This is a genomic window from Nocardia sp. NPDC055002 (genome assembly GCF_053608825.1).
In genome coordinates this window covers 1352959-1468301 of the sequence record NZ_JBSGWE010000001.1, presented here as the reverse complement: position 1 = coordinate 1468301, position 115343 = coordinate 1352959, and the positions used below count along the sequence as shown (strand labels likewise).

Annotated in this window: 96 protein-coding genes and 2 pseudogenes (2 of these 98 only partly in view); 55 read left to right on the top strand and 43 right to left on the bottom strand. The window is 68.1% G+C overall.

The genetic code is table 11. The features are described 5' to 3' along the window. Positions 1–815, bottom strand: partial view of an FAD-dependent oxidoreductase gene (locus ACWF99_RS06925; protein WP_452535239.1) — the 5' portion only. 931 nt of this gene lie to the left of the window's left edge; the window shows 815 of its 1746 coding nt (coding positions 1–815); it begins with the start codon at positions 813–815; its stop codon lies off the left edge, out of view. A 478-nt stretch (positions 816–1293) separates the two neighbouring features. Between ACWF99_RS06925 and ACWF99_RS06920 the strand changes: the two genes are divergently transcribed. Continuing rightward, positions 1294–6756 (top strand): ATP-binding protein, encoded by a 5463-nt coding sequence (locus ACWF99_RS06920; RefSeq protein ID WP_452535237.1) that lies wholly within the window; start codon positions 1294–1296, stop codon positions 6754–6756. Between the two features lie 38 nt (positions 6757–6794). Here the strand turns inward: ACWF99_RS06920 and ACWF99_RS06915 are convergent, their stop codons facing one another. After that, positions 6795–7367: a TetR family transcriptional regulator gene (locus ACWF99_RS06915; RefSeq protein WP_452535235.1), complete on the bottom strand. Its 573-nt coding sequence runs from the start codon at positions 7365–7367 to the stop codon at positions 6795–6797. A gap of 38 nt (positions 7368–7405) precedes the next feature. On the opposite strand from ACWF99_RS06915, the gene ACWF99_RS06910 reads away from it, so the two are divergent. From ACWF99_RS06910 to ACWF99_RS06880, 7 genes are all read left to right on the top strand, one after another. Continuing rightward, positions 7406–7537: a hypothetical protein gene (locus ACWF99_RS06910; protein ID WP_378630174.1), complete on the top strand. Its 132-nt coding sequence runs from the start codon at positions 7406–7408 to the stop codon at positions 7535–7537. A 68-nt stretch (positions 7538–7605) separates the two neighbouring features. Next, a complete protein-coding gene (locus ACWF99_RS06905; RefSeq protein WP_378630176.1) occupies positions 7606–7794 on the top strand; it encodes a hypothetical protein in 189 nt (62 codons plus the stop codon). A 75-nt stretch (positions 7795–7869) separates the two neighbouring features. Further along, a complete protein-coding gene (locus ACWF99_RS06900; protein ID WP_378630178.1) occupies positions 7870–8829 on the top strand; it encodes an Acg family FMN-binding oxidoreductase in 960 nt (319 codons plus the stop codon). Positions 8830–8943: 114 nt separating this feature from the next. Then, the gene (locus tag ACWF99_RS06895; protein ID WP_378630179.1) at positions 8944–9234 is read left to right on the top strand and encodes a hypothetical protein; all 291 of its coding nucleotides are present in this window, start codon (positions 8944–8946) and stop codon (positions 9232–9234) included. Position 9235: 1 nt separating this feature from the next. Beyond that, positions 9236–9907, top strand: coding sequence for a HemK2/MTQ2 family protein methyltransferase (locus ACWF99_RS06890; RefSeq protein WP_452535232.1), 672 nt, complete (start codon positions 9236–9238; stop codon positions 9905–9907). Then, positions 9867–10100 (top strand): CDGSH iron-sulfur domain-containing protein, encoded by a 234-nt coding sequence (locus ACWF99_RS06885; protein ID WP_452535230.1) that lies wholly within the window; start codon positions 9867–9869, stop codon positions 10098–10100. Before ACWF99_RS06890 ends, ACWF99_RS06885 begins: the two co-directional genes overlap by 41 nt. Further along, the gene (locus ACWF99_RS06880) at positions 10097–11095 is read left to right on the top strand and encodes an iron-containing redox enzyme family protein (protein WP_452535229.1); all 999 of its coding nucleotides are present in this window, start codon (positions 10097–10099) and stop codon (positions 11093–11095) included. Before ACWF99_RS06885 ends, ACWF99_RS06880 begins: the two co-directional genes overlap by 4 nt. On the opposite strand, the gene ACWF99_RS06875 is transcribed toward ACWF99_RS06880, so the two are convergent. The 4 genes from ACWF99_RS06875 to ACWF99_RS06860 all read right to left on the bottom strand — a co-directional run bounded on the left by ACWF99_RS06875 (position 11070) and on the right by ACWF99_RS06860 (position 13502). After that, complete coding sequence (locus tag ACWF99_RS06875) at positions 11070–11495, bottom strand: ATP-binding protein (RefSeq protein ID WP_378656996.1); 426 nt, start codon at positions 11493–11495, stop codon at positions 11070–11072. The two genes, ACWF99_RS06880 and ACWF99_RS06875, sit on opposite strands and share 26 nt — an antisense overlap. A gap of 76 nt (positions 11496–11571) precedes the next feature. Next, entirely contained in the window at positions 11572–11991 is a 420-nt protein-coding gene (locus tag ACWF99_RS06870; protein WP_378630187.1) for an STAS domain-containing protein, read from the bottom strand. A 136-nt stretch (positions 11992–12127) separates the two neighbouring features. Continuing rightward, a complete protein-coding gene (locus ACWF99_RS06865) occupies positions 12128–12967 on the bottom strand; it encodes an RNA polymerase sigma factor SigF (RefSeq protein WP_378630189.1) in 840 nt (279 codons plus the stop codon). A 97-nt stretch (positions 12968–13064) separates the two neighbouring features. Then, positions 13065–13502 carry an anti-sigma factor gene (locus ACWF99_RS06860; RefSeq protein WP_378630190.1) on the bottom strand — a complete coding sequence of 146 codons (438 nt, stop codon included), beginning with the start codon at positions 13500–13502 and terminating at the stop codon, positions 13065–13067. Between the two features lie 311 nt (positions 13503–13813). Between ACWF99_RS06860 and ACWF99_RS06855 the strand changes: the two genes are divergently transcribed. From ACWF99_RS06855 to ACWF99_RS06845, 3 genes and pseudogenes are all read left to right on the top strand, one after another. Further along, entirely contained in the window at positions 13814–15961 is a 2148-nt protein-coding gene (locus ACWF99_RS06855; RefSeq protein ID WP_452535227.1) for a catalase, read from the top strand. A gap of 273 nt (positions 15962–16234) precedes the next feature. Beyond that, entirely contained in the window at positions 16235–16630 is a 396-nt protein-coding gene (locus tag ACWF99_RS06850) for a hypothetical protein (protein WP_452535225.1), read from the top strand. A gap of 108 nt (positions 16631–16738) precedes the next feature. Continuing rightward, a pseudogene (locus ACWF99_RS06845) lies at positions 16739–16959 on the top strand (Orn/Lys/Arg family decarboxylase); the annotation flags it as partial. Here the strand turns inward: ACWF99_RS06845 and ACWF99_RS06840 are convergent. Continuing rightward, positions 16956–17642 carry a PAS and ANTAR domain-containing protein gene (locus ACWF99_RS06840; protein WP_452535223.1) on the bottom strand — a complete coding sequence of 229 codons (687 nt, stop codon included), beginning with the start codon at positions 17640–17642 and terminating at the stop codon, positions 16956–16958. The pseudogene ACWF99_RS06845 and the gene ACWF99_RS06840 overlap by 4 nt on opposite strands. Positions 17643–17766: 124 nt before the next feature. Between ACWF99_RS06840 and ACWF99_RS06835 the strand changes: the two genes are divergently transcribed. The 3 genes from ACWF99_RS06835 to ACWF99_RS06825 all read left to right on the top strand — a co-directional run bounded on the left by ACWF99_RS06835 (position 17767) and on the right by ACWF99_RS06825 (position 19705). Next, entirely contained in the window at positions 17767–17940 is a 174-nt protein-coding gene (locus ACWF99_RS06835) for a CsbD family protein (RefSeq protein ID WP_378630197.1), read from the top strand. Between the two features lie 78 nt (positions 17941–18018). Continuing rightward, complete coding sequence (locus tag ACWF99_RS06830; protein ID WP_378656985.1) at positions 18019–19122, top strand: glutamate--cysteine ligase 2; 1104 nt, start codon at positions 18019–18021, stop codon at positions 19120–19122. 145 nt (positions 19123–19267) lie between these two features. Continuing rightward, on the top strand, positions 19268–19705 hold the full coding sequence (locus tag ACWF99_RS06825; RefSeq protein WP_452535220.1) for an anti-sigma factor antagonist: 438 nt from the start codon (positions 19268–19270) through the stop codon (positions 19703–19705). Positions 19706–19733: 28 nt separating this feature from the next. Here the strand turns inward: ACWF99_RS06825 and ACWF99_RS06820 are convergent, their stop codons facing one another. Then, complete coding sequence (locus ACWF99_RS06820; protein WP_378630205.1) at positions 19734–20519, bottom strand: alpha/beta fold hydrolase; 786 nt, start codon at positions 20517–20519, stop codon at positions 19734–19736. A 184-nt stretch (positions 20520–20703) separates the two neighbouring features. Between ACWF99_RS06820 and ACWF99_RS06815 the strand changes: the two genes are divergently transcribed. From ACWF99_RS06815 to ACWF99_RS06800, 4 genes are all read left to right on the top strand, one after another. Next, complete coding sequence (locus ACWF99_RS06815; RefSeq protein WP_452535218.1) at positions 20704–21942, top strand: alpha/beta hydrolase family protein; 1239 nt, start codon at positions 20704–20706, stop codon at positions 21940–21942. A 197-nt stretch (positions 21943–22139) separates the two neighbouring features. Then, positions 22140–22643, top strand: a complete 504-nt coding sequence (locus ACWF99_RS06810; protein WP_378630208.1) for a 2Fe-2S iron-sulfur cluster-binding protein — start codon at positions 22140–22142, stop codon at positions 22641–22643. Further along, positions 22640–23626, top strand: a complete 987-nt coding sequence (locus ACWF99_RS06805) for an FAD binding domain-containing protein (protein WP_452535216.1) — start codon at positions 22640–22642, stop codon at positions 23624–23626. Before ACWF99_RS06810 ends, ACWF99_RS06805 begins: the two co-directional genes overlap by 4 nt. Beyond that, positions 23623–25698, top strand: coding sequence for a xanthine dehydrogenase family protein molybdopterin-binding subunit (locus ACWF99_RS06800; RefSeq protein ID WP_452535214.1), 2076 nt, complete (start codon positions 23623–23625; stop codon positions 25696–25698). The genes ACWF99_RS06805 and ACWF99_RS06800 overlap by 4 nt, the downstream gene beginning before the upstream one ends. Here ACWF99_RS06800 and ACWF99_RS06795 read toward each other — a convergent pair whose 3' ends face one another. The 3 genes from ACWF99_RS06795 to ACWF99_RS06785 are packed head-to-tail and all read right to left on the bottom strand — an operon-like array spanning position 25699 to position 29006. Continuing rightward, positions 25699–26886 (bottom strand): lipase family protein, encoded by a 1188-nt coding sequence (locus tag ACWF99_RS06795; RefSeq protein WP_452535213.1) that lies wholly within the window; start codon positions 26884–26886, stop codon positions 25699–25701. 25 nt (positions 26887–26911) lie between these two features. Then, positions 26912–28084 carry a lipase family protein gene (locus ACWF99_RS06790; protein ID WP_452535321.1) on the bottom strand — a complete coding sequence of 391 codons (1173 nt, stop codon included), beginning with the start codon at positions 28082–28084 and terminating at the stop codon, positions 26912–26914. A gap of 25 nt (positions 28085–28109) precedes the next feature. After that, the gene (locus tag ACWF99_RS06785) at positions 28110–29006 is read right to left on the bottom strand and encodes an oxidoreductase (protein WP_378630215.1); all 897 of its coding nucleotides are present in this window, start codon (positions 29004–29006) and stop codon (positions 28110–28112) included. 236 nt (positions 29007–29242) lie between these two features. Here ACWF99_RS06785 and ACWF99_RS06780 point away from each other — a divergent pair, with 236 nt between their 5' ends. From ACWF99_RS06780 to ACWF99_RS06765, 4 genes are read left to right on the top strand one after another with little or no spacing between them, the layout of a single operon-like run. Further along, positions 29243–35719, top strand: coding sequence for a type I polyketide synthase (locus tag ACWF99_RS06780; RefSeq protein ID WP_452535211.1), 6477 nt, complete (start codon positions 29243–29245; stop codon positions 35717–35719). A gap of 24 nt (positions 35720–35743) precedes the next feature. Beyond that, positions 35744–38941, top strand: a complete 3198-nt coding sequence (locus tag ACWF99_RS06775; RefSeq protein ID WP_452535210.1) for a type I polyketide synthase — start codon at positions 35744–35746, stop codon at positions 38939–38941. Further along, on the top strand, positions 38938–39927 hold the full coding sequence (locus ACWF99_RS06770) for an AfsA-related hotdog domain-containing protein (protein WP_452535208.1): 990 nt from the start codon (positions 38938–38940) through the stop codon (positions 39925–39927). Before ACWF99_RS06775 ends, ACWF99_RS06770 begins: the two co-directional genes overlap by 4 nt. Then, a complete protein-coding gene (locus ACWF99_RS06765) occupies positions 39924–41222 on the top strand; it encodes an FAD-dependent oxidoreductase (RefSeq protein ID WP_452535206.1) in 1299 nt (432 codons plus the stop codon). The genes ACWF99_RS06770 and ACWF99_RS06765 overlap by 4 nt, the downstream gene beginning before the upstream one ends. 25 nt (positions 41223–41247) lie before the next feature. Here ACWF99_RS06765 and ACWF99_RS06760 read toward each other — a convergent pair whose 3' ends face one another. The 3 genes from ACWF99_RS06760 to ACWF99_RS06750 form a co-directional block, all read right to left on the bottom strand. Continuing rightward, the gene (locus tag ACWF99_RS06760) at positions 41248–42498 is read right to left on the bottom strand and encodes a PucR family transcriptional regulator (RefSeq protein WP_452535204.1); all 1251 of its coding nucleotides are present in this window, start codon (positions 42496–42498) and stop codon (positions 41248–41250) included. A 165-nt stretch (positions 42499–42663) separates the two neighbouring features. Then, positions 42664–43914: a YhgE/Pip domain-containing protein gene (locus tag ACWF99_RS06755; protein ID WP_452535202.1), complete on the bottom strand. Its 1251-nt coding sequence runs from the start codon at positions 43912–43914 to the stop codon at positions 42664–42666. Between the two features lie 92 nt (positions 43915–44006). Next, positions 44007–44285, bottom strand: coding sequence for a hypothetical protein (locus ACWF99_RS06750; RefSeq protein ID WP_378656958.1), 279 nt, complete (start codon positions 44283–44285; stop codon positions 44007–44009). Between the two features lie 154 nt (positions 44286–44439). Between ACWF99_RS06750 and ACWF99_RS06745 the strand changes: the two genes are divergently transcribed. Beyond that, positions 44440–45351, top strand: coding sequence for a hypothetical protein (locus ACWF99_RS06745; protein WP_452535200.1), 912 nt, complete (start codon positions 44440–44442; stop codon positions 45349–45351). 7 nt (positions 45352–45358) lie between these two features. Here the strand turns inward: ACWF99_RS06745 and ACWF99_RS06740 are convergent, their stop codons facing one another. The 6 genes and pseudogenes from ACWF99_RS06740 to ACWF99_RS06715 all read right to left on the bottom strand — a co-directional run. Further along, on the bottom strand, positions 45359–47029 hold the full coding sequence (locus ACWF99_RS06740; RefSeq protein ID WP_452535198.1) for a DUF885 domain-containing protein: 1671 nt from the start codon (positions 47027–47029) through the stop codon (positions 45359–45361). A gap of 89 nt (positions 47030–47118) precedes the next feature. Beyond that, positions 47119–47787: a DNA alkylation repair protein gene (locus ACWF99_RS06735; protein WP_378630237.1), complete on the bottom strand. Its 669-nt coding sequence runs from the start codon at positions 47785–47787 to the stop codon at positions 47119–47121. A 34-nt stretch (positions 47788–47821) separates the two neighbouring features. After that, a complete protein-coding gene (locus tag ACWF99_RS06730) occupies positions 47822–48463 on the bottom strand; it encodes a class I SAM-dependent methyltransferase (RefSeq protein ID WP_378656947.1) in 642 nt (213 codons plus the stop codon). A gap of 136 nt (positions 48464–48599) precedes the next feature. Continuing rightward, positions 48600–49241 carry a hypothetical protein gene (locus tag ACWF99_RS06725; protein WP_452535196.1) on the bottom strand — a complete coding sequence of 214 codons (642 nt, stop codon included), beginning with the start codon at positions 49239–49241 and terminating at the stop codon, positions 48600–48602. A 171-nt stretch (positions 49242–49412) separates the two neighbouring features. After that, positions 49413–49946, bottom strand: a complete 534-nt coding sequence (locus ACWF99_RS06720; RefSeq protein WP_452535194.1) for a hypothetical protein — start codon at positions 49944–49946, stop codon at positions 49413–49415. Between the two features lie 298 nt (positions 49947–50244). Beyond that, a pseudogene (locus ACWF99_RS06715) lies at positions 50245–50496 on the bottom strand (hypothetical protein); the annotation flags it as partial. 81 nt (positions 50497–50577) lie between these two features. Here ACWF99_RS06715 and ACWF99_RS06710 point away from each other — a divergent pair. Then, positions 50578–51393 carry an NAD(P)H-binding protein gene (locus ACWF99_RS06710; protein WP_452535192.1) on the top strand — a complete coding sequence of 272 codons (816 nt, stop codon included), beginning with the start codon at positions 50578–50580 and terminating at the stop codon, positions 51391–51393. Between the two features lie 874 nt (positions 51394–52267). Next, complete coding sequence (locus ACWF99_RS06705; RefSeq protein ID WP_378630246.1) at positions 52268–53080, top strand: DUF4129 domain-containing protein; 813 nt, start codon at positions 52268–52270, stop codon at positions 53078–53080. Positions 53081–53088: 8 nt separating this feature from the next. Here the strand turns inward: ACWF99_RS06705 and ACWF99_RS06700 are convergent, their stop codons facing one another. Further along, a complete protein-coding gene (locus ACWF99_RS06700) occupies positions 53089–53736 on the bottom strand; it encodes a TetR/AcrR family transcriptional regulator (protein ID WP_452535190.1) in 648 nt (215 codons plus the stop codon). Positions 53737–53884: 148 nt separating this feature from the next. Between ACWF99_RS06700 and ACWF99_RS06695 the strand changes: the two genes are divergently transcribed. Then, positions 53885–55273 (top strand): ABC1 kinase family protein, encoded by a 1389-nt coding sequence (locus ACWF99_RS06695; RefSeq protein WP_452535188.1) that lies wholly within the window; start codon positions 53885–53887, stop codon positions 55271–55273. Here ACWF99_RS06695 and ACWF99_RS06690 read toward each other — a convergent pair. Further along, positions 55257–55940 carry a cutinase family protein gene (locus tag ACWF99_RS06690; RefSeq protein WP_452535185.1) on the bottom strand — a complete coding sequence of 228 codons (684 nt, stop codon included), beginning with the start codon at positions 55938–55940 and terminating at the stop codon, positions 55257–55259. The genes ACWF99_RS06695 and ACWF99_RS06690 overlap by 17 nt on opposite strands. 151 nt (positions 55941–56091) lie before the next feature. On the opposite strand from ACWF99_RS06690, the gene ACWF99_RS06685 reads away from it, so the two are divergent. The 5 genes from ACWF99_RS06685 to ACWF99_RS06665 all read left to right on the top strand — a co-directional run bounded on the left by ACWF99_RS06685 (position 56092) and on the right by ACWF99_RS06665 (position 64060). Then, the gene (locus ACWF99_RS06685) at positions 56092–58002 is read left to right on the top strand and encodes a sensor histidine kinase (RefSeq protein ID WP_452535183.1); all 1911 of its coding nucleotides are present in this window, start codon (positions 56092–56094) and stop codon (positions 58000–58002) included. A gap of 119 nt (positions 58003–58121) precedes the next feature. Continuing rightward, a complete protein-coding gene (locus tag ACWF99_RS06680) occupies positions 58122–59303 on the top strand; it encodes a PucR family transcriptional regulator (protein ID WP_452535181.1) in 1182 nt (393 codons plus the stop codon). Continuing rightward, on the top strand, positions 59300–60163 hold the full coding sequence (locus ACWF99_RS06675) for a poly(ethylene terephthalate) hydrolase family protein (protein WP_452535179.1): 864 nt from the start codon (positions 59300–59302) through the stop codon (positions 60161–60163). The genes ACWF99_RS06680 and ACWF99_RS06675 overlap by 4 nt, the downstream gene beginning before the upstream one ends. Before the next feature lie 125 nt (positions 60164–60288). After that, positions 60289–62556, top strand: coding sequence for an ATP-binding protein (locus ACWF99_RS06670; RefSeq protein WP_452535177.1), 2268 nt, complete (start codon positions 60289–60291; stop codon positions 62554–62556). 295 nt (positions 62557–62851) lie between these two features. Then, positions 62852–64060, top strand: coding sequence for an esterase/lipase family protein (locus ACWF99_RS06665; protein WP_378630261.1), 1209 nt, complete (start codon positions 62852–62854; stop codon positions 64058–64060). A 64-nt stretch (positions 64061–64124) separates the two neighbouring features. Here the strand turns inward: ACWF99_RS06665 and ACWF99_RS06660 are convergent, their stop codons facing one another. The 3 genes from ACWF99_RS06660 to ACWF99_RS06650 are packed head-to-tail and all read right to left on the bottom strand — an operon-like array spanning position 64125 to position 69010. Continuing rightward, positions 64125–65225 carry an alpha/beta hydrolase gene (locus ACWF99_RS06660; protein WP_378630263.1) on the bottom strand — a complete coding sequence of 367 codons (1101 nt, stop codon included), beginning with the start codon at positions 65223–65225 and terminating at the stop codon, positions 64125–64127. After that, the gene (locus ACWF99_RS06655) at positions 65215–66783 is read right to left on the bottom strand and encodes an ArnT family glycosyltransferase (protein WP_452535175.1); all 1569 of its coding nucleotides are present in this window, start codon (positions 66781–66783) and stop codon (positions 65215–65217) included. Before ACWF99_RS06655 ends, ACWF99_RS06660 begins: the two co-directional genes overlap by 11 nt. 16 nt (positions 66784–66799) lie before the next feature. After that, on the bottom strand, positions 66800–69010 hold the full coding sequence (locus tag ACWF99_RS06650; protein ID WP_452535173.1) for an MMPL family transporter: 2211 nt from the start codon (positions 69008–69010) through the stop codon (positions 66800–66802). 272 nt (positions 69011–69282) lie between these two features. Here ACWF99_RS06650 and ACWF99_RS06645 point away from each other — a divergent pair, with 272 nt between their 5' ends. From ACWF99_RS06645 to ligA, 7 genes are all read left to right on the top strand, one after another. After that, a complete protein-coding gene (locus ACWF99_RS06645; protein WP_452535171.1) occupies positions 69283–75708 on the top strand; it encodes a type I polyketide synthase in 6426 nt (2141 codons plus the stop codon). Continuing rightward, a complete protein-coding gene (locus ACWF99_RS06640) occupies positions 75708–77114 on the top strand; it encodes a condensation domain-containing protein (RefSeq protein WP_378630271.1) in 1407 nt (468 codons plus the stop codon). Before ACWF99_RS06645 ends, ACWF99_RS06640 begins: the two co-directional genes overlap by 1 nt. Beyond that, positions 77111–77827 (top strand): hypothetical protein, encoded by a 717-nt coding sequence (locus ACWF99_RS06635; protein WP_378656901.1) that lies wholly within the window; start codon positions 77111–77113, stop codon positions 77825–77827. The genes ACWF99_RS06640 and ACWF99_RS06635 overlap by 4 nt, the downstream gene beginning before the upstream one ends. Next, positions 77824–79257 (top strand): MFS transporter, encoded by a 1434-nt coding sequence (locus ACWF99_RS06630; protein WP_452535169.1) that lies wholly within the window; start codon positions 77824–77826, stop codon positions 79255–79257. The genes ACWF99_RS06635 and ACWF99_RS06630 overlap by 4 nt, the downstream gene beginning before the upstream one ends. A 66-nt stretch (positions 79258–79323) precedes the next feature. Next, positions 79324–80988 carry a bifunctional 3'-5' exonuclease/DNA polymerase gene (locus ACWF99_RS06625; RefSeq protein ID WP_452535167.1) on the top strand — a complete coding sequence of 555 codons (1665 nt, stop codon included), beginning with the start codon at positions 79324–79326 and terminating at the stop codon, positions 80986–80988. A gap of 49 nt (positions 80989–81037) precedes the next feature. Further along, complete coding sequence (locus ACWF99_RS06620) at positions 81038–81682, top strand: LysE family translocator (RefSeq protein ID WP_378630280.1); 645 nt, start codon at positions 81038–81040, stop codon at positions 81680–81682. A gap of 131 nt (positions 81683–81813) precedes the next feature. Next, positions 81814–83805 carry an NAD-dependent DNA ligase LigA gene (ligA, locus tag ACWF99_RS06615; RefSeq protein ID WP_378630283.1) on the top strand — a complete coding sequence of 664 codons (1992 nt, stop codon included), beginning with the start codon at positions 81814–81816 and terminating at the stop codon, positions 83803–83805. A 16-nt stretch (positions 83806–83821) separates the two neighbouring features. Here ligA and ACWF99_RS06610 read toward each other — a convergent pair whose 3' ends face one another. The 6 genes from ACWF99_RS06610 to ACWF99_RS06585 are packed head-to-tail and all read right to left on the bottom strand — an operon-like array spanning position 83822 to position 89478. Further along, positions 83822–85432 (bottom strand): acyl-CoA synthetase, encoded by a 1611-nt coding sequence (locus ACWF99_RS06610; RefSeq protein WP_452535165.1) that lies wholly within the window; start codon positions 85430–85432, stop codon positions 83822–83824. A 24-nt stretch (positions 85433–85456) separates the two neighbouring features. Then, complete coding sequence (locus ACWF99_RS06605) at positions 85457–86695, bottom strand: hypothetical protein (protein ID WP_452535163.1); 1239 nt, start codon at positions 86693–86695, stop codon at positions 85457–85459. Between the two features lie 5 nt (positions 86696–86700). Beyond that, the gene (locus ACWF99_RS06600; protein ID WP_378630289.1) at positions 86701–87252 is read right to left on the bottom strand and encodes a Cif family virulence factor; all 552 of its coding nucleotides are present in this window, start codon (positions 87250–87252) and stop codon (positions 86701–86703) included. Continuing rightward, complete coding sequence (locus ACWF99_RS06595) at positions 87252–87479, bottom strand: ferredoxin (RefSeq protein WP_378630291.1); 228 nt, start codon at positions 87477–87479, stop codon at positions 87252–87254. The genes ACWF99_RS06600 and ACWF99_RS06595 overlap by 1 nt, the downstream gene beginning before the upstream one ends. Continuing rightward, positions 87476–88273 (bottom strand): SDR family oxidoreductase, encoded by a 798-nt coding sequence (locus ACWF99_RS06590; protein ID WP_378630293.1) that lies wholly within the window; start codon positions 88271–88273, stop codon positions 87476–87478. Before ACWF99_RS06590 ends, ACWF99_RS06595 begins: the two co-directional genes overlap by 4 nt. After that, the gene (locus ACWF99_RS06585) at positions 88273–89478 is read right to left on the bottom strand and encodes a cytochrome P450 (protein WP_378656878.1); all 1206 of its coding nucleotides are present in this window, start codon (positions 89476–89478) and stop codon (positions 88273–88275) included. The genes ACWF99_RS06590 and ACWF99_RS06585 overlap by 1 nt, the downstream gene beginning before the upstream one ends. 233 nt (positions 89479–89711) lie before the next feature. On the opposite strand from ACWF99_RS06585, the gene ACWF99_RS06580 reads away from it, so the two are divergent. The 9 genes from ACWF99_RS06580 to ACWF99_RS06540 are packed head-to-tail and all read left to right on the top strand — an operon-like array spanning position 89712 to position 98197. Further along, entirely contained in the window at positions 89712–90611 is a 900-nt protein-coding gene (locus ACWF99_RS06580; protein WP_452535160.1) for an MlaE family ABC transporter permease, read from the top strand. Beyond that, positions 90611–91477 carry an ABC transporter permease gene (locus ACWF99_RS06575; protein WP_452535159.1) on the top strand — a complete coding sequence of 289 codons (867 nt, stop codon included), beginning with the start codon at positions 90611–90613 and terminating at the stop codon, positions 91475–91477. The genes ACWF99_RS06580 and ACWF99_RS06575 overlap by 1 nt, the downstream gene beginning before the upstream one ends. A 4-nt stretch (positions 91478–91481) precedes the next feature. After that, the gene (locus tag ACWF99_RS06570) at positions 91482–92525 is read left to right on the top strand and encodes a hypothetical protein (RefSeq protein WP_452535157.1); all 1044 of its coding nucleotides are present in this window, start codon (positions 91482–91484) and stop codon (positions 92523–92525) included. Then, positions 92525–93523 (top strand): MlaD family protein, encoded by a 999-nt coding sequence (locus ACWF99_RS06565; RefSeq protein WP_378630302.1) that lies wholly within the window; start codon positions 92525–92527, stop codon positions 93521–93523. The genes ACWF99_RS06570 and ACWF99_RS06565 overlap by 1 nt, the downstream gene beginning before the upstream one ends. Positions 93524–93582: 59 nt before the next feature. Then, positions 93583–94518 carry an MlaD family protein gene (locus ACWF99_RS06560; protein WP_452535154.1) on the top strand — a complete coding sequence of 312 codons (936 nt, stop codon included), beginning with the start codon at positions 93583–93585 and terminating at the stop codon, positions 94516–94518. A gap of 32 nt (positions 94519–94550) precedes the next feature. After that, the gene (locus ACWF99_RS06555; RefSeq protein WP_378630305.1) at positions 94551–95621 is read left to right on the top strand and encodes an MlaD family protein; all 1071 of its coding nucleotides are present in this window, start codon (positions 94551–94553) and stop codon (positions 95619–95621) included. Further along, complete coding sequence (locus ACWF99_RS06550) at positions 95618–96652, top strand: MlaD family protein (RefSeq protein ID WP_378630307.1); 1035 nt, start codon at positions 95618–95620, stop codon at positions 96650–96652. Before ACWF99_RS06555 ends, ACWF99_RS06550 begins: the two co-directional genes overlap by 4 nt. Beyond that, entirely contained in the window at positions 96649–97605 is a 957-nt protein-coding gene (locus tag ACWF99_RS06545) for an MlaD family protein (RefSeq protein WP_452535151.1), read from the top strand. The genes ACWF99_RS06550 and ACWF99_RS06545 overlap by 4 nt, the downstream gene beginning before the upstream one ends. 19 nt (positions 97606–97624) lie before the next feature. Then, positions 97625–98197, top strand: a complete 573-nt coding sequence (locus tag ACWF99_RS06540) for a hypothetical protein (RefSeq protein WP_452535149.1) — start codon at positions 97625–97627, stop codon at positions 98195–98197. On the opposite strand, the gene ACWF99_RS06535 is transcribed toward ACWF99_RS06540, so the two are convergent. Further along, positions 98198–98344 (bottom strand): DUF1059 domain-containing protein, encoded by a 147-nt coding sequence (locus tag ACWF99_RS06535; protein ID WP_378630312.1) that lies wholly within the window; start codon positions 98342–98344, stop codon positions 98198–98200. Positions 98345–98432: 88 nt separating this feature from the next. On the opposite strand from ACWF99_RS06535, the gene ACWF99_RS06530 reads away from it, so the two are divergent. Beyond that, a complete protein-coding gene (locus tag ACWF99_RS06530; protein ID WP_378630314.1) occupies positions 98433–99089 on the top strand; it encodes a class I SAM-dependent methyltransferase in 657 nt (218 codons plus the stop codon). 6 nt (positions 99090–99095) lie between these two features. On the opposite strand, the gene ACWF99_RS06525 is transcribed toward ACWF99_RS06530, so the two are convergent. From ACWF99_RS06525 to ACWF99_RS06500, 6 genes are all read right to left on the bottom strand, one after another. Further along, entirely contained in the window at positions 99096–100118 is a 1023-nt protein-coding gene (locus ACWF99_RS06525; RefSeq protein WP_452535147.1) for a prenyltransferase, read from the bottom strand. Continuing rightward, complete coding sequence (locus tag ACWF99_RS06520) at positions 100108–100839, bottom strand: class I SAM-dependent methyltransferase (RefSeq protein ID WP_378656849.1); 732 nt, start codon at positions 100837–100839, stop codon at positions 100108–100110. The genes ACWF99_RS06525 and ACWF99_RS06520 overlap by 11 nt, the downstream gene beginning before the upstream one ends. Continuing rightward, positions 100833–102095, bottom strand: a complete 1263-nt coding sequence (locus tag ACWF99_RS06515; protein WP_452535145.1) for a glycosyltransferase family 4 protein — start codon at positions 102093–102095, stop codon at positions 100833–100835. Before ACWF99_RS06515 ends, ACWF99_RS06520 begins: the two co-directional genes overlap by 7 nt. Continuing rightward, positions 102095–103354 (bottom strand): cytochrome P450, encoded by a 1260-nt coding sequence (locus ACWF99_RS06510; RefSeq protein WP_378630321.1) that lies wholly within the window; start codon positions 103352–103354, stop codon positions 102095–102097. The genes ACWF99_RS06515 and ACWF99_RS06510 overlap by 1 nt, the downstream gene beginning before the upstream one ends. A gap of 18 nt (positions 103355–103372) precedes the next feature. Continuing rightward, on the bottom strand, positions 103373–104725 hold the full coding sequence (locus ACWF99_RS06505) for a cytochrome P450 (RefSeq protein WP_452535142.1): 1353 nt from the start codon (positions 104723–104725) through the stop codon (positions 103373–103375). A gap of 111 nt (positions 104726–104836) precedes the next feature. Further along, the gene (locus ACWF99_RS06500) at positions 104837–105430 is read right to left on the bottom strand and encodes a TetR/AcrR family transcriptional regulator (RefSeq protein ID WP_378656840.1); all 594 of its coding nucleotides are present in this window, start codon (positions 105428–105430) and stop codon (positions 104837–104839) included. A 119-nt stretch (positions 105431–105549) separates the two neighbouring features. Here ACWF99_RS06500 and ACWF99_RS06495 point away from each other — a divergent pair, with 119 nt between their 5' ends. The 5 genes from ACWF99_RS06495 to ACWF99_RS06475 are packed head-to-tail and all read left to right on the top strand — an operon-like array spanning position 105550 to position 109595. Then, the gene (locus ACWF99_RS06495) at positions 105550–107019 is read left to right on the top strand and encodes an aldehyde dehydrogenase (RefSeq protein WP_452535140.1); all 1470 of its coding nucleotides are present in this window, start codon (positions 105550–105552) and stop codon (positions 107017–107019) included. A gap of 37 nt (positions 107020–107056) precedes the next feature. Next, positions 107057–107806, top strand: a complete 750-nt coding sequence (locus tag ACWF99_RS06490; RefSeq protein ID WP_378630328.1) for an SDR family oxidoreductase — start codon at positions 107057–107059, stop codon at positions 107804–107806. Further along, a complete protein-coding gene (locus ACWF99_RS06485; RefSeq protein WP_378630330.1) occupies positions 107803–108690 on the top strand; it encodes an NAD(P)-dependent oxidoreductase in 888 nt (295 codons plus the stop codon). The genes ACWF99_RS06490 and ACWF99_RS06485 overlap by 4 nt, the downstream gene beginning before the upstream one ends. Continuing rightward, positions 108687–109067 (top strand): carboxymuconolactone decarboxylase family protein, encoded by a 381-nt coding sequence (locus ACWF99_RS06480; protein ID WP_452535138.1) that lies wholly within the window; start codon positions 108687–108689, stop codon positions 109065–109067. The genes ACWF99_RS06485 and ACWF99_RS06480 overlap by 4 nt, the downstream gene beginning before the upstream one ends. 51 nt (positions 109068–109118) lie before the next feature. After that, positions 109119–109595, top strand: coding sequence for a nitroreductase family deazaflavin-dependent oxidoreductase (locus tag ACWF99_RS06475; protein WP_378631430.1), 477 nt, complete (start codon positions 109119–109121; stop codon positions 109593–109595). Between the two features lie 4 nt (positions 109596–109599). Here the strand turns inward: ACWF99_RS06475 and ACWF99_RS06470 are convergent, their stop codons facing one another. After that, positions 109600–110436, bottom strand: a complete 837-nt coding sequence (locus tag ACWF99_RS06470; protein ID WP_452535136.1) for an SDR family oxidoreductase — start codon at positions 110434–110436, stop codon at positions 109600–109602. A 105-nt stretch (positions 110437–110541) separates the two neighbouring features. Between ACWF99_RS06470 and ACWF99_RS06465 the strand changes: the two genes are divergently transcribed. Continuing rightward, positions 110542–111126: a TetR/AcrR family transcriptional regulator gene (locus ACWF99_RS06465; RefSeq protein WP_452535134.1), complete on the top strand. Its 585-nt coding sequence runs from the start codon at positions 110542–110544 to the stop codon at positions 111124–111126. A 3-nt stretch (positions 111127–111129) separates the two neighbouring features. Here the strand turns inward: ACWF99_RS06465 and ACWF99_RS06460 are convergent, their stop codons facing one another. Continuing rightward, positions 111130–111927: an MBL fold metallo-hydrolase gene (locus ACWF99_RS06460; protein WP_452535132.1), complete on the bottom strand. Its 798-nt coding sequence runs from the start codon at positions 111925–111927 to the stop codon at positions 111130–111132. A 9-nt stretch (positions 111928–111936) separates the two neighbouring features. Then, positions 111937–112407: a grhN gene (locus ACWF99_RS06455; protein WP_452535130.1), complete on the bottom strand. Its 471-nt coding sequence runs from the start codon at positions 112405–112407 to the stop codon at positions 111937–111939. A gap of 86 nt (positions 112408–112493) precedes the next feature. Between ACWF99_RS06455 and ACWF99_RS06450 the strand changes: the two genes are divergently transcribed. Beyond that, a complete protein-coding gene (locus tag ACWF99_RS06450; RefSeq protein ID WP_378630339.1) occupies positions 112494–113627 on the top strand; it encodes a helix-turn-helix transcriptional regulator in 1134 nt (377 codons plus the stop codon). 1 nt (position 113628) lies between these two features. On the opposite strand, the gene ACWF99_RS06445 is transcribed toward ACWF99_RS06450, so the two are convergent. After that, on the bottom strand, positions 113629–114204 hold the full coding sequence (locus ACWF99_RS06445) for a TetR/AcrR family transcriptional regulator (RefSeq protein WP_378630341.1): 576 nt from the start codon (positions 114202–114204) through the stop codon (positions 113629–113631). A gap of 2 nt (positions 114205–114206) precedes the next feature. Continuing rightward, a protein-coding gene (locus ACWF99_RS06440; RefSeq protein ID WP_452535127.1) for a molybdopterin-dependent oxidoreductase crosses the window boundary here: on the bottom strand, positions 114207–115343 show its 3' portion. Its footprint extends 1395 nt past the window's final position; 1137 of the gene's 2532 nt are visible here — the last part of the coding sequence; its start codon lies off the right edge, out of view; it ends in the stop codon at positions 114207–114209.

Sequence of the window (115343 nt, the reverse complement as noted above, 5' to 3'; positions counted from 1 at the left end):
GCCAGGACGACATGTCGCGCCGATCGGGTGGCACGGTGTTTGCGGATCCACTTCCCGGTGCGTTCGGTGTCGACCAGCCAGCTGCCGTCGGGTTGGGGCCGGATCGCGGTCACCGTGGTCATCGGCGAGACCACGGCGCCGGCCTGCTCCGCCAACCCGAGGTAGTTCTTGACGAGGGTGTTCTTGGCGCCGTGACGGCAGCCGGTCATGCATTCCCCGCACTCGATGCAGCCGGTGCGCTCGGGACCGACGCCGCCGAAGTACGGGTCGGCGGCGGTCCGGCCGGGTTCGCCGAAGTACACCCCGACCGGGGTCGGCACGAAGGTGTCACCGACTCCCATCTCGTGGGCCACCGACTCGATGATCGTGTCGGCCGGCGTCATGTGCGGATTGCGTACAACGCCGAGCATGCGGCGGGCCTGGTCGTAATGGGGGCTGAGCTCGGCGTCCCAGTCGGTGATATCGGCCCACTGCCGGTCGCCGAAGAACGCCGATCCCGGTTTGTAGAGGGTGTTGGCGTAGTTGAGCGAACCACCGCCGACCCCGGCGCCTGCCAGGATGAAGCAGTCGCGCAGGCGGTGAATGCGCTGGATGCCGTAGCAACCCAACCGTGGGGCCCACAGATACCGGCGCAGATCCCAGTTGGTCGCGGCGAAGTCCGCGTCCGCGAACCGGCGACCGGCCTCGAGGACACCCACGGTGTATCCCTTTTCCACCAGGCGCAGGGCGGTGACGCTGCCACCGAACCCGGATCCGACGATCAAGACGTCGTAGTCATAGGAGGGGGCGGCGTTGCCGGGAGAGTCTGCTGACACGGACCCGACGGTAGAAGCCCGCGTGCCGAAGCGACCGATTCGGCGCGCCGACTGGCAGAACTCACGATCTCGGGCGCGGAGTTATGGCACGGATGACAGTCGAAGGTCCGCCCGCGTCCCGCACCTGGTGGGACGGGTGGAAGTTCACCTCGAATATGTTGTAGGTCAACATGATTGATAGGATTTCGAAGTGAGTGGATGGTCCGGGACCGCAGACCTTGGCCGTCCACTCACTCGGGGGAGATACTTGTTCAACCAGCGGGCATCGCGACGCCCGCCGGCGGTCATCTGAGCGCCTTCGGCCGCTCGCGTTCGTCGGGTTGTATGGTGCTCGGCGGCCGCTCGTGCCTTGGCTACGTGCCGGTAACCCGCGCACGGTGCTTGTATATGGGGCACGGGGGTGCAGACTGCGCACGGACCGGGAGTTGCAAATCTCACCCGCAGGACGATGTCCTGGGTAAATGGAAGGAGTCGGCGAGTGTTCAGCCGTATCGCCATCGTGAATCGGGGCGAGGCCGCTATGCGCCTCATCCATGCCGTCCGTGATCTGGCGGCGGCAACCGGGCTACCGATCGAAACCGTAGCCCTGCACACCGACGTGGACCGGAATGCCACCTTCGTCCGGGAAGCCGATATCGCCTACGACCTCGGTCCGGCCTCGGCCCGCCCGTATCTCGACCTCAAAGCCCTCGAGAACGCCCTCGTGGCCACCAAGGCCGACGCGGCCTGGGTCGGCTGGGGCTTCGTCGCCGAGGATCCCGCGTTCGCGGAACTGTGCGACCACATCGGCGTCACCTTCGTCGGGCCGAGCGCCGAGGCGATGCGCAAGCTCGGTGACAAGATCGGCGCCAAGCTGATCGCCGAGGAAGTCGGCGTGCCCGTCGCGCCGTGGAGCCGGGGCGCGGTCGACACCGTCGAAGACGCCATCGAAGCGGCCACCGCGATCGGCTACCCGCTGATGCTGAAGGCCACCGCCGGTGGTGGCGGTCGCGGCATTCGCGTGATCACCAACGAGGCCGAACTCGTCGACGCCTACGAGCGCACCAAGCAGGAGGCCGCCCGCGCCTTCGGCAGCGGCGTCGTCTTCCTGGAGCGCCTGGTCACGGGCGCCCGGCACGTCGAGGTCCAGGTGATCGCCGACGGTCAGGGCACCGCGTGGGCGCTGGGCGTGCGCGATTGCTCGGTGCAGCGACGCAATCAGAAGGTGATCGAGGAATCCTCCTCTCCCGTACTGAGCGCCGAGCAGACCGCCGAACTCAAGGGCTCCGCCGAGCGCCTGGCGATCGCGGTCGGGTACTGCGGCGCGGCGACCGTCGAGTTCCTCTACCACCCCGGTGACCAGCTGTTCGCGTTCCTCGAGGTCAACACCCGCCTGCAGGTCGAGCACCCGATCACCGAGCTCACCACCGGTTTCGACCTGGTGCACGCGCAGCTGCGGGTCGCCTCGGGCATCAAGCTCGAGGGTGAGCCGCCGGTCGAGCGCGGCCATGCCATCGAAGCCCGCCTCAACGCCGAAGACCCCGACCGCGACTTCGCGCCCGCGCCCGGCCGCATCGTGCGCCTCGATCTGCCCGCGGGCCCCGGTATTCGCGTCGACACCGGCGTCAGCCAGGGCGACACGATTCCCGCCGACTTCGACTCGATGATCGCCAAGATCATCGCCTACGGCCGCGATCGCGACGAGGCCCTCGGCCGGCTGCGCCGGGCCATGGCCCAGACCCGCGTCGTCATCGAAGGCGGCGCGACGAACAAGAGTTTCGTCCTCGACCTGCTCGACCAGCCCGAGGTGATCGACGCCAGCGCCGACACCGGCTGGATCGACCGCGTGCGCGGCGAAGGCCGCCTGGTGACCCATCGGCACTCCACCGTCGCGCTGGCGGTGGCCGCGATCGACGCCTACGAGGAAGACGAGCGGGTCGAGCGGCATCGACTGCTCTCGACCGCGTCCGGCGGGCGTCCGCAGGTGCAGCACGAGAGCGGTCGGCCGCTGGATCTGAAACTGCGTGGCGCGGGCTACCGCGTGCGCGTGGCCCGGATCGGCGCGCACCGCTTCCGCGTCGGCATCGAGGCCGGTGGCGAATTGCGCACCGCCGATGTCGATCTGGAGCGTTTCGATCACCACACCGGCCAGATCGTCGTCAACGGCACCCGCTACCGCCTGATCACCGGCACCCACGGACCCACCCACGTGGTGGACGTCGACGGCGTGACCCACCGGATCAGCCGCGACGAGGGCGGTGTCGTCCGTTCGCCCGCCCCCGCGCTGGTCGTCGGCACGCCGCTCGAGGTCGGCGCCGAGGTCGAGGCCGGAGCGCCCGTGCTGGTGCTGGAGAGCATGAAGATGGAAACGGTGCTGCGCGCACCGTTCCGGGCCCGGTTGAAGGAATGTGCGGTCTCGGTCGGCACCCAGGTCGAAGCGGGCGCGCCGCTGCTGCGGCTCGAACCGCTCGCCGACGGCGACGAAGCCGCCGAAGCCGAGACCACCGGCACTGTGGAGCTCGATCTGCCCAGCGCGCCGACACCGTTGCGCGCCCACGAGCGCGTGGCCCGCGGTTTGCAGGACCTGAGCAGCTTGCTGCTCGGCTTCGACGTGGACCCGCACGACGACCGTCGCGTCCTCGACGACTACCTCACGGCCCGTCGCGAAGCGGTTGCCGACAGCCTGCGCCCGCTCGCCGAAGAGCTCGAACTGGTGCAGATGTTCGCCGATCTCGCCGAGCTGAGCCACAATCGGTCGGCCGACGACGATCACGGCCAGAGCCACGTCCACAGCGCCCGCGAGTACTTCCACACCTACCTGCAGAGCCTCGATGTCGAGCGGGCCGGGCTCCCCGAGTCCTACCAGGCCAAACTCGGTACGGCGCTGCGCCACTACGGGATCACCGAGCTGGACCGCACGCCCGACCTCGAAGCGGCGGTCTTCCGGATCTTCCTCGCGCAGCAGCGTCCCACCGACACCGTCACCGTCGTCACCGCGCTGCTGCGCGAATGGCTGAACGAGCCGATGCCCGACCAGGTGCTGCGCGAACCCGTCGGCCTGGCGCTCGAGCGCCTCGTCGCGGCGACGCAGGTGCGTTTCCCGGTGATCGCCGATCTCGCCCGCGGTCTGGTCTACGCCTGGTACGGCCAGCCGCTGCTGCGCCGCAACCGTGCTCGCGTGTACACCAACGTCCGTAGGCACCTGAGCTACCTGGACGCGAACCCGACCGCCGATGACCGCGGTGCCCGGATCGCCGAAATGGTGCGCAGCACCGAACCCCTGGTGCGGTTGCTCGGCCAGCGGCTCGAGCGCGACAAGCCCGACCACACCTCGATGCTCGAGGTGCTGACCCGGCGTTACTACGGCAACAAGGGCCTCACCGGCGTCCGTACCGAACAGGTCGGCGACACCACGTTCGTCGTGGCCGAACGCTACGGTTCGACGCTGGTCTCGACTGCCGTCGGCTTCGACAAGCTCGACGCCGCACTGGACGGGCTCGCCGAACTGGCGAGCGGCGCCGTCTCCATCGACGCCGACATCTACCTCAGCTGGGAATCGCAGCCCGAGGACTTCGACGCGATGGCCGCGGCCCTGCAGGAGGTGCTCGGCGCGCACCCGGTGCCGAATCAGGTGCACCGGATCACCGCCACCGTCGCGGGCAGCGGTGGCTCGGTCATGCACCACCACTTCACCTTCCGTCCGTCGGTGACCGGGATGGCCGAGGAACGGCTGATCCGCGGACTGCACCCCTACATCGCGCAGCGGATGCAGCTGGAGCGGTTGCGCAAGTTCGACCTCACCCGGTTGCCGTCCTCGGACGAAGAGGTCTACCTGTTCCGCGGCGTGGCCAAGGAGAACCCCTCCGACGAGCGCCTGATCGCCTTCGCTCAGGTCCGTGACCTCGCGGCATTGCGCGATCACGACGGCCGGTTGGTCGCCCTGCCCACCGCCGAGAGCGCCATCGCCACCTGCGTCGACTCGATCCGGCGGGCCCAGTCGCGGTTCCCCTCGGCCAAGCGGCTCAACACCAACCGCATCGTGATGTACATCTGGCCGCACATGGATGTCACCCGCGCGGAGCTCGAGACCATCGGCGGCCACGTGCTGCCGACGGCCGCGGGCGCCGGGCTCGAGGAAATCCTGCTCATCGCCCGCCAGCGCGATCCCGAGACCGGCGAGCTCACCAAGGTCGGCGTGCGCATCTCGTTCCGTCCCGACGGCGGATCCGAGGTGACGGTCGGCGAACGGACCGACGAACCCGTCGAGCCGTTGGACGAATACCGGCAGAAGGTGCTGCGCGCCGCGGCCCGCAACACCGTGTACCCGTACGAACTGACCTCGCTGCTGGGCGATTTCGCCGAATACGATCTCGACGCGAACCATGCGCTGGTGCCGGTCGATCGGCCCAAGGGCCACAACACCGCGGCGATCGTCGCCGGTGTGGTGACCACCGCGACCGCGCAGCATCCGCAGGGCGTGACCCGAGTGCTGCTGCTCGGTGACCCCACCAAGTCCCTCGGCGCGCTCTCGGAGCCGGAATGCCGCCGGGTGATCGCCGCGCTGGATCTGGCCGAGAGCCTGCAGGTGCCGCTCGAGTGGTACGCGTTGTCCTCGGGCGCGCGGATCTCGATGTCCTCGGGTACCGAGAACATGGACTGGGTGGCGGCCGCGCTCAAGCGGATCGTCGAGTTCACCCAGGACGGTCGCGAGATCAATATCGTGGTCGCCGGCATCAACGTCGGCGCGCAGCCGTACTGGAATGCCGAGGCCACCATGCTCATGCACACCAAGGGTGTGCTGGTCATGACGCCCGACTCGGCCATGGTGCTCACCGGAAAGCAGTCGCTGGACTTCTCCGGCGGCGTCTCGGCCGAGGACAACTTCGGCATCGGCGGCTACGACCGGGTGATGGGCCCGAACGGGCAGGCGCAGTACTGGGCGCCGAACCTGTCCGCCGCCCGCGATGTGCTGATGGCTCATTACGACCACACCTACGTCGCCCCGGGGGAGCAGGCGCCGCGTCGGGCCGCGACCGGCGATCCCGTCGACCGCGACATCTCGAGCTTCCCGCATGTGCTGGCGGACAGCAGCTTCGCCACCGTCGGCGAGATCTTCTCCGCCCACGCCAACCCGGATCGCAAGAAGCCCTTCGACATTCGCACCGTGATGCGGGCGCTGGCCGACCAGGACCACCCGGTCCTGGAGCGCTGGGCCGGGATGGCAGACGCCGAGACCGCGGTGGTGCACGACGCGCACCTCGGCGGAATCCCGGTGTGCCTGTTGGGAATCGAGTCACGCAATGTGGCGCGACGCGGCTTCCCGTCCACCGACGGCCCCGACACCTACACCGCGGGCACCCTGTTCCCGCGTTCGTCGAAGAAGGCGGCACGGGCCATCAACGCGGCCAGCGGTAACCGGCCGCTGGTGGTGCTGGCGAACCTGTCCGGCTTCGACGGCTCGCCCGAATCGATGCGCAAGCTGCAGCTCGAGTACGGCGCCGAAATCGGCCGCGCCATCGTGAATTTCGACGGCCCCATCGTGTTCTGCGTGATCTCGCGCTACCACGGCGGTGCGTTCGTGGTGTTCTCGAAGGCGCTGAACCCGAACATGACGGTGCTCGCGCTCGAAGGGTCGTTCGCCTCGGTGCTCGGCGGCGCGCCTGCCGCCGCGGTGGTGTTCGCCGGTGAGGTGAAGGCCAGGACCGCGGCCGATCCACGCGTGCGGGAGCTGGAAAGCCGGGTGGCCAATGCCGTCGGCACCGACCGCGCGACGCTGAGTGCCGAACTCGACGAGACACGGTCCTCGGTGCGCGCGGAGAAGCTGGGCGATGTGGCCGCGGAATTCGACCGCGTGCACAACATTCAGCGCGCGGTCGAGGTCGGTTCGGTGGACGCGATCGTCAGCGTCGCGGATCTGCGTCCGCGCATCATCGACGCGATCGAGGCGCGACTGCCCGCGTAGTACTCGGCGGACCGGGCTCGGGATTCGACCGAGCCCGGTCAGCCGGCGCCGTACAGGCGTAGAACCGACGATCGGAAGTGAGTGGCCGCCGTGGCCGCGTCGACCCGGCCGCCGCGCAGCTGCTGCCCCGCCGCGTGGCCGAGCGCGATCGTCGCGGCGACGAGCCATTCGGTGGACAGATCCGTCGTGAATTCTCCGGTCTCGCGGCCGCGCCGGATCAGCGCGTCGAGGTTGTCCTCGACCGGTACGTGGCGTGCGGCGTCGGCCGCGAAGTCACTGTCGGAGAAGTCGAATCTCGTCTGTTCGGCCAGCATCGTGGCGACGGCGGCGAGGAACCGGTCGAGAGCTGCCGTGGCGGTGCCGGTGTCGAGGTCGGCGGCTTCCAGTGCTTCGAGCGCGCGTCGGCTCTGTTCGTCGCGCACCGACGCCAGCAACATCTCCCTGGTACCGAAGTGCGCGTACGCGGTCTGGCGCGTCACCCCCGCCGCGGCGGCGATCTCGGCCATGCTCGCCTCCGGATGCTCGCCCAGTACCCGGATCGCGGCCGCGACCAGCGCCGACCGGTTGCGTCCTACCTCTGCTCGCTGACGGCGCCGCCTTATCTCTGACACGATTGACAACGATAACAGCCCACTTAAAATTGTCAGGTATGTCAGAGATAACTGAACGCGCGGCTCGCAAGCTCGGACACCTGCGGATCGAATGGATCATGATCGGCAGCGTCGCCGACGACGGGCGTGTGCGACGGATTCATCAACTCGCTATGACCCCGAAGTCGTAGGAGTGGTCCTGACCACACCGAATGCCCCTATATCCTGGTCTCTTCGCATCACGAGTAGGAGCGTTCCGATGGCCTTGGCTCGACACTGCGACCGCGATGGTTGCGACAGCTGGCAGCGCATCGATCACGACGTCAACACCCGATGGATCACCGTCGACCTCGGTGCCGGCGACGTGCGGCACTTCGATACCCGCGACTGCCTGCTGCACTGGGCAGCGGCCACCAGCGTCCCGACCGAGGTCTATCCGGCTGTGTAATTTCTCAGATTCGCCACCTAGGGTCGGGTCCGGCCGCAGTACGTCGACCTGCACAGGAAGGAAGACTGGCGAGACATGCCGAGCATCACAACGTGCCGAGACGCACTCGAATTGGCGGTGCGTGCTCCCTCGGTGCACAACACCCAACCGTGGCGCTGGCGGATCCAGCGCGGCCGCGTCGATCTGTTCGCCGACTTCGGGCGTCAGGTACCCGCCACCGACCCCTTGGCACGCGCTCTCGTGGTGAGCTGCGGCGCCGCGCTGCATCATCTCGAAGTGGCCTTCGCCATGCTGGGCTGGCAGGCCGAGATCGATCGGCTGCCCGACCCGGATCGACCCGACCACCTCGCGAAGGTGCGGTTCACACCGCGTCCGCCGTCGGATCGCGATATCCGGCTGGCCGCCGCCATCCACCTGCGCCAATCCGATCGGCGCCGCTATCCCGGCGTGCCGGTGCCCGCGCGCGACCTGCGTGCGGTGTCGCGATGCGCGGCTCGATTCGGGGCCGCGGCCCGGCACGTCCCCGACAGCATGCTCTCGCAGCTGGCCGCCCCCATGCGCCGAGCCGCCGCCCGGCACGCGACAGACACGAACTACCTGGCGGAACTGGATCAATGGAGCGGCTGCCACGGCGAGCCCAACGGCGTACCTGCCCGCAACGCGCCCGCCGCACGCTCATCGGACGAACTACCGGTGCGGGTCTTCGCCGAAGCGGAACTGTCCGAGTACACCGACGAGCCCGACTCCGCCCACTGGCTGGTCGTGTGCACCCCGCACGACAACCGCGTCTCCCAGTTGCGCGCGGGTCAGGCGACGAGCGCGATCCTGCTGCAGGCCACCTACCTCGGCCTGGCGACGAGCCTGCAATCCGAACCGCTCGGCATGCTGGATCTACGCGACCAGATCCGCACCACGGTCCTCCAGGAATGCGCCTATCCGCACGTCATGATCCGAGTCGGCGTCATGCCGCACGCCGCGGCACCCTTGGAGGCCACCCCGCGCCGCCCGGTGACCGAGGTCATCGAAACGAACTGAATCACCTGGTCGATCGGTGTTTCGACCGGGTCGGCGCGAGGGCGGCTGATTGCTTCGACGGATTGCGGGCATGTCCACGACAGGGCGGTGTCGTCCTCGAAAAGGAGCTGCGCGATGAATCAGTCAGAGAAACAGTTTCCCGATGACGCTCGGACCACTCGCACCCATGCGGGCGAGTCGATCAGAGACACCAGGAATTGGCCCGGATTGATTCTTGCCGCTATCGGGCTGGTGCTGCTCGGTCTCACGCTCACCGCGGCCGGGTACGGCTTCGGCGGCTGGGCCGTGATCGCGGGTGTGGCGTGTGCGGTGTGTCTGGTGGTGGGGATCGGGCTCGTTGTCGCCGAGCACCGGCGCGTGAAGGCGCAGGAGGGTCTCGCCTTGGGCGAGCCCCGGGGACACTGAGATGGTCGTCCTGCGGGCGCCGCGCGTCTACCGGCCGCAGGCCGATACCTGGCTGCTCAGTCGTGCGATGCGTGAAGTGCCGTCGCTACCCGGCGGGCGAGTGCTGGATGTCTGCGCGGGGACCGGCGCGCTCACCATGGCCGCCGCCGCGGCGGGTGCAGGCAGCGTGACCGCCGTCGACCTGTCCTGGTCGGCGCTGATGTCGACGTGGATGAACTGCCGATTGCGCGGCATCGCGGTGGAGTTGCTGCACGGCGATTTCGGATCTGCCTTGCGGCTGCCGCGCTTCGACGTGGTGGTCGCGAATCCGCCCTACGTTCCCGCGGGCCGGGCGACCGGTCGCGGGGCGGCGCTGGCCTGGGACGCGGGCCCCGACGGCCGAAGCGTGCTCGACCGGTTGTGCGCGATGCTGCCGGATCTGCTCACCGAGCGCGGCGTCGGCTTGATCGTGCATTCGGCGATCAGCGACCCCGAGCGCAGCCTGTGCCAACTGCGTGGACTGGGCGAGAACGCACACGTCGCGGCGACCGGAACGGTGCCGTTCGGGCCGGTCATGCGGTCTCGCGCCGGATGGTTGGCCGCCAACGGCTTCATCCGGCCCGGTCAGCGCGAGGAGGAACTGGTGGTGATCCGTGTCGACCGAACATCGTCTCCCGTCGCCGACCCAGCCTGAGGCGCGGCGGGTCGTGCTCACCGACGGCGGGCCCGCGCTCATCGACGGTCCCGTCGACGTGGTCACCCCCGACGGGACGGTACTGCACTGCGACCGTTTCGTAGTGGCGCTGTGTCTGTGTCGCCGATCGAGCACCTACCCGCTGTGCGATACGAGCCACCGGCGCCGACGTCATCCGAGGAGTGCCCCATGACGGCTCTGCGATCACTGCCGCACCCGCGTGGCGAGTTGTCTGCCGCGGTCACCGAATTGCTCACGCGGACACCGGGTTCGGCGGTTCCCGAGGCCGGCGGCCTCGACCCCTACGGCGAGGATCTTCTGCTGACCCTGCACACCTGCTACGAGCTGCACTATCAGGGATTCGGCGGTGTCGACGAGAACTGGGAGTGGGACCCCGACCTGCTGCGCCTGCGCCGCGACCTGGAGAACCAGCTGCTCACAGCCCTGCATGCCGATGTCGCTGGCGGCGAGGACGTCGAGGCAGAACTCGACCGTCTCCTCGAACCGACCCGTGACACCGACGGCATCGCGGGATTCCTCGCCGAGCGGGGGACGGCCGACCGGTTGCGCGAATACTTCGTCCACCGCTCGATCTATCACCACATCGAAGCCGACCCGTATGCCTGGGTGATCCCGCGCCTGCGCGGACAGGTGAAGGCGTCGCTGGTGGCGGTCGAGTTCGACGAGTTCGGCGCCGGCCGCGGCGAACGCGTGCACGCGCGACTCTTCGCCGATCTGCTGTCCGGCGCCGACCTCGAGCCGGGCTACCTGCACTACCTCGACACCGTGCCCGCGCCGATGCTGGCGCTGGTGGACATGATGACGTTGTTCGGCCTGCACCGTGGCCTGCGCGGCGCGCTGATCGGCCATTTCGCGAATGCCGAGATCACCTCGCCGCCTGCGTCGCGCCGGTTGGCCGAGCTCGCCCGCACGCTGCTCCCGCATCCCGCGTGCGCGCATTTCTACGCCGAACACGTCGGAGCCGACGCCGTGCACGAACAGGTGATGCGGCGCGATGTCATCGCCGGATTGCTGGCCACCGAACCCGGCCAGGCCGCCTCGGTCGTGTTCGGCATCCAGGCGACGAACCTGCTCGAGGATCGCTTCGCCGATCACGTACTGACGTGCTGGAACGAGGATCGCAGCTCGTTACGCGAGGTGCTCAGTGCACCCGTCGCACCTGTGTGAAGGCGATCTCGACGGGGTAACCGCCCTGTTCCCGGTCGTAGGTCTCGTGGTCGGCGGCGAGATGGTCGGTGATCGAGTGCATCACGTGCCAGCCGAATCCGGTCGTGTCGATCGGGTGGTCGCTGTCACAGACCGCGGTGACAGCGATCCGGATCCGGAATCCGTCGGCGGTCACCTCGCAGTGGATCTGGGATTCGGGTACCGCGTCGAGGATCAGGCAGGTGGCCGCCTCGTCGAGCGCTACGCGGATATCGGCTACCTCGTCGACGGTGAAACCGGCGATCAAGGCGACGGTTTCGGCGACCGCCCGGAGCATGACAACCTGGCTCAGATCGGCGTCGATCTGGACGCGGGTCGATGTCGCACGGGTCGAGGTGATGATCCGGTCGCTCGAATCCACGATGTCCTCCTCCCGAGCGTGCGCGGAGTGGCTTCATCGAGCGCATACCCAGGATCAGGGTGAGCGAAACGGCCTGTCAGTGACCTGGTTCTGATCGGGAGGCCTCATCGATCGACAGGTAACACCGGAACAGCGGCCGCACACCGACCAGATCCAGTGCTCGCTCCACCTCGCGGGTGCCGGTGAGCAGGCGGATGTCGACCCGGTGCGTCCACGCCTCGACCTTGGCATCGCGCAGCATCGCCGCGACGCGGATACTCAGGAATTCGGTGTCGCGCAGGTCGATGACGACGACGCGTGCGCCCGAACGCACGGAGCGATCGAGGAGCGAACGAAATCGTGGCAGGCGCGCCGCGTCGAGCTCGATGCCGCCCTGGAGTACCCAGCAGCCAGGTCGTCCCGGGTCGCGCAAGGCCAGCTCGGCCGCGGCATCCGCGGAGCATCCGCGGTACCAGCGCAGCCGACTCGAATGCCGACGATCCGTGACCACAGACATAGAACCTCCTGTGCGACAGGAACGACCGGTCGTCGCTGCCGACAGGCATCTACCGGCTGGGGGGAGCGGTAGACGAGGACCGGGGTCGGCTGGAGGTCTCAACCTGGAACAATTCTGGCACGTGTCAGCGCCGCTGTCACTGAGTCGACGTCGGCTCGGCGAGCGCTTGCTCACGCAGGAAGGTCAAGGTCCGCGACAGGATCCGCGAGACCTGCATCTGCGAGACACCCAGGTGCTCGGCGATCTGGCCCTGCGTCTGGGACTCGTAGAAACGCATGATCAGCACCTGCCGTTCCTCGGCGGGCAGCGCGGCGATCAGCGGACGGACCGCCATCGCGTCCTCGGTGAGTTGGTAGCAAGGCTCGTCGCTGCCGAGCGTGTCGGTGATCGGCTGGGTGGAGTTGTCCCGGCCGTCGTGGGTGACGCCGTCGATGGAGTTGGTCTGGTAGCCGTTGCCCGCGACCAGCGTGCGGGTGACCTCGACCAGGTCGACATCGAGCTCGTCGGCGAGTTCGTGCGCGGTGGGGAATCGGCCGAGCCGCTGCGAGAGTTCCTCGGTGGCGGGCCCGATCCTGAGCTGGATCTCCTTGAGCCGTCGTGGCACCCGTACCGCCCACGTGCGATCACGGAAGTGCCTGCGCACCTCACCCATGATCGTGGGGATCGCGAAGGACAGAAAGGAGGAGCCGCGGGTGACGTCATAGCGATCTACGGCGAGCACCAGCCCCACCCTGGCGGTCTGCTCGAGGTCGTCGAACTGCTCGCCACGGCCGTTGAACTTGCGCGCGATGTGATCGGCGAGCGGCAAGCACAGTTCGATGACCTGTGCGCGCACGGTGTCGTGGTGTTCGTCGCCGGGCTCGAGCGCCCGCAGCTTCTCGAACCACGGTTCGATGTTGTCGTAGCTGTCGCCGTGCGAATGAGATCGCCGGGCGGTCGAACGGTCGGCCGAAGCTGTCGTTGATTCCCATGTCATCGCTACTTGCCTCACTTCCAGGCGGTTGCAGATGTGTTCATGGGGTACCCACCGGGACCCGGGGCTATGCCCTACCCACGAGGCTAGCGCGCAATGGTCACGACTTGGCAGGTCCGTGCAATCGCCGGATCCAGCCGAATTCGACCGTGGTGGGGTAGCCGTCGCGGGCTGCGTCGAACCCGGCGTAGTCGGTGCGCAGCGCGTCGGTCAGCGTCGCGACGACATGCCAGCCGAAGGACTGCTCATCGAGGGCGGTGGGCTCTCGTGCCACTGCGCTCACCCGGGCGCCGAGCGCTCCGTCCCCACCGGTGAACGCGCAGTCGAGCAGGGAGTCCTTCGTCGCGACCAGCATCAACGCGGTGGCGACCTCGTCGAGGGCCAGCAGCAGGTCGGTGACCTCGTCGAGCGCGAAACCGCCCACGAGCAGCACCGTCTCGGCGAGCGCGTGCACCATGCTCAGCTGGTCCAGTTCGGCGGGCACCTGGAACCCGACAGTTCTCGAGCGGGGAGCGGTGTCGCGATCTCGAGCCCGCACGCCACCTCCCTCATCCACTACTGTTTGTCGGAGGTTACCCCGTAACCGCCGGGTCACGCCTCGAGCTCATTTCGGGTCGTTGCCCGTCGACTCCGGTTCTCCCGGTCGCCTGCCCCGGGTCTTGCGCATCACCAGCACCACCGCGACGAGGGCAACCAAAGCCACGATCGCAATTATCTCCATACGCGCCGCTTACCCCACGAGCCGAGTCCGAACCGCTGTTTGCCCCGCCGATAACGCGGTAGTCCGTCGAAGAAGTGGCAGGCCGTTCTCCGAATTCCCCGCGCGCGACGAAGGGACGACGAAATACCATGACCGACCGCGATATTCCCTCCGAATTCACCCATCCGCCGACTCCGCCCGACGAGGACGCCGGGACACCGTGTGAGCAGGCGGGTCCGGCAGCCGACCAGCAGGGGCCCGCGTTGCGCAGCCCCACGGGTGCGCCGATTCCCGGTGACGCGAGCGTGCGCGCCCAGCAGGGACCTCGGCTGACCACCCCGCAGGGCGCGGGGGTGGCCGACACCGATCACGCGCTCAAGGCGGGACCGCGCGGCCCGACGCTGCTGCAGGACTTCCATCTGCGCGAGAAGATCACCCACTTCGATCACGAACGCATCCCCGAGCGGGTCGTGCACGCTCGTGGCACCGCCGCCCACGGTGTGTTCGTCGCCAACGGCGCCGCCGCGTCGCTGACCCGCGCGAAGTTCCTGGCCGCCGACGCGCGCACCCCGGTCTTCGTACGGTTCTCGACGGTGCTCGGCTCACGTGGGTCGGCCGACACGGTGCGCGACACCCGCGGTTTCGCGGTGAAGTTCTATACCGGCGAAGGGGTCTATGACCTGGTCGGTAACAACATTCCGGTGTTCTTCATCCAGGAAGCGATCAAATTCCCCGATGTGATCCACGCGGGCAAACCCGAGCCGGATCGTGAGATTCCGCAAGCGCAATCCGCCCACGACACCTTCTGGGATTTCGTCACGCTGCACACCGAGGCGACCGCCCATACCTTCTGGAACATGTCGGACCGGGCGCTGCCACGGTCGTTGCGGATGATGGAGGGATTCGGCGTCCACACCTATCGTCTCGTCGCCGAGGACGGCACGACGAGTCTGGTCAAATTCCACTGGAAGCCGCGCCTGGGCGTGCATTCGATGCTGTGGGAGGAAACGCAGCTCACGGCCGGTTTCGACCCGGATTTCCATCGCCGGGATCTGGCCGACACGATCGCGGCAGGCTACGCACCGGAATGGGATTTCGGTGTGCAGGTATTTCCCGACACCCCCGAGCACCTCTTCGAGGGCATCGATCTGCTCGACCCGACCAAGATCGTCCCCGAAGAACTCGCGCCGGTGCGGACCATCGGCACCTTGCGGCTCACGGCGAATCCGGAGAACTTCTTCGCCGAAACCGAACAGGTCGCCTTCTGCCCCACACACCTGGTTCCGGGCATCGAGGTCACCGACGACCCGCTGCTGCAGGGCAGGCTGTTCTCCTATCTCGACACCCAGATCAGCCGGCTCGGCGGCCCGAATTTCACCCAGTTGCCGATCAATACGCCGCACGCCGACGTCAACGACCTCTTTCGGGACGGGATGCACCAGGGTGCCGTGCACCCCGGAGTCGCTGCCTACAAACCCAATTCGCTCGGCGGCGGTTGCCCCTACGCGGCGAGTTTCGCCGGCGAGGCCTTCGTCGAATCGCCGACACCCATTCCGCGGCCGACCGCGAAACTGCGGACCTCCGCCAACAGTGCGGGATCGGTGTCGTTCGCCGACCATTACTCGCAGCCGCGCATGTTCTATCGCAGCCTGACCACCGGCGAACAGCGGCATCTCGCCGACGCGTTCTCGTTCGAACTCGGGAAATGCCAGTCCGGGACGATCCAGCGGCGCGCTCTGCAGATGCTGGTCAATGTCGACGACGGGCTGGCCGAGTACGTCGCCGGTCAACTCGGCCTCGACAAGCCCGCCCCGAACAGCGACCATGTCGACCTCGCACCGAGTCCCGCGTTGTCGCAGCGACACGGCAGCTTCCCGGTGGACGGGCGAACGGTGGCCCTGCTGGTCGACGACACCACCTCGGGCGACGCGATACGGGAGGTCTCGACCGCGCTGGAGGAGGCCAGGGTCCGGCCGATGGTCGTCGCGGCGCGCGGCGGTGTCATCGACGGTGTGCCGGTGGCACGGACTTTCGCCACCATGCGATCGGTCGAATTCGACGGCGCGCTGTTGCTGGCCGCGCCGGCGGACTCCCGCGTGAACCTGCTGGTCGAGGAGATGTGGCGGCACGGCAAGGCGATCGCCGCGGTCGGCACAGCGGCCTCGGTGCTGCAGCGCAACGACATCGAACCCGATGCACCGGGAATCACCGTCGCCGACGCGGTGGCAGCGACGAGCGCGCTGCTCACCGATCTCGCCGAGCATCGTGCGTGGGCGCGCATCGAAGCCGACGCCTGACCCGGTACCGACACGCGCGCGTCCGTCGTTTCGAGTGCGAGTGCGCGGGCATCCCACCAAGTGTGGCGATCGGCCGAATGTGGAACGGGCGCCGAAGAACCGGCTCAGCCACGCTTTCGTAGGACGGTGTCGACACCGGAGTTACCTCGGGGCAGGTCGAGCGCACCATCACGATGCCAACGGCGTCATCGCGGTGCGCGCTCGACCTGCGTCGCGGCTTTTCGCGGGTGCCCAACGGCGTGCGCCCGCCGCAACACCCGATGACAGGAGGCGATGATGTTCGCGATCGAGCGCACCGAGTCGAGCCCGGTGCCGACACCGCCGGAACCCACACCACCAGGCCCTCCGCCGGACCCGTTCCTGCCGAACCCGGGCGATCCGGTGCCCGCCCCACCCAGCCCGCCGAGCCCGGATCCGATTCCTCGCCCGCCGGGCCCACCCGACCCGGATCCGGTGCCCCCGCCGCCGAGCCCGCCCGGCCCCGATCCGGTGCCCGCCCCGCCGACTCCGCCCGGTCCCGGTGATCCGGTGCCTGTTCCGCCGGAGCCGCCCGGCCCCGACGTGCCCCCGCCGCCGATCCTTCGAGGTCTCACCGAGCCACTCGCCCCCGGCTCGGCTCGGCCCGTGTCCTCGGTGTCACCGCGCCCCGGCCTCGCGGCGCGGCTATAGGCAATCAGGGAGGTCGGTTCGATGGACCACCGCACGGCCCCGCTGGTCGCCGCGGTAGCCGACTGCCGCGGGCTCAGCCGCTACGGATTCACCCTGTCGGCGCGAGCGGTTACCAAGCCGCCGACGGGTTGCGCGCCCACCGTCGGCTGGATCGCCGCCGAGCAACTCACTCCGTACCCACCCGGTATTCCCGCGATCGTGCCGGGCGAGCGGATCGACGCGGCAGTCATGGATTATCTGCGCACCGGAGTCGCCGCGGAAGCATGAACGTGCCCGACGCGAGCGATCCGCGGCTGGACATCTTCCGCGTGGTCGCGGGTCGTCACTAACCGTTGGCGTCTGCCTGGGCGCCTTCGTGCGCGGTCAGCAGGACGTGGTCGAGCCGGGTGCGCAACCGCACCTCGTCACCGGCCACGGTCGGCAGCGCGGCCACCAGCCGTTCGGCGATGGCGCGCAGCTTCACGTTGGTCTCCTGCGAGCGCCACTGGAGTACCCGGAACGCCTGGTCGGCGTTGACGCTGTAGGCGAGCATCAACGCGCCTTTGGCCTGTTCGATCACCATGCGCGCCTCCAGCAGCCCCGGCAGGGTGCTGTCGAGTGCCTCGCGCCGGTATCCGGCCGCGGTGTCGGACAGGTCGATGTAATAGCCCTCGGTGCCGATCACCGTCCCGTCCGCGTCGACGAGCGGCTCCGACACGACCAGCACATCGCGTACCCGGCCGTGCGTATCGATGATGCGGTGGTGGCTGGAGAACGCGCCGCTGTCCTCGACCGAGGTGATCATGGCCGCGACCCGATCACGATCGTCGGGATGCTTGTGCGAGAGCAGCATCTCGGTGGTCGGCACGGTGCCGGGCTGGTAGCCGTGCATCCGCGCGACCTCATCGGACCATTCCCATTGCCGGGTGGCGAATCGAAACCGGAATCGGCCGACCGTCAACGAGTCGCCGACCCCGACCACGCGTTCGACAAGCGCGCGCTCTGCGGTGGATGCGTTGTCCAGTTCGGTCATGCGTTGATTATTCACCCTGGGCGCCGCGCCTGTTTGCACCTGACAGACCCGGGTAGGCCGTCGATGGGTCCCCAGGACGGCCCGCGGCCACCGAGTGGCCGAGAAACAGCCTGAAAGGAATGCCATGGGTATCGCTGACAAGGCGAAGAACAAGGCCGAAGAGCTGGCAGGCAAGGCCAAGGAAACCACCGGCCGCGCCACCGACGATCGCGATCTCGAGAACGAGGGTCGCGGCGAGCAGGTCAAGTCGAACCTGAAGGACGCGGGCGAGAAGGTCAAGGACGCTTTCCGCGACTGACCGGTCACGCCGCCCGGGTCATCGGTCCTTCACCGGACCGATGACCCGGGCCCGCTCCGCAGGTGCTGGAGGTGAGAAGTGTCCGCGCATGTACCGACGGTCGGCGTCGAGGAAGAGTTCCTGCTGACCGATCCCGAGTCCGGCGCGCCCGCGCCGAAGAACACGCTGGTCGCCGAGACGGCGAAGAAGGCCGGGATCGATCTGCAGCTGGAGCTGACGAGCTGTCAGGTCGAGACGAGCAGCGCGGTGCACTCGGAGATCGGCGCCTTGCTGGCGGACTTGCGGACCGCACGGCGCCGGGTGGCCGAATGCGCGGCCGAGCACGGCACCCGGTTGCTGGCGGTCGCGGTTCCGCCGACTGTCCCCGAGGGATACCCGGTCACCGATACGCCGCGCTATCAGCGCATCGCGCACGCTTTCGGCATGATCGCCCACGAGCAGGGGCTGTGCGGGTGCCACGTGCACGTGGCGGTGCCCGACCGTGAAACCGCGGTGCTGGTGAGCAATCATGTCCGGCCACGATTGCCGGTACTGCTCGCCTTGACCGCGAATTCGGCGATCTACCGCGGTAGCGAGACCGGCTACGCGAGTTGGCGCAGTATTCTGTGGCGCCGGTGGCCCAGCGCGGGTCCGCCGCCGTATTTCGGGTCGCTGCGTGACTACGAATCGATCGTCGCGATGATGCGATCCAGCGGCAGCATCCTGGACAACAAGATGGTCTATTGGGATGTCCGCCCGTCGGAATCCTTTCCGACCGTCGAGGTCCGCGTGAGCGATGTTCCGGCGACAGCCGAGGAATCCGCCTTGCTGGCCGCCCTCATCCGCGGAATCGTCACTACCGCGCTCGACGCGATCGCGCAGGACATTCCCGCTCCCAACGTGCCCGGCGAAGTCCTGCGCGCCGCCTACTGGAACGCCGCGCGATCCGGGCTCGACGGCAACGGCCTCGACCTCGTCGCGGGGCGCGTCGTTCCCCACCGGGACCTGCTGGCCGGGCTCGTCGAGGACATCGCATCGGCATTGCATCGTTGTGGTGATCACGACTTCGTCACCGATGCGGTCAGGGCGCTCGGCGAGCGCGGAAACGGCGCGCGCCGGCAGCTGGCGGCGATGAATCGACGACGCGAGATCGCCGATGTGATCGGCGAGCTCGCCGACGCCACCCTCGAGGGCTGCCGCTGATCGCGACGCCGGGCGCATCAGATCCATCACAATCGCAGACACAGTCGATTGAGCGTGCTGAAATGGAAATCACCAGCCGGTCTTGAGCAACCAGGACCGGCCGGGGCAGTGTGTACACCTGCCGGTGTCGAGGGATCGGGCACTCGTGAACACCCATTCCGGCCATGGCGACCAACCGTCGCGGATCGATGAATCCGACTCAACACTGCGTGCGGAGGTCACTCTCCATCACACGGCCACCGTTCTGCACGTGCACGGCGAGATCGACGCCTGCAACCTGCCTCGATGGCGCACCATTCTCGACGGAGCCATCACGGCGGAGGGGGAGTCGGGCCACTTGGTGATCGACATCAGAGACGTGACGTTCATGTCCTGCCGGGCGATCCTCGACATGGCGACCCGCGCGCAGCAGAGTCAGTTGCGCATGAGTGTGGTCAATCCCGTGCCGTCGGTCACCAACCGGATCATCGTCGCGGCCGGTCTCACCGAGTGGCTACCCGTCTACCCGAGCCGAACCGAGGCTCTGGCCGCCGCGCCCGCGTCCACCCGAACGATTCCCCCGGCGTCGTGGACGACGACGTAGATCTGGGGCCGATAAGCCAGGTCCGGGTTCAATCGTTCGCGGCGGAGTCGGTGAGAATCGGCAGCAACGCCTTGGCACTGACCATGTGGTCCTGCCCGGCGAGCACCTGATGCCTCGCCTGGGGAATCGCCTCGGCGAGTTCCCGGGACACCTGCTGCATCCCGGGCGGGTTCTTCTCCCCGACAACGACTTTCACGGGAACCCGGATCTTCTCGAAACGTTCCACCGGGGGAAGTGTCTCGGTGATCGCGATGTCGTACATCAGTGTGGGGGCGAGTGCTTTCATCGTCGTCCACCCGGGAAACAGCGGTAGCAGCGCGACGAACGCGCCCGGCATCCCGATCCCACGCAGAAACGCCTTCAGCGCTCGCGCGTTCTTCGCCTGGTCGAGCAGCGCACGCACCGTCGCGGCCAGCTCGGCGTAGGACGCCCGTTCGGCCTCGTCGTGCACATAGGGGGCGTCGTAGATCACGACCCTGTCGATCTTGTCCGGCATCCGTACAGCCGCTTCGAGCGCCAGCGCGGCACCCGAGGAATGTCCGTAGAGAATCGCGCGCCCACCGGCGGCATCGACCATCGCCTCGATGTCGTCGACTTCCCGCTCGATCGCATACGGCTGTACGTCCCCGCTGTCGCCTCGGCCGCGCCGGTCGTAGTTGTAGACGGTGAAGCGCGTGGCGAACACCCGCACGTCGGCGGCGATCGGCCGAAAGCGCCGGAAACACGTCGCGCCGGTGATGTACACGAGCGCAGGCCCGTCACCGGACACGTCGTAGGCGAGTTCGGTGCCGTCCTTCGACGTAGCGATCCTCATAGCTCGTTCCTTTCGGTGCCCCGGCGCGCGCGGATCCCGATCGATCCACTGTCTATCACTACGACGATGTCGCCCCTGCAAACTCATCGGTGCGCCACGGGAGCGCTGTCGGGCGGAGCGGTATATTGCGCCGCGGCCCGACCGGGACGTGTTCGACGCGACGAATCAGGAGGATTCAGTGGTGATGGAATCAGGCACGGAGCCGGCGTCGATCGTCCTGCGTCGATGCGCACGGGCAGTCGCGGTGGTGCTGGCCGTCTGCGCTTCGGCGGTCCCGGCCGCCACCGCCGAGCCCACGTCGGCCGGTCTCGAATTCTATTCTCCGGCACCGGAATCGGTGGCAGGCGAGCACGGATCGGTGATCTCGTCACAGCCGATTGGCGGGGAGCCGGGACTGCCGGGGGCGCGCAATTTCCTTGTGCTCTACCGGTCGGTGGATGTGCACGGTCAGCCGGTCGCCGTCTCCGGTACGGTCGCTGTCCCGGAGGGAACCCCGCCGGCCGGCGGTTGGCCGCTGATCTCCTGGGCACACGGCACCACCGGCACCGCCGACGTGTGCGCACCCTCGCGGGACACCGGCGCCGGGTTCCCCGCTCACGACTACACCTCGTTGACGCGCGAGACCCTGGCCCGGTGGATCGCTGCCGGATACGCGGTGGCGCAGACCGACTATCAGGGTTTGGGTACGCCGGGCCCGCACGGCTATCTCATCGGGGAGGCCGAGCAGCGTGCGGTCGCGGACATGGCCATGGCGGCGCGGGTGATCGCGCCCGAGATCGGGACTCGCTGGGTGGCGATGGGACATTCGCAGGGTGGTCAGGCCGCCGTCTACGCCAACGCGCGCTCGCAGCAGTGGGCGCCGCAACTGCGCTTGCTCGGTGCGGTGGCGATGGCGCCCGCCTCGCATCTGGGGCCGGTCGTGCAGGCCTTCACCCTCGCCCGGCGGACCGGCATCGCCGAGAAGGTGGACGCACCGGCGGGCTCGGTGTCGTTCATTCCGCTGTTCATCCGTGGCGCCCAGACCGTCGCCGACATCGATCCGTCGGCATTCCTTACCGCCGAAGCTGATTCGATGGTGGGCCAGGCCGATGACCGCTGCATCGGACAGCTGCGTGCGCGGGATTCCTGGGGAGGGCTCGGCGCGGGTGACACGTTCTCCGCCGACGCCGATCCCGGTGCGCTGGTGCGGGTTCTCGACGACAACGACCCCAGCGGGCTGGCGCTGACCACCCCGATGCTGGTCTTGCAGGGCAAGGCCGACACCGTCGTCCTGCCCGCCGGCACCGACGCCATGGTCGCTCAGCAGCAGCTGACCGGCCAACCCGTGGAATACCGCACCTACCCCGGCGTCGATCACCGCGCCATCCTCGGCGCGAGCAACGACGACGCCCTCGCCTGGGTGAACGCCCGCTTCGCCGGCTGACACACAGCGCGCACGTCCCGGCGATCACGCCGGTGGTGATCTCCGGCGAAACCACGGCGGATGTGGTCGGGGTGCACGACGGCCGACGGCCGGATTGGTAGCGTGGCCGAAGTGCGTACTGTGGTTGCGTACGTGCTGGTAGCGGGGCCCGGAGGGGCCTGTGCGGAGTCGGTGTCCCATGACGAGAGGCCGTTTCGATGCGAGCGCGGATCAGTGTGACCGTCGATGGGCGGACGCGGGTGGTGGACATCGATACCCGTACCACCCTGTTGGATGCCCTGCGTGAACAACTGGGCGTCACCAGCCCGAAGAAGGGCTGCGACCGCGGGCAATGCGGGTCGTGCACCGTCCTGCTGGACGGCCGAAGGGCGACGTCGTGCCTCGCGTTGGCCGTCGCACACGACGGGGCGACGATCGTCACCGCCGACGGACTGGCCGACGGTGACGACCTGCATCCGGTCCAGCGGGCATTCCTCGAACACGACGGCTTCCAGTGCGGCTACTGCACGCCGGGCCAGATCTGTTCGGCGGTCGGCATGCTCGACGAGGTGCGGGCGGGCGCACCGAGTCACGTGACGGCGGACCCCACGGGCGAGATCGTGCTGAGCGCCGACGAGATCCGGGAACGCATGAGCGGCAATCTGTGTCGCTGCGGGGCGTATCCGAACATCGTCGCGGCGATTCAGGAGGTCGCTCGATGAGGGAGTTCGCCTACGAACGCGCCACTGACGCGGGGCAAGCGGTAGCGGCGGTACTCGCCGAGCCCGACGCCGTATTCCTCGGTGCGGGAACCAATCTCGTCGATCACCTCAAACTCGGGATCATCGCGCCGGGCAAGCTCGTCGATGTCAGCGGACTGCCGCTCGATCAGGTGACCCAGCTGCCCGACGGCGGTGTCCGCATCGGGTCGGCGGTGCGCAATGCCGATCTCGCCGCGCACCCGGCCATCCGGGCGCGGTACCCGATGCTGTCGGCGGCGCTGTTGGCGGGTGCGTCGGCCCAGCTGCGCAATTTCGCCACCACCGGCGGAAATCTGCTGCAGCGCACCAGATGTCCCTACTTCCAGGATTCGACTGTGCCGTGCAACAAGCGTGAACCGGGCACCGGATGCTCGGCGATCGGCGGGTTCGATCGCGACCAGGCCATCCTCGGCGCGTCCGATCAGTGCGTCGCCACCCATCCCTCCGACATGGCAGTGGCGATGGCCGGGCTGGGTGCGGTGGTGCGGGTGCTCGGCGCCGTCGGTGAGCGCGAGATCCCACTGGTCGACCTCTATCGGCTGCCCGGCGACGAACCCGACCGGGACACGATCCTCGACCACGGTGACCTGATCACCGCCGTCGACCTGCCCGCGCTCGAGTGGGCGAGCACCTCCACCTACCGCAAGGTCCGAGATCGTGCGTCGTTCGCGTTCGCCCTGGTCTCGGTGGCCGCCGCCGTCGACATCGCCGACGGCGTCGTGCGAGATGTGCGGATCGCGTTCGGCGGTGTCGCGGCCAAACCATGGCGAGCATTCGCCGCCGAAGCGCAACTGCGCGGCCGGGCGGCCACCGAGGAGAACTTCGCCGCCGCGGCGGATGTCGAACTCGCCGCTGCGCGCCCGCAGCGGCAGAACGGTTTCAAGATCCCCTTGGCGCGCAATGTGCTCGTCGCGGCCCTGCGCGAGCTGAGCGAGGTGCGATGAACTCACCGGTGATCGGCAGCTCGCCCACCCGTATCGAAGGGCCGGCCAAACTCCGCGGTGTCGCGCCCTACGCGATGGAGCATCCGCAACAGGATCCGTTGTACGGCTTCGTGATTCAGTCGACGATCATCCGCGGGAGCATCCGCGAGATCGACACCTCCGTGGCCGAACGGATGGACGGCGTCGTCACCGTGCTCACCCACCACAACGCTCCCCGGCTGGCCGTCGACGACGACAACGAACTGTTCATCCTGCAGAACGCCGAGATCGCGTTCCGCGGGCAAGCGATCGGCGCCGTCGTAGCGACGAGCCTGGAGGTGGCCTGCGAAGCGGCCGCGCACGTGCGGGTGACCTACGACGAGCAGACCGCCGACGTCACGTTCAGTGCCGACCGGGACGACCTCCACAACCCCGGGGAAGTGAGCGGCGGCTTTCCCGCCGACACCACGATCGGTGACGTCGACGCCGCCATGGCGATCGCCCCGGTCACCATCGACCACACCTATACGACCGCGATGGTCCACAACAACCCGATGGAACCGCATGCCACCATCGCGCACTGGACCGACGACAGCTTGACGCTGTTCGACTCCACCCAGGGCCCGCATGTGGTGCGCGCCGAGATCGCGCCCCTGTTCGGCCTGGCGCCCGAGCGGGTGCGAGTGATCGCGCCCTTCGTCGGCGGTGGCTTCGGATCCAAAGGTGAGCCGCACGCGAATATCGTGCTCGCGGCGATGGCCGCGAAACTCTGCGACGGGCGACCCGTGAAACTGCCGCTGACCAGGCAACAGCTGTTCTCCCTCGCCGGTTATCGGACGCCGACCAGCCAGCGGGTCCGGCTCGGCGCGCACCCCGACGGCACCCTGACCGCCATCGCTCACGACGCGATCGCGCAGGCCTCCACGGTGAAGGAATTCGCCGAGCCGACCGCCGTGGTCACCCGCGTGATGTACGCGGCGGCCAACCGATCGACCTCGCACCGTTTCGCGGCATTGAATGTTCCCGTGTCGTCCTGGATGCGGGCGCCCGGGCACTGTCCGGGGATGTTCGCCGCGGAGACGGCGATGGACGAACTCGCGGTCGCCCTCGGCATGGACCCGATCGCTGTGCGCATCCACAACGAACCCGAGGTCGACCCGGAATCGGGGCGCCCGTTCTCCACCCGTGGGCTGGTCGAATGCCTGCGTGCCGGGGCGCAGCGCTTCGGCTGGGCAGAGCGTGACCCGGCCCCGAAGTCGCGGCGCGAAGGCCGATGGCTGGTCGGATCCGGAGTCGCCGCGGCGACCTACCCGGCCGACACCTCCGCGGGCAACAGCGCCCGCGTGCGCTACACCGGGGATCGCTACGAAGTCGCCATCGACGCCGTCGATATCGGTACCGGCACCTGGACCTCCCTCGGCCAGATCGCCGCCGAGGCCCTCGGGGTCGACGCGGATCGCATCGATCTGCGCATCGGCGATTCCGATCTCCCCCAGGGGACGGTCGCGGGCGGTTCGACCGGCATGGCGTCCTGGGGTTCGGCCGTGGTGGCGGCCGCGCGGGCCTTCCGTGACCGCTTCGGGCCGGAACCCGCCGACGGCGCCGAGACCACCGTCGAGGCGCCCGAATATCCAGGGAGAGAGAACTTCTCGACGCATGCGTTCGGTGCGCACTTCGTCGAGGTCCGCGTGAACACCGACACCGCCGAGATCCGGGTTCCGCGCGTGGTCAGCGTTTTCGGCGCGGGCCGCATCATCAATCCACGGATGGCCCGTTCACAGTTCATCGGCGCTGTCACCATGGGTCTGTCGATGGCGCTGTTCGAACAGAGCGAGTTCGATCCGCGCCTCGGCGCCGTGGTCAACCACGACCTCGCCGGGTACCACATCCCGGTCAACGCCGATATCGGCGAGATCGACGTCAGCTGGATCGACGAACACGATCCGCATCTGAACCCGATGGGCAGCAAGGGAATCGGCGAGATCGGCATCGTCGGCTCGGCGGCCGCGGTGGGCAACGCGATCCACCACGCCACCGGTGTCCGCGTTCGCCACGTGCCCATCCATCTCGAAGACCTGCTCGGCGCGCTCTGATCAGCAGCGGGTCGGCGCGGGTTCGCCACGGAACCTGGCTTCGATGAAGTTCCAGGCCTCGGGCAGACCCGCCACCGCGGTCGTCATGTGCTCGGCTATCTGATAGCGGGAGAACGTGACCGGCGCGCCTGCCGCGCAGTAGCGGGTGGCGATGTCTTCGACGGCGTCGAAGGGGGTCAGTTCGTCGAAGACGCCCTGCCAGATCAGCATCGGCGTCTCGGGCACCTCGGGGTCGTAGCGCAAACTGTTCTCCCGCAACACCGCTCGTGCCTCGGGGCTGTCCATCAGGGACTTGGTCGCCGCCAGCTGTTCGGCGCTGCGGGCCACACCGTGGAACAGCAGGAAGCGCCGGCATTCGTCAGCGGTGAAGTCACGGAACCACAGGCCCTCGCCGTTGAGCTGGTCGGAAATGGGCAGACGCCGGGGGTATTCGCGCTCCAGGCCCATCGCCGCCGCCCAGGCGAGGCCGAAACCGGGATGGTGCCCGAAGCCGATCCCGAGGGCCATCTGTTCGAGGTCGGCCGGGATGCCGCCGGCGGCGACGCCCGCGAGCTTCAGTTCCGGTGCGTAGGTCGGTTGCAGCGCGGCCGCCCACGCGGTCGCCAGCCCGCCGCCGGAGTACCCGGCGAGGGCGATGGGGGACTGGCCGAGGCCGAGTTCGGGCGCGCGCTGGAGCGCTCGCACACTGTCGAGGGTGACCATGCCGCTGAGCCGGGCGGCGCCGTAGGCGACATTCGGCCCGAGGTAGTCCGGCAAGGCGACCGCCCAACCGCGGCCCAGCGGCAGCGCCGCGCCGAACGCGTCGGGGGTTTCGTCGTTGATCAGCGAGGTGGACGGGTTGCATTTGGTGCCGAGGGAATTGATCAGCGCCTGGTAGGACACCAGCGGCGGGTTCGTGACACCGGCGGGGATCAGGACCGTGGTGACGCCCATGATCGGGTCGCCCGCGGAGTTGGTCGAGCGGAAGGCGACGTGCCAGATGTCGGTGCCCTGGTAGGGGCCGAGGTCGAACTTCCGTTGCCGCACCACATCACCGGGCGCGAAGTCGCCGATATCGGCCGGTGCGGTGAAGAAGGGATCGGGATTGGGGGTGGGGTAGCGCGGCTCCGGCGTCGCCGCGGGAGCGAAGATGGCGAGGGTGAGGCCGTAGAACAGCACCGTGAGTGCGGCCGTCAAAATCCGGCGCATGGTGGATCCTTCTCTCTGGCGGAAGTCAGCAGTTGCTCGGTGCGGGCTCGCCGCGGAAGCGGGCGTCGAGCCACGCGACGGCAGACGGGAAACCCATGACCGCGGTGGCCAGGTGGTCGGGGCTCGGATAGAGCTCCGACTGCACCGGTGTCCCGGCCTCGCAGTAGCGCTGGTTCGTGCGATCGACCGCGTCGACGGGGATGAGCGGGTCGATGGGGGTGTGCCACTCGAAGATCGGGATCGTCGGCACGGGCTCGAACAGTTCCAGGCTGTTGGCGTCGCCGACTTCCCACGCCCGCGGGTCGTCGATCAGTGAGACGGTCGAGGCGAGGTCGGAGGCGCTGTGCATGGCTCCGGCGGCGATGAGTTCGACCGTGCACCCGTTGGCCATGGCATCGCGCACCGCCAAGCCGGTGTCGTTGAGCTGCCCGCTGATCGGCAGGCGGTCGGGGTATTCGCGTTCGAGTCCGAGTGCCGCGGCCATCGCGAGGCCGAACATGGGATGCGGGGCGAAGCCGAGTGCGCGCGCCATCGTGGTGATGTTCATCGGCACCCCGCCCTGCGCGGCGCCGACCAGGCGCAGGTCGGGCGCGTACTGCGGTGCGAGCGCGGCCGCCCAGCCGGTCGCCATGCCGCCGCCGGAGTACCCGAGCATGGCCGCCGGGCTGTCGGCGAGACCCAGTTGCGCGACCCTGGTCGCGGCCCGGATGCCGTCGAGGGTGATCTGGCCGCCGAGTCTGGCCGCGCCGTAGGCGGCGTTGGGGCCGAGATGGTCGGGCAGCGCGATGCTCCAGCCGCGCAGCAGCATCGTGTTCAGCAGCGGCACAGCACGATAGAGCAGATTCGGATCGTAGGCGTAGAGGGCCCGCGAGACCGCGCACTGGGTGCCGAGACCGTTGATGATGTGCTGGTAGGACAGCAGCGGCGCGCCGGGGCGGTGGTCTTTCGGGGTGAGGATCGTGGTGGTCGCGGCGATCGGCCTGCCCTGGGAATCATTGGACCGGAACTTCACCAAAGTGACTGTGGCGGTAGGGAAGTAGGGCAGTGGCTCCTGGACCCGGACCGCCAGGACCGCCCCGGGTTCCTTGCTCGCGATGTCGGCGGGCGCGGCGTAGAAGGGATCGGGGTCGGGAGCCGGGTACACCGGGGGTGCCCCGGCGGCCGACGGCGGGCCGGAGGCGGTGAGAAGCCCGACCATGACGGCGCAGGCCAGGGTGCGCAGGCTAATTCTCACGGATCACCGCCGACGCGGGGTAGCGAACACCGGTGGCGCGTTCGGATGCCGTCCACAACTGCTGCCAGAGGGCCCGATCCTGCGACAGCGCGCTCGACGGGCAGGCGCTGACCGGTCCCCGGGTGTTGAACAGCTTGGTCGGGCCCCAATAGATATCGGGATCCGCATCCGGGGCGGTGGCGGCGTAGAGCATCGATTGTGCTGCCGCGGTGCGTGATTGGCCTACCAGGCGGATGAACGGTTCGGCGACGTAGTCGAGTGGCGTCTGCGTCTTGGCGACGAGGCCGGTCGGTGCGACGCCGGGGTGCACAGCGTAGGAACGCAGCGTCGACCCGGATTCGCGGAGCCTGCGCTGTAGTTCGCGGCCGAATATCAGGGTGGCCAGCTTCGATTCCGGGTAGGCCGCGTGTCGACTGTATCGGCGGTGCTCGAAGCGCAGATCGTCGAGCGGTAGTGCTTTGGTCCACCCGTGGGAAATGCTCGACAAAGAGATGACCCGGTCCTGGATCCGATCCAGGAGCAGGCCCGTCAAAGCGAAGTGACCGAGATGGTTGACGCCGAATTGTGTTTCGAATCCTTCGGCGGTACGGGCGAACGGCACATTCATCAATCCGGCATTGTTGATCAGCACATCGAATTCGCCGCGCTCTTGCGCGAAGCGCCGTACGTCGGACAGATCGGCAAGATCCAGGGCCGCCACGGAGATATCGCCGACCAGCCGATCAGCGATGGCGCGACCCCGTTCGGTATCACGGCACGCCATGATCACCGTGGCGCCACGGGCTGCCAACGTGCGGGTTACCACCTCACCGAGGCCGCCGTTGGCTCCGGTGATCACGAATCGTCGGCCGTGCTGATCCGGTATCGGATCGGGAGTCCTTGCCATGGCGCATGACCTTACGAATCGCGGTCACCGGGTGGCAATGCGTTTGGAAAATGTCAGGGACGACGCGAGGACCGTTGGTCGTTTCCCAAAGAGGCCCGGCGCGCGGGGAATTCGGTTGCCCGCTGTCGTAGCGTGGCGCCGGTCAGTGTTGTCGAGTGGATTGCCGGGCGAATACCCGATCCCGCCGCACTGCTCGATTCCCTGTCGATACCTCTGATGCAGGAGATGTTTGCCCTATGGCTCGCGAAGACGAACTACGCACTTACATGAAGAAGGCGATCCGGGAACTGCAGACCACCCGCGCGCGCCTCGATGATGTGGAAGCGCGGGCGACCGAGCCGATCGCCATCGTCGGCATGGCGTGCCGTTATCCGGGTGGGGTCACCTCGCCGGAGGAGTTGTGGCAGGCGGCAGTCGAGGGGCGCAGTCTGGTGTCGCCGTGGCCGGCCGATCGCGGCTGGGATGTCGAGGGTCTGTTCGATCCCGAGCCGGGTGTGCCGGGCAAGTCGTATGTGCGCACGGGCGGATTCCTCGACGGCGCTACCGGATTCGACGCGAACTTCTTCGGGATCAGCCCGCGTGAGGCGCAGGCGATGGATTCGCAGCAGCGACTCGTGCTCGAGACGGCCTGGGAGGCCTTCGAGCGGGCGGGCATCGACCCGACGACTGTTCGCGGCAGCGCCACCGGGGTCTTCGTCGGCCTGATGCCCGACACCGAGGGCCCGTCGTCGCGCGATATCGACGAGCGGGTGCGCGCGACGATCGAACAGTTCCTGATGACCGGTCAGGCGTCGAGTATCGCCTCGGGCCGGGTGTCGTATGTGCTGGGACTGGAAGGTCCGTCGGTCACCGTGGACACGGCGTGCTCGTCCTCGCTGGTCGCGATTCATCAGGCGGTGCGATCGTTGCGCTCCGGTGAGTCGACGATGGCGCTGGCCGGCGGTGTCACCGTGATGGCGACGCCCGCCGCGTTCGTCGCGTTCTCCACCCAGCGTGCGCTGGCGGCCGACGGCCGATGCAAGTCGTTCGCCGCGGGCGCCGACGGCACCGCGTGGGGCGAAGGCGTCGGCATGCTGCTGCTCGAGCGCGTCTCCGAGGCCAGGCGCCTCGGGCACAAGATCCTGGGTCTGGTGCGTGGCACCGCGGTGAATTCCGACGGCGCGTCCAACGGTCTGACCGCCCCGAACGGGCGGTCCCAGCAGCGGGTGATCCGATCCGCGCTGGCCGATGCCGGGTTGAGCACGACCGAGGTGGACGTCGTCGAGGCGCACGGCACCGGCACCCGCCTGGGTGACCCCATCGAAGCGGAGGCCTTGCTCGCGACCTACGGCGCCGAGCGCGAGGGCGGCGAGGCGCTGCTGCTCGGGTCGCTCAAGTCGAATATGGGGCACACGCAAGCCGCCGCCGGGGTCGGTGGGCTGATCAAAATGGTGATGGCGATGCGGCACGGCGTGGTGCCGCCGACGCTGAACGTCGACGAGCCGACGCCGCACGTGGACTGGTCGTCCGGTTCGGTCCGGTTGGTCACCGAGGCGCGGGCATGGCCCGCGACCGGGCGGACGCCGCGCGCCGCGGTGTCGTCGTTCGGGATCAGCGGCACCAATGCGCACGTCGTCATCGAGCGGGGCGAATCCGCCCCGGCGATCGAGCGATCGCCCGCATCCGTCGCACCGCCGGTGATTCCGTGGGTCCTCACCGCGCGGTCCGCCGCGGCGGTGGCCGCGCAGGCAGGTGCGCTGCTCGGTCGGGTCGAGGCAGAACGTGGCGCCGACCCGGTCGATATCGGTGTCGCGCTGCTCGATACCCGCGCCCGGTTCGAGCATCGCGCCGTGATCGTCGGCCACGATGCCGAGGAGCTGACGGCCGGGCTGCGAGCGCTCGCGGATGGGCAGGGCGCACCGAATGTGGTGCGTGGCAGCGCGATCGCGGCCGTCACCGCGGTGATGTTCCCCGGTCAGGGTGCGCAACGTGCCGGGATGGGGCACGAGCTGTACCAGGGCTATCCGGTCTATCGCGCCGTCTTCGACGAGATCTGCGCGGAATTCGATCAGCATCGCGATACGCCGCTGCGCGAGATGATCTTCGACGATCGGGCAGACGCGACCTCGCTCGACCGGACCGAGATCGCCCAGATCGCGCTGTTCGCTACCGAGGTGGCGATGTACCGGCTGGCCGAATCATGGGGATTGCGAACGGCTTTCGTGCTCGGTCACTCGATCGGCGAGATCGTGGCGGCCTATGTGGCCGGGGTCTGGTCGCTGCCGGATGCCTGCACCCTGGTCGCCGCGCGTGGTCGGCTCATGCAGTCCGTGCCGCAGGGTGGGGCGATGGTCGCGGTCGCCGCGGACGCGGAGACCGTCGCCGAACTCGTGCGTCGATACGACGACGTGAGCATCGCCGCGGTGAACGGGCCCGCGTCCGTGGTCGTTTCGGGTGCGCACGCGTCCGTGGACGCCATCGCCGAGCAGTTGGCGGCCGACGGCGTGCGTACCCACCGATTGCGGGTGAGTCATGCGTTCCATTCGCCCCAGATGGATGCTGTGCTGGCCGAATTCGGCGAAATCTGCCGGGGCCTGACCTATCGCCCGCCGACCCTGCCGGTGATCTCGGCGCTCACCGGCAAGGTGGCCGAGGCCGCGCAGTTGTGCTCGCCGGAATACTGGGTGAGCCACCTGCGCGAGCCGGTTCGCTACCTGGACGCGGTGCGGTGGGCGCGTGAACAGGGCGGGGTCAACTGCTTCGCCGAGATGGGTCCCGGGGCCGCGCTGACGGCGATGGTGCACGAGATCGTCGACGACGGTGCGGCGATGGCCGCCGTCGCGTTGCAGCGGCCGGGCATCGCGGGCGACCTCGCGTTCGTCGCAGGACTGTCCGCGCTGTATTCCCACGGGGCAGCACTGGATCTGGGCCCGCTCTTCGAAGGGGCCGACGCCCGCCCGGTAGACCTGCCTACCTATGCCTTCCAGCGTGATCGGTACTGGCTCGAGGTGAGCGAGGGCAGCAATGTGCGTGGCGCCGGGCTGGACGCCGACGACCATCCGCTGCTCGGTGCGAAGATCGGCCTCGCCCAGGACGGAGGATTGCTGCTGACCGGGCGACTGTCGCTGCACTCGCACCCGTGGTTGGCCGGACACCGGATCGGTGGCGCGGTCCTGCTGCCCGGCACCGCGTTCATCGAACTCGCGTGGCATGCAGGCCAATTCGTGCAATGCCCAACCGTCGGCGAACTCGTGCTCGAAGCCCCGCTCGTGATCCCCGAGACCGGCGCGGTGGAACTACAGGTGCTGGTCGGACCGGCTGAGGAATCCGGGCATCGGACAGTCGGGGTGTACTCGCGTCTACAGACAGCTTCGGTGGAGGAGCTGCCGTGGAGCGGACACGCCACCGGCACCTTGCAACCGTCGGACGAGGTCGCGGCGTCGGGTGACGGTGCGTGGCCTCCTGCGGGTGCGGTGGCGGTGGCAGTCGGCGACCCGTACGAGGCGATGGCCGCGGTCGGCTACGACTACGGCTCCGCTTTTCGTGGCCTCGGCCAGATCTGGCGCCATGGCGACGAGATCCTCGCCGAGGTGGCATTGCCCGAATCAGCCGCCGGGGAGGCTGCCGAGTTCGGTCTGCACCCCGCGCTGCTCGACGCCGCACTGCACGCGATGATCGCGACCGGCACGGTCGGCCCGACCGAATCCGGCAAGATCCGGCTCCCGTTCGCCTGGGAAGGCGTCTCGCTGCACGCGGTCGGCGCGTCGTCGCTGCGGGTTCGCCTCACACCGGTCGGGCCCGACCGCATCGGTCTCGAACTCACCGATTCGGCAGGTAGGCCGGTGGCCGGTGCGCGATCACTGGCGCTGCGCGAGATCTCCCTCGAAGCGCTGGGGCAGCGCCCGGCGTCCTCGGACGGCGGACTGTACGAGATGAACTGGGTGACCGTACCCTCGCCCGAACCCATCGCGGAACAGGGCGAATGGTCCGAGCTGGACTTTGCCGACAGCAGAGTAGTTGTCGAGCGCTGCGCACGCGCTGATCGCGATCTCGTCGTCGTGCGCGTGCACAGCGATGCGACCGCGTCCGTTCCCGCCGCCGTGCGCGAGCAGGTGATCGCCGTGCAGACGGTGGTGCAGCGATTGCTCACCGACGACGAATTCGCCAAGGCCCTGGTGGTTTTCGTGACCAGCGGCGCCGTGGCGATCCATGGCGCCGAGGATGTCCGTGACCTGGCCGGCGCGGCAGTGTGGGGTCTGCTGCGGTCCGCGCAGAACGAGAACCCTGGTCGCATCGCGCTGCTCGATCTCGATGATCGCGGCGACTACCGCGAGGCGGTGCGCAGCTGCGCCGCACTCACCACCGAGCCGCAACTGGCGATCCGGCACGGGGAGACGCACGCGCCGCGCCTGGTGCGCGCGGGTGCGGACACGGTCGGGTCGGCTGAGCTGCTCGGCGAGGACGAGTGGCGATTGGTCGACCACGGGCGCGGAACCCTCCACGGCGACAACATGCTCCTGGCGCCGGCCGAGATCGAGCCGCTCGGACCCGGGCAGGTGCGGATCGCGGTGCGGGCGGCGGGTGTGAACTTCCGCGATGTGCTGATCGTGCTCGGGATGTACCCGATCCCGAACACCGCCATCGGTGGTGAGGGTGCGGGGGTGATCGTCGAGGTCGCTCCCGATGTGGTGGACTTCGCGGTGGGCGACCGGGTGATGGGCATCTTCACCGGCGTCAGCGCCACGGTGGTGGCCGACCGGCGCACGGTCGTCAAGATTCCGGAAGGCTGGTCGTTCGACGAAGCGGCGGCCGCGCCGATCGTGTTCGCGACGGCCTACTACTCGCTGGTCGACCTGGCGCGGGTGCGGTCGGGGGAGTCGCTGCTGATCCATGCCGCCACCGGCGGCGTCGGTATGGCCGCGGTCCAGCTGGCCCGCCATCTCGGGCTGGATCTCTACGTCACGGCCAGCCCCGGCAAGTGGGATGTACTGCGCGCGAACGGCTTCGACGACGAGCGGATCGGCAATACGCGAACCACCGAGTTCAAGGCGAAGTTCCTAGAGGCCACCGGCGGACGTGGTGTCGATGTCGTGCTCGACTCCCTCGCGGGCGACAAGGTCGACGCGTCGCTGGACCTGCTGCCGCGCGGCGGTCGGTTCATCGAGATGGGTCTGACCGATCTGCGTGACGCCGACGAGATCGCGGCAACCCACCCGGGCGTCCGATACCAGAACTTCATCCTGATGGAGGCGGGCCCGGACCGGCTGCACGAGATTCTGACCGAACTGCGCAAGCTGTTCGAATTCGGTGACCTCCAACCACTTCCGGTGACCCGATGGGACGTGCGGCGTGCACCCGAGGCGTTCCGTCAGCTGAGCCAGGCACGCCACGTCGGCAAATACGTCCTGACCGTGCCGACCCCGCTCGACCGCGACGGCACCGTTCTGGTGACCGGCGGCACCGGTGGACTCGGCGCGCTGGCCGCCCGGCACCTGGTGACCACCTATGGAGTTCGGCGCCTGCTGTTGACCAGTCGTCGCGGATTCGACGCGGACGGCGCGAGCGAACTCGCCGCCGAACTGTCCGCGCTCGGCGCCCAGGTCGACATCGCCGCCTGCGATGTCGGCGACCGCGACGCTCTCGCCGCACTGGTGGCGGCGATCCCCGCCGCGCATCCGCTGACCGGCGTCGTCCACACCGCGGGTGTCGTCGAGGACGCGTTGTTCAGCGAGCACACTCCCGAACACATCGCCACAGTGCTGCGCCCCAAGGCCGATGCCGCCTGGCACCTGCACGAGGTGACCGACGGGCGCCCGCTGGCGATGTTCGTGATGTACTCCTCGATCGCGGGCCTGCTCGGCAACCCGGGCCAGGCCAACTACGCCGCGGCCAACGGGTTCCTCGACGCGCTGGCCCAGCACCGCAGACACCGTGGCCTGACCGCCACCGCGATGGCGTGGGGGCTGTGGGAGCGCGGGACCGGCATCACGGGGCACCTCACCGAGCGCGACCTGCGGCGAATGCGCCGTGAAGGGCTGATCCCGCTCACCGACGACGACGGCATGTCCCTGTTCGACAATGCCCTGTCGACCGGCAGAGCACTGGCCGTACCCGCCCGCCTTGACCTCACGGCGCTGGGCTCGCTCGGCGATGTCGACGAGATGCCCGCGATGCTGCGCTCGCTGCTGCGCGGCCCGCGCCGGGCGGTCGGCGGAGGCTCCGATGAGTCGGCGAAGCTGCTGTCGAGCCTCACCGGCCAGGAGCCCGCCGAACAGGAGCGGATCATCCTCGGCGTCATCCGGTCGCACGCTGCGGCCGTCCTCGGTCACGCGTCGGCCGAGGCGGTGCCCGCCGATACCGCGTTCACCGACCTGGGCTTCGACTCGTTGGGCGCCGTGGAATTCCGCAACCGGCTCGAGGCGGCCACCGGCGCGAAGCTGCGCACGACGATCGTCTTCGACTACCCCAATGCCGCCGCGCTGGCGAGCTACCTGCGCACCGAGATCGCGCCCGTGGACGACCCGGGCGCCCGCATCGCCGGACAGCTCGACGCAGTGGCGGCGGGATGCGCCGGTGTGGAACTGCCGCCGGAGCGGGTCGAGGAGCTGCTGCTGCGGATCAACGACCTCGTGCGCACCCTGCGCGGCGACTCGGCGCGCGATCTGGTCGACAACATCGACGGTGCCGACGACGACGCCCTGTTCGATCTCATCGACCAGGTCCGTTCGGTCTGAGCCGAGACAGAAAGCGAGAGACCGATGGCCACCGAAGCGGAACTTCGCACGTATCTCAAACGCGCCACCCGGCAGTTACAGGAGACCAGACAGCAGCTCGAGGACGAGCAGGCACGCGCACGGGAACCGATCGCGATCGTGGGAATGTCGTGCCGGTTCCCCGGCGGGATCGAATCGCCCGAGCACCTGTGGGAGGCGCTGATCGAGGGGCGCGACCTGATCTCGGAGTTCCCGGCCGATCGCGGCTGGGACGTGGACGGGTTCTACGATCCCGACCCGGACAAATTCGCCAAATCCTATGTGCGAGAAGGTGGTTTCCTCGCGGGAGCGGGCGAGTTCGACGCCGGATTCTTCGGGATCAGCCCGCGCGAGGCCGAGGCGATGGACCCGCAGCAGCGCCTGCTGCTCGAGCTCGCCTGGGAATCGGTCGAGCAGGCCCGTGTCGACCCGACGACCTTGCGCGGCACCGATACCGGTGTGTTCGTGGGATTCAGCGATCAAGGTTACGGATTCGGCGCCACGCAGGCCTGGGATGGCGCGGAGACCTACTACTTCACCGGCAACCATGCCTCGATGGCGGCGGGTCGGGTCGCGTACCTGCTGGGTCTGGAAGGACCGGCGGTCACCGTCGACACCGCCTGCTCTTCGTCACTGGTCGCGATTCATCAGGCGATGCAGTCGCTACGCCTGCGCGAATGCGGCCTGGCGCTCGCCGGCGGCGTGACGGTGATGTCCACCCCGATGCCGTTCGCGCTGTTCTCGCGTCAGCGTGCGCTGGCGCCCAACGGGCGATGCAAGTCCTACGCCGCGGGCGCGGACGGCACCGCCTGGGGTGAGGGAGTCGGTGTCGTTCTCCTGGAACGTCTTTCGGAGGCGCAGCGGCACGGACACCGAGTGCTCGCGGTGTTGCGCGGTTCGGCGGTGAACAGTGACGGCGCGTCCAACGGGCTCACCGCACCGCGCGGACCGGCGCAGCAGCGGGTGATCGGGTCCGCGCTGGCCAATGCCGGCCTGCGCGCGTCCGACATCGACATGGTGGAGGGCCACGGCACCGGCACCGTGCTCGGTGACCCGGTGGAGGCGCAGGCCCTGCTCGCCACCTACGGGCAGCGCGACGATGCGCCGCCACTGCTGCTGGGATCGGTGAAATCGAATATGGGACACACGCAGTCGGCCGCGGGCGTGGCCGGACTGATCAAGGCGGTGCAGGCCATTCGCCACGGGATGGTTCCGCCCACGCTCCACGTGGACGCGCCGACCTCGCACGCCGACTGGACCGGGGATCGAATCCGGCTGGTGCTGCGGCCACAGCCGTGGCCGACCACCGAACACCCACGCCGGGCCGCGGTGTCGTCCTTCGGGATCAGCGGCACCAACGCCCACTTGATCGTCGAGCAAGCACCGGAACCCGAAGGACCCGAGATGATCTCGGCCGATACCCGCCACGCAGTGGTGCCCGCGGCCGCCTCCACGCAGACCTTCGCCCCGGCGCATTCGAGGCCCACGCCCTCGCCGGCTCCATGGCTGCTCTCGGCACGCACCGCCGCCGCACTGTGTGACCAGGCGGCCCGCCTACGCGCGGCTGTCACGAATTCCCCGGACGATCTCGCCGACATCGCGCACTCCTTGGCAACCACGAGAACGAGATTCGACCATCGCGCCGTCGTCGTGGCGAACACCCGCGGCGAGTTCCTGGACGGACTCACGGCCATCGCCGAGGAACACACCGCCCCCTCGGCAGTCCTGTCACGCCGTAGCGCCGGCGGCAAGCTGGCGATGATGTTCCCCGGTCAGGGCGGACAACTCGCGGGCATCGGACGCGGGCTCTCTGACACGTACCCGGTGTTCGCCGAGGCGCTCGACACGATCTGCGCGGGTTTCGACGCCCATCTCGAGCATCCGTTGCGGACCGAGATGTTCGGAACGGGTGAGTTGCTCGCGCGGACCGACTACACCCAGCCCGCCGTGTTCGCCGTGCAGGTGGCTCTGTTCCGGCTGTTCGAATCCTGGGGTGTAGTACCGGATTTCGTTGTCGGTCACTCGATCGGTGAACTCTCCGCCGCGCACGTCGCGGGTGTGCTGTCCCTGGACGACGCGGTGGCTGTGGTCGCCGCGCGCGGTCGGCTGATGCAGCGGATGGACCCGGGAGCGATGGTCTCCGTGCGGGCAACCAGGGCCGAGGTCGCGGCCTCCATCGCCGGTCGCGAGGCCGAGGTGTCGGTCGCCGCGGCCAACGGGCCGAACGCCACCGTGATCGCAGGCGATGTCGCCGCGGTGGGTGAGCTCGCCCGGCACTGGCGCGAACGCGGCCGACGAGTAGCCAGGCTCGGCGTAGACCGTGGCTTCCACTCGCCGCACGTGGACGCGATCGTCGACGAATTCCGCTCGGTCGTCGCGACCGTTCGCCTCCAGGAACCGCGCATCCCTTTCCTCTCCACCGTGACCGGCACGGAATCCGCACCCGGACAGCTGACTTCGATCGAATACTGGGTACGTCAGGCCCGCGAGCCGGTGCGTTTCCACGAGAGTGTGCTGCGGCTGCACGAATCCGGCGTCGTCACCTATCTCGAACTCGGTGCGGGAGACACCCTGTCCGGCCTGGTCTACGAGACACTCGCCGATACCGGCAGCACGGCCATTCCGGTGCTGCGACCCGGGGCCGACGAAGCCGGCTCGGCGATCAAAGCCGTTGCGGGAGCCTGGGTCGCCGGTGCCGAAGTCGGTTGGTCGGCACTGTGTTCCGACGACACCACCGGGGTCGTCGATCTGCCGACCTATGCGTTCCAGCATCGGCGCTATTGGGTTCACACCGACAGTGCCGTCCTCGAAAGCATGATCGGGGTCGCCGGCGCCGAACTCGCCGGTGACCGGACTGCCAGCCGGCGCGACGCACCGGCAGGGGAGGCACCGTCCGCGCGTTCGGACCTGCTGACCGTTCCCGAGGACCGGCGCCGCGATGTCGCGGTCAACCTGGTGGTCGATCAGATCCGCGAGATCCTCATCGACCTCACCGAGGACGAGATCGACCTCGACGCCACGGTTCTCGCGATCGGGCTCACCTCGCTGTCCGCCCTCGAACTCCGCGGAAGGATCAATGCCGCCGCGGGCACCCAGCTCTCACTGGAGGATCTGTTCACCCACCCGACGCCACGGGCACTGGGCGCCGTACTCGCCACCAGGATCTGGAGCGACGCGCCGACCCACGAGGCGGTGCTCGCGTGAACGGGGGACTGTCGCCGGTACGCGGCACCCTCGGATTCGAACAATTGGTGCCCGCCGCGCTGGCTCACCGGCGCGGACTCGCCGAGGTCTACGTCGCCGACACCGCCGTCGTCGGCAGCTCGGAATACCTTGCCGCCGTGCAGGTGCCACGGGCGCACTCGCTGTGGTTCGATCGGCTCGTCGCCTACCACGATCCGTTCTCCGCCGTCGAGGCCGTCCGGCAGGCACTGCTCGTCGTCGGTCAGCGACACCTCGGTGTGCCCGCCGACGCACCGGCCAGCCTGCAACGGATGGCGTTCGCGGTGGAAGACCTGAGCCTGTTCCGCGACAGTGAACGCGACCCGCTCGAGGGGGTGGTGCGCCTGCGACCCGGCGCGGCGGGCACCGGGCGCGGTTACTACCACGATGTATCCTTCGACGCCACGCTGTCCGTTCACGGGGCACTGGCCATGACGCTGCGCGGCAGCGGAATCACCTTTCCCCGTGACGCTTACGACGAGTTCCGCGAACTCCAGCAGGGCAAGCGCTCCACCCTCGCTGCGGTCGGTCCCGACTCGGTGCGGCGATTGCCACCCGAACTCGTCGGCAGGCGCGACCCACGCAATGTCGTGCTCGCCCGTACCGCGGCCCAAGACCTCGTCGTGGTAGTGGACCGCGGCCATCCGAGCTTCTTCGACCACCAATACGACCATGTCCCCGGCCCGCTGTTGCTCGAGGCGTTCCGGCAGGCAGCGGTGCTGTCCGCGACCTCGGCGGGACTGCTCACCTCACCGGTCGCCGCGGTGATCGACCTCGAAGCCCAGTTCACCGACTTCGCCGAACTGGACGCCCCCATCACCTGCACCACCGCCGCCGTCGGCGATCTCGACCTGGACGAGATCACGGTCGAGGTGGCGCTGCACCAGTACGGCAACCGCATCGCCCTCGCCCACGTCGAGCTGGCGCACTATCCCGTGTCCACGCAACGACAGGAGCTCGGATCATGACCACAGCATCGGCGAAACGGTACGCGGTTGTCGGCGGCGGCTTGTCCGGCATCGGCGCCGCGTTCGCGCTGCACCGGGCAGGCCACACCGTCGAACTGCTCGAGCAGGACACGGTGCTCGGCGGCCGCTGCGGCTTCGACACCCTCGGCGGTCGGCCGATCATGATGGGCGGCAAGAACATCGGCCGCCACTACCACGAGCTGCGCGGGTTCGTCGCCGCGTCCGGGGAACGGGCGTACGAGCCCTTCGGGATCAACAGCTCGCAGATCATCAACGGCGAACTGGTGACACTCGACAACCCCGGCATCGCCGGATTCCTTCGCCATCTGCTGCGCATGGGTTCGCCGATCGACGCGGCGCGCATGCTCTACTACGGTGCGCGCGTTCGATTCGACGAACGCAATCGCTACCTGGGGTCGGACTGGTTCGGGAAAGCGGGCACCGCCAACGACAACGTCGCGCTCGGCGCGCATTTCGGCACCGAGTTCGGACGTACTGTGCTGCGACCGTTGACAGTCCGGCTCAACGCCGCCGAACCGGACGAGGTATACCTCGGCGCGTTCGGGGTGAGCCTCGGCATGGTGCAGGACCGCTACGACCAGCTCGTCGACGGTATGCAGCCGGTGCTGGACTGGTTCGCCGGACAGGTGCCGGTCCGGCTCGGCACCCGTGTGGATCGCCTCGTGGTGCAGGACGGCCGGGTGATCGGACTCGATACGGCGGAAAACGGCGGTGCCACTACCTTTTCCGCCTACGACGGTGTCGTCCTGGCGACCCCGGCGCACGCCGCCGCCGGACTGCTGGAACCCGTGGTTCCTGCGCTGAGCAAGGCATTGAGCGAGGTGGCCTACTACCCGTCCACGGTCGCGGTGGTGCAGTACGAGCAGCCCTTCTTCGGCAGCACCGTTCGCTCGATCGCGTTCGACTCGGGGCCGTGCAGTGCGGCGGGGGTCTACGGCGTGAACGATCTCGACATCGTCCGCTACACCTTCAGCGGGCGCGATGCCCGGCCGAGCCCGGATGCGCAGCTCTTGGCGACGTGGATCGACGACGCCGAGGCGAAGGTACGCGGTCATCTCGGCGGCCCGGCGATCGAGCGGGTGCGTACCGAAACACGCAGCTGGGCCGCGGCGCATTGCGCCTACCTCCCCGATCACGCCGGCTTCCGCACGGTGGTGCGCGAACAGACCGAATCCGTTGCGGGACTCCAGCTTGCGGGTGACTACCTGCTGGGCGCCCAGTTGGAGGCCTGCTACCGATCCGGCATCGCCGCGGCCCTGGCATTGATCGCGTGAGCCCGGCCAGGGGCGCCACGTGAGATCACGCGGCGCCCCTGGTGTGCACCATATCGTCGGCGAGCAGTGCGATACGGGCCCGCAGAATGCCCTCCGCGGTCGTCAGATCGAGGTCGGTCAGCCCGCTCACTCGACGCAGCCGGTAGTCGATGGTGTTGGGGTGCACATGCAGTCGCCGGCCGGTGGCTTTGCGATTGAGGCCCGTGGCCATATAGGTCCGCAGCGTTTCCAGCAGCTCGGGATGGGTGGCGAGTGGGGCGATGACACCGGCCAGATGCTCGCGCGCCGGACCGGGGCGGGTGAGCTGATATTCGATCGCGACATCCGAGAGCTCGTACAGCCCAGCGGGTTTGGCGATGCCGCGCACCAGCTCGAGCAGCTCGTGTGCCTCCTCGGTGGCCTGCGGGATCTGCTCGGTCGGGGCGGGCACCAGGGTCGCGGTGAGCTCGACTCCCGAGGTCGCGCCGATCGTGGCGAGGACATCGCCGGTCATGCGCGGCTGCTCGGGTTCATCGCTCGGGATCAGCAGGGTGCCACCGTTGGTGCTCAGCAGGGCCAGCGATCGTGAGGCGAAAGCATCGGCCAGTGCGGCCTGCACGCGCCGCAGTTTGCGGCGCGCCACCACCTGCGCGTCCACGCGCGGGTCGTGCTCCTCGGCCAGCTCCGGAATCATCAGCGCCACCACCTGATAGGAATCGGCGACTCTGATTCCGGTCTGCCGGGTGAGCGCGCCGACACCGTGGCCGCTCAGCAGCGCCGACACCATCGTCTGCGCGCCGGTCTGGTGTTCCTTGGCGACCTGGCGTTGCTCGTCGAGATAGGCGCTCGTCACGGTCGCGTTGATGACCTCGAGCGTGCGCAGCAGCAGACGGGTACCCGCGACGACCTCGGCGAGGTCGGCTGCGGTCACCTGCCCGACGACGAGCTCGAAGCCGATCCGGAACCCCTCCGCGTAGGCGCGCAACAGGGTGCCGACGGGCACGCCCTCCCGCGCGTGCTGGGCGGATGCCGCGCGCAGCGCCACCAGTTGCTGCTCGGACGGCGTGGTGCGCTTGTCCAGCATCTCCATCGCCAGCGCCAGGCAGCGGCGGGTGAACTCGGTGACGTCACCCCGCATCGCCTCGCTCGGCAGTGACTGGCAGGGCATCACGTTCTCGGCGAAATAGGAGACCAGCTGCGAAACCAGCTCGTCGGCGTTTCCCAGAAAACTCGACGCGGCCCGGCCGCCCGCGATGGTGAGCGGATTGGGTATCCGGTCCATGGCTTGAGAATTCATCGAGTGCACTCCGGTGTGGCAGACAGCGAATGGGGCTGGTCGTGGGACTTGTGTGAATCGCAACATAGCCACATCGGAGGTCGTAGTCGCCGGTCCCATGGAATGGCCTGGTGGGATCACGACGACCTCACAGCCGGGGTTGTGCGGACTCACAAGCCCGTGGGGTCACCTGTTCGCCGCACGGTTGCGGTGCAGTCCGACGCGGTCATAGACCGACGTGCTCACCGCACCGAGGACCAGCCCGACCGCCAGGCCCAGCGCGGTCATCCAGAAGCCCCTCGCGAGCCCGGATCCCAGATCGGCGTCGAAGTACAGGATCGCGCGGACCGCCGTGTACACCTGATGCAGCGGTTCGAACGAGGCCAGCACGCCGAAGTAACGTGGTGTGGCCTCGATCGGCACCGAACCGGCCGAGGACGGCAGCCCGAGAATGACGAACACGATCAGGTTCACCAGCAGCCCCGCCGAGCCGAGCGCGGCGAGCACCGACAGGCCGGTGACACCGACGGCGATTATCGCGAACGTGCTGTAGAGGAACAGCGGAAGGGGCTGTGCGACAGGCATCTCCAGCATGCGCGCGACGACGAGCAGTACCGCCGCCACAAGATGTGCCGCGACGATGAGCACGCCCCATTTGAGCAGCAGTGTGCGCCATCGGGAGATCCGCGCGGGCCGCACGTGCGGTGACCACGGCCCGTACTCGGTCGGCACGAATCCCAGTGCGCCGTCGACCATCGTGTGCACGATCATCGCGCCGAGCGTGCCAGCGAGCAGCAGGACGAGCGCGTAGAAGAACGCGCCGAGCCCGGCGCCGCTGCCGTCGGGCAGCGGATGGAACTCGGTGTGGATCACCTGGACCGGGTTGCGCAGCGTCACCGCGGTCGCACCCGGCAGTGCGTAGTCAGGACCGAGTGTCCCGGTCACGGTATCGAGTAGCTGCTCACCGATCCGTGTGTTCACCTCGGTCAATGCCCGGTCGCTGAATCGCTGCACGATCGCCGAGGCGAACGCGCCGGTGCGTGGATTGGTCCGCACGGTGATCGTGGGACGTTCGATCTCGCCGGGAATCACGCTCCCCGTGCCGAGATTGCCGAGTCGTTTGGTGAAGTCGCCCGCGATGATGATCGCGCCGTAGAGTTCGCCGCTGCGTAGCTGTCTTTCGGCCTGGGCAATTCCCAGTACGCGCAGGTCGATCTTGTCCGCGGGTACACCGTCGCGCAATGCGGTGGTGATCTCGTTGCCGATATCGCGCCATTGCGGTGGCGAACCCAGCGTATCGCCCACATCCTGGTCGACCAGCGCGATCGGGAAGTCGTGCAGATTCTTCTCGGGGTCGACGATGTAGCCGAGATACATCGTGGCCATCAGCGCACTGAGCAAGGTCAGGACGATCGTCGGTAACAGCCAGATACGCACCGCCGCACGCTAACAGCGGCCGAGGCCGCGCGGCGGTGCGTTGGAATCTGTCCAATGCCGGTGATCGAGCGTTGGCGCCGGTCCGAAAAAGCTCACACGCCGGGTAGCGGTTTCGCGTCGGCCGGCACATTCATGAATGCCGAAATCACGTGATCGCTGAGGTAGAGCCTTAATCCTGAACGCCACTCCGCGGGGATACCCGCCGGGACCATGTCGAGTGCGTCTTCGACCTCTTCCCATATTCGGGGAAAGGGGATTCCGTTGCGCGAGCAGGATTCGACGGCGACCATCAGCTGTTGCGTCAGGCAATCCATGTGGACGGTCGGTGTCACAGTGAATGCCGTGTCGAGTAGCAGCTCGAGATCGTCCATTGTTTGCCCCTTACCGGTTTCGCACCCCTGCTGTGCGCTCAACGTAGGGGACCGATTCACGGTGTGGGAAATCGTGCGGGGGTTACTGGTGGTTCAGATATCTTTCGGCTGCCGACTTGTGATCCGCACCGACCGGCCGGTGTAGGTTCGACCGATGACCTCCACGGCCCTGTACTACGGCACTCGCTGGGACGAGCAGGGTCGATGGTTCTACGAGCTGCTCGGCGACGACGGGACCACCGAGCTGCTGCCCGGAGTCGGCACGCGGCTGGCGTTCCGCATCACCGATTCGGCACGATTCTGCTTGGGCTACAACGGGTTCGGGGCAGGACGTCGCGGGCGAGTCGCCTGTCCTCGTCGCGCACGGGTCGACACCGGGCGCCAGTGCGAGCAGTGCCGGGTCACCGAGGGGTGGTCGGTGGTGCACAGCCACCGGGGTCCGCTCGCGGCATTGCCCGAACAGGTCCGCGACTACATGTCGCAGCCACACCACCTCTACATCGCGTATTTCGGGGACGGGATGACCAAGGTCGGTACGGCCTCGGCGTCGCGGCGCAATCGCCGTCTCTTCGAACAGGGTGCGCTGGTCGCCCGGTTCATCACCGATTCCCCGGATGGACTGCACGTTCGGGATCTGGAGCGGACGGTGACCGAGCGAGCCGGGATCGGGCAGGCGGTCGCCGGGGTCACCAAGACCCGCATCCTCACGAAACCGCTGCGCCCCTGGGCGGTACTGGAATCCGCGGTCGCCGAAGCGGCCGAGCACGCCGCGGGCACGCTGCCCGCCGACATCACGCGCACCGATATCGCCTGGTCGGGCGGGCGGGACTTCTACGCCACGATCCAGGCCAACGGCCGATTCCCGGTCGCCACCGAAATCGCCGGTGAGCCGGGCGAATACGTCCTCGACGCGGTGACCGCGCACGGCCACACCATCGCCTGCCGGGACCCCGCGGGCGCGAGCGAACTCGTGTTGGTCAACGACACGCGCCTCGTCGGTCGCCGCATCGAACTCGACTCCACGATCACGGCGACGCCGGAACCAGCGCAGACCAGCCTGTTCTGAAGTCCGCTCACTCCATGGCGGCGAGTTGTGCCCGCATCGTGTCCAGTCCCATGCCGCCCAATCGCAAAGCGCGGGTGTGGAATCGCCGCATGTCGAACGACGCTCCAGCGCGCGCCCGGGCTTCTTCGCGGGCCGCCAGCCAGAGGCGTTCACCGATCTTGTAGGCGGGTGCCTGTCCGGGCCAGCCCAGGTAGCGGTCGATCTCGTCGCGAGCGGTGGCTTCGTCCTCGAGGGTCCGCGTCAGCAGGAACTCCAGGCCGAGATCGGGAGTCCACCGCTCGCCCTCGTGGAAGTCGGCGCCGGCCGGAATCTCCCATTCGAGGTGCATCCCGATGTCCACGACCACGCGGGCGGCGCGGAACAGCTGCTGGGAGAGCATGCCGAACAGGTGGCCGTCGTCGTCGAGGTAGCCGAGTTCCTGCATGAGGCGTTCGGCATAGAGCGCCCACCCCTCGCCGTGCCCAGAGGTGAACGACATCAACCGCTGGTAGGTGTTCAGCGAATCCGCCTCGTACACCGCGGTCGCGATCTGGAGATGATGGCCCGGCACGCCCTCGTGATAGACCGTGCTGACCTCGCGCCAGGTCGTGAAATCCTCTTTGTCCGGCTCCACCGACCAGGTCATGCGTCCGGGTCGGCTGAAATCGGCGGTCGGGCCGATGTAATACGCACCGACGACTCCGCCCGGCGGCGCGATGGTGCATTCCAATCGCATGAGCTCGTCGGGGATCTCGAAGTGCTCCTCGCGCAACGATGCCAGGGCTTCGTCGGACATCTGCTGTAGCCACGCCCGGAGTCCGGCCCGCCCGCGCACCCGGTATTTCGGGTCTGCGTCGAGCACTGCCGCGGTCTCGGTGAGGGAGGCACCCGGTGCGATCCGGGCGGCAACGGCGATCATCTCGGCCTCGAGCCGGGCGAACTCCGCCCAGCCCCAGTCGTAGGCTTCCCGCAGGTCGAGGTTCGCGCTGGTGAAATAGCGTGACCAGAGGCGGTAGGTCTGCTCGCCGACGGCATCCTTGGCGGGCGCGCTCGCCATGAGGTCGGCGCGCAGGAACTCGGCGAGAGCGGCGTAGGCCTGCTCGGCAGCCTGCGCGCCCTGCCGCAGCCGCGCCAGCGGCGCACCCTCGACAGCTTCCGCGGCGGCGACAAAAGTGGTGAAGAACCCGGTGTTCGCGCCGGAACCCGCCCAGGTGTCCGCCTGCTCGGCGACCTTGATGATCTGGCGCAGCGCACTGACCTGCCCGCGCTCCGCCGCGACCAGCAGCGAGGCCCGCAGGCCTGCCAGCGCCTCGGGCACCCCCGCGAGACGCTCGGCGATCACCGCCCAGTCCTCGGCAGTCTCGGCGGCCATCACGTCGAACACCATCCGAATGTTCTGGACCGGACTCTCGATCACATTGAGCGCGGCGAGAGGGAGCCCGGCGTCATGGATCTCCACGTCGAGCCCGACCCGTTCGGTGAACACAGCTTTCGCCACCCGTTCGCCGTCATCGGCCGGTTGTGCGTCGAGCATGGCGTGCAACGCGTTTCGCGCTATCCGCGCCCGAATTTCGTGCCCGGCGGGCGAATAGTCGGTCAGGCGATCGTCGTGTCCCGCGATGCCGAACATGGTCGCCGTGACCGGATCAGCGGCCGCGTAGTCCTCGACGAATCGATCACAGATCTCATCCACACCCATGCGGACACGCTAACGGCCATCGGCCGCCCGCGGACGACCTACGATCGCGAGCACGGCCACCGCGGTGTGAGCACGCCGCACAGGAACCGCTAGGCGCTCTGCCGACGCACGATTTCGGCGATCCAGGTGGGCGCGAACGGGGAGGTGCAGCCAGGGGGAGTGGGGTAGTCCTTCAAGACCTCGAGGCGTTCGCCGATGTCGAGGGCGCGGGCGCGGTGTTCGGGGTGGTCGATACCGATCTGGGCGAGGCAGTGGTTCATCGCCCACTGCAGGCGATCGGGTGCGGTTTTCATCTGCGCTTCGATGAGGTCGAGCAGACCGGTGAGGTCGAGGCCCTCGGGCTTCTTCTCGACTCGTTCGGTGGTCAGTGCCCAGCCCGCGCTCGCGACCACCGGGTCCGGGTCGTCGAACCAGCCGACACGCAGTTCCTCGGCGTGCGGGTTCTTCTTCACGACATAGTTGACCAGCCAGTCGTGGACCTTGGGTGTGCGCGCCTGGCGGATCATCGCGTCCAGTTCGTCACGCTCGAACATCTTCGGGCGGCAGATCAGCAGGGCGAGGAGTTTCGCCGCGGTGTCGTCGGTGTCCCAGAGCTGCCGGGCAAGCACCGGTTGTGTCTTCAGGCGTTTGGCGAGCGCGCGCAGCTTGGTGAGGTTGACGCCGTGATCGTCGCCGTGCTTCTCGTTCACCGCGCGCATCTTCGGGTCGTCGAGGGCGGTCAGTTCGGCCAGCACCTCGTCCACCGTCGTTTCGGACACCTGCGCCTCCTGGTCTAGTGCTCCTCGGAGACCATCATGCGTCGGGCCGTGTCGAGGTGCCAGGACCGGGGGTTCGGGAGAACACCGCGACCAGGAAGTCGGAGTCGTCGGTGAAGGGCCGAAGATCCCAGGTCGACAGCAGCAGGTCGACGGTGAGCCCGGCGTTTCCGGCGTCGGTCAGGAACTCGGCGAACTCGTAGCCGCGGTCCGCACCGAACCCGATGATCGCCCGCCCGCCCGGCGCGAGATGCCCGGCGAAACCCGCCAGCACCGCCGACCGGGTGGACGGGGCCAGGAACGTCATCACATTGCCCGCGCACACGATGGCGTCGAAGTCGGCGACGGGCAGGTCCAGCTCGGCGAGGTCGCCGACCAGCCAGGTCGGACCGGGATGGTCCGCGCGTGCCGCGTCGATCAGTACCGGGTCGACGTCGACGCCCACCACCGTGTGCCCCACATCGTGCAGGTATCCACCGGTCCGCCCCGGCCCGCACCCCGCGTCGAGCACCCGGCTGCCACGTCCGAGCATCGCGTCGACCAACCGCGCCTCACCCACGATGTCGGTCCCCTGCGTGGCGAGCGCCCGGAACCGCTCCACATACCGGCTCGAATGCGCCGGATCCGCGGCGACGATGTCTTCCCAGCCACTGCGTGTGCGCTCGTTCGACGCGTTCATGATCGCTCCCTCGATTCGGCCGCTATACCAACCTTGCCGACCTTAGCCGCGCTGGTGAGAAGTCCGAGCCAGCTGATCGGACGAGCGTCCGGCTGCGAACTGCCGCGAAGGTATCTGCCCTGCGCCGGAGCGTTGTCTAGATCGATGGAGGCATCGCGGGCCTGAATCCGCTTGCCGGTGGTCGCTGGGAGCGGCTGCGGCGGATGAGGGTGACGATCAGAATGGCGATGCCGAGCACAATGGCGGTGACCGCGATCGCCACCGCGAGCAGGATCGGGCCTGCGAGGGCGGAGCCGAGGTCTTGGCCGACGGCCAGGGTGATGCCGGGGCCGCCGTCGGTTTCGAGGGTGTAGACGCCGTCTCGGTCCGCGTGGAAGGTGAACTCGGCGGTTCCCTCGTGGCCACTCAGCTGATACGACTGCTCACCACTGAGGGCCTCGGTCGGCACGACTTGCCCCGTGGGGTCGGTCAATCGGGCTCGCACTGCTTCCGGCGGCTCGATCGTGGCCGCACCCGGATACTCGAAGTAGACGGTGTAATCGCCTGTCGCGAGGTTCAGATCGCCGGAACCAGGGACCGTGACGCGCTGGTATCGGTCGACGCTGTCCGACATGCGGAAGAATCCGATGGCGCCGACACCGATGGCGCCGAGAATTCCGCCCACGATCACCAGTACCGCCGCCACGATCCACCCACCCGACGACTGCTGCGGCCGCGTGGGGAGTTGGTGAAATGTCCGGCCCTGATGAGCGGTCGGATAGCGTGCGGGGTCGGACACAGCGGAGCCTCCTGAGCGCCGCGCGGTCTCACGGCTTCGCTGCTCAACTTATCTTGTCCCACAGACAGTTTCGTAGAACACTCGTGTGTCCTCCGGGCGCCACCCTATGGTGGCGACCCGGGCGACGATCCGAGTGGTGGCCGCGCGAGGCCGGCCACCACTCGGGACCCGTTACGGCGTCGAGTAGCCGATGAGGGCGCCGATGCCCGCACCGATCGGGATGGTGACCAGCGCGCCTACTCCGCCGAGGAAGAAGCCGAGCACAGCGCCGATGCCGGCGCCGATGAGCGCGCCGATGCCCGCGTTGTGCTGCTTGCGGGCCTCGGTGTCGGCGGCCGCGTCGACGAACTCGGCCATGTTGGCGGTGACGACGGCCGGTGCGGCGGTGGGGGTCAGCGTCGCTGACCTGCCGTCGGCGGAGATGCCCGCGACCAGGTCGAAGTCGCCTGCTCCGGTGATGATGCGGGTCGGCACGGCCGCGACCACGTTGCCCTCCCTGTTCGTGAGCGTGACCGCACCGCCGACGACCCGGAACGTGCCGTCCGGGGCGGACACCGTGAGCCCGGAGCCATCGGTCAGCGGACTCGCGGTGAACGCCACGCCGCTGTCGACGCCCTGCACGATCGGAGCCGCGGCTGATGGTGCGGCCTGCGCGGTGGTGGTCGCCGCGAGGCCGACAGCACCTGCCGCGAGAACGGCGATCACGCCGAGTCGTTGTGCGCCCGAAGTTGTTCGAGACGAGAAATGCATCCTGCCCCTCCAGTCTGCCCGCCAGATCCGGCGGAACATCCTCTGCCGGACCGGATCTCGGTCCGAGGACATTTTCGCATCGACGGCGATTCCGTGGAACCCACCAGCGGTGATACCGGAAAAACATCATCACTTCGACATAAATGGTGAATTACATTGCCACACCATAGATATCGGTACGGTTACCGGAAATATTCCGGCACTACGGGACGCCAGACGGTTCCGAACAGGCACCACAGGTCGTGCACGACCACAACACCTCGGGATCGATGGCGTACACGGCAACGAGATTCGACCCGCTGAACAGGGAGAGGCGCTCGAGTCGGCGGGGGTGGTTGCGCTGTCGGATGGTGATCAGCACCAGGATTCCGATCACTGTGGCGAGACCGAGTATTTCCTCCAGCAGGTGGTAGCCGATGATCGGCCAGCCGAACTTCGGGTCGAAGGTCTGTCCGCAGGACTCGAAGTAGAACACCATGCCGAGCAGGAACCCGACCATCACGAGCCGCCCGAAATTGCCATGTGCGCCGCTCGGATTTCGTTGGCAGGATCGTGTGGTCCAACGAACAGAGACGGAGGGAAACCGATGACAATCCTGGTTACCGGGGCGACGGCCAATATCGGGCGCATGGTCGTGGACCAGCTGATCGCGCGCGGTGCGACCGACATTCGCGCGCTGACCATCAACCCCACCAAGGCGGCGCTGCCCGCAGGCGTTCAGGTGGCGCGGGGGCATCTGGGACGACCGGCCGGGTTGCCCGCGGCATTCGAGGGCGTCGACCGGATGTATCTCGCACCTTCGCCGGACAATGTCACCGAGGTCCTCGAGCTGGCGCGGGCAGCCGGGGTGCGGCATGTCGTTGACCTGTCGGGTGAGCCCGAAAGCTGGTGGGGCAGTGTGTGTAACGCCGTCGAGGGCAGCGGGTTGGACTGGACTCATCTGTGGCCCGCCGACTTCATGGAGAACACCCTGACGTGGTCTCAGCAGATCCGTGACACCGGTGCTGTTCATGAGCCGCACCCCGGCACCGCCAGTGCGCCCATCGCCATGAACGACATCGCCGCCGTAGCCGCGACCGCTCTGCTGGAGGACGGTCACCTCGGCCGCGCGCACTCCCTCGCGGGCCCGCAGATCCTCACTCGCGCGGACCTGGTCGCGCACCTCGCCGATGCCCTCGACCGCGAGATCACCTTTCGCACCTCCACCCGCGAGGAGACCATCACCGCGCTGCGACCCACCATGGGCGACAACACCGCCTGGTACGTCGACAACGTCCTGCTGGACTTCGCCCCGCCGCCGGAATCCCTGCCCACCACCAGTGTCGAGGACATCACCGGCCACCCCGCCACCACGTTCGATCGCTGGGCGCACGCGAACGCTGCCCGGTTTCTCGCCGACTGACACACGCACGCGGCCGCGGCCATCGTGGAAACCGGACACGGAAACGATGCGGAGGCGGCGGACGGGGTGCACACTGGTCGGGTATCCGATTGCAGCGCTTGGTTTTCCGGGAGGGGGTCCGGTGAGCACTGTCCTTCTCGCCGTACACGACGCTGTGGGTCCCGTGCTCGCGCAGGCTCCGACGCCCGAGCCGCCGCCAGGATCCGCGAAGTATGTGCAACTCGTGCGCTACTTGTCGTGGCTCGCGCTCCTGCTGGTCCCGGTGCTCGTGATCATCGTTGTCATCGTGATCGTGCGGGTGACGCGGTCGCGCCGCACCGAGCCGAGCCAGCACCCGCGCCCGACACCGCCACCGGTCGTGGCCCCTCCTGCCGTGGCCCCTGCGCCGAGCTCGGCGACGCCTCCGTCGCCGACACCGCGCCCGCTTCGAGGTGGCTGGCGTCGGATTGCCGATCCGTCGAGCCCCGATCGATCGAGTGCGGTCCCAGACCTTCCGCTCCCGGGGGCGCAAGGCTGGCCTCCACCGGATCCGACGGTATGGGGACGCCCCGAGCAGCGATGACCACACCGGAATATTCATTGCCTCGGGGTAGGAAATGTTGTCGGAGACAAGGAATCCGGGGGCCTCGAGGGAGTTCGACCAAATCTTGTTCGGTCGGTTCCTGATTGCCGGGCGAAATGCCACTATGTGGGCATTTCGGGTGGCTTCCAGGGGTTCGGCGGTAGGGCTGTGGGAAAAATATTGGCGCCAATAGGTCGTCTGGTCGCGGCGGTCGTTTTGATTGTCGCGGCGATTATCGCGCTGCACGGGCGTTTACCTGGGACCGTTGTTCCCAGTGAAACCGGTGGGACTTCGCCGGTCGCTGTCGCGTTGATGCCGGTATTGCTGCTGGTATCGGTGGTGATCTTGCTCGCGGGCGTCATTGTCAGTCAGCATCGGCTGCCGTTGGCGATGCCCGCGGTCGAGCACGGTCTCCGGGTTCGTCTGTCGTTCACGCGGTTCGCGGTGCTGGCCCCGATCGCGCTCAGTACCGTGGCGCTGACGTTCGCGGTCGGCATCACCATGCTGTTCGTCTTGCCCGGCGCACGGCGTCAGCCGACACCGGTCGCCTCGGTGACACCGGCGGAAGCGGGACAGCCCGGTGCGCCCGCCGCTGTCGATGTGCAGGTGGTCGATTCGGCGGTCGACTCGTCGCGTCTGAGCGGAATGGCGTTGCTGGGAGCCGCGGGCCTGGCGATCGTGCTGATCGGCATCGCGGTGGCCGGTCTCGTCGGCGTCGCCGTCGCCGGCCGGGCGCCGCTGGTGGACAGCGTGGAACTGACCGAGGAAGAGGTCTCGAACACAGTCGACTCGCTGACCAGGGCCGCCGAGATGGGACTGGCCGCGATGAACGCGCCAGGTCAGGATCCGCGGACGGCGGTGATCGCCTGCTATGTGGCCATGGAGGCCGGGCTGGCCGCGGATCGGGCTGCGGCGCCGTTGATCTCGGATACGCCGAGGGAAGTGCTGGAGCGGGCTTTCGACAGCGGCGTGCTGCACGACGACGGCGCACACGAACTGGTCGCGCTGTTCGAGGAAGCCAGGTTCAGTCCGCACGCCATGCTGGGCTGGCAGCGTATCCGTGCCGAACAGCTGCTGCGCCTGGTTCTCGCCGATCTCCAGTCCCGCGACGAGGTGCCGGTGTGAGCCCAGTGCTAGTCGCGGCCCCGCATCTCGCCGTGCAGCCAGGTGCCGATCATCCGCGCGGTCATGGCGATGGCGGCGGCGCGGTCGCCGTCGGCCACGTCGTCGGCCGAAGCGCGCACGACCGCGGCGAATCCGGTGTTGACCAGAACCCAGGACATCATGTCGTTGTCACGGTCGTCGCCGGGCCCGACGAACTGGATCACGATGAGCTTTACCAGCATTCGCAGACGCGGCTCGAATTCGGGTAGCCCGCTGCTGTAGAACTGCACACTGCCGACGAGCGCGCGAACCAGATCCGACTTCGCGATCAGTACTTCGGCGAAGACATCGAGTATCTCGGACGCGACGGCGACATAGTCGTCGCTGCTCTTGGGCGACGTCGTCACGGGCAGGCTGAATACCCGCTGGGTGAACTCCTGCTCGACATCGGCGATGAGCCGATCGAGGAGTTCGTCGACGAGAAACGACCGCTCCGGAAAGTATCGGTACAGCGTTCCGATACTGACGTGCGCCTGCGCCGCGATGACATTGGTGGAGGTGTTGTCGATTCCCCGCTGCCCGAACAGTTCGGCGGCGGTGTCGAGAATGTGCTCCCGGGTCGCCTTCGCCCGCTCCTGCTTCGGCCGGATCCGCCGGTCGACGGGTTTCGGTGGCATCGGTATTCCTTTCGGCGAGTCGGTGCTACCCGCTTGTTGTCGATCACAGCGGCAATAGTGAATTCGCACAGATCGGGGCCGGGCGCACTGTGGAGATCCGGGCGGCTGTCGACAATTCGCCTATCGACCACACTCGCAGGAGGCCACGATGGCAGACCGGCAGATACCGACAGGCCGGCTCGTGCGCGGAGCGCGGCTGGGACGGTTGGCGGCCGGTCAGGCGGCGCGCGGCGCGGGCACCAAACTGGCCATGCTGGGGCGCACCGAGCAGGCACGTCGAGTGCTGGCCGAGCGATCTACGCTGCAGGCCGCTCAACAGGTCGTCACCGTGCTCGGCGGGATGAAGGGCGCGGCGATGAAGCTGGGACAGATGGCATCGGTCCTGGACCTGGACCTGATCCCGGCGGACTATCGCGAGATGTTCCGCACGAAGCTGGCCACACTGCTCGACAGTGCGCCGACGGTGCCGTTCGCGGAGATGATGGCGGTGTTGGAGCACGATCTCGGCCGGGCCGGTCGAGTGTTCGCCGATATCGACCCGGTCCCCGTCGCCGCGGCATCGATCGGTCAGGTCTATCGCGCGCGACTGCACGACGGCCGGGACGTGGCGGTCAAGGTGAAGTACCCCGGCGTGGACCGTGCGGTGCAGGCGGATATGCGCAATCTGCAGTTCTTCAGCCTGCTGTGGAAGTCTTTTCTTCCGTCGGCAGGAGACCACGATGTGCTCGAGGAAATAGCCCGGAACATCACCGCGGAACTGGACTATCGGCAAGAGGCACGCAACCAGCACCGGGTCGCTTCGCGCTATCGTGGGCATCCGTACATCACCGTCCCGGACAGCATCGGCGAATTCTGTACCGACAACGTACTGGTGACCGAATTCTTCGACGGCAGACCATTTCAGACCATTCGCGGACTTCCCGCGGCGCAGCGAAATCACGTCGGCGAGCTGGTGTACCGGTTCTATATCACCGCGATGTTCACCGACGGTGAGTACTGCGCCGACCCCCACCCGGGCAATGTGCTGGTCGCCGATGACGGGCGCGTCGGCTTCGTCGATTTCGGGCTGTACGACACGATCGAACGCGAGCATCTCGAGCTGGAACGACAGGTGCTGTGCGCGGCCGAACAGTACCGGGCCGACGAGGTCTACCGGCTGTGGGCCGAGCGCGGGATCGTCGAGCCCGGATCCCGGGTGCGGGCGCAGGACTGCCTGGAATACGTGTGGTCGGCCGCGGGCTGGCACCTGCTCGACGAGGAGATCACGGTGACTCCCGAGCTGGCCACCGGTGCCGTCGTCCTCGCACTCGATCCGCGTTCCGCGGACCACCGCGGCGTGCGGCATCTGCTGCTGCCGCCGGAACACGTATTCTCCCGCCGCGCCGACCTTTTCACGCTGACCGCGCTCGGCCGGATCGAGGCGACCCACAACTGGCATCGCCTCGCCCGGGAGTGGCTGCACCACGAGGCCCCGACCACCGACATCGGTCGCGCGATCGAGGAGTGGCGCCACGCCGAGCTCAGATCCGAGCGGTGACGAAATCGGCTGCGGCGTCGGCATGGCGGGCGTAGCGCGTGTGCACGTTCCAGTCGGTGCCGTCCGGGTCGCAGACGGGGTCGTTGTCGTTGCAGACATCGAAGGTGCGTTCGGTGTAGGGGCCGGTGACTTCCTTGCCGATACCGCGAATCGGGTTGCCGAACAACAGGATCGCGGCGATCCGCCCGTCGAGCTGCGCCGGCAGCGTGGCGACGATCGGACCGCCGACCTTGGCGCCCTCGCTGCTGATGCCGATCGCGTTGTCCACCACGTTCGCTCCCTGCGAGTACCCGACCAGCACGAAGCGCTGGTTCGGGCAGGCGGCGGCCTGCCGCACCACATGGTCGACCAGGTCTCGATTGCCCTTCTGCACCGAGGCCGGCTGCTCGAGGCTCGCCGGGTACTCGACCCGGTACGCGTCGACGGTGCCGGACGCCGCGTCGTCGATCGCGGCGTACACCGGATTGCCGACGACGGTGCCGAGATGGAACTTGCTCCACATGCCGCCTGGCTCGTTGGTGCCGCGAGCCGAAACTAGGTGGACGTCGGCACAGGCCGGTGCCGCTGTCGCCGTTCCCGTGCCGAGTGCGGTCATCGTGCCGGTCGCGACTGCGGCGGCGATGACGAGAGCCACCATCGCTGTTCGGCGAGGTCGTGGAGTTGTCATGGGCGAAGGGTAGATAGCGGGAGCCACTTTTCGCCGCTCGGCGGTTCGGTATTGAGTCGGCTCATCAAGGGTTGTGCTCGGACGTGCGTTTCCCGCACAAAAAGGCGTCCGAGTGCGAGTCGAATTCCCGGCGTGGTCCTAGGTTGGGCCGATGTTCTCAGCTCGGCTCGGCGTTCGCACCCGCATTCTGGCGATCGCGCTCGTCCCCAGTCTCACCTTGCTTTTCCTCGGAATGCTGACGGCGGGAAATCTGGTTCGTGACAGTTACCGGATCCGGAACTGGATCGACGATCTCGAGCGAATACGGCCGGTCGCCACCGAGGCATTGGCGGCGACGCAAGCCGAGCGGTTGCTCTCCCTGCGACTGCTGACCGGCGAAGAGGCGATTTCCGGACTGGCCGTGGCGCGGGGGCGCGTCGACCGGGCTTTCGAGATGCTCGTGCGAGTCGACGCCACGCGGCACGAGCCGTCGGCCGACCTGCCCGCTCAGCGTGCGAAATTCGCGGAGGCCATCGCTGCTCTGCGCGCGGGGGTCGACGGCCGCCGGATCTCGGTCGGCGACGCCTACACTTTCTTCAACGCGCCGTACTCGATGTTCGGCGATGGATTCCGCCGGGCACAGCAATCCGCACCGGATCCGATTCTTGCGACGAGAGTTTCCGAGGCTGTCCGTCTGCTGAGTGCCACCGAGGCGATGTCGCGCAGTAACGCGGTAGCCCTCGCCCTGGTCAGCTCGCAGGGCAGCGCGTTCGGGCTCGACGAATTCACGACGCAAGTAGGCTTTTATCACGCCGAGATCAGAAATCTGGCGGCCGAAGCCGGCTCGCCGCAGAAGCAGGCGTTGCTCGATCTCATGGCGAGCGAATCCTGGCGGCGACTCTCGGCGATGGAATCCGCGGTCAATCAGCGTTTCGCGTCGCGGTCGGTGTCGGGTAATGCCGAAATGCCGATGTCGATTCTCGAATGGCAGCAGGTTGCCGACGCTGTCGCCGGTGGTCTCTTCGCCGCGTACGCCGGTCAACACGAATACGCCCGAGTCAGTGCCGTCGATGTCGCGCAACGTTCCGAACGTTCGGGTCTGGTCACCGGGGGCATCGTCCTGATCGGCAGTGTCGTTGCCCTGTTGATCGCGGTTGTGCTGGCGGACAGGATTATTCGGCGGCTCCGGCGATTGCGTGCCGCGACCCTGGTCCTCGCCGACGAGCAGCTGCCGAGCGCGATCCGCTCGGCGACAGCGCAACCCGAGATCGACGACGCGGCGCCGACGCTGGACTTCGGGCGCGACGAAATAGGTGAGGTGGCACAGGCGTTCGAGCATGCTGCCGCGGTCGCCCTCACCGCGGCGATCGACGAAGCCCGGCTCCGCGACAGTGTGCACGCTGTGTTCGTCAATATCGCCCACCGCAGCCAGGTCCTCGCGCACCGCCAGCTCGAGATTCTCGACGACGCCGAACGCGGACAGCAGGATCCCGAACTGCTCGAGGTCTTCTTCCGGCTCGATCATCTGGCGACGCGTGAGCGGCGCAACGCCGAGAATCTGCTGATCCTGGGAGGCAGCAGGCCCGGCAGGCAATGGCGCCAACCGATTCCGATGGCCGATGTCGTGCGCAGCGCGGTGGGGGAGACCACCGAGTATGCGCGGGTCCGCGTCGCCGCGATACCGGAGATCGCCGTGATCGGTGCGGTGGTAGCCGACCTGGTCCACCTGATCGCCGAACTGGTCGACAACGCCACCGCGTTCTCGCCGCCGGAGGCGAAAGTCGACGTCGGCGGCGGGATCGTCGGCAAGGGCGCGGTGGTCGAAGTCTGTGACCGGGGTATCGGGCTGACCGCCGCCGAGTTCGGAAGCTACAACGAAATGCTCGATACCCCAACAGGAACCCGGCTCGGCGCGCTGGCGCGAGACTCCAGGATGGGTCTGTTCGTGGTGGCCCGGCTGGCGAGCACCCACGGTATCTCGGTCCGGTTGAACGAGTCCGACTACGGCGGAGTTCGTGCCGTCGTCCTCATTCCCGCCGAACTTCTCGGCGACATCGCTCCGGTATCGGCGGCGAATCGGTGACCTGCGCGTGCGGATCCGAGCGCGGATGTTCGGCCCACAGATACGCAGTTCTACCGATGCCGCCACACCGGTCGGCGCGGCACGCTGGATCGCGGTTCGAAGCGCGTGAGGAGCGTCCAATGAGCGAGAGACCACAATCCGGGCTCGCCCTGCTGAGCAGGCCGGAGACGGTGTGCGTAGTGCGGGAGTCCGAGCTCGATCGGGTGGTGCGGCTGGCGGGTTCCGCCGACCGTGGGCCCAGCACTCTCCGGCGGCACGAGATCGGGCCGATAGCGGGTCTGTGCTCGGAGCTGGTCGCCGCGCTGCGGGCGGACAGATCCGTGGACTCGGCGATCGGGCAGCTGGAACGCGGCGCGGCGGAATGGGCGCGCGACGGCATCGCGGTCGACGCCGTTCTCGACATGGTGCACCGGTGCGTGCGGGTCATCCTGGAACCGGGCGACGATATCCGCGCATCCGAGCTCGTCGACCTGCTCGGCAGCGTCTCCGCGGCGGTCGCCGCCGCCTATGTGCGGTATGCGCTGGACGTGACCGGGCACAGCGACCACGCCAGGGACAACCTCGCAGAGCAGCTGATCGTGGGCAGTCGCTCCCGGATTGCGGCCCGTGATTGCGGGGTCGTGCTGGCCGCCGAGTACTGGGTTCTCGCGATGGACATCGGCGACGAGTCGCGCGACGACAGCACCGACGGACTCGACGAACGGGTACGAGCGCGCCGTGCGATGACCCGTATCCGGCTGGAACTCGATCGGGCGTGCGACGGTGACGCACTCGCGGCGCTGTCGGCGCAGGGCGGCACCGTCCTGATACCGACCGCCGACCGGCCCGAACACCACGTCGACACCGTGGCGGCCGCGCTGTCGCGCGCCGCGGGTCGCCGGATCACCGTGACGGTGGTGCGCGCGGAGCTCGACGACATTCCCGCCGCCGCGGAATGCGCGCACGAATTGCTCGAGATCGTCCGGCAGATCGGCCGGGTCGGTGGGGTGCACCGGTTCAGCGATTTCGCACTCGAATATCAGCTCAGCCGCCCCGGTCCGGCACAGGAGTACCTGCGCACCGTGCTCGAACCGCTCGCTGTTCATCCCGAATTGCTGGAAACGCTGCGCTGTCATATCGCCAATGATCTGAACCGGCGCAAAACCGCACGAATGTTGCACTTGCACACCAACACCGTGGATTACCGAATTCGGCGCATCGCGGCCTTGACGGGCTTCGACGCAAAGCGGTGCCCGGACCTGTGGTATCTACGCTCCGCGCTTGTCGTCGCGGGCATGCCGATCGAAGGAAAAGCGAAATGAGCAGTAACGTACGTCTCCTGCCGTGCATCGCGGTCGCCGCTGTGTCGCTGGCGGGCGTTCTCGCCGGGGCCCCCGCGACGGCGAGCCCGTCGGATGCGGGCTCGGTGGTCCTGCGCAACGGGCCGCTGGGATCGGGTACCGGCAGTTCCGAGTCGCAGGCCCCGGCCGCCGTGACCATCGACAAATGGGCCGACCACACCGTGTATCGGCCGGCCGATCTCGGCGCGACCCGCCACCCGGTGGTGATCTGGGGCAACGGCACCGGGGTGGGTCCGGGCTACTACGAGGAATGGCTGCTCGAGCACTGGGCAGCGGCGGGTTTCGTCGTCGTGGCCGCGAATACCACGATGTCGAATTCGGGCGCGGAAATGCTCGCGGGCGGCCGGGAACTTCTCCGGCGAAACGACAAGTCCGACAGCGTCTACTACGGCAAGATCGCGACCGACCGAGTGGCGGCTGCCGGACATTCCCAGGGCGGGGCGGGCGCGATCAACGCCGGTGCCGACGGAATGGTACGAACCGTACTGGCGCTGCAGCCCGGCCCACTCGCGTCCCCGGGCAGAATTCTCGGGCCGACATTGTTCCTCGCCGGTGCCGAGGACCGGATCGTGGACACCGATCTCATCGTGAAGCCGTTGTTCGACAAAGCCGATCAGGTACCCGCGATCTTCGCCGAGCTGGGCGGTGCGGGGCATCTCGACGGCCGAGAATATGTGGACGTGATGACCGACTGGCTGAAATATCAGCTGCTCGACGACGCGGCCGCGCGCGCCCGCTTCGTCGGCGCCACCTGCGGTCTGTGCACCGATTCGGCGTGGACCAGGGTGGATCACAACGAGAAGGCGACAACCTTGGGCTGATTTGCTCGCTTGCGCCGGTCCGGCCACTGCTTCGTTGGTGCGCAGTACCATCACCTGTGACCCAGCACACCCGTGAGCCGGATGGGCACAGCCTTCGCCTCGACCGGCCGGACCCGAAGCGATAGATGGTGCGAAACGCGCTCGACCCAGCGGCGACCAGCTACCTCGGCCGTGATGCCGAGATCGAGACCGTGCGACAGCTGCTCGACAACAGCTGTCTGGTCTCGATCACGGGTGCGGGCGGTCTCGGCAAAACGCGGCTGGCCAGGCGGCTGGCCGCCGAGCTGGTCGCGGCCTACGAGTGCGGTGTCTTCTTCGTGGAACTCGCCGGGCTGCGACATCCCGAGGAGGTCGCCGTCGCGGTGGCCGGCGAGCTCGGGCTGCGGGTCGGCGCCAGGGAAGCGATTGTCGAACGGGTACTCGACCATCTCGGGCGCAGGGCACCTCTGCTCGTCCTGGACAACTGCGAACACCTGCTCGACGGGTGCGCCGACCTGGTCGCGAGGATCCTCACGGACTGTCCCGGCGTGACCGTGCTCGCCACCAGCAGGCAGACTTTGAGCGTCGCGGGCGAGCAGGTGTTCCGGATGCCCGCGTTGGCCGTGCCCGCGCCGGGCGAGGACGACCCGGCGCGCATCGCCGAATATCCCGCGGTGCGATTGCTGCTCGATCGGGCCCGCGCGGTCCGGTCGGACTTCCGGATCACCGCGGCGAACTCCGCCGATGTGGCCCGGCTGTGCCGGCTGCTCGACGGCATCCCGCTGGCCATCGAACTGGCGGCCGCCCGCCTGCGTTCGCTCTCGCCCGGCCAGGTGGTGTCGCGCTGGCCCGGCGGCCTCACGCTGCCGACAGCGTGGTCGCACGGCGTGCCGGATCGCCACCAGACCCTGCGCGCGACCGTGGACTGGAGCTACCACCTGTGTGGCGATGACGAGCGCGGGGTGTGGGCGTGCCTGTCGGTGTTCCAGGACTGGTTCGAGCTCGAGGCCGCCGAATACGTCTGCGCGGGTGCGGATCTCGGTGTCCCCGTGGTGGACCTGGTGGATTCGCTGGTGGACAAGTCGATCCTCGAGCGCCGCGGCGACGAGGTGGTGCACTTCCGGCTGCTACAGGTCGTGCGCGAATTCGGTGCCGAGCAACTCGCCGCCGCGCGCCTGTCGGACAGCGTCGCCCGGCGGCACCGGGACTGGTTCCGGGAGCTGCTCCTGCTGGCCGACCGGGAGTTTCTCGGCCCGCGCCAATACGAACTGGTGCGGCGACTGCAGTTGGCGCACCTGGATCTGCGCCTCGCGATGGAGTGGTCGCTGTCCACCGACGGTGAGGCGGGCACCGCGCTGGAGATGGCCTCGTGTGTCGAGGAATTCTGGACGATGGCCGGCGCCAACCACGAGACGCACACCTGGCTGGAACGGGCGCTGGGCCTGGCACCGGATTCGCCGCACGCGCCACGCGGGTGGTCGATGCTGGCGATGCACTCGCTGTGGCTGACCGATCGCGACAGCGCCTACCGCGAGCTCGACCTGGCCGAGACCGCCGCGGGGACCGACCTGCTCGCGATGGCACGCGTGCTCACCATTCGGGCGACGGTGGCCAAGGTCGAACTGAACAATGTGCTCGCGGCGGAACTGGCCGGTGCCGCGCTGAGCAGCATGCCCCCCGGCAGCGGCCTGCGCGAGACCGTGTTCGCGCGCAACACCTACGCGCTGGCGACCGCGGCCGCGCATCCGCAGTACCGGCTCCCGGAACTGCGTGATCTGGTGAAAGCCTGTGCGGCACAGGGTGATTACTACTACCAGACGATGCTGCTGTTCACGATCAGCCTGATCGAGGTGCTGGTGGGGCATCCCGACGCCGCTGAAACCTGCGCGCGCACCGCGCTGGGCATCACCCGCCGATGGGGCAACACCTTCGGCGATGCCTACCACATCGAATCGTTGGCCTGGGTGGCGTCCGCGCGCGACCGGCACCACCGTGCGGCAACGCTTTTCGGTGTCGCGGCGGCCGGCTGGGAGCGGCTGGGCACCGACCCGCGGATCATTCTCGTCCATCCGCACACGCTGTTCCGTGACGCGACCGAGCGGGCACTGGGAGCCGGCGGGTTCGCCGCCGCTTTCGGCAAGGGGCATGCGATGCCACTGGAAGAAGCGGTCGCGATGGCGCTCGATTGCCCCGATGCCGGATCCACGATCGCTCCGCTGACCCCGCGCGAGTACGAAGTGGCGGCCCTGGTGGCGAGCGGGCTGACGAACAAGGAGATCGCCGCACGGCTGGTCATCGCGCCGCGCACCGCCGACACCCATGTGGGCAATATCTTGACCAAGCTCGACTCCGCGAACCGGGCACAGATCGCCACCTGGGTTGCCACCAGACGGAATTCCGCGGTCGGCAACTGATCCGGCGAATTCTTTCACCGCTGTCCGCGGCATGCGCCGGCTAGGTGCCGGCACAATGGAATACGTAATTCTGTGTGATCTGGGTGTGCCGCCTCGATTCCCGCCGGATTATTCGTAAAAGGCTGCGGCGCAACGGTGAATAATATTTCCTGTGCGCGGCCATGGGGTTCTGCGACAGTGAATGGTGAGGTGCACACACCTGACCGGAAGCGATTTCCGTGCCGGTTGTTCCGGCATACGTTCGGGGCGGCTTACGAGCCGATTCCTTTTTCGCATTCGGAAAGGCAGACCTTGCATGACCATTACTCGTGGCCGCACACGCTCGGTGCGTGCGGCAATACTGATGGGCGTCAGCGTTGTTGCTGTCGCCCTCTCCGGGGCAGGGGCGGCGGCTGACCCGGCGTCCGAACCCACCGAACAGCAGCTGGCCGAAATCATCTACCAGGGCCGCGATGTGGCCTGGGGTACCGATGGCGGGCTCGGCGGCACGGGTTCGGCCTGTACCTCCGGTAGCGGTGCGGGCTCGGGTAACGGCTCCGGCGACTGCCTCGGTGGTTCCGGCTCCAGCTCGGGCTCCTCGGGTGGCTACTCCTCCGACCCGGGCGCGATCGGCCCCGCGTCGACGGCGTTCCTGCCCGCGTTCGGGTACGGCCTGCTGAACCCCGACGCGGGTGCTCCCGGCACCAACGACTGGAACTGCAAGCCGACCGCCGAGCACCCTCGCCCGGTCGTGCTGCTGCACGGCACCTGGATGAACGCCTACAACGGTTACGCCTACATGGGCCAGCCCATCAAGGACGCCGGCTACTGCACGTTCACGTTCAACTACGGCCGTTCCAGCATCGTCGAAGGCGGCGGGCTCGGTTCGTTCCTGCCCGGTGTGATGGGCACGGGCTACATCCAGGATTCGGCCAAGCAGACCGCGGCGTTCGTGGACCGGGTCCTCGCGGCTACCGGTTCCGACGAGGTCGACATCATCGCGCACTCCCAAGGTGGGTCGATGGCGAACTGGTACACCAAGTACGAGGGCGGTGCGGCCAAGGTGAAGAACCTGATCACCTTCGGTGCCACCCACCACGGCACCAGCCTCGACGGCATCGGCGCCCTGGGCCGCATGGTCAACAACCTCGGCATCGATGTGCTGGGACCGATCGAGATCTTCGTCGGCCACGCCGGTATCCAGCAGACCGTCGGTTCGGATTTCGTCAAGACGCTCAATGCCAACGGTGACACCGTTCCCGGTGTCGACTACACCGTGGTCGGCACGCGCTACGACGAGGTGACGAACCCGTACGAGCTGACGTTCCTCGACCAGGGCCCCGGCTCGACGGTCAACAACGTAGTGCTGCAGGAAGGGTGCGAGCAGGACATCTCCGATCACCTGACGATGATGTACTCGCCGCGTGCTTTGTCGATCGCGCTGCGGGCGCTCGACCCGGTGCAGAACCCGAACCTGACCTGCACGTTCAACCCGTGGCTGATCGGGGGTGGTGGCTCCCTGTAGACGAGCGGACGATTCGGGTGCATCGCGGCACGGCTTGGCCGCGATGCACCCGATTTTCGTGTGTCTAGGGGACGAGCAGCGTGGCGGCGCGTTCCCAATAGGTGTGCATGTCCTGCTCCCAGTAGCCCCACGAATGCGTGCCCGCAGGGCGGAAGTCGAAAGTCGCCGGGATATCCAGGGCGGCCAGGCGGTCGCGCAGCAGCGCGGTGCACACCACGGTGATCCCGTCGAGCACGCCGCCGATGAGCAGCTGATCGAGCAGTTTCACCGGGTTACGCTGGATACCAGGGCCGTTCAAGGTGTCCAGCGGGCCGGGCAGGCCGTTGCCGGTGCTCACATACACCTGCACCCCGCGTAGCTTCTCGGCATTGAGGGCGGCGTCATTGGCCGTCCAGGCCGGATCGGTGGGTGGTCCCCACATGTTGAGCGGGTTGCCGCGGCGCGCGGTGACGATCGAGGCCACCATCGCCTGTCCGGCCGGGTTGCTGGTCTGGATGCAGCCACTGAACGAGCCGACCATCTGAAACCGCAGCGGTGCTTGCTGTGCCATCCGGAAGACCGCCGAGCTGGCCATCGACAGTCCGGCGACGGCGTCGCGGCCGGTGCCGTGGAAGGCCGAATCGATGATCGGCGGCAGTTCGGTGGTGAGGAAGGTGAGCCAGCGGTTGCGTCCGGTACCGGGATCGTCGGCCTGCCAGTCGGTGTAGAAGGTGCCCGCACCGCCGATCGGCATCACGATGTTCGCCTGTTTCGCGGCGAAGAAGTCGAGGGCATCGGTTTTGGTGAACCAGTTGCTGCCCTCGCGCCAGTCGGGGGTGTCGGTGCCACCGTCGACGCCGTTGATCAGATACAGCGAGCCGGCGGGCGCCTCGGGGTCGGCGGCGGGAATGACCGCGACGGTGACCGGTCGATTCATCGCCGCGGAGTGCACGGTCACATCGATCACCTTGCCCGGCCCGTTCGCCGCGGCCGCGACGGCGTAGGACCCGTTCGGCGCGGGCAGAGCCGCCGCCATGGCACGGGCGGCCACCAGGTCCGGGGCCGCCTGCGCCGTCGCGACCACGGGCAGGCCCGCGGCGGCGACCGCCACCGTGAGCGCGAGCCGTCGCACCATCGAATTGCGCACTGTCTTGTCTCCGTTCACTGCTGCGTCGTTATCGCCCATGCCGACTCGTCCCGTCGACCAGGCGCAGTTCCTTGGCGTCGGGCCACAGGGCCGACCACGATTCGCTCGGTCCGTCGCACAGCCACAGCGCGACGCCGCGGTTCACGCCGGGAAAGCCGAGGGGTTCGTCGACGCGGGTCAGCAGCGTCGTCTGTGTGAAACGGGTACGCAGCGCGGTGTCGGGACCGTCGACCCCGATGTAGAGCACCGTGGTCGCGGTGTCGGGTGGGGTGCCGAAGTAGCCGTAGCCGCGGTTCGGACTGAACACCGCGGGAAGACCGGCGGCAGGCCCGAATTCCTCGAGTGCCGCTGCCTGCCAATAGTTCTGGGTCACGATCACCACACCCTCGCGCTGTCGCGGCGGTATCCGGTGATAGCTCTCGGTAACCGCGGTGACCAGGTCGTCCCAGCCGCTCGGACCGAAAAGCACACTGCGCGAGTGGATCTGCGAATAGTCGGTCGTCGACTGCCGCAACGCCGACTCCGGTAGGGGCAGCGCGACGACGAGCGCGACGCAGATCGCGGTAGCCAGCGCGCCCAAGCCGCCGCCGATGATCGCGCCGCGTCGCGTGATACCCCGGTCCGCCAGATACACCGCGCCCGCGGCGAACAGGCCGGGAAAGGCACCGGCCACGAAGTAGGGGCGCAGGCCCGCGAGCACCACCGCGCCCAGCCCGATCGCGATCATCGGGATCAGGAAGTAGTACGGACGGAACCGCTGCGCGCGCAGCCCGGCCCACATCCCGGCGAGCAACAGCAGACCGGCCGCACCGGTGACCTGAATCATCGTCCACGGCGCCGCGAGAACCCCGGCGGTGGCGAGCTGCTCATCGCGCACGATCGCACCCATCGCCAGCTGCGGCCAGCCGTTGCTGTGCTGCCACCACAGAATCGGGACCGCCGACCCCGCGAGCAGACCCGAGCCGAGCCACCACGCGGGCCTGCGCAGCATCTCCCGCGGCCCGAACACGGCCACGCCGAGCGCGAGCACCGCCCAGATGATCGGAATCAGCCACTTGACCTGGAAGTCGACGGCGGCGACGAACCCCGCCGCGACCAACAGGTAGTCCTCGCGCGTGCGCACCCAGCGGATCAGCAGCCACGCGAGCACCGCCGTCAAGGTGATGTCGAGGGCGAAGGTGCTCAGCATCGCCGATTGCATCACCGCCATCGGGGTGGTCGCGTAGGCGAGCGCGGCGACGGTCTGGGGGAGTCGGCCGCCGCCGAACTCCCTGGCCATCACCGCGCTGAGCACGATGGCCAGCACCGTGAACAGCAGCGCGGGTACCCGTAGCGCCAGCGTGGATCCCGGTGCGAGGTGGTCCGACAGTGCGGCCAGCAGCGGAACCAGCGGGCCCTGATCGGCATAGCTCACCGACGGATGCCGTCCGGCCGCGAGGAAATACAGTTCGTCACCGCCGATCCGATAGCGGTCGATCCTGGCGAGGAACAGCGTCGCGGCCACGGCGGCGACGATCGATACCTCGCGCCACGCGAAGGCGGGCAGCGTGCGGATGGGGGCGGCGGGCACCTCGACGGTGCCGCTCCGGACGTTCATGGTGGTACTCCGCGGTTCAGTCCCGGTCGCCGCGGACTGGCGTCGGAGCAGCTCCGGAAGGTGTCGGGTGGGCGAGGGTTTCGTGTTCCGGCGCGGGCCGCAAACGTTCGAGCCACGCCGGCGCCCACCAGCAGGCGTCCCCGAGCAGCCGCATGGACGCGGGGACCAGCAGCATCCGCAGGATGGTGGCGTCGATGAACAGCGCGGTCACCATGCCGAAGGCGATGTACTGCATCATCAGCAGATCCGACAGCGCGAACGCGCCGGTGACCACCAGCAGGATCAACGCGGCCGCGGTGATGATGCGGCCCGTCCGGGCGATACCCGCCTGCACGGCTTCGGCGGTGGAAGCGCCCGCGGCTCTGGCTTCGACGATGCGCGACAGCAGGAATACCTCGTAATCGGTCGACAGCCCGTAGACCACCGACACGATCACGACCAGGACCAGCGACATGATCGGTTGCGGGGTGAAGCCGAACACTCCCGCGCCGTGCCCGTCGATGAAGACCCAGGTGAGTACGCCCAGGGTGGCGCCGAGCCCGAGCAGATTCAGCACGGCTGCTTTGAGCGGCAGCACCAGCGAACCGAAGGTCAGCGCCAGCAGCAGCGTGCTGGCCAGGAAGACGAACGCGATCATCAGCGGCATGCGCTCGACCAGCGCGTCGATGCTGTCCTTCTCCACGGCGGGCTGCCCACCGACCATCAGCGTCGTGCCGGGCGGCAACGGCATCGAGCGCAGATAGTCGATGGTCGCCTCGGCGTCGCCGGATTCGGCGAGCACGGTCTGGGTGGTGAGGACCTGGGGCTGGAACGGCGACTGCATCGGTTCGGCGAACGGCGCGGCCAGGCTGGGGGCGTGGTTGGCGTCGGCGCGCACGGTATCGGCGGTGGTGGGGTCGAAGGTGACGATGACCAGGTCGATCGGGTCGATCCGGCGCAGTGGGAACAGTTCGTCGAAGTGCTGCTGGGCCAGGCGCGTCGGATGCGACGGCGGGAGAAACCGCTCGTTGATGGAACCGAAGGCCAGATGCTGGATCGGGACGATGAGCAGCAGCAGACCGAGGCAGATCGGAACGGCCACCACCAGTGGACGTTTCATGACTCCCGCGGCGAATCGGCCCCAGCTGTTGCCGGTAACACGATCTCTCGCGACCGGTTTGCGGAACCAGTCGACGCCGAGCCAGTCGACGCGCCTGCCCAGGACAGCCAGCATCGCGGGGAGAAGGGTGATCGAGGTCAGTGCGGCCAGGGAGATGGTGATGATCGCGCCGTAGGCGAACGATCGCAGGAAGCCCTGCGGGAACACCAGAATCCCGGCTGCCGCGACCACGACGATCAAGGCGGAGAACAACACGGTGCGTCCCGCCGTGGTCACCGAGCGACGGACCGCGTCGTCGACGGTGCGTCCGTCGGCGAGTTCCTCGCGGAACCGGCTGAGCACGAACAGTCCGTAGTCGATCGCCAGGCCGAGCCCGATCATCGAAACGACCGGGGAGACGAAGGAGTTCACCTCGGTGACCGCGGTGAGGCAGCGCAGCAGTCCCCACGCGCCGAGCATGGTGAGTCCGCCGACGATCAGCGGCAGCGCCGCGGCGACGACGCCGCCGAACAGGAAGAACAGCAGGATCGCGACCGCGGGGACGGCGAACAACTCCACGCGGCGCTGATCCTGAACCATGGTGTCGTTCAACGCGAGTGCGACAGGCTGTCCGCCGGCGAGCTCGACCTCGACTCCGGGGATCACGAACTCCTCGGCGACCTTGCGGTAATTGCGGCCCTGTTCGGTGGGGTCGAGGCCGCTGACCGCGACCGAGGCGAACGCGTAGTCACGGTCGGGGGACCCGAAGACCTCGGGAATCGCCACGCCGGTATCGGTCGGCCAATATGCGCCGTTGACGCGGTCGATCTCGTTCGGGAACCGCTGCGGCAGAGTGTTCAGGCCCGCCACGACCGTCGCGGCGAAAGCCGGATCGTCGATGGTGGTGCCTTCGGGCGCCCGCACCAGCAGGATCACGTCGCTGCTGTGGTCACGGCCGAACGCGTTGTCGCGCACGTGCGCCGCGCGCACCGATTCCGAGGACGGATCGTCGAACCCCTTCGAACTGAGATCCGCGCCGAGTCCGAGCCCGTAGGTGCCCAGTGCCAGCAATCCGGTCACCATTATCAAGATCACCAGATATCGCCGCCGCACGACGGTGTCTGCCCATTGTGTCAACTCGGCGAACACATTCGCCTCCCAACTGCTCGCGATGTGGTCGAACTTGTCAGGAGTCGCCGGCCTTTTCGGTCGCTACCGCGCAATGTTGCGGCCGGTCACAACGATTCTCGGAATCCTGTTGTGAGCCATGACTTCGCGCTCTGGGTCCGATCACAGGAGACCGCGCGATTACCCGTCCGAAATTCCAGAGGTCGGTAATCGCCACGATCGCCGCGGTGGTGGGCTTCTACGTTGACACCAACGGTCAAATGCCACAGGCCGGTCGAGCCGGAGGAAATTGCGTGTCGGATATTGCCATTGTCGGAATCGGATGTCGGTTCGCGGGCGGAATCGATTCCCCGGAATCGTTCTGGGACTTTATCGTCGACAAGCGCGACGGCGTCGTGGAGATGCCCGCCGATCGCTGGGATTGGCGCCGCTACTACGACCCCGAACCGCGGACCCCGGGGCGCAGCTACACCAAACACGGCGCCTTCATGACCAACGATCCGTGGGAGTTCGATCCCGACTTCTTCGGGATCTCACCGCGTGAGGCCACGGTGCTCGACCCGCAGCAGCGGTTGATGCTCGAGGTGACCTGGGAGGCCCTCGACGACGCCGGGATCGCGGGGCGCTCGGCCGGCGCGCAGGTGGGGGTCTATGTGGGCGGCTTCGTCGTCGACCAGTCGGTGATCGGCGTGGTGGGCCCCGCGCTGTTCCACACCGACATGCACACCCCGGCCAGCGCCTCCTACACGATGCTGTCCAACCGCATCGCCTACGCGCTGAACCTGATCGGTCCGGCGATCACCGTCGACACCGCGTGCTCGTCGTCGCTGGTCGCGCTGCACCTGGCCTGCCAGGCGCTGGAGAACGACGACTGCGCGGTCGCGCTGGCGGGCGGGGTCAATGTGATGCTGCAGCCGGAAACGTTCGTGCTCATGTGCAAAGGCGGCTTCCTGGCCACCGACGGCCGCTGCAAGTCCTTCGACGCGTCCGCCGACGGCTACGGTCGCGGTGAAGGCGCGGGAATGGTGGCGCTGAAGAAGCTCGACGACGCTGTCCGCGACGGTGATCGCGTGTACGCGGTGATCAAGGCCACCGGGTCGAATCAGGACGGGCGAACGACCGCGATCACGGTGCCGAACGCCGATTCGCAGGAGGCGCTGGCCCGCACCGTGTGCGAACGCTCGGGCCTGGCGCCCGACGAGATCACCTATCTGGAGGCGCACGGCACGGGCACGCTGGTCGGTGATCCGGTCGAATTGCGCGCTCTCGGCCGGGTTTTCGGTGCCGCGTCCGGGCGCAGCGGCACCATCGGCGTCGGCTCGGTGAAAGCCACGATCGGTCACACCGAGGCCGCCGCGGGCGTGGCCAGCGTGATCAAAGCCGCACTGGCACTGCGGCATCGCACGTTGCCGCCGCAGGGCTGGCTCAACGATCCGAACCCCGACATCGCGTTCGACGAGCTGGGCTTGCACATCCAGACCGAGGCGCAACCGCTGCCCGCCGACGCCGCGCCGATGTCGGTGGCGGTCAACGGGTTCGGCTACGGCGGCACCAATGCCCACGCGATCCTGCAGGAGTTCCGCGCGCCCGAATCGCCGACCGAACCGGCCCGCCACCTCGGCATTCTGCCCATCTCGGCCCGCAGTACGGGTGCCGCGCGTGCGTTGGCCGGCCGGTTCGCCGACCTGATCTCCGCGGGGGCCGACCCGGACCGGCTGGCCGAAGCGGCGTGGACCCGGATGGCGCACCACCCGTTCCGCACCGGTGTACTCCTCGACGGTTCCACCGACGACCTGGTCCGTGAACTGCACGAGTACGCATCGGGTACCGGGCGCGACGCCGGCCGCACGGTGTCCTCCAGCGCCGCCGAGCCGGTGTTCGTCTTCTCCGGTATGGGACCGCAGCACTGGAAGATGGCTCGCGGTCTGCTCGCCGCCGGTGGGGTGTTCGCCGAGACCGCCGAGGAGATCGACGCGGAATTCCGCGCGATCGCGGGCTGGTCGATCATCGAGGAGCTGAGCAAGCCGGAGGACGAGTCCCGGGTGACCAGCACCGAGGTCGCGCAGCCCGCGAACTTCCTCGTCCAAGTGGGTCTGGTACGCGAGCTGGCCGAATACGGCATCGTCCCCGCGGCCATCGTCGGACACAGTGTGGGTGAGGTGTCGGCGGCGTATGTCAGCGGCATGCTGACGCTGCGCGAAGCGGTGCGGGTGGCCTATCACCGAGCGCGACTGCAGGCCACGACCGCCGGAACCGGCGGGATGCTCGCCGTCGGCTTGACCAAGGAACAGGCCGACGCGCTCGTCGCCGACGATGCGCGCGTCGACATCGCCGCGATCAACAGCCCCACCTCCCTGACCCTGTCCGGCGACGTCGACCGTCTCGACGAGATCGCCGAGAAGCTCACGGAGGACGGCATATTCGCGCGGCGACTGCGGGTAGAGGTGCCGTATCACAGTCGCCTGATGGACCCGATCCACGACGAACTGCGCACGGCGCTCGCCGATCTGGCGCCGCAGGCGCCCACGGTGGCGCTGTACTCCTCGGTGACGGGGGAACTCGTCACCGACGGCGACTGGGACGCCGAGTACTGGTGGTCGAATGTCCGTCAGCCGGTGCGGTTCTTCGCCGCGGTCGGGAGCTTGATCGCCGCGGGCAACCGGATCTTCCTCGAGGTCGGCCCCCACCCGGTGCTGTCGGGCAATATCCGCGAGGCCCTGGTCGACGCGGACGTGAACGGCACCACCGTGCCCACCCTCGACCGCGAGCAGACCGATTCGCACAGCATCCGGCGCACCCTCATCGGCCTGCATGCCGCCGGGGTACTCGACCGTGAACTGCTGTTCCCCGCCGAGCGTGGCGTCACCGCGCACGTACCGCTGCCGCGCTATCCCTGGCAGCGCACCCGCCTGCACTCGGCGCTGCCACTGTTCGAGCAGGCCCGCCTCGGCACACCCGGCGGGCACGCGATGCTCGGCGACCCCGATGTGGAGGGCCGCCCCGAGTGGCTGCTGCAGGTGGGCACCGAATTGCTGCCGTGGCTGGCCGACCATGTCGTCAACGGCGTCAAGATCATGCCCGGCGCGGCGTACCTGGATGCCGCGCTGAGTGCCACCGCCGCGCGGATCGGCAGCAAACAGGTTGCGCTGGAGGGCGTTCGGTTCGTCGCGCCGCTGATCATGGGTGCCCCCGATGTGCCGTTGGTCGCGATGAGCGTCGAGGAGGCCAGCGGTCGCTTCATGATCAGATCGCGCAGCGCGACCGGAACAGCGTGGACGGTGCACTCGACCGGGCGCACGCTGACCGGCAGTCACGAGCAGACCGAAGTCGAGGTGCCCACCATCGAGGTCGGTGTCGATGTCGACCCGGCGATGTTCTACGCGGGCCTGGCCTCGGCCGGGCTGCAATACGGTCCGACGTTCCAGCGGGTGACCTCCGTGCGGGTGGGACGCGACGTGGTGCTGGCCACCGTCGACGGGAGCATCGCCGAAGACTCGCGACATCTGGCGCATCCGGCCGTCGTCGACGCCGCGATGCAGTGCGCGGCCATGCTTTTCACCGACGAACGGATCAACGAGGGCGTCATGGTGCCCGTCGGGGTGAACGCGGTGCGGCTGCTCGCCGAACTCCCCGCGGAGATCACCGTCATCGCCCGCCGTGACCCCGGTGCCCGCCTGCGCGCCGATGTCGACCTGCTCGACCGGGACCGAAACCTGGTGGCGCGGTTGACCGGCCTGCAGATCGGTGCGCTCAAGCCCGGTGACAGCCCGCTGCACCGGATGGCCGACTTCTACTACACCGAGGTGCTCGAAGAGCGTGACCCGATCGACCCCGCGGCACTGGCCGAAGCCGGGTCGGTGTCGACGGTGATCGTCGCGCTCGGTGACAGCCCGCGCACCGCCGAACTGGCCGCCGCGATCCCGGGGTCGCGGGTGCTGCTCGTCGACCCGCACAGCGACGAACTGGAATCGGAGCTCGTCGCGAATCTGGAGGCGGCGAAAGCCGACGCAACGCAGCGCACCCACGTCTGTGTCGTGGTCGGTGCGGGCACCGACGATGTCGCCGACCTGTGGACGCTCAAGCGCGTCGCGGTCGCGGTGTCGGAGTACGTCACCCCGACCGTGGAAGGGGCCCCGCCGCAGATCAGCTTCGGTGACGGCAACGTCCACGCCACGCTGGTCACCGAATCGGCTTTCACGGTTCCCGGCAGCGATGTCGCACCGGACCCGCGCCAGGCCGCGCTCGCCGGTGGCCGCCGGGTGCTGCTCAACGAGCAGACCCCGCTGCGCTGGCGATTGGTCGACACCGAACCCGGCACCACCGTCGCCGAACTCGTCGCCGAACTGGGTGTGCCCGGTGCCTTCACCTTCGACAACAGCGACGAGGTGCTGCTGCGCGACGGCCGGCGCTGGGCGCCGATGGTGAGCAAGCCGCTACCCGAGCGGATCGACGAGCTCGAGACGTCGCACCCGCTGGCCGATCCGGCGGCGAACTTCGAGCTGGATATGCCACGTACGCGCGTGCTCTCGCAGGTGGCATGGCGTGAATGCCCACGTCCGGAGCCGGCCGCGGGCCAGATCGAGGTCGCGATGGCGGTGATCGGATTGAACTACAAGGATCCGCTCAAGGTCATCGGCCTGCTCGGCGAACGCGAACTCGCGCCGACGTATTTCGGCACCGTGCCCGGTATGGAGGGCATCGGCACCGTGGTCCGGGTCGGCGCCGAGGTTACCGACGTCGCGGTCGGCGACAAGGTCGCGGTGGCATCCAAGGGCATGATGCGCCGATTCGCCGTCGTCGATCGGGCGCTGGCGGTGATCGTGCCCGCCGACACCGATCCCGGCTACTGCACCAGCACCATCGCCTTCGGCACGGCCGAATACGCCCTGCACGACCTGGCCCGCCTCGAACCGGGCGAGACTGTGCTGATCCACGGTGCGGCAGGCGGCGTCGGCACCGCGGCCATCCAGGTGGCCAAGTCCATCGGCGCCCGCATCATCGGCACCGCGAGCTCGCCCGAGCGGCGCGAACACGTCCTGGCCATGGGCGCGGATTTCGCGGTGAACTCGCGTTCGCTCAACTTCGTCGACGACGTCCTCGCGCTGACCGGCGGCGCCGGTGCCGACGTGATCGTCAGCAGCGCACCCGGCGAGATCCTGCGCCAGAACTTCAACGCCGCAGCCGAATTCGGTCGCATCGTCGAGGTCGGCAAGGCCGATATCTACACCGGTGGTCTGCTGGAACTGGCCAACTTCGACAAGAACCTCGCCTACTACTCGATGGATCTGGATCGCCTGGTCGCGGTGCGCCCGCAACGGCTGTCGCGACTGCTGGAGCGGGTGTTCGAGAAGGTCACCGAAGGCGTCTACACCCCGCTGCCGTACCAGATGTTCGAGACACACGAGGTGAGCCAGGCGTTCGAGGAGACACTGCGGTCCTCGCGTGTCGGCCGGGTCGCCCTGCGGATGGACGACCCGCTGCCGCCCGTGCGGCCCTCGCTGCCGCCGCTCGACATCGACAGTGCCGGAAACTATCTCATCACCGGCGGGTTCGGTGGATTCGGGATGGCGATCGGCCGCTGGCTGGCGCTGCGCGGTGCGCGCAGGCTGGTGCTGGTCGGGCGCAGCGGCGCCGCGACCGAGACGGCGCGCCGCCAGCTCGAGGTGTGGCGCGCGGTGGGCATCGAGGTGATCGAAGAACACGCCGACGTCACCGATGCCGCCGCCGTCGCCGCGATCGTCGCCCGCGCGCACAGTGCACAACACCCGTTGCGCGGGGTGTTCCACGCCGCGGGCGCGGTCGCCGACAACCGGCTCGCCAGCATGGCGCGCGACGAGCTCGACCGGGTCTATCGCCCCAAAGTCCATGGCGCACAGGTGATCCACCAGGCGGTAGCGGACGCGGGTATCACCCTCGACATGTTCGTGCTGTGCTCCTCGGGCGGCTCGATGTACGGGATCTACGGTCAATACAACTACTGCGCCGCCAACGTCGCCGTCGAAACATTGGCCCGGCGCTGGGCCGCCGAGGGGGAGCGCGCACTGTGCATCGGCTGGGGCCACCTGTCCGGCGCCTCGGGCGGCATGGCATCGGATGAAACCGCCGAAAAGTATCTGGACCTGGTGGGTTTCGGTCCGATCGACATGGCCGACGCCACCGCCTACCTCGAACAGACCCTGCGCCTCGGCGTGACGAACGCGGCGATCATTCCCACCGACTGGGCGAAACTGACCGGAACCTTCCCGCAGCTGGTGCGCACCGGCCGCACCGCCGCGCTGGCGCAATCCTCGGCCAAGGACACCTCCGAATTGGCCAAGCTCCGCGCCGAACTCGCCGCGATGGACGAAGCCAAGCGCGGACCCGCGATCGCCCGCAAGATGGCCGACGAACTCGCCGTGGTCATGGGGGTGCCGGTCGAGTCGATCGACATGACGGTGCCCGTACCGGAGTTGGGGCTCGACTCGTTGATGGCGGTCGAACTGGGCGCGCGGGTCACCAAGACGCTCGGCATCGACCTGATGTCGATGCAGATGGGCCGATCGTTCAGTTTGGAACAGGCGGGCCCGAAGGTCGCGGAGCTGATCCTGGCCTCCGAACCCGCTGTCACACCGCCACTTCCGGAGGTGGCGCCCGGCGAATCCGCCCCGCCGATCGTCGAGGTGCCCGACCAGTGGACCGTCGAGCGGCCGGCGGAAGTCTCGATGGCGGGATCGCACTGATGGTCGACTTCGGTTTGATCGACGAATGGCGCCCGGCGCCCGGTCGGCTCGTCACCTGGTTCGCCTCGGCGGACTCGGTCGCGCGCGCGGCCAGGGCGCCGGTCCATCCGGCACCGCCCTCGCTCCAGCAGGAGCAGTACCTGCGCCTGGCCGACCGGCACGCTGGCGCGGACTTCCGGTTCTCGGGCCTGTGCCTGGTCACCGCCGAGATCCCCACCGGTGACCTCGACCGCGACGCGATCACCCGGGCGATCCACGCATTCCTGCTGCGCCACGACACCTTTCGCACCTGGTTCGCCGTCGAAGCCGGTGGCAGCGTGCGGCGACATCTGGTGCCCGAAGCCGATGTCGAGTTCGTGCCGGTCGACTACGGCTCCATCGACGACCCCGAGGCGATCTGCCGGCACGTGGAGAAGACGACACCCGGCCCGTTCCAGTGGGATTGCTTCACGTTCGGCACCATCGAGCACGGCGATTCGACCACCGTGTACCTGGCCGTCGACCACCTGCACACCGACGGTCTCGGGCAGTACCTGTCCGCGGCCGACTTCGCCCAGCTCTACGCCGCGCAGCTGTGGGACGAGGCCGAACCGCTCGCGCCCGCGGCGAGCTATCTCGACTACTGCCGCAACGAGCGGTTCTTCAGCGATCAGCAGAGCCTGTCTTCGCCAGGTGTGAAGAAATGGCTGGCACTGTTGGGCGGCAACGACAACAAGCTTCCGGTCTTCCCCCTCGACCTCGGCAAGAAGACCGACGGATACCATCGCAGCGCCCACCGCAGCGTCGTGCTGTTCGACGACGACGAGGCCGATCGATTCGAAGAGGTCTGCCGTGCCAACGGCGCCGAATTCGTCGGCGGTGTGTTCGCCGCGGCCGCACTGGCCGAACGCGAGCTGGTCGGCTCGGACTACTACTTCGGCATGACCCCGGTGAGCACCAGGACCTCGGCGGCCGAGAACAATTCGGTGGGCTGGTACGTGACGCTCGTTCCGGTCGCGTTCCCGCTCAGCGAACGCACCACGGTCGCCCGCGCGCTAGCGCTCGCGCAGCGGGCCTACGACAGCGGACTCCTGCTGGCGCCCACTTCTTTTCACCGTGTTCTCGATCTGCTGCCCCCCGATTCCGAGATCAAGGCCGAGCCGGGGTGGGTCACCCCGATGATCTCGTTCATCGACGCCAGGGACTTTCTGGGCAACGAGCTGTTCGACAGCATGAACGCCGGGGTCTTCGCCAACCGCGCTGCCTCCGAGGAAGCACTCATCTGGATCAACCGGCTACCGGGCCGGACGTCGCTGAGCGTCATCTTCCCCGACACCGCGATCGCGCAGGAGTCGGTGCGCCGCTACCTGGCCACCATGAAGTCCGTATTCGAAGCCATCATCGACAGCGCCGCGGAGCACCCATGATCCGAGAAGAATTCGTCCCGACCATCTTTCGTGACCCCGGCATTCCCGATGGCGAGAAGTCGAGATACCGCGTCGGCATCACCGGCGAGCCCGGCGGCTTCGAGATATCGCACGTCGTCGTGCACGACCGGGGCGGCTACCACACGACACTCGAGGCGAGCCCGGAGGACAAGAGCGGGCGCGACCGCGAACTGGTGATGACCGTCGAACAGCGCATAGGGCGTATCGACGGGCGACTGCACGCGGAAAGCTATCGCGCGCAGACCCGGTCGGGATCGACGGTGGTTTCGCGCGAGGAAGTGAATTTCGTCGACACCGTGCATCTGCAATTCGGTGGCCTGCCCGGTCCGTTCCCGCCGAATGTGATGCCGATCGCCGGTGGGCTGACGATGCTGCGCGGATTGGACTTCGCCGACGGGCTGGTCGACACGGTCGACGTGTGGCTCGCGGCGTCCGTGCACTGGCCACTGCTCGTCCGGGTGGAGAAGCAGGTCGTCTTCGCGGGACCGGCCGGGGTGTTCCCGTGCTGGCAGGTGCGGTTGCGGCCCGGCTTCGACCAGGTGAACGGGATGCTGGACAAGATGGTCGGCTCGGTCGTGCCGCCGTTCATCGCCCTGTTCGAGGTGGCGGCGCCGCACCGGATGGTGCAGTTGAGTTTCCCGACCCAGATGTCGATGTCGGCCCCGCGCGCCACGATGGAATTGGTCTCGTGAGCGAGACCACCGGGGTCGCGAAGGCTCGGATGCCCGAGCTCGGCGCGTGGCTGGCGTTCGGCGCCTGTCTGATCGCGGTGTTCATGCAGATGATCGACGTGACGATCGTGAACACCGCGCTGCCGAGTCTGACCGCCGACCTCGGTGCGTCCAGGTCGGCGCAGCTGCTGGTGATCTCCGGGTACGCGCTGGCGTTCGCCTGCACCCTGCTCACCGCCGCGCGGATCGGTGCGATGGTCGGCCGGCGCACGATGTTCCTGGTGTCGGTGGTCGCTTTCACCGCGGCATCCGTGTGGTGTGGATTGGCCTCCGGCCCTACCGAACTCGTGCTCGCGCGGGTGGTCCAAGGTGCGGCGGGGGCGGGGATGGCCGCCCAGACGATCGCCATTCTCACAGCCGGTTTTCCGCGCGAGCGCCATCCCCTGGTTTTCGCGCTGTATGGGGGAGTGGCCGGATTCGCCGGGATGCTCGGACCCATCGTGGGCGGCGTGCTGCTCACCATCGATATCGGTGGGTGGGGGTGGCGGTCGGTCTTTCTGATCAACCTGCCGATCGGGCTGTTCGCGTTCGCGTTGGCCTGGAAATCCCTGGACCGGAGCAGTCCGGGCGGTCGTCACCAACTCGATCTGGTCGGTGCCGCGCTGTCCGGGCTCGGCTTGTTCGCGCTGATCGCGGGCCTGGCTCAGATCCAGGAGCACGGGTGGCGGCTCGACCTGCTCGCCGTCACCGGCGCCGGGCTCGTGCTGACGGCGGCGTTCCTCGCCCAGCAACGCACCCGCACCGCCCGCGGCGCCAACCCGCTCGTGCGCCTCGACCTGTTCGGCAACCACGGCTTCCGGATCGGCTCGGTGCTGGTCGGCGCGTTCTTCGGGCTGTTCACCGCGTTCGTGTTCGCCGCCTCGATCACCATGCAGGATGTGCTCGGCTACTCGCCGCTGCTCACCGGCATGGTGATGACCCTGTTCGCCCTCGGTGCGGGCGCCGGGGCTCTCGGTTCGCTGATTCTGGTGCCGCGCTGGGATATCCGGGCGCTGGCCGCCGGGATCGCGCTGTTCGGCGGATGTATCGGCGCGGGCGGGGTGTACCTGTATCTGGTCGACGGGGTGGCGAATGCGCTGCTCTGCGCCGGTCCGGTGTTCGCGGCCGGGTTCGGTGTCGGCCTGTTCGGCGTGCAGTTGCAGCCGATGATGCTGTCCGGGTTGGACGCGAATCGGATGGCCGAGTCCTCCGGTGTGCTGCCCACCATCGAACAGGTCGGCAATGCGGTCGGACTCGCGGTGCTGACCACAGTGTTCTTCAGTTCGCACAGCCTCGGCGGCAGCATCATGATGATGGGCGCCATCGCCGCCGTGGCGCTGGTGCTGGCGGTGCTCACCTTGGCGATGCCCTCGCGCGAGCGTCGAGAACAGGCCGCGGTCGGCGTTTCGTAGGGTTTTTGCTGGTCGTCGGCGTGCGGGTGCCGCTGGTTGTCGGACCCCGGTGTCAGACTCTGGCAGGTGAGATGGGCGATAGCGGAGACGGGCGAGGGTGGCGCTCGGTTGTGTCCGCTCGATCAGGACGGTCACCCGGCGGGACCGGTGCTCGACGAGCCCTCGCTCGTCGAGGCGGTGCGCACCCGCCCGGACGTGGAGCGGTGGGTCTGGCGGTCCACGGCCGACATCTACCGCGCGTTGCTGGCAGCGGGCGTATGGGTCGAACGGTGCTACGACGTCCAGGCGGCGGAGTCGTTGCTGATCGGCCACGAGGAAGGACAGGCGGGGCAGGCGCGCTCGCTGGCGGCGGGCTGGGCACGGTTGCACAACCTGGCCGTCCCGCCGGACGCGCCGGTGCGGGCCGCCGAGACGCAGCCGTCGCTGTTCGAGTCGGGCCCGGTGCCACTGCCGCCGGGGATCGACGAGTTCACCGCCCTGCTGGCGGTGTACGCGGGACAGGTCGCGCGCACCGCTCGTGCCGAGCATCCCGAGCGGATGCGACTGCTGCTCGCCGCCGAATCGGCGGGCATGCTCGTCGCCGTCGAGATGGGGCAGCTCGGAATTCCGTGGCGCGCCGACGTCCACCGCGAACTCCTGGATTCGATGCTGGGAGAGCGCTTTCCGGGGGGATCGGAACCGCGGCGGATGGCGGAACTGGCCGAGGAGGTGTCGCGGGCGTTCGGGACAGGAGTCCGAGTCCGGCCCGACCTGCCCGCCGACATCATCAGGGCTTTCGGTCGCGCCGGAATCCTGCTGTCCTCCACCAGGAAATGGGAGCTCCAGCGGATCGACCACCCGGCGGTCGCGCCGCTGCTGGCCTACAAATCGCTGTATCGCCTCTACACCGCGCATGGTTGGTCCTGGCTCGAACAGTGGGTGCACGGCGGACGCTTCCGTCCCGAATACCTACCCGGCGGCACAGTGTCCGGGCGCTGGACCACCAACGGTGGTGGCGCACTACAGATTCCGAAGATCGTCCGGCAAGCGATCCGGGCCGACCCCGGGTGGTCGCTGGTGGTCGCCGACGCCGACCAGATGGAGCCACGGATCCTCGCGGCGATCTCGCGCGACCCAGGGCTGATGGAAGTGGCCGGTCGTGGCGAGGACCTCTACGCGGACCTGGCCGCCCGCGGATTCGGCGGCGATCGCGATCAAGCCAAGATCGCGCTACTCGGCGCCATCTACGGCCAGACCTCCGGCGACGCTCTGACCCACCTCGCGGGCCTGCGCCGGCGCTATCCCGCCGCCGTGGCCTACGTCGACGACGCCGCGCGCGCCGGCGAGGAAGGCCGTCTCGTCCGCACCTGGTTGGGGCGTACCTGCACACCGCTGTCGGTCGCGCTCGACGACGCGGACCCGCCCCAGGAGCCCCGCACCGAGTTCGGCGCCGATTCCGCCGCCCGTGCCCGTGGCCGCTTCACCCGCAACTTCGTGGTGCAGGGCAGCGCCGCCGACTGGGCCCTGCTGGTCCTGGCCGGAATCCGGCACGCGATCCGCGACCTCCGTGCGGAACTGGTCTTCTTCCAGCACGATGAAGTGATCGTGCACTGCCCGACCGAGGAGGCCGCTGTGGTGGCCGAAGCGATCGCCACCGCCGCAGACACCGCGGGCCGGATCGCCTTCGGGCAGACGCCGGTCCGCTTCCCGTTCACCACCGCCGTAGTGCAGTGCTACGGCGATGCCAAGTAGGAACGCCGCCAGATCAGTACTTCCCCCGGGTGGGGTCTAGCGTGGTCGCATGCTCAGTCTCGAACAGCTGGTCACATTCGGCGTGGCGGCCTTGATCATCATCGTGATTCCCGGCCCCAGTGTGGTCTTCGCCATCGGCAGGGCTCTCGCCCACGGCCGGTCCGTCGCATTGGCCAGCGTGGCAGGCAACACCCTGGGCCTGCTCACGGTGCTGGCGCTGGTCTCGGTCGGGCTCGGTGCGATCGTCGCCGAGTCGGCCACGGTGTTCTGGATCGTGAAAATCGCCGGCGCGGCCTACCTGGTCTACCTCGGGGTCAACGCGATCCGGCACCGCGCGGCGTTCGGAGCGGGCGACCTGGACCCGGAACGCTCCGCGTTGCCGTGGCGGACCTCGGTGCGGCAGGGCTTCGTCGTCGGCGCGTCGAACCCGAAGTCGTTCATCCTGGCCGCCGCCGTCGTACCGCAGTTCGTGGATCGAGGCGCCGGGCAAGTCCAGCTTCAGATCTTGCTGCTCGGCCTGATCGCGGTCGCGATCGCCTTGGTGTCGGACAGCCTCTGGGCGGTGCTGGCCGCACGGCTGCGCGACTGGTTCAGCCGGTCGCCGCGACGCGAGGAGACGCTCGGGACCGTCGGGGGCTTGTCGATGATCGGGCTCGGCGTCTCGGTGGCGTTCACCGGCAACCATGCGAAGTAGCGTTGTGACCAGTTCGAACGGCGACACCTGCCGCTCACGGGATTCGGCCGAACGGGGTGAGCTTCCCCCGATCCTGACAGCTCGAGAATGTCGGTCCGTAGATGTCGGTGGGTATCGGTAGCGTCTTGCCCGTGGAAACAGGGGAACGTATCCAAGAACTCGCCGACCGGATGGTGGCGCTGCGCGACGCCTACTACCAGGGAGCGCCGCTGGTCGCCGACGCGGAATTCGATGCGATCGAAGACGAGCTGCGCGCCCTGATCGAGGCGCACCCCGACCTCGCACCGGACCCGAATCCGCTCGAGCAGGTCGGTGCGCCCGCGGTGCTGCACGCCCCGGTCCGGCACTCGCGGCCGATGCTGTCGCTGGAGAAGGCGACCAAGCCCGAGCAGGTCGAGGCGTTCTTCGATCGATTCCCCGGTCAGTCGGTGGTCGTGATGCCCAAGCTCGACGGCTTGTCGCTGGCGCTGGTCTTCGAGAACGGGCGGCTGGCGCGTGCTGTCACCCGCGGTGACGGCACCACCGGTGACGACGTGACCCCACTGGTCCGTGCCCTCGTCGACGGGGTCCCCGAGCGGATCGACCTGCCGGGCCGCGTCGAGGTGCGTGGGGAGGCGGTGATGTTGCGTTCGACCTTCCTGGCCTACAACGCCGCACACCCCGACAAGCCACTGATCAATCCGCGCAATGCCGCGGCGGGCACCCTGCGCGCGAAAGACCCGGCGACCGTGTCGGAACGGCGCTTGCAGTTCTTCGGCTTCGACCTGGATACCGCCGCCGACGACGCCGCGCACGACCTCGGGGAAGGACTGCGGGCGATCGGGGTCGCGGGTGCGCAGATGCGGCTGTGCGCCGACGCCGCGCAGGCCCAGGCGGCGATCACCGAGATCGAGCAGGGCCGCAACGATCTGGACTACGACATCGACGGCGCGGTATTACGGCTGGCCGATCGTGACGCCTACGCGGCGGCCGGAACCCGGTCGAACTCCCCGCGCGGTGCGCTGGCGTTCAAGTTCGCCGCCGAGGAGAAGACCACGCTGCTGCGCGAGGTGATCTGGGATGTCGGCAAGACGGGCAAGATCGTCCCCGTCGCCTGGCTCGAGCCGGTGTTCGTCGGCGGCACAACGGTCACGAAGGCGACGCTGGCGAACCAAGAGGTGATCCGCGCCCGTGACATCAAGGTCGGTGACACGGTGCTGGTGCGCCGCGCCGGTGATGTCATCCCGTTCGTGGCCGGCGTGCTCGACGCCGCCAAGCGCACGGGCGAGGAGCTCGAGATCATCTCGCCCACCGAGTGCCCCTCGTGCGCTCAGCCGGTCATCGAGCAGGGCAACAGCCGAGAACTGTTCTGTACCAACGTCGCCTGTCCCGCCCAAACAGTGCGCAGGCTGATCCACTGGGCCTCGCGCGCGGCGGCCGACATCGACGCCATCGGGGGAGTGTGGATCGAACGCCTCGCCGAGGCAGGCATTCTCGAAAGCCCGTCGGACTTCTACACGCTCACCAAGGAGCGGCTGCTCGAATTCGATCGCATCGGCGAGGTCTCCGCCGCGCGCATGATCGATTCGATCGATGCCAGCCGCCAGGTCGGCCTGCGCCGCGCCCTGATCGGCCTCGCCATCCCGATGGCCTCCGACGGCACCGCCGCGCGCCTGGCCCGGTCGGGCTTCGGCTCCCTCGAAGAGGTTGCCGACGCCGGCGAAGAACGACTGGTCGCGGTAGAGGACATCGGCCCGAAGGTCGCCGCCTCCCTGGTCGCCCACCTGACGCGGTTGCGCCCGGAACTGGACCGCCTGCGCGAGCTCGGTGTGTCCCTGGATGTGCGCGAGGAGGACCTGCCGCCGGTCATCGCGGCAGGCGCACCCCTCGAAGGCAAAACCGTGGTGATCACCGGTGCGATCAGTGACCCACGCTCCGGCGAGAAGGTGGCCCGCCCGACGTTCCAGCGCCTGTGCGAGCAGGCGGGCGCGACGGCGGCCTCCTCGGTCTCGGCGAACACCGACCTGCTCATCACCGGGGCGGGCGTCGGTGACAGCAAGCTGGCGAAGGCCGAGAAGCTCGGGGTCGAGGTCGTCGACCAGGGCGAGATCTGGAAGCTGCTGATCGACGCCAAGATCATCTGACGAGCGCGGCGATGCCTCACTCGGACTGATGGTCGGGGGTTCGGCCGGCGACGAAGTCCTTGGCCCAGCGGTAGTCGGGTTTGCCACTGGGGGAGCGGGAGATCGTGTCCGCTATCCAGATGCGTTTGGGGATCTTGTACCCGGCGAGGTGGGGGCGCAGATGGGTGCGCACGGCGTCGAAGTCCAGGGTGCGGTCGGGGGCGATCGAGATGATCGCCGCCACCTGCTGGCCCCACCGTTCGTGCGCGACACCGATGACGACCGCGTCGTAGATCGCGTCGTGTGACTTCACGACGGCTTCGACCTCCGCGGGGAACACCTTCTCCCCGCCGGTGTTGATCACCATGTTGCCGCGTCCGATCAGGGTGATCGAGCCGTCGGACTCGGCGCGGGCACGGTCGTCGGTGACCACGATGCGGGCACCGTCCACCGTCTTGAACAGCCGGGCGGTGCGTTCGGGGTCGTTGTAGTAGCCGAGCGGGACCGCGCCGGTCTTGGCCAGCCAACCCTCCTCGCCGGCGGCGACGGGCCGTCCGTCCTCGTCGACGACCACCGCCCCGCGCCCGGTCTGCACTCGTGGTCCGCGCGCCGGATCGTCGTCCTTCTGCGCGAAACCGATACCGCCGAAACCGGTTTCGGACGAGCCGATCGAGTCCGACACCATCGACGTCGGAAACTGCTCCAGCAGCGCGTTCTTCACGGGCTGGGACAGCAGCGCGGCCCCGGAGGCGATGACGAGCAGCGAGGAGGCGTCCACCGGCTTCTCGCTGTAGGTGTCGATGAGCGGGCGGGCCATCGCGTCGCCGGTGATGACCATGACGTGCGGCTTGTGGGTAGCCACGGACTGCCAGATCCGCTCCGGGTCGAAGCGCGGCTCGAACAGCACGCTGTTGCCCGACCACAGCGCGTTGAAGGTCGGCATCATGGCCGCGGCGTGGATCAGCGGCGGGAGCACGAACCAGATGGCGGGCACACCCTGGGCGCCGGTCGCGGACTGCTGGAATTCGTCGCGCACCGGTTCACCGCTGTAGAAGTCGACGCCGCCACCGAGCACACGCCACATGTCCTCCTGACGCCACATGACGCCTTTCGGCATGCCGGTGGTGCCGCCGGTGTACATCATGAACAGGTCGTCCGCGGTGCGAGTGACCGAGGGGCGGATCGGGTTTCCCGCCTCGACAAGCTGCTCGTACAGGACCGCGCCGGTCTCGGGGGTACCGACGTCGCGGTCGTCGTCGACACAGATCGACAAGCGCAGCCCCGGAGCGAGCGCGAGGGCCGCGCGGACTGTCTCGGTGTAACAGGCGTGGTACAGCAGGACTTCGAGGTCGGCGTTGTTGTAGACATAGGCCAGCTCGGTCGGCCCGTACCGGTAGTTGATATTGATCGGGACGGCGGCCAGCTTGAAGCACGCGAGCAACGTCTCCATGGTCTCGATGCTGTTGTGCATCTGGAATCCGACGTGCGTGCCGTGGCCGACGCCCGCCTCGGCGAGCTGGTGCGCGAGCCGGTTGGCACGAGTATCGAGTTCCCAAAACGTCACTCGACGATCGCGCTGAATCAGCGCGATCCGATCGGGCATGGCGTCGACGGAGTGTTCGAACAGGTCGGCGAAGTTGTTGGCCATGTCAATCCATCTCTCGACGATCTCTCACACGACGGTGAGCGGCAGGGGTTTGCCCCGGTCGGTGAAGGCGAAGCTCGCACCGGTGCTGAAGCGGGTCACCGCGACCTCGGACGCTTCGCGGAAGGGTTGTTCGGCCCGGTCGATCTCGACGGTCCAGCCGTGCTGGTCGGTGGCGGCCACCCGCGCGACGAATCGCGGGTCGACTCCACGCACAAGGGCATCGAGCGGGCGAAGGTCCTCGGGCGTCAGCATCGAGGGCCACGCACCGTCGGTCCGCGCCCCGCTGGAATGCGGAAACCGCAGACGCACAACAGAGTCCACTACCGCGATATCGATTCCCGTGTAGCCCAGCGGGTTCAATGCCGGATGCACGCGCAGAATCTTGGCCAGCGCAGCGGGATCGCGGCCGAGATCCAGGCAGTCGCGGATGCGCTCGGAGGTCAGCCCGGCGATCCCGGCGAACTGCTTGCGCCCGATGCCGAGGGCGGTCGCCGCATCGGCGCGTTCCCCGATGGCGACCATGAACCCGAGGGTCAGCAGGTGCTGTTGCAGGCAGATCTCGTCGGCCATCCGCCGCAACGCCGCATGAGAGAAATCGGCGAACCGCAGATCGCTAAGGAGCGGACCGGTGTAGTCGGACAGGCCCTCCTCGCTCGCATCGATCTCGGCCAACTCCAGCCCCGCGGCAACGGAATTCGCGAGCAGCGCGGCGTTGCGGGGGACCTCGGGCGGGACGTGCGCGGAATCGATGACGACCGTCCACGCGCACACCGGAGTCCGGTCGGCGGGCGTGCGCGGTGGGCGGTGCACCGGCCGCACCTGGGCGTGCGGGTTGGTGGCCAGGGCGGTGGCATCGAAGGTGGGGTCCTCGATGTCGTGGCACATCGCCACCACGAACTCCTCGCCCATCGGCTCCACATCGGCCAGCGCCCCGCAGTGATCGAGCCAGAACTCCCCGTGATCGTGGTCGTCCACGCGGAACCGGAAGTCCATGAACTGCGGTGGCGCGCCGATGTCGAGTTGCAGCCCTTTGAAGATGGTTTCGACGCTGTCGCCGGTGAAGCGCAGCGCTCGCTGCATCCGGCGGGTGTAGATCGGACTGGCCAGCTGCCACTCCTCGATCGCGACCGCCGTCATTCCCTCGCGGCCGAAGGCGGCGATGGTGTGCGCCATCCCGGACCGGTCGATGAGGTGACCGCACAGCAGCAGTTCGGGGACCAGCGCGGCCAGCTGGTCTCGGGACAGTTCCGAGTACCTGCTCATCGACGTCACCACAGGGAAGCAGGCGATTCGCCGATGGGGTACCAACCGGGCAGCGGGTCACGCGAGACGGAGCGCTCGATGCGCTGGTGCATGCCCGGCGACAGCGCGTTGTCGGTGATCATGTCGAGGAACATCGCCGAGACATTGCCGAAGTCGAAGAAGTCACGCTGCCAGGACCATTGGAAGTCGCCGCCGTAGCGGAACCAGCTGCCACCGATGCCCTCGGGGGAGTAGTGGCGTCCGTCGGCGCGCTTGCCCTCGTTGATCTGCTTCCAGAAGCCGATGACGGTGCCGCTGCGTTCGTCGACGACGAACTCCTGATACGGGTAGGTCCACCCCTCGAGGCCGAGCATCTCCTGGCCGAGTGCGTAGTCGCGGATCTCGTCGCGGCCGACGGCCATGAACTCCTGCTTGGGGCCATAGTTCCAGCCGTAGGTGGCATCGGCCGTGTACATCTCGGCGAGGGGCTTCCAGTCACCCTTCTCTTCACATCGCTGGTTCTCCACGACCCAGCGCCGAATCATCTCGTCGAGTTCGGCCCGCTCGAAACTTGCCATCAGTCTGTGCCTTTCGCAGGGGAGTCGGATTCGCCACCGTCGGCGATCGACAGAGCTCGGGTGGGGCAGTAGCGGATCGCGGCCTCGACGGCCTTGTGCTCCGCGGCGCCCGGGGTGGCGTCGGTGATCTGGACCGGGCCGCGCTTGGGCACGGTGAAGACCGCGGGCGCCTCGTCCTGGCAGACGCCGTGTCCCTGACACAGGTCCAGGTCGACCACGATCCTCATGACGCTCCTCCGTCCGGCGTCGGCCGCAGCGGTGCCTCGGGCTGCACCTCGACCAGCACCATGTGCGCGCCCCGCGGGACCGAGACCACCGTCGCGACCGCGTCGGCGAGGTGGTGCGGTCGCAGCATGTAGGGGTGGCGGGCCAAGCCCCAGTTCTTCCAGTCCTGCAGTACCGGCCCGACGATCTCGGGAGTCGAATCCATGCCCATCCCGGTGAGGGTCGGACCGGGGCGTACCAGCGAGGCGCGAATTCCGGTGCCCTCCAGTTCCATTCGCAACTGACCGACCATCGCCTCCAGCCCGTTCTTGGCGGCGCTGTAGGCGCCGGACCGTGGCCGCGGGTTGTCGGCGCAATCGGAGCTGATCACGACCAGATCGCCGCGCCGCCGCGTGGTCATCCCGGGCAGTACCCGGTGCACGAGACGTTGCGCGCCGACGAGATGGACCTGCACCTGGAACAGGAAGCGTTCCGGGTCCATCTCCCCGACCAGGGAGAATTCGATATCGCCCGCGCCGGAGACGAGGATCTCGGTCGGCCCGAGCGTGCGCTCGGAGGCCGTGACGAACTCGTCGACGGAGTCGGCATCGGTGACGTCGAGACGGTGGGCGTACGCCTCGCCGCCGCCGGCGCGGATCTTGGCCGCGATCTCCTCGCACAGCTCCACCCGGCGCGCGCCCAAGGCCACCGGATGGCCGAGTTCGGCGAGCGCGACGGCCGTCGCGGCGCCGATTCCGGAGGACGCGCCGGCGATCAGCGCGGGTCTGCGGTCGGGATGGGGTTCGAATCGGGGCACTAGCTCACCTCTACTGTGATGGGGAGTTTGGCGAAGCCGCGGACGTTGGTGGAGTGCACCCGTTCGATGCCGTCGGCGTCGACGTTGTATCCGGTGACGCGCGAGGCGAATTCGCCGAGCACGATGGTGGCTTCGAGCCGGGCCAGGTGCGCGCCGAGGCAGAAGTGCACGCCCGCACCGAAACTGGCGAGTGCGCTGCTGTCGTTGCGGTCGATCACGTAGCTGTCGCCGTCGTCGAAGGCGGTCGCGTCGCGATTGGCCGAGCCGATCAGCAGCAGCACCTTGGCGCCTGCCGGGATGGTGCCGCCGTGGTAGTCGAGGTCGACCGCCGCGGTGCGGGCCACGATCTGGCTGGAGGTGTCGTAGCGCAGCGTCTCCTCCACCCAGTCGCTCACCAGTTCCGGCTCGGCGACCACCTTGGCGTATTCCGCGGGATTGGCCGCCGCCCAGTAGAGTGCGTTGCCCAAAAGTTTGGTGGTGGTTTCGTTTCCGGCGACGACCATCAGGAACATGAAGCCGATGATCTCCTCGTCGGTGAGGGTGTCGTCGTCGATTTCGGCATCCAGCAGCGCCGAGGTGAGATCGTCGGCGGGCGCGGCGCGGCGCTGGGCGACCATGTCGGCGTAGTAGCCGAACAGCCGAATCGAGGCGTCGATCGCGTCGACGGGTACATCGAGGACGCCCTCTTCGCGGTGCACCACGAGATCGGCCAGCCGGCGGATCTCGGCGCGATCGGGCTCGGGCACGCCCATCAGTTCGGAGATGACGTCCATCGGCAATTTGCCCGCGACCTCGTCGATCCAGTCGAAGCTGCCGCGCGCGAGGGCCGGCTCGAGATGTTCCAGGGTGATCTCTCGGATGCGGACTTCCATCTCGGCGACGCGTTTCGGTGTGAATCCCTTGAAGACGAGTCTGCGCATCCGCATATGCCGTGGATCGTCCATCGCCAGGAACGACATCACCCGATGCGCATGCGGACCCCAGGCAGCCGGATCGAGGGAGACGCCATTGGCGCTGGAGAGCCGGTTGCTGTCGCGAAAAGCCGCGATCACATCGGAATGCCGGGAAAGCGCCCAGAAATCGAGATCGGGATTGTGATAAAGCGGCGCCTCGGTGCGCAGGCGGTGGTAAGTCGGATACGGATCATCGTGGAATCCGTAGTCGTACGGGTCGAAAGTCAGGGGTTCCACAGCGGCGCTCGTCATCGTGAATACCCCGGTTTCGATAGGTCGTCGCCGCCGGGTGCTGGGGTCGATCGCACCGAGGGAGACAGGTAGCTGGACATGTGTCTGGACGGTACCATCGACACAAGTTCGGCACAACGGTTTCCAGGCCGAAGGAGGGCCTCGACCGGCCGTTGTCGGCGGATTTCGAGGCTGGTCAGAAATCTGGACCAGTGTCTGGAATGTGGTCCAAATCATATGGTACGGTCACCGCCATGGCAGGGGTAGACGGCGAAGTCGCACCGGCTCGGGTCGGTGCGGCGGACACGGGCGACGCGGATGTACCGCAGGCGGAACAGGCGAGTGCGGCCCGGATAATTCGACGCAACTTCTCCGAGACCGTCCTTTCGAGCGTGGCAACGCTCGGCCGGGCATTGCGGATGGGCGCCGGCGCCGTCTATCTCGGGGCGAACGACGCCGTTCGCGGGCGATTCCAGATACACGAAACTCTCGCGCAGGCCTGGTTTCTGATCAGAGTTACCGCGGTGCCGAGCATTTTGATGGCCATCCCGTTCGGTGTCATCGTTTCCGCCCAGGTCGGCAATATCGTGTCCGAACTCGGCGCCGATTCGATGATCGGTGCCGCGGGTGGTCTCGGCGTCATCAAACAGGGCGCGCCGATGGCCACCGCGATGCTGCTCGGCGGTGCGGGCGCCGCCGCGATCGCCGCCGATCTGGGGGCGAGAACCATCCGTGAAGAAGTCGACGCGCTCCGGGTGATGGGCATCGACCCGGTGCAGCGGCTGGTGGTGCCCCGCATCGCGGCCATGATGCTGGTCGCGCCGCTGCTCAATATCTTGATCATCTTCGTCGGTATCAGCTCCGGGTTCGTGGTCGCGGTATCGGCGTTGAACGTCACCCCGGGCAGCTACTGGCAGTCCTTCGGTTCCTTCACCACCTCGATCGACGTGTGGGTCTCGCTGGTCAAAGCGTTGATCTTCGGGTTCCTGGTCGTCGTGATCGCCTGTCAGCGCGGGTTGGAGGCCAAGGGTGGACCGCGCGGTGTCGCCGACGGGGTCAACGCGGCCGTGGTGATGTCGATCGCCGCGGCCGTGGTGCTGAACACCGTGATCACCCAGGTGGTCACCATGTTCTTCCCGGTGAGGATGGCCTGATGAGCGCCGCTCCGTACTATCCCGCCGGGCTGCGCTGGGTGGGCAGACTCCGGCGCCGCGGTGTCCGGCCGCTCGGTCCGATCGAGTCGATCGGCTTCGTGATCGGCTTCGGCTGGCAGGTGCTCTCGTCGGTGCCCTACACCCTGGTGCATTACCGGCGGCAGACGGTCACGATGGTGACGGACATGACGTGGGGTCGCGGTTCGGTGATCATCGGCGGCGGTGTGGTGCCCCTGATGCTGTTGCTCGGCGCCGCCATGGGCGCGTCCATCGGCATCGAGGCGTTCAGCGCGCTGAACCTGTTGTCGCTGGGTCAGCTCAGCGGTCTGATCTCGGCCTTCGGGGTGACCCGCGAGCTTGCGCCGATCGCGGCCGGGATCGGCTTCGCGGCCCAGGCCGGGTGCCGGATGACCGCCGAGATCGGTTCGATGCGCATCTCCGAGGAGATCGACGCGCTGGAATCACTCGGGATCCGGTCGGTGCCCTTCGTCGTCACGACGCGGGTCATCGCCGGGATCTTCGCCGTCGCACCCGCATTCGTGGTCGCGCTGATTCTGAGCTACGCCTCCTGCGCCTTCATCGTGACGACCATCCACGGCACACCGACCGGGACCTACAACCACTACTTCGATCAGTTCGTGGTCGGGTGGGACGTGTTCGCCGCGACCGTCAAGGTGATGGTGTTCGCCATCGCCGTCGTGCTGATCCATTGCTATCAGGGCTATTTCGCCACGGGCGGCCCCGAAGGCGTCGGCATCGGTTCCGGGCGCGCCATTCGGGCGAGCCTGGTGGCGATCATCGCGCTCGACATGGTCGCCACCATCGCACTGTGGGGATTTCAATCCCCCGTCACGTTCACCGGGTGATGCCATGCCTGCCTACGCCCTGCCGGGAACCGAAGTCGGGCCGCTGCGCGCCCGGATCCTCGGCGCACTCGCCATCGCGCTCGCGCTACTCGCCGTGCTGGTCTGGCGCGTGGTCCCCGACAGTGTGCCCGCCGACCAGATCCGGGTCGCGCTGCTGGTCGGCGAGGTCGGCGAGGGAGTGGGGGAGGGCACCGATGTCCGGCTCGACGGTGTGCGGGTCGGCTCGGTCGACACGATCGACTTCGCCGGCCGGAGCAAGCAGCGCATCGAGCTCACGCTGAGCGGGTCTCAGCTGTTCGGCCTGACCGACGCGCTGGCCGTCGACTACGCGCCGGGAAACCTGTTCGGCATCAGCGCCATCGAGCTGCACTCGACGGTGGGCGGTGCTGAGCTGGTCGACGGTTCGATTGTCGACTTGACCGGTCGTGACGCTGATCGGGTCCACGACGCCACGCTCTCCGCCTTGCTGAAAGCAACGGGACAGCTCACCGACGAGGTGCTGACACCGAAACTCGTCGCCTTGCTCAGTACCGTCTCCCGCGATCTGACGGCGTTCACCCCGCTGCTGGAAGCCATCGGCACGACCGCCCGCTCCTATGCCGAGACCAGGCAGCTACCGCCCTCGGTGCTGTTCGAGCAGTTCGGTTCGGCGCTGACCGGTCTGCCGCCGATGCTGACCGGCGGCCTGACGCTGCTGAACGCGGAGTACACGAACAAATACCTGGCGGTCCCCGATCAGCTCCAGCGGTTCGGCCGGATGTTCGAGGGCGTCCAGTACCAATTGCTGCCGACGGTCACGCGACTGTTCAGCACCTCTCAGCAGTACTTCGGGGAGATCCTGCCCATGCTCAGCCTTGTCCTCGACCGCCTCGCCGCCTCGGTCAGCACCCCGCAGCGCTCGGCGCAGCAACTGAGCGAGCTGCTCACCCGACTCGACACCGCCTTCCAGGACACAACCGAGGGCCCGGTGCTCCGAGCCGACGTCGCGCTCGACGGTGTGCCGGGTCTGGCCGCGCCGCTGGCCGCGATGCTCGGGGGCGGGCACTGATGACAACGCGTGCCCTGCTGATCCGGGTAGCCACCGCGGTCGCGCTGATGGCAGTGGTGCTGGTCGGCGTCCTGCGCGTGATCGAGCGACCCGTCGACGGCGAAACCGACACCTATACAGCGCTGTTCACCGATGCGAACGGGCTGCGCAGCGGTGACGACGTGCGCCTCTACGGGGTGCAGGTCGGCAAGGTGGTGGCCGTCGAACTCGACGGCGCGCTCGCCCGCGTGCGCTTCACCGTCGCGCGGGATCGGACGCTGTTCATCAACTCCCGGATCGCCATCCGCTACCAGAACCTCACGGGTTTCCGGTATCTGGGCGTCGAACAACCCGACCAGCCGACGGGCCGACGTGATCCGGCATCGGTTTTCAGCACCGCGGAGACGGTGCCGGACTTCGACATCACCCGTCTGTTCAAGGGTTTGCAGCCGGTGCTGGCCGAACTCTCTCCCGAGGATCTCAACCAGTTCGCGACCAGCATCCTCGCGGTGATCCAGGGCGACGGCACAGGTCTCGGGCAGGCACTGGGCGCCATCGACAAGCTCAGCCGCTTCGCTTCCGACCGTCAGGTGGTCCTGTCGACGCTCGCGCGCAACCTCGCCGAGGTCGCCGATCATCTCGACGGAAAGTCGGGCAACGCCATCACGCTGCTGACCAATCTGACCAACCTGTTCATGGCCATCACCGCGAAACTGCCCGGGCTGGTGGACTTCTCGATCGGTATCCCCGGTGTGCTGAAACCGCTGCGCAGCATGCTGACCGTGTTCGGGGTCACCGGCGAGCCGAACAGCGATCTCGACGCGGCGCTCACCAGAGCCTTCCCCGATCCGTACGAGGCGGTGGCCGCGTTCGAGAGCCTGCCCGGCCTCATCCAGTCGATGACGCGCGCGATTCCCCAGACCGGGCCCGACCTCACCTGCTCGCACGGTGACGCCACCGCACCGCCACCGCTGCAAGTGCTCATCGCCGGACAGGGGATCGTGCTGTGTCACCGATAACGCGCCGACGCGTCGTCAACGACCCCCGCGTGGGTGAATTGTGCTGGGGGATAGCGGGAATGTGCACCGCGGTACTGCTCCTGGTCGCGATCGGTCTCGTCTATGTCACCGGAACCACCGCGCAGAGAACCTATTCCGCCGACCTGACCGAGGCAGGTTCGGTCCGCGTCGGCGACGATGTGCGGCTCGCCGGGATCCCCGTCGGGAAAGTGGCCTCGCTGGACCTGCTGCCCGACCGGGTCAGGATGAAGTTCACCGTCGCCGCCGACGCGTTCATCGGCGATCAGACCACCCTCGATATCCGGATGCTGACCTTTGTCGGCGGCTACTACGTGGCGGTGCTGCCCGCGGGCACGCGACCGCTGGGTGATGCGGTGCTGCCCGCGCAGCGAGTGATCGTGCCCTACAACCTGACCCGGGCATTCCAGGACGCGGTGGAGCCGGTGCGCCGCATCGACGGCGAGGTCTTCCGACGCGACCTCGCCGCGCTGTCCACCGCGATCGACAAGAGCCCGGACGCGGTGCGGTCGGCCGTGCGCGCCGCCGGTGACGTGGTCGCGATCCTGGACGAGCAGAACGCGGACATCTCGCGCACCCTGTCCATCGCCGACGAGTACCTCAGCGCACTGCGGGCCAACGCCGAGGTGCTGGCGAACCTGATCATCACCCTCGGCACGCTCGAGCAGATCATCCAGACCAACAAGGTGGTGGTCGCGGATTCCCTGATCGATCTGTCGGTCGTCCTGAAACAGGTCACGCCGCTCGGGCGCGCGTGGGACGCCTCGATCGCGCAGCGGGTGGCCCCGCTCGCCGCGGCGGTCCCCGCGCTCGAAGAGCTCGGTACGCGCCTGGGCGCCCTGTTCGATTCGGTGCGCGCGCTGGAGCAGCGCTTGCTCCCGCTGCTTCCGCCGGGCGGCGGGGTGAGCGTCGATCAATCCGGGGCGGCGATCCAGTTACCCGCGGTCTGCGTGCCACTGCCGGGGGGTGGCTGTTGATATCGAAACAGGTACTCGGATCGCGGGGGTTGATGTCGGTCGCGGTGGTCCTGACGCTCGTCCTCGCCGGCGCGCTCGGCCTGCGGCTGAGCACACCGAACCCGCCGATGCGGGCCTACTGCGCCGACATGCCCGACAGCATCGGACTGTACGAAGGCAGCGCGGTCACGGTGCTGGGGGTGCCGGTCGGGCGGGTCACCGACATCAGCATCGCCGGTGCTTCGGCGCGCGTCGAATTCACCGTCCGCGCCGACCGCAAACTGCCGCTCGAGGTCGGGGCGGTGACGGTCAGCGACACCTTGATCGCCGACCGCCGACTGGCCCTCATCGGCAACGAACCTGTCGGGCCGGGCTGGAATTCGAGCGCGTGCATCACCAAAACCCTGACGCCCAAGAGCCTCACGCAGACCTTCGACGCCCTCGCCGGTCTGGCCGACCAGCTCAACGGCACGGGCGATCCGGCGCAGCGGACCGCCCTCGGCGCCGGGATCACTGCCCTCGATCGCGCCACCGCGGGAACGGGCGAGCAGATCAACGACATCATCGTCGCGCTGAGCCGGGCACTGGCCGCACCCGATGCGGCGATCGGTCACCTCGGGCAGTTGCTCGACGCGCTCACCGAGCTCGCGCACCGCGCGCGCGGCGGCTGGTCGCAGGTGGAGACGACGGTGACCGGGTTGCCGCAGACATTCGACGACATCGTCACCATCGCCTTTCCCCCGGTCATCGCGATCGTCGCCACCCTCGCCGATCTGCTGCCCCAGCTCAACGACGTGATCATGATGTTCGGCTCGCCCGGACTGCGCGCACTGGACGCGGTACCCGATCTGTCGCGGATGATCGCGGCGGGGGTCGGCTCGCTGGCCGACGTCATCGCGATGGCGCCCGCTGTCGCCAGTGGTTTCGCCGGCGCCGTCGACCCGGCCACCGGCGCACTGACCATCGGCTATGCGCCACCGAAACTCGCACTCGCCCAGCAGGACTCGGCCCAGATCTGCGCGGCCGTGCAGGTGGTCACCGGGCAGGTGTGCGTTCCTTCGGAAAGTGGTGCGATGACGATTCCCGCGATGCCCGTCCTGCTGGGAGCGGTGAGCGCCCGATGAACCGTGCCGCCCTGCTTGTCCTCGCGGTGCTGCTCGCCGCCACCGGTTGCGGATTCCAGCCCGCCGATCTGCCCGTGCCGGGCGCCGAGGTCGGCGGACCCACCTACCCGCTACGGATCGAATTCGCCGACGTCCTCAATCTCCCGCAGGGGGCCAAGGTGATCGCGGCGGGTGTCCGCGTCGGCGGGCTCACCGGGGTCACCCTGGTCGATCCCGTCCCCGCCACGGCGGATCGGGCGGCCGTGCCGGGATATGCCGTCGTCGATGTCGAGATCCAGCAGTCGGTCCGGCTCCCGGTGGGCACCACCGCCGAACTGCGCCAGGAGACGCCGCTCGGCGACGTCCACATCGCCCTGAGCGATCCCGCCGACACGACCGCGGGCGAGCTGACAGCCGGCGCGACCATTCCGCTCGCCGACACCACCCAGTCGCCGCCGATCGAGGACATCCTGGCCGGGCTGTCCACCTTCATCGGCAGCGGCGCGGTGACCGACTTCCAGGACATCGTGCGCACGATGAACGGGGTCTTTCCCGACGATCCGCGCGAAACAGCCAGGATCGCAGACATTCTCGGCGCCGATATCGCCGACCTCGGCAGCCACCTGAACTCGGTCGACGCCCTGCTCGACGGCATGGAAGCCACCGTCGAAGACGGCATGCGGCACAACGTGCCGATTCTCGACGAGCTGCTCACCCCCTACGGCGTCCAACACACCACCGATGCGGTGAACACCCAGATCAGCGTCATCTTCGTGCTGACCGCGCTCGGCCCGGTCGCGCCGAGCGTGCAGTGGCTCGGCCCGCTGCTGTCCTCCCTGGACGACACCACCCGCGCCGTGGTCCCCATGCTGCTGGGCAGCCACCCCCTCGATACCGACGCGCCCTCGAACATGAAGGCGCTCATCGACCTGATCAACACCGACCTGGTCCCGTTCGCGCGACACGGACCGAAGGTCGACCTGTCGATCACCCCCGGCGAACACACCGAGCGGATCGTCGATTCCCTGCGAATGATCGGCCTGGTGCGATGAATCTTCGTGCGACAGTGTCACTCTCGGCGATCATGGCGGTGCTGATCTTCGGGGTCGGGTACATGTCGCTCGGTGTGCTGCGGCTCGATCCGCGAATCAGCTACCGCACCGCGGATCTGCGGCTGGCGAACTCGGGCGGGCTGGCGCCGAACTCACCGGTCCTGCTCTCCGGTGTCCAGGTCGGGCGCACCGAGTCGGTGCGAAAACAGGCCGACGGTGTGCTCGTCCGGTTGCGCATCGACAGTCGCTACCGCGTCCCGGTGTCCAGCGATGTCCGCATCGAGCAGTTGTCGGCGCTGGGCGAGCCCTACATCGCCTTCGCACCGCAGTCGGGGGCAGGCCCGTACCTCGAGGACGGTCAGGTCGTCGCGGCGGACCGCGTTCACCTGCCGACGACCATCACCGCGCTCTCGGCCCGGCTGGTCGAGCTGCTCGACCAGATCCGTCCGGAGGCGATCGCGAACCTGGTCGACACCTTCGATCGCGCGCTGGCCGGGACCGATGCCGCGATGGGGACCCTGCAGCGGTCATCGACGCTGCTCGCGGCGACGCTGCTCAGCCGCACCGAAGCGATTCGGCAGCTGTTCGCCGACATCCAAGCCCTCGGCGGTGACATGGCGTGGCTCGGACCGTCCCTCGCTACGGCGGGCCCGCTGTTCGGCGAGTTCGGTGTCACGCTGAACGCGATCGTCGAGTCCGGTTCGGAGCTCGTGGAAAGCCGTCCGGTCGACGACTACTTCACCGGCGACGGCCTGGTTCCCTTCCTCGACAACTTGAGCGCCCTGATCACCGAGATCGGCCCGAGTATCGCGCCGCTGGGACAGATTCTCGGCCCGGTGGTCACCGATGCGGTACATCGGACGCCGGCCATCGACATCAGCACCCTGATCGACCAAGCACTGCAGAACGTGGACGCCGACGGCACCGTGCACTTCCGCCTCGGCGTCAAATAGCCGGACAAAGGAACTGACCATGAGTACAGCGACCGAAGCAGAAGCCACCGCTACCGGCGAGCAGGCGCCGCGCACCGTCTCCGTCCGGCTCTCGGCCGTTCTGGTCAGCGGCACGATCGGGGTGCTCGTCGCCGCGGTCGTCACGTTCGCGGCGCTGTATTTCTCGGCGCGGGCGACGATCGCCGAGCGCGACGCGCGCGCGGCCGATGCCGAGCGCGTGGAGCAGATCGCGACCGGCTACGGCGTCGGCGCGTCCACGATCGACTACCGCGACGTGCCTGCCTGGTTCGTCCGGCTCAAGACCGGCACCACCGGGTCTCTGGCCGCCAAATTCGACGCCACCGCACCGCAATTGGAGCAGATCCTGCTCCCGCTGCAGTGGACGTCGAAGGCGAACCCGCTGTCGGCGAAGGTGATCTCGGAAGCCGGTGGCATCTACAAGGTCAACGCCTACCTCGACGTGGTCTCCACCAGCGCCCAGACGCCCGAGGGGACGCGGACCACCGTCACCTATTCGCTCACCGTCGACCGGAATTCCGGCTGGCAGATCACCGAGGTGGGTGGCCTGCAGAACGCCCTGCCGACGAAATGATCAGTAGGCGATGAAGAGGATCTCGTCCGGGGTGTAGTCGTGGCCGGGGTGGTTCGCGGCCAGGTGCTCCTGGGTCTGCTTGATCAGATCGGCCTCGTCGGTGCCGCGAATGCTGACGCCGCAGGGGCAGTTGAGACGAGTCTTCATCGGTGTTCTCCTTGGGTTCCGGCTATCCGAGCATGTTTCCGGACAGTAGTCCGGATTGTATTCCAGGTCATGTGTTAGCGTCACCCGCATGGGAGCTGTAGACGAGATCTCCGCCGGTACCAGCGACCTGTTCGCCCTCGCCGAACAGACCGTCGGATTCATGCCGCCGGAGGAGGGACAGGCGCTCTACACGGCCGCCCGCGCGTACGCGGGTGACGGAATCATCATGGAGATCGGCACCTACTGCGGCAAGTCGACCGTCTATCTCGGCGCCGCGGCCCGCGAAACCGGTGCCACCGTGTGCACCGTGGACCACCACCGTGGCTCCGAGGAACACCAGCCGGGCTGGGAGTACCACGACACCAGCATGATCGACCCGGAGACCGGCGTCTTCGACACCGTGACCACGTTCCGGCGCACCATGATTCGCGCGGATCTCACCGACACGGTGACCGCGATCATCGGCTCGTCGAGTGCCGCCGCACGCCTCTGGCGGGCCCCGCTGCGCATGCTGTTCATCGACGGCGGCCACACCGAGGAAGCCGCCCAGCGCGACTACGACAACTGGGTGCACTGGGTGGCCGGCGGCGGGCTGCTCGCCATCCACGACGTTTTCCCCGATCCCGCCGACGGTGGTCGCGCGCCGTTCAACATCTATCGACGCGCGATCGACAGCGGCAAATTCCGCGAGCTCTCGGTCACCGGTTCGCTGCGCATCCTGCAGCGAACCGCCGCATGTAACTGAGCCGGATCACCGGGGGAGTGCGTCGCGGAAGATGCCGTTGCCCGCGGTGGTGCGGCTGAGGGCGTCGGCGGCGAGCACGACCGCCGCCGCGGTCCACGTGGTGCGCTCCTCGGGCCAGCGCTTGCCGTCGGTGAAAACGAGTCCGGTCCAATAGGATCCGTCCGATTCGCGCAGATGCTGCATCGCGGCGAACAGCGTGCTCGCGGCGGCGGTGTCGCCGATGGCATCGAGTGCGAGCACCAGTTCGCAGGTCTCGGCGCCGGTGACCCACGGTGCGTCGGACACGCAGCGAATGCCGAGATCGGGGACAACGAATTCGTTCCAGTGCCGCGCTATCCGGTCCGCGGCCGCCGCGCCGCGCACCGCGCCGCCGAGGACCGGGTAGTACCAGTCCATGGAGTAACGGCTCTTGTCCAGGAACGCTTCCGGATGACGGCGCAGAGCGTTGCCGAGCCGGCCGCGAGCCACCGCCCAATCCGGTCGCGGGTCGCCCACCCGCTCGGCGAGGGTCACCGCACAGCCGAGACTGTGGAAGATGCTGGAGCAGCCGGTCAGCAGAGCCTCCCCCGACGACCCGGATTCGTTTGCCGACCAATGTATCTCGCCGTATTCGCCCCGTTGCAGCCCGAGAACGAAGTCGATGCCGGCGCGGACGGTCGGCCACATCTCCGCGGCGAACCCGGTATCGCCGGTGATCGAGAGGGCGTGCAGAACACCGGTGGCCAGGTAGGCGCAGAAATTGGTGTCGGAGTCGTGGTTCTCGATCACGCCCGCGCGGACCTGCATGGGCCACGACCCGTCGGACCGCTGCGATTTCGCCGACCAGATGTAGGCCTCACGGGCCACGTCCCACAATCCGCCCACGGTGAGCGCCATCGCGGACTCGATGTGATCCCACGGATCGGTGTGGCCTCCGCCGAACCAGGGGATCGCACCGTCGGGTTCCTGTGCGGCGGCGATGGATTCGGCGGTGCGCCGGATCTCGCACGCGGAGACGACCCCGGCAACGGCGGGCAGGTCAGCGGGCATCACTGCGCACCGCCGGTTTGGTGAAGTAGAGGGCGACGGACTTGCCGACCAGCGGGTTCAGCAGACGTTCGGCCGTGCGCGTCAGCGCGGGCGCCGACATCATGTCCCACACCAGCATGCGGTGATAGGCGCTCACCAGCGGATGGTCGTCGTTGCGCACGCCGACAGCGCATTTGAGCCACCAGAAGGGCGAGTGCAGGGCATGCGCGAAGTCCTGGTGGTGGTAGCGCAGGCCGCGCGCGGTGATCTTGTCGCGCAATTCGTCGGCTCGATAGATGCGCACGTGGCCGCCCTCGTTGGCGTGGTATTCGTCCGACAGCGCCCAGCAGATGCGTTCGGGCAGCCAGCGCGGCACCGTGACCGCCAGCGCGCCGCCGGGTTTGAGCACCCGCACCAGCTCGATGACGGCGCGGTTGTCCTGCGGGATGTGCTCGAGGATCTCCGAGGCGATGACCACATCGAATTCGTCGTTGCCGTAGGGCAGGTCGAGCGCGTCGCCGCGCACGGTCTCGGCCTTCGCGTACTCGGGGGCTTCGCCGACCTCGGCCATGGCCTGGAACATCACGTCCACGTCGGCCAGGTCGGCGGCGTTCTGGTCGAAGGCGACGACGTCGGCGCCGCGGCGATACGCCTCGAAGGAGTGTCTGCCCGCACCACAGCCGATGTCGATCACCCGTGATCCGGGGCCGACGCCCAAGCGGTCGAAATCGACGGTCAACATGGGGCCTCCGGAAAAGTGTGGGAAGGGATCGTGGTCGGGAAACGCCGGGCGACGGCCTGCTCGTAGATCGCGACGGTCTGCGCCGCGACGGCCGCCCAGCTGAACAACGCGAGGACGCGGCTACGCCCGGCCGCTTCCATGCGGGCGCGCCGGTCGGGATCGGTGAGCAGCTCGCCGAGCACCCGGGTCAGGGCGTCCACGTCGCCGGGAGCGACCAGTTCGGCGCAGTCGCCGACGACCTCGGGCAGTGCCCCGGCTCGGCTGGCGACAAGGGGTGTGCCGCTCGCCATCGCTTCGACGGCGGGCAGCGAGAACCCTTCGTACATCGAGGGAATGCAGGCGATCTGGGCCGAGGCGAGCAGTTCGGCCAGCTGCTCGTCGCTGACTCCGCTGACCGGGGTGACGATATCGGCGATGCCGAGTTCGGCGATCAGCTTCTCGGTGGGGCCGTTGGGCTCCAGCTTCGCGACGAGCCGGAGCTCGACCTCATGGGTATGGCGCAGCCGGGCAACGGCTTTGAGCAGATGCGCGATGCCCTTGAGTGGTTTGTCGGCGCTGGCGACCGCCACGATCCGCCCACGCACCCGTGGTGTCGAGCGCGGCCGGAACAGCTCGGTGTCCACCCCGAGGGGGACCGTGTGCAGGTGCCCCGGGCGCACCCCGAAGTCCTCGGCGATGTCGGCGGCCGAGGACGACGAGACGGTGATCAGATCCGGAATCCGGCGTGCCACCTGCTGTTGCATGCCGAGGAATCCGTACCAGCGCCGCACAAACAGTTTGCGCCGCCACGGCGTCGCCGCCAGGTCCACCGCGCGGTCGCGGGTGATCGGATGGTGCACGGTCGCCACCAGCGGCAACCGCTCCGCGATGGCGAGCAGGCCGTAGCCCAGGCACTGATTGTCGTGCACCACATCGAATTCCGTGGCGCGCGCGGCCAGCAGCTTGGCCACGCGCAAGCTGAACGTGCGAGGTTCGGGGAACCCGGCCGTCCACATGGTGGCGAGCTCGAGCAGGTCGACGCGATCCCGGATCTCGCGGGGATGCGGTGTGCGAAAAGGGTCTTCGTCGCGATACAGGTCCAGGCTCGGCACCTCGGTGAGCCGCACCCGCGGGTCGAGATCCTCGGGATAGGGCTGGCCGGAGAACACCTCGACCTGGTGGCCGAGATCGACGAGTCCCTGACTCAGGTACCGCACATAGACACCCTGCCCGCCGCAATGCGCCTTGCTCCGATATGACAGCAGCGCGATCCGCATCAGTGCACCGTTCCCGACTCGTAGCTGACCTGCCAGTGTTTGATGCCGTTGATCCAACCCGATCGCAGCCGCTGTGGCTCTGAAACCTGGGACAAATCGGGCATCACATCGGCGATGGCGTTGAAGATCAGCTCGATCTCGAGCCGGGCCAGGTTCGCGCCGACACAGAAATGCGCGCCGGTACCGCCGAAGCCCAGATGCGGATTGGGGTCGCGCGAGATGTCGAAGCGGAACGGGCTCTCGAAGGCGTCCTCGTCGAAATTGGCTGAGCTGTAGAACAATCCGACGCGCTGACCGGCGCGGATGAGTTGTCCGCCGAGCTCGGTGTCGGCGGTCGCGGTGCGCTGGAACACCGTCACCGGCGTCGCCCAGCGCACGATCTCGTCGGGCGCGGTCCGTGGCCGCTGTCGCTTGTAGAGCTCCCACTGATCCGGATTGTCGATGAACGCCTTCATCCCGTGGGTGATGGCGTTGCGGGTGGTCTCGTTGCCCGCGACCGCGAGCAGGATCACGAAGAACCCGAACTCGTCGGAGCCGAGCGCCTCCCCGTCGAGATCGGCGTGCACGAGCCTGCTGACGATGTCGTCGCTGGGTTCGATGCGGCGCTGCTCGGCCATGTTCCAGGCGTAGCCGAGGATCTCCATCGCCGCGGTGGACGAGGCGTCGGTGGTCGTGGCGTCGCCGTACTCCGGGTCGTCGTAGTTGAGCATCTGATTCGACCAGTCGAACAGCTTGCGGCGGTCCCGCTGGGGGACCCCGACGAGTTCGGCGATGGCTTGCAGCGGAAGCTCACACGCCACCTGTTCGACGAAATCACCGCTACCGGCCGCACGCGCCGCGGCCACGATCGCCCCTGCCCGTTCGGTCAACGCCGCGCGCAACCCCTCGACCGCGCGCGGCGTGAACCCTTTGGCGATGATGCGCCGGATCTTGGTGTGTTTGGGCGGATCCATGTTCAGCAGCAGGGCGCCGGTGAGTTCGATCTGCTCGGGTGTCACCTCGCCGGGCAACCGGATGACCGAGCCCTTGCGCTCGGAGGAGAACAGCTCCGGATTACGCGAAACCTCCTTGATGTCCTCGTGTTTGGTGATCACCCAGTAGCCGCCGTCGCGGAAGCCGCCCGACTGCGCGTCGGTCTGGGCGTTCCACCACACCGGTGCGGTCCGGCGGAGCTCGGCGAATTCCTGGACGGGGTTGCGGGATTCCCACAGGGCCGGATCGGTGAAATCGAATCCGGCAGGGATGGATGTCGCGGACACAGTGACCTCCGCTCGCGCTCAGCGCTGCCTGCGGCGGTAGCGGACGCGGCAGGGCTGCTGCAACTGCACCACCATCTTGGAATGGTCGTTGCGGTAGGTGTCCGACGGCTGTGCGAGCTCGAACTCCCAGTCCCGCAGCAGAATCGAGAAGATCGCCTTGAGCTGCATGAGCGCGAACGGCGCGCCGACGCAGCGGTGCCTGCCCGCGCCGAACGGAATCCAGGTCCAGCGGTTGAGGATGTCGTCCTGGCGCGGGTCGAGATAGCGCGCGGGATCGAAGGCATCCGGGTCGGGGAAGTCCTCCGGAATCCGGTTGGAGACCGCGGGGGTGGCGGCCACCATGTCGCCCGGCTCGATGCGGTGCCCGCACACCTCGAACTCACCGCGCGCCAGGCGCATCAGGATGATCAGCGGCGGATGCAGCCGCAGGGTCTCCTTCAGCGTCGCTTCCAGATTCGGAATCTGGCGCAGCGCATGGTGACTCACGTCGGCGCCGTCGGCGTAGAGCTCGTCGAGTTCGGTGACCACCCCGGCCAGCGTCTCGGGATGGCGCAGCAGTTCGATGATCGTCCAGGCCGCGGTGCCCGAGGTGGTGTGGTGGCCGGCGAACATCATCGAGATGAAGATGCCGGTGATCTCGCTGGCCGAGAACCGCAGCGCCCCGTTCTCGTCCTTCACCGAGATGAGGACATCGAGCATGTCGCGATCGTCTTTGCTGGTGGGCGGATTCGCCTCGCGCTGATCCATGATCGCCTGCACCAGCTCGACCAACGCCGCGCGCGCCGCGTCACGCCGGACGAAACTCTCGATCGGCGCGTACGGGTCCACGTAGGCCAGAGCGTCGGTGCCCTGCTCGAGCTCGTGATAGAGATGCGCGAAACGTCCGTCGAGCTGATTGCGGAACTTCACCCCGATCAGACAGGCCGAAGAGGTGTAGATGGTCAGCTCGGCGAAGAACTCGAGCAGATCGATCTCGCCCTCGTCGTCCCACTGCGCGACCATCTGATCCACTTCACGGGCGATGGTGCCCGCGTGCCCGCGCATGTGATCCGCACGCAGCGCCTGGTTGTGCAGCATTTCCTTGCGGCGCTCGGGGGGTGCGTCGAACACCACGCCCTCACCGAAGATCGGCTTCATGAACGGGTAGGCCGCGCCCTGGTCGAGATCGTCGTCGCCGGCCCGGAAGAAGAATTCATTGGCCTCGGCGCCGGACAACAGGACGACATCACGTCCGGCGAGCTCGAAGGATCCGACATCGCCGCACTCGGCGCGAACGCGCCGCATCAGGGCGATCGGATCGGTACGGAACTCGGCCAGGTGCCCGTGTTCGTCCTCGCCTCCGGACACGCGCTGCGGTTTGACCAGCGTCATTGGAAAGTCCTTCCCGGAATACTGTCCAGACACTAAATGGACATGTGTCTGGACAGTACTACGGCTTCCGGATGCGCGACAAGGTTCGGGCCGAATCCGACGGACGGTTCGCTAGCTGTCCGTGGCGGGTGTGGCCAGTAATCGGCGTGCGCAGATCTCGAGCAGGTCGGCGACCTGCGCATAGGACAGCAGGCCCATCCCGCCCTGGAGAAGCGCCCCGGAGTACAGCAGTTCGAGCGCGGCCAGGCTCTCCGGATCCTTCGTGCCCAGGGCTTCGCCGAGTCGGTGGCGGATCTCGCGGCCGATGCGCACCCGCAGGTGCCGCACATCGGGATCGTCGCCGAGCATGGCGCTGCTGACCGCTCCGGCCAGGGCGGGTTCGTCGGCCACCAGCATCGAGACCTGGCGAAGAACGGCGACCACGCGCGCGGTCCGGTCGGCCTCGCCGGTCGCCAGCGGCGGCATGGCGACCAGCCGCCGCCAGAACACCTCGGAGATCAGGTGTTCCTTGGAGGAGAAATACGTGTAGGCCGTGGCGGTGCCGACGCCGGCCGACGCGGCGACGAGCCGGATCGTCGTCCCCGAATAGCCCTCGCGTGACAGCACGTCGACGGCGGCGACGGTCAGGCGGTCCACCGTATCGGCCTGCTTTTCGGTCAAGCGTCGGCGAGTTGCTTCGATGCCGGTAGGCGCGATTTCGGACATGTGTCTGGATGGTACTACAGCCTGGTGTACGGACCAATGAACGAACCATGGTCTTGCGTCTGATCGATGAACCGAACTATATTCCGTACACCTGTCCAGACACGTATCGGAGCCTCGCTATGAACGGCCTCGTCCCCGCCGAAGGCACACCACTGTTGATCGGCGGCAAGTTGATCCCGGGTGGCTCCGGTGTCTTCGCGACCATCAATCCCGCCACCGAGGAGGTGCTCGGCTACGCCGCCGACGCCTCCGGCGCCGACATGGAGGCGGCCATCGCCGCGGCGCGCACCGCCTTCGACGAGACGCAGTGGTCGCGCGACCCGAAGTTTCGCGCGCACTGCCTGCGCCAGCTGCGCGACGTACTGGGCGAGCACCTCGAGGAACTGCGCGCGATCACCATCGCCGAGGTCGGCACACCGGTCATGCTGACCAGCGGACCGCAACTGGAAGGGCCGATCGCGGATCTGTCCTACGCCGCCGACCTGGCCGAGAACTACACGTGGGAAACCGATCTCGGCACCAGGGACCTGATGGGTATCGCCAGTCGCCGGGTGATCCGGCGCGAGGCGGTCGGTGTCGTCGGCGCCATCACGCCGTGGAACTTCCCGCACCAGATCAACCTGGCCAAGATCGGGCCCGCACTGGCCGCGGGCAACACCGTGGTTCTCAAGCCCGCCCCGGACACACCCTGGTGCGCGGCGGTGCTCGGCCCGCTCATCGCCGAGCACACCGACATCCCGGCCGGGGTGATCAATATCGTCACCTCCTCCGATCACGGCCTCGGCGCCCAGCTGGTCCTCGATCCACGGGTCGACATGATCACCTTCACCGGCTCGACCCAGACCGGCCGTTCGGTGATGGTCGGCGCGTCGGCCACGCTCAAGCGCACCTTCCTCGAATTGGGCGGCAAATCGGCGGCGATCGTGCTCGACGACGCCGACATCGCGGCCGCCGCGAGCTACACCGCGTTCACCGTCGCCGTCCACGCGGGCCAGGGGTGCGCCCTCACCACGCGGCTGCTGGTGCCGCGCGAGTCCTACGACGCCGCGGTCACCGCCGCGGCCGGTGCGCTCCGCGGGCTGGCCGCCGGCGACCCGACCAACCCCGGAACCGTGTGCGGCCCAGTGATTTCCGAGCGTCAGCGGGCGCGGGTGGAGCGCTACCTCGAGATCGCACGCGCCGAAGGCGGACGGATCGAGGTGGGCGGCGGCAGGCCGGCGGACAAGGAACGTGGGTACTTCATCGAACCGACGCTGATCAGCGGACTCGACAACACCGCGACCGTCGCGCAGGAGGAGATCTTCGGGCCCGTGCTCGTCGTGATTCCACACGACGGCGACGACGACGCGATCCGGCTGGCCAACGATTCGCCCTACGGACTGTCGGGTTCGGTGTGGGGCACCGACCCCGACCGGCTCGACCGGGTCGTCTCGGGGGTGCGCACCGGGACCCTGAGCGTCAACGGCGGCCTCTGGTACCACGCGGACGCGCCGTTCGGCGGCTACAAGCAGTCCGGCATCGGCCGGGAGATGGGCGTCGCCGGTTTCGAGGAATACCTCGAAACCAAGCTGATCGCCACCCCCGCCTGACCTCACCGACACCGTCCACACTCAGGAGCTGAACACCATGGCACGTTTCACCGGTCGCACCGCGATCGTCACCGGCGCCGCGCAGGGCATCGGCGCGGTCTACGCGAGCGCACTGGCCGCCGAAGGCGCCAATGTCGTTGTCGCCGACCTCAATGCCGAGCGCGGCGAAGAGGTGGCCAAGCAGATCGTCGCCGACGGCGGGGTCGCGGCCTTCCGCCGCGTCGATGTCGCCGATCCCGAATCCGCTGTCGCACTGGCGGAGTTCACCGTCGCCGAGTTCGGCGCGATCAACCACCTGGTCAACAACGCGGCCATCTACGGCGAGATGAAGCTCGATCTGCTGCTCACCGTGCCGTGGGACTACTACAAGAAGTTCATGGGCGTGAACTTCGACGGCGCGCTCAATGTGACGCGCGCGGTCTGGCAGCCGATGATCGCGGCAGGCGGCGGCTCGATCGTCAACCAATCATCCACCGCCGCATGGCTGTACTCGGGGTTCTACGGACTGGCCAAGGTCGGTATCAACGGCCTCACCCAGCAACTCGCCACCGAGCTGGGTGGTTCGCGGATCAGAGTCAACGCCATCGCGCCCGGCCCGATCGACACCGAGGCCACCCAGACCGTCACGCCAGGAAACATGGTCAAGGACATGGTCAAGCGCATTCCGATCAAGCGGATGGGCACCCCGCAGGACCTGGTCGGCGCCTGCCTGTATCTGCTGTCGGACGAGGCGAGCTGGGTGACCGGCCAGATCCTCAACGTCGACGGCGGGCAGATCATCCGATGACGGCCGAATCCGCCAGCGCCCCGGTCGGATTCATCGGGCTGGGCAATATGGGCGCGCCGATCGCGCGGCGGCTGCTGGACTGGCCGGGCGGGCTCACGGTCTGCGATGTCAGGCCCGAGGTCATCGAGCCGTTCGTCGCCGCGGGTGCGCGTGCGGTCGCCGAGCCGGCGCAGGTCGCGACGCACGCGCGGATCATCTGCGTGACGGTCATCGACGATGCGCAGGTGACCGAGGTGCTCACCGGCCCTTCCGGCATCCTGAGCACCGCGGCACCGGGCACGGTGGTCGCCGTGCACTCCACCATCAGCGACCGGACGGCGCAGGAGCTGGCCGCCCGGTGCGCCGAGCACGAGGTCGACTTCGTCGACGCGCCCGTCAGCGGCGGCGCACCCGGCGCTACCCGGGGGAGCCTGGCCGTGATGGTCGGCGGTAGCGCCGCCGCGGTGGACCGGATCCGGCCGCCGTTCGGGTGCTTCTCCGACCTCGTCGTGCACGCCGGTCCGGTCGGTGCGGGAACACGGATGAAGCTGGCACGCAACCTTCTTCACTTCATCTCGTTCACCGCCGCCACCGAGGCGCAGCGCCTGGCCGAGGCCGCCGGGCTCAGTCTCACCGCACTCGGGAAGGTGGTCCGCCACTCCGACGCGGTGACCGGTGGGCCGGGCGCGATCATGCTGCGCGACACCACCGCGCCGATCGACCCCGACGACTTCTGGTTCCCCATCCTGGGCCACGTGCGCGATCTCGGCGAGAAGGACCTCTCGCTCGCGCTCGACCTCGGCGACCGGCTCGCGGTCGACCTGCCACTGGCGCGGCTGGCCCTCGCCCGTCTCGCCGAGGGACTCGGCGTCGCCGAACCCGCGCTCGACAAGGAGATCTCATGACCACCAACGGAGAAACCCCCGCCGACGTCCGCAAGCGCGGCTTGGCCAAGATGACCGAGGTCTACGGCTGGGAGTTCGAGGACGGCCCCGGCGAGCACTTCGCCGTCACCGCCGATCACCTGTTCGCCGACATCTGGTCGCGGCCCGCCTTGACCGTGCGCGAGCGTCGGCTGCTGCTGCTCGGGGCGCTCACCGCGCAGGGCGATGTCGATGTCGCCGAGATCCAGATCGGCGCCGCTCTGCGCAATGGGGAGCTGTCCGAGGAACAGTTGCGTGAGATCGCCCTGTTCCTGTGCCACTACGTCGGCTGGCCCGCGGGGACGAAGCTCGACGGTATCGTCGGCAAGGTGATCGCGCAGGAGCGTCGCAAGAAATGATCGACCCCGTTATCGCCGATCCGCGATCGCTGTAGCGTGCGGACGATGGTTATGCCGAAGAATCAGCCGAAAGGGCTGAACTCGCCGATGACGACCCGGATCATCCGATACGGGTCGCGCGCACAGGCGTGGGTCTATCGCCGCACCAACGGCCGCGTCGGCGGTACCTGGCGCATCGGTGCCGGGTTCCGCAGCCCGGTGCCGACGCTGCTGCTCGAACATCGAGGTCGAAAGTCCGGCAAGATCTTCGCCGCGCCGCTGCTCTATCTCGTCGACGGCGAGGATCTGGTCATCGTCGGCTCCCAGGGCGGCCTCGCGAATCATCCGCAGTGGTACCGGAATCTGCTCGCGGATCCGAACGCCCATGTCCGGATCCGCAGCGAGCACTACCCGGTGGTTGCCCGTGTGGCCGACGCCGACGAGCGTCAGCGGCTGTGGCCCTTGCTGACCCGCCTCTACGCCGATTTCGATGCTTACCAGTCCTGGACCGAACGCGAGATTCCCGTCGTGATCCTGTCGCGCACCTGAGCCCTCAGTCGGCCGCGAGCCGGTCGTCGTAGGCGCGACGGGCATCGCGGTCGACATCGATGAAGGTGCGGTGCACGCCCAGCCGCCGAGCCATGAACTCACCGAGCGGGCCTGGGGTCAGCTTGTTGAAGGCGGCGAGCATGCCCGCGGTGCGGGTGACCGACACGCGGCGGCGTGGCCGGGCGATCAGGGCGGCGACCGCGCTGGCGACGTCGGCCGGCTCGGCGAGCAGCGCACGCGGAGCGCGGGTTCCGGCGATCATCTCGGTGCGGGTGAATGTCGGCAGCACCGCGGAGAACCGCACGCCGGTGCCGCGGTGTTCCAGGCGCATGGTCTCGGTGAAGCTGAGCACCGCCTGCTTGCTCGCGCAGTAGGTGGCCATTCCCGGCGTCGGGTTCTCACCGGCCATCGAGGCCATGTTCACGATGTGGCCGCGGCCGCGGGTGAGCATCGGTGGCAGCGCGAGCTTGGTGCCGAGCAGGACGCCGTAGACATTGATGTCGAGAATCCGGCGGGTGATCTCGTCGGACTCCTCGGTGAACCGGCCGACCGGCATGATGCCCGCGTTGTTGATCAGTACATCGACAGGGCCGCAGGTCTTTTCGACTTCGGCGAGGAAACTCGCGAACGACGCGGGATCGGTGACGTCGAGGTGCCGCGCCATGGACGCGCCTATCTCGGTCCCGGTGTTCGCGACCGTGCTCGCATCGATATCGCCGAGGGCGACGACCGCCCCTGCCCCGGCCAGTTCGCTCGCGACCGCACGCCCGATGCCGCGCGCGCCGCCGGTGACAACGACTACTTTGCCCGCGGTGGACGGCATGTTCGATGCATCAGACATGTGTCCAGATTGTATTCTGGACACGGTTACGAATCAACCCCGACCCCCGCGCCGACGTGGTGTGGTTCGCCGACGCCATGGGACTGGCGAGTAACATCCGGACGCATGTCTGAAAGCGATTCCATCAGTCTCGAAGCGACCCGGCGTCGATTGACCGGGAAGCAGGCCGACACCGTCGAACGGCTGACCAGGGCCGCGCTGGTGGTGCTGACACGCGATGGCTTCTCCGGCATGACGATCCGGCTGGTCGCCGCGGAAGCAGGCGTCGCCACCGCGACCGCGTACACCTACTTCTCCTCCAAGGAGCACCTGGTCGCCGAGATCTTCTGGCGGCGCCTGCTGGCCTCGCACTCGCCCGCGAGCGAGGACCAAGACCCGACGGTGCGGGTGCTGGCCGAGCTGCGCAACATCGCGCTGCTGGTAGCCGAGGAGCAAGAGTTGTCCGGCGCGGTCACCGGCGCGCTGCTGGGCTCGGACCCGGATGTCGAACACCTGCGCACCCGCATCGGCATCGAGATCCGCGGCAGACTCGCGCGCGCTCTCGGCCCCGACGCCGACACCGAGGTCATCGAATTGCTCGAGATCATCTACGCGGGCGCGCTGGTGCGGGCGGGCATGGGCTACGAGTCGTACTCCGAAATCGCCGACCGGATCGAGCGGGCCGCACTGAGGATCCTGCATACCGCCTGACACTCAGGGTTCGAAGCTCGCCAGCATCTGTTCCAGCGCGGCCTGATCGGGACCGACGAACGGCGCGGCATGCGGCGCCTCGGCAAGCATGTCCCAGTACTCCGCCGTGCGTCCACCCGCGGGCGGAAGATGTGTACTCAGGATCCGTCGCGGGTCGAAGGCGCGCATCGCCGACACGGTGGCGAGGTATTTGCTCTCGTCCACGATGTGCACCCACGGGCTGTCCACCGCCGCCCAGAGATGCTGTGCCGCGCGAATCGCGGCCGGTGGCGTGTAACCCACGTCGTCGGCGGTCGCGAGTTCGGCGCTGGGCAGCGGAGCGCCGAAACAGTCGGAGGTGAAGCATGATTCGCTGCGTTCGTCGTAGAACCCGACCGTGCTCGGATTATCGAACAACGGTGGGCGAAACGCGGTGAGGCGTCGGTCGCCGATATCGAGGGACTGCCCCGGGTTCAGCAGGTACACGCGGTCCATCGGGACCGGTCGAGCGCACGACATGATGCCCAGGCCGGCGAATGTCGTGATCAGCCGGGCGTTCGGGGCGGCATCGAGCAGGTCGAACAGCGATCCGGTGTGGTCGCGATCGGGATGGGTGAGCCACAGCCATTCCACGTCGGCTGGATCCACGATCGAACTCAGTGCCGCCATGAACCCGCGGTCGGGAAGGCTGAGGCCGGTGTCGACGACGACGGGTTCCGCCGCGTGCAGAACGTAGGCGTTGACCGGGATATGGCCGATGCCGGGAACTTCCAGTTCATCGGCGAGAACAGTGATGTCGTGCTGGATTCGATTGATACGCATGGTGTTTCCTCAATCCTCGAAATCGACTCGAATGATCGAGCGCGCGATGGCAGCGAGGTCGTCGGCGGTCGGGTCGTAGCCGCGCGTGATCTTCAGCCCGAGTTCGAACGGGCCGGCGCCGTCGTCCATCGCCGCTCGCATCGCGGCGCCGACTCGGGCAGGCGCGGCATCGAGGAGCACGGCGCGACCGTGGCGGATCTGCCCGCGGTGGGTGATGGTGACGGGTGCGCCGCCGACCAGATTGTGGCGCCATGCTCGCTCGGTGAAGATCAGCGTCTCGTCGCCGACGTGGTGCAGGCAGACCGGGATCCGCAGTGTGCGGCCGGTGCGGCGGCCGGTGAATTCGACCATTCCCTGTCGGCGAATGCGGCTGCCGAGCCATCGCGTCGCCAAGATACGCCGCACGACAGGATTGATCAGTCGCATCAGTTCCGGCGGTGGCGGACTGAGGCGCACATTTGTGGTTCCGGTGTTCGTCATAGGTCGAGGCTAGGAATTTCCCGGTCGCCGCGACATTCCACAAATCTGGTATTTCCCCTGGTCCGGCCGCGGCCTACCGTTGATCTGTGAGCACGGATGCGAGGCAACGCGCCGCCGACAAGATCGGGCGGTTGTGCCGGGAGCCGCACGATCTGGTGTCGCTGTGGCAGGAGACGACGGAGGTGCTGGCCACCGCGGTCCCGCACTACTGGACGCCGTGCTGGTACACCCTCGATCCCGCGTCGCTGCTGATGACCAGTCACTTCCATCTCGGCCTCGCCGAGTTTCCGCCGCAGTGGCTGGCCGCCGAGTACGGCGAGGAACGCAACGGCATCGTCGACGTCGTCAAGTCGGCGACCGGATTGTCGACGCTGCACGACACCACTGGTGGAGACCCCTCGAACAGCGAACGCTGGCAACGCAATATGACGATGGGCGGGGACCAGGAATTGATCGCCCGGTTGCGCACCCGCTCCGGCGAGGTATGGGGCGCGCTCGCGCTCTATCGCGAACCCGGCGCCGCGATGTTCGATCCCGCCGAGAAGGAATTCGTGGCGACCGTGGCGCCGACACTGGCCGACGGCGTGCGCCGGGCGCTGCTGATCGGGCAGGCGGACGAACCCGAATACGGGGACTCGCCCGGTCTGCTGGTGCTCAACTCGGCCTGCGAGATCGAATCGGCCAGCGCCGGCGTGCAGCGCTGGCTCGGTGACCTGCCCGACGGCGACTGGGATCGCCAGAAGCTGCCGAGCGCCGTGGTGACCCTCGCCGCCCGCGCGTTTCGCAACGCGGCGGACGACCGACCCGACGAGGTACTGGTGTCGCGAGCGCTGAGCAGGTCGGGAACCTGGGTGGTGTTGCACGGCGCCCGCCTGACCTCGTCAGCACAGACCAGGGTCGCGGTGATCATCGAACCGGCCCACCCCAGCCGGATCTACCCGCTGCTGATGTCGGCCTATGGGCTCACCGAGCGCGAACGCGACGTCACCCGGCTTGTGCTGCAGGGCGCCTCGACCTCGCAGATCGCCCACGACATGACCGTCTCGGCCCACACCGTGCAGCAGCATCTGAAGAGCATCTTCGACAAAACCGGTGTCCACAGCCGCCGAGACCTGGTCGCCAAGGTGTTCTTCACCCACTACGAACCCCGCTTCCGGGACAACGAGCAGCGCGTCACCGCCACCAAACCGATCCGGGGTGGGCCCTGGCCGACGTACTGACCTAGGTGCCGACGGCGGTGGCGAGCAGGACGCGCAATTCCTCGACGACCTCGTCGAGCGCGGTAGTCGAGCGGTGGACGCGGCACAGGATCACCGCCCCTTCGACGCTCGCGATCGCCATGGTGGCCAAGCGTTCGGCGCGTGCCGGTGCGACGCCTTCCGCGGCGATCGCGACGGTCAGGGTGTCGTGCCAACGCTGCAAGATGGCGGCAACCTCGGGTTGCAGATGGCGGTCCTCGGGCGACCCGCCTACCGCCACCGACACCACCGGACAGCCCGCCTCGAAATCGGACGTCAGCAGGATCGCGGTCCAGAACTCGGCGATCCCGGCCAGCACCCCGGCGGCGCCCCGCTTGGCGGCCTCCTCGATGAGGGCGCTGATCGTATCGCCTGCGAGAGTGAGCGATTCGGTCATGATCTGGGCGCGGCCGCCGGGGAAGTGGTGATACACCGAGCCCCGCGGAGCGCTGCTGCGGGCGAGTACCGCGTCGACGGTCACGCCCGCCGCGCCGCGTTCCCGCAGCAGTTCGATCGCACTGCCCAGCATCTTCTGCCGGGTGTTGGTACGAGCTCCCACCGTCAGGCCTCCTTCACCGGCGCCGTGAGCACCTCGATACGGGCGGGAACGTTCTTGTGCCAGGGGCTGCCGAAGAACTTGTCGCGTCGCGACGTCGAGGTCAGTGTATTGAGCGCGACACCGACGACAGTGTCCGCGCCCGGATAGGAGACACCCATGCCGTTGGGGAGTGAAATATGTCCTGCCTGCATCATCTCGCTGATCTCGATCGACGTGGTCGCCGAACCGGATTCGGTGACCACACGCACCCTATCGCCGGTGCTCAGCGCGAGCCGCTCGGCATCGGCCACCGCGATCCGCAGCGCGCCCTCACGGTCGCGGCGACGCCAGTCCGGGTTGCGGATGATCACGTTCGCCGTGAACGCGCGCCGCTCACCGGCGGACAGGGTGAACGGGTACTCCTCGCTGGTGTAGTCGGGGTCGACCGCGCAGACCGCGCGCAGTTCGTCGAGCAGTTCCGGGATGGCGGCGTGGATCTTGCCGTCGGCGTGCTGGATGTAGCGCCACGCGTCCTCGTAGCGGTCATCGGAGAACATCACCCCTTCCGGGTGCGCGCGCACAGCCTCGAACAACTCCTCGGCCTGCCCGAACCCGGATCCGGTGAACCCCGCCCTGGCCACGGCGTCGGGCTGGGAGATCACGCACAGCAGCGCGAATCCCCATGCCAGCGCCAGCGCGGCTTCCCCGTCCGGAAGGCTCGCGCCCAAGGTCCGGTACAGCAGATACGGTGTCAGCCCGGCCAGTTCGGGGCGCGCCTTCAGCGTGGAGAACAGGGCGAGCGCGAACGCCTCCCGGCTCACCCGCGCCGCTGCGGCCAGCTCCTCGAGCAGCCGGGGCTCGACCACGCCGAGACGGTCGATCACCGCACCGTAGATCTCGGGTTCGGGCCGGGTGCCCGGCAACGGCGCCATCAACGGCACGCGCATCTGAAAGCTGTTGTGCGGGAAGTGCAGCGTGAACAGCGACGCCTCGTACTTCTCGAACTGGCTCGCCGCGGGCAGCACATAGTCGGCCTGGCGAGCGGTCTCGGTCATCGCCACATCGACGACCACCGACAGCTCCAGCGACCGCATCGCCGCCACGAATCGCGCCGAATCCGCCAGCGAGTGCGCGGGATTCGACGAATCGATCCACATGGC

Coding starts and splice junctions, on each gene's coding strand:
- ACWF99_RS06910 (WP_378630174.1), top strand. CDS start 7,406: ATGTCAGAGATAACTGAACGCGCGGCTCGCAAGCTCGGACACCTGCGG.
- ACWF99_RS06905 (WP_378630176.1), top strand. CDS start 7,606: ATGGCCTTGGCTCGACACTGCGACCGCGATGGTTGCGACAGCTGGCAG.
- ACWF99_RS06900 (WP_378630178.1), top strand. CDS start 7,870: ATGCCGAGCATCACAACGTGCCGAGACGCACTCGAATTGGCGGTGCGT.
- ACWF99_RS06895 (WP_378630179.1), top strand. CDS start 8,944: ATGAATCAGTCAGAGAAACAGTTTCCCGATGACGCTCGGACCACTCGC.
- ACWF99_RS06890 (WP_452535232.1), top strand. CDS start 9,236: ATGGTCGTCCTGCGGGCGCCGCGCGTCTACCGGCCGCAGGCCGATACC.
- ACWF99_RS06880 (WP_452535229.1), top strand. CDS start 10,097: ATGACGGCTCTGCGATCACTGCCGCACCCGCGTGGCGAGTTGTCTGCC.
- ACWF99_RS06870 (WP_378630187.1), bottom strand. CDS start 11,991: ATGTCTGTGGTCACGGATCGTCGGCATTCGAGTCGGCTGCGCTGGTAC.
- ACWF99_RS06865 (WP_378630189.1), bottom strand. CDS start 12,967: ATGACATGGGAATCAACGACAGCTTCGGCCGACCGTTCGACCGCCCGG.
- ACWF99_RS06855 (WP_452535227.1), top strand. CDS start 13,814: ATGACCGACCGCGATATTCCCTCCGAATTCACCCATCCGCCGACTCCG.
- ACWF99_RS06850 (WP_452535225.1), top strand. CDS start 16,235: ATGATGTTCGCGATCGAGCGCACCGAGTCGAGCCCGGTGCCGACACCG.
- ACWF99_RS06840 (WP_452535223.1), bottom strand. CDS start 17,642: ATGACCGAACTGGACAACGCATCCACCGCAGAGCGCGCGCTTGTCGAA.
- ACWF99_RS06835 (WP_378630197.1), top strand. CDS start 17,767: ATGGGTATCGCTGACAAGGCGAAGAACAAGGCCGAAGAGCTGGCAGGC.
- ACWF99_RS06820 (WP_378630205.1), bottom strand. CDS start 20,519: ATGAGGATCGCTACGTCGAAGGACGGCACCGAACTCGCCTACGACGTG.
- ACWF99_RS06815 (WP_452535218.1), top strand. CDS start 20,704: ATGGAATCAGGCACGGAGCCGGCGTCGATCGTCCTGCGTCGATGCGCA.
- ACWF99_RS06810 (WP_378630208.1), top strand. CDS start 22,140: ATGCGAGCGCGGATCAGTGTGACCGTCGATGGGCGGACGCGGGTGGTG.
- ACWF99_RS06805 (WP_452535216.1), top strand. CDS start 22,640: ATGAGGGAGTTCGCCTACGAACGCGCCACTGACGCGGGGCAAGCGGTA.
- ACWF99_RS06800 (WP_452535214.1), top strand. CDS start 23,623: ATGAACTCACCGGTGATCGGCAGCTCGCCCACCCGTATCGAAGGGCCG.
- ACWF99_RS06795 (WP_452535213.1), bottom strand. CDS start 26,886: ATGCGCCGGATTTTGACGGCCGCACTCACGGTGCTGTTCTACGGCCTC.
- ACWF99_RS06790 (WP_452535321.1), bottom strand. CDS start 28,084: ATGGTCGGGCTTCTCACCGCCTCCGGCCCGCCGTCGGCCGCCGGGGCA.
- ACWF99_RS06785 (WP_378630215.1), bottom strand. CDS start 29,006: ATGGCAAGGACTCCCGATCCGATACCGGATCAGCACGGCCGACGATTC.
- ACWF99_RS06780 (WP_452535211.1), top strand. CDS start 29,243: ATGGCTCGCGAAGACGAACTACGCACTTACATGAAGAAGGCGATCCGG.
- ACWF99_RS06775 (WP_452535210.1), top strand. CDS start 35,744: ATGGCCACCGAAGCGGAACTTCGCACGTATCTCAAACGCGCCACCCGG.
- ACWF99_RS06765 (WP_452535206.1), top strand. CDS start 39,924: ATGACCACAGCATCGGCGAAACGGTACGCGGTTGTCGGCGGCGGCTTG.
- ACWF99_RS06760 (WP_452535204.1), bottom strand. CDS start 42,498: ATGAATTCTCAAGCCATGGACCGGATACCCAATCCGCTCACCATCGCG.
- ACWF99_RS06750 (WP_378656958.1), bottom strand. CDS start 44,285: ATGGACGATCTCGAGCTGCTACTCGACACGGCATTCACTGTGACACCG.
- ACWF99_RS06745 (WP_452535200.1), top strand. CDS start 44,440: ATGACCTCCACGGCCCTGTACTACGGCACTCGCTGGGACGAGCAGGGT.
- ACWF99_RS06740 (WP_452535198.1), bottom strand. CDS start 47,029: ATGGGTGTGGATGAGATCTGTGATCGATTCGTCGAGGACTACGCGGCC.
- ACWF99_RS06730 (WP_378656947.1), bottom strand. CDS start 48,463: ATGAACGCGTCGAACGAGCGCACACGCAGTGGCTGGGAAGACATCGTC.
- ACWF99_RS06710 (WP_452535192.1), top strand. CDS start 50,578: ATGACAATCCTGGTTACCGGGGCGACGGCCAATATCGGGCGCATGGTC.
- ACWF99_RS06705 (WP_378630246.1), top strand. CDS start 52,268: ATGCCGGTATTGCTGCTGGTATCGGTGGTGATCTTGCTCGCGGGCGTC.
- ACWF99_RS06700 (WP_452535190.1), bottom strand. CDS start 53,736: ATGCCACCGAAACCCGTCGACCGGCGGATCCGGCCGAAGCAGGAGCGG.
- ACWF99_RS06695 (WP_452535188.1), top strand. CDS start 53,885: ATGGCAGACCGGCAGATACCGACAGGCCGGCTCGTGCGCGGAGCGCGG.
- ACWF99_RS06690 (WP_452535185.1), bottom strand. CDS start 55,940: ATGACAACTCCACGACCTCGCCGAACAGCGATGGTGGCTCTCGTCATC.
- ACWF99_RS06685 (WP_452535183.1), top strand. CDS start 56,092: ATGTTCTCAGCTCGGCTCGGCGTTCGCACCCGCATTCTGGCGATCGCG.
- ACWF99_RS06680 (WP_452535181.1), top strand. CDS start 58,122: ATGAGCGAGAGACCACAATCCGGGCTCGCCCTGCTGAGCAGGCCGGAG.
- ACWF99_RS06675 (WP_452535179.1), top strand. CDS start 59,300: ATGAGCAGTAACGTACGTCTCCTGCCGTGCATCGCGGTCGCCGCTGTG.
- ACWF99_RS06670 (WP_452535177.1), top strand. CDS start 60,289: ATGGTGCGAAACGCGCTCGACCCAGCGGCGACCAGCTACCTCGGCCGT.
- ACWF99_RS06665 (WP_378630261.1), top strand. CDS start 62,852: ATGACCATTACTCGTGGCCGCACACGCTCGGTGCGTGCGGCAATACTG.
- ACWF99_RS06660 (WP_378630263.1), bottom strand. CDS start 65,225: ATGGGCGATAACGACGCAGCAGTGAACGGAGACAAGACAGTGCGCAAT.
- ACWF99_RS06655 (WP_452535175.1), bottom strand. CDS start 66,783: ATGAACGTCCGGAGCGGCACCGTCGAGGTGCCCGCCGCCCCCATCCGC.
- ACWF99_RS06640 (WP_378630271.1), top strand. CDS start 75,708: ATGGTCGACTTCGGTTTGATCGACGAATGGCGCCCGGCGCCCGGTCGG.
- ACWF99_RS06635 (WP_378656901.1), top strand. CDS start 77,111: ATGATCCGAGAAGAATTCGTCCCGACCATCTTTCGTGACCCCGGCATT.
- ACWF99_RS06620 (WP_378630280.1), top strand. CDS start 81,038: ATGCTCAGTCTCGAACAGCTGGTCACATTCGGCGTGGCGGCCTTGATC.
- ACWF99_RS06610 (WP_452535165.1), bottom strand. CDS start 85,432: ATGGCCAACAACTTCGCCGACCTGTTCGAACACTCCGTCGACGCCATG.
- ACWF99_RS06605 (WP_452535163.1), bottom strand. CDS start 86,695: ATGAGCAGGTACTCGGAACTGTCCCGAGACCAGCTGGCCGCGCTGGTC.
- ACWF99_RS06600 (WP_378630289.1), bottom strand. CDS start 87,252: ATGGCAAGTTTCGAGCGGGCCGAACTCGACGAGATGATTCGGCGCTGG.
- ACWF99_RS06595 (WP_378630291.1), bottom strand. CDS start 87,479: ATGAGGATCGTGGTCGACCTGGACCTGTGTCAGGGACACGGCGTCTGC.
- ACWF99_RS06585 (WP_378656878.1), bottom strand. CDS start 89,478: ATGACGAGCGCCGCTGTGGAACCCCTGACTTTCGACCCGTACGACTAC.
- ACWF99_RS06580 (WP_452535160.1), top strand. CDS start 89,712: ATGGCAGGGGTAGACGGCGAAGTCGCACCGGCTCGGGTCGGTGCGGCG.
- ACWF99_RS06575 (WP_452535159.1), top strand. CDS start 90,611: ATGAGCGCCGCTCCGTACTATCCCGCCGGGCTGCGCTGGGTGGGCAGA.
- ACWF99_RS06570 (WP_452535157.1), top strand. CDS start 91,482: ATGCCTGCCTACGCCCTGCCGGGAACCGAAGTCGGGCCGCTGCGCGCC.
- ACWF99_RS06565 (WP_378630302.1), top strand. CDS start 92,525: ATGACAACGCGTGCCCTGCTGATCCGGGTAGCCACCGCGGTCGCGCTG.
- ACWF99_RS06560 (WP_452535154.1), top strand. CDS start 93,583: ATGTGCACCGCGGTACTGCTCCTGGTCGCGATCGGTCTCGTCTATGTC.
- ACWF99_RS06555 (WP_378630305.1), top strand. CDS start 94,551: ATGTCGGTCGCGGTGGTCCTGACGCTCGTCCTCGCCGGCGCGCTCGGC.
- ACWF99_RS06550 (WP_378630307.1), top strand. CDS start 95,618: ATGAACCGTGCCGCCCTGCTTGTCCTCGCGGTGCTGCTCGCCGCCACC.
- ACWF99_RS06545 (WP_452535151.1), top strand. CDS start 96,649: ATGAATCTTCGTGCGACAGTGTCACTCTCGGCGATCATGGCGGTGCTG.
- ACWF99_RS06540 (WP_452535149.1), top strand. CDS start 97,625: ATGAGTACAGCGACCGAAGCAGAAGCCACCGCTACCGGCGAGCAGGCG.
- ACWF99_RS06535 (WP_378630312.1), bottom strand. CDS start 98,344: ATGAAGACTCGTCTCAACTGCCCCTGCGGCGTCAGCATTCGCGGCACC.
- ACWF99_RS06530 (WP_378630314.1), top strand. CDS start 98,433: ATGGGAGCTGTAGACGAGATCTCCGCCGGTACCAGCGACCTGTTCGCC.
- ACWF99_RS06525 (WP_452535147.1), bottom strand. CDS start 100,118: ATGCCCGCTGACCTGCCCGCCGTTGCCGGGGTCGTCTCCGCGTGCGAG.
- ACWF99_RS06520 (WP_378656849.1), bottom strand. CDS start 100,839: ATGTTGACCGTCGATTTCGACCGCTTGGGCGTCGGCCCCGGATCACGG.
- ACWF99_RS06515 (WP_452535145.1), bottom strand. CDS start 102,095: ATGCGGATCGCGCTGCTGTCATATCGGAGCAAGGCGCATTGCGGCGGG.
- ACWF99_RS06505 (WP_452535142.1), bottom strand. CDS start 104,725: ATGACGCTGGTCAAACCGCAGCGCGTGTCCGGAGGCGAGGACGAACAC.
- ACWF99_RS06500 (WP_378656840.1), bottom strand. CDS start 105,430: ATGTCCGAAATCGCGCCTACCGGCATCGAAGCAACTCGCCGACGCTTG.
- ACWF99_RS06495 (WP_452535140.1), top strand. CDS start 105,550: ATGAACGGCCTCGTCCCCGCCGAAGGCACACCACTGTTGATCGGCGGC.
- ACWF99_RS06490 (WP_378630328.1), top strand. CDS start 107,057: ATGGCACGTTTCACCGGTCGCACCGCGATCGTCACCGGCGCCGCGCAG.
- ACWF99_RS06485 (WP_378630330.1), top strand. CDS start 107,803: ATGACGGCCGAATCCGCCAGCGCCCCGGTCGGATTCATCGGGCTGGGC.
- ACWF99_RS06480 (WP_452535138.1), top strand. CDS start 108,687: ATGACCACCAACGGAGAAACCCCCGCCGACGTCCGCAAGCGCGGCTTG.
- ACWF99_RS06475 (WP_378631430.1), top strand. CDS start 109,119: ATGCCGAAGAATCAGCCGAAAGGGCTGAACTCGCCGATGACGACCCGG.
- ACWF99_RS06470 (WP_452535136.1), bottom strand. CDS start 110,436: ATGTCTGATGCATCGAACATGCCGTCCACCGCGGGCAAAGTAGTCGTT.
- ACWF99_RS06465 (WP_452535134.1), top strand. CDS start 110,542: ATGTCTGAAAGCGATTCCATCAGTCTCGAAGCGACCCGGCGTCGATTG.
- ACWF99_RS06460 (WP_452535132.1), bottom strand. CDS start 111,927: ATGCGTATCAATCGAATCCAGCACGACATCACTGTTCTCGCCGATGAA.
- ACWF99_RS06455 (WP_452535130.1), bottom strand. CDS start 112,407: ATGACGAACACCGGAACCACAAATGTGCGCCTCAGTCCGCCACCGCCG.